This is a genomic window from Streptomyces sp. NPDC093801 (assembly GCF_040701585.1).
In the GTDB taxonomy this organism is placed as follows: domain Bacteria; phylum Actinomycetota; class Actinomycetes; order Streptomycetales; family Streptomycetaceae; genus Streptomyces.
Genome location: NZ_JBFBDP010000013.1, coordinates 56674 through 169369, shown reverse-complemented (window position 1 = coordinate 169369; position 112696 = coordinate 56674). Strand labels below are relative to the sequence as shown.

The following is a 112696-nucleotide window of genomic DNA, read 5'->3' as shown; positions in this document are numbered from 1 at the left end:
CCTTCACCCGGGGTTCGGGCGAGCGCGTCAAGGAGGCCGTCCGCGAGGCCCCGCCGGGCGGCGGGGTGATGCTGGACCTGCGGGGCAACCCGGGCGGGCTGGTCGCCGAGGCGGTCACCGCGGCCTCCGCCTTCCTGGACGGCGGGCTCGTGGCGACGTACGACGTACGCGGCTCCGAGCGCGCCCTGTACGCGGCCCCGGGCGGGGACACGGCCCGCCCCCTGGTGGCCCTCGTGGACGGCGGCACGATGAGCGCGGCCGAGCTGCTCACCGGCGCCCTCCAGGACCGCGGCCGCGCCGTGACGGTCGGCACCCGCACCTTCGGCAAGGGCTCCGTGCAGATGCCGACCCAGCTCCCGGGCGGCGCGGTGGCGGAGCTGACGGTCGGCACGTACCGCACTCCGGCGGGCCGCAGCCTCGACGGCGGGGGCATCACCCCGGACCTGGCCGCCGGTGACGGGGCCGAGGAGCGGGCACGGGCGGTATTGGGTGGCCTCGGGGTGGGGTCGTAGTGCGAAAATGACCGCACTATGGCTAAGGAAAAAGGGCGCAAGCTGATCGCCCAGAACAAGAAGGCGCGGCACGACTACGCGATCATCGACACCTACGAGTGCGGCATCGTGCTCACGGGCACCGAGGTCAAGTCCCTGCGCCAGGGCCGGGCCTCGCTGGTCGACGGCTTCGTGTCGGTCGAGAGCCGCGAGGTGTGGATGTACAACGTCCACGTCCCGGAGTACAGCCAGGGCACCTGGACCAACCACAGCGCCCGCCGCAAGCGCAAGCTCCTCATGCACCGCGAGGAGATCGACAAGCTGGAGCGCAAGGCGGAGGAGTCGGGCCACACGGTCGTGCCCCTGGCCCTGTACTTCAAGGACGGCCGCGCGAAGGTCGAGATCGCGCTGGCGAAGGGCAAGAAGGAGTACGACAAGCGCCAGACCCTGCGCGAGAAGCAGGACACGCGCGAGACCCAGCGGACGATCTCCGCGATCCGCCGCAAGCAGCGGGGCACGGTTTAATCTCCTGGCACGCGGTGGTCCACTTCGCGTACCATGGCGTCAGCACCACCCCCCAGGGGGCGGCGCAGCTTGAAAAAACAACATGGGGATGATCGGTTTCGACAGCGGATGTCGATGCAGGGGAAGCGAGCCGAGGAAGCGGCAATGATCTCGCTAACCACATGTCGCAAAAAATAATCGCCAACTCCAAGAGCGATAACTCCCGCTTCACCCTCGCTGCCTAATAACAGTGAGCTGAAGCCTCTGTGAGGAGCGTCAGCCCGGAAGTGGTCCCGGTCCGGATCCTGGCGTCAACAAGGGATCTAAACCTCTAGCCCCGGTCACGGGGGTTGGAGGGAAACCAAACAGTGACTGAGCCCGTCGGAGACTTGTCCGTGTGATCTCCGGGGCCGAGAAAAGCGCAGCGGACTGCGCTCGGAGAAGCCCTGCTTCTGCACCGTTGGACGCGGGTTCGATTCCCGCCATCTCCACTCATCCCATGTGGGCGAAGGCCCCGCAGCCGTTGGCTGCGGGGCCTTCGTCATGTGCGGAGCCCGTGTGGTGCGCTGTCCCTTGACCGGCCACCATGATCGATTAGGGTTGCGCGATGTTCGAAGGAAACCTGGTGAGACTGCGCGCGCTGCGCGCCGAAGACGCCGAGCACCACCTGCGGTGGCGCAACGACCCCGAAGTCGTGCGCCTGGCCTCGGCCGGTGATCCCTGTTTCGGGCCGGTCACCGCCGAGGCCGTGGGCCTCGCGTTCGAACGGATGCTGCGGCTCGTGCCGAGGGAGTCGGCCGTGTTCACGGTCGAGGACCTGGAGAGCGGGCGGGTCATCGGCATGGCCGACTACCGCGACCTCGACCCCTACCTCGGGGTGGCCACCCTGGGCGTCACCATCGGCGAGCGGGAGTTCTGGGGCCGCGGCCACGGCCGTGACGCGACGCGGGTGCTCGTGGACCACCTGTTCGGCGCGTACGGGCTGCACCGGCTGGAGCTGGACACCTGGAGCGGCAACGAGCGTGCCGTGCGGGCGTTCACGGGGCTCGGCTTCCGCGAGGAGGGGCGCCTGAGGGCGGCCGTGCTGGTGGCGGGGGAGCGCTACGACCGCGTGCTCTTCGGGATGCTGCGCGAGGAGTGGGCGAAGCCCGCGTGACGGGAGGAGCGGGCGAAGGCCCCGCGGCCGGTCGGCTGCGGGGCCTTCGCCATGCCCGGTCCGCCGCCGGCCCGCCGCTGGTGCGGGGCGGCGGGGTGCGGCGGCGGTGCGGGCGGTCGGGAGCGGTGGTCAGGAGCAGTACGGGACCTTGTTGAGGTTCAGCGCGTAGCGGGCGGCGATCCAGCCGCGGCCGTCGGCGAGCTTGTACCAGATCGCGTTGTCGTCGACCTGCTCGCCGTCGACCTTGCACTGGAGCGCGACGACCGTGTCGGCCGCGAGCCTGCCGGTCTTCCCGTAGCCCGTGCCGGGGCCGGAGCGGATGCCGAGGCCCTGGCCGGAGGTGACGACGCGGGCCTTCGGGCCGCCCTCGCCGTGGTGGTCGCCCTTGCCGTGGCCGTCCTTGCCGCCCTTGCCGTGGTGGTCGCCCTTGCCGCCCTTGCCGTGGTGCTCGTCCTTGCCGCCGTGGTGGCTGCCGCACTTGCAGTCGCCGGGCTTGCCCCGGTCGCCCTTCGGACCCTGCGGTCCGGCCGGGCCGCGGTCGCCCCGGTCGCCCTTCGGGCCCCGGGGGCCTCCGGCCGGGCCGGTGTCGCCCTTCGGGCCCTGGTCGCCCTTCGGGCCCTGGTCGCCCTTCGGGCCGTGGGGTCCTTCGGGGCCCTGCGGGCCGGACGGGCCCCGGTCGCCCTCCGGGCCCCTCGGGCCGGTGTCGCCGGTGTGGCCCTTGGGGCCGCGGTCGCCGGTGTCGCCCCGGTCGCCCTTGGCGCCGCGCTCGCCGGTGGCCCCCTTGTCCCCCTTGTCCCCCTTGGGGCCTCGCGGCCCGCCCGCCGGGCCCGTGTCGCCCTTCGGGCCGCGTTCTCCGGTGTCACCGCGGTCGCCCTTGGGGCCGCGCTCGCCGGTGTCGCCCTTGTCTCCCTTGTCGCCCTTCGGGCCCGGGCGGCCGGGCCTGCCGTGGTGGCCCGGCTTGCCGTCGTGGCCGTCGTGGCCGTCGTGTCCGGGCGGGCCGTCGTCGCCCTTCGGGCCGCGCACCGGGGTGGCCACGGCGAAGAGGGCCGGTGCGCCTTCACCGTCCGACCACTCGCCGCCGTCCAGCGTCGTGCCCTCGGGGGCGGCGGCGTCCACGGCGAGGGAAACCGCCAGCCGGGTCTGCGTGTTCGCCGGGAAGGCGAAGCCCGCGCGGGTCCCGGCGGAGCAGGTCAGCCGGCGCGCGTCGGACGACCGGGTGCAGGAGCCGGCCGCCCGCTGTCCGTCCCAGTAGAACCGGGCCTCGGGGAACGTGGTCCGCTCCGGGGCGGTGATCCGGAACGTGCCGCTGTGCGCCGGGTCCGCCCCGTTCAGGGCCGCGATGACGACGCGGCCCGTCTTCCCGGGGGCGATGGAGGGGACGTACGGCTGGGAGAAGCGGACGTGCGGGGAGTCCGCCAGGGCGGGCCCGGCCGGCATCAGGCAGGACGCGGTGACGGCCGCGACGATCAGGGCCGAGGAGACGGAACGCGAAGCAGACAAGGGGGGTTCCTCCGCGAAGGGAAGGGTGCTGGGGGAAGGCCTCCCCAGTTATGGCCGATCGCGACAGGGAAGGGTGCGACCCACGCGAGGGGCGTCACCCGGCAGCCGGATGAAATCCCGATCAACGGCCCGGTCGTGGAGCCGCCGTTCCGATGAGCAGTGCGGCCAGTGCCGCGGCGGCCGGCAGCAGGTACGCGGTCCCCGTGCCGAGGTGGTCGACGGCCAGGCCCGCCGTGGCGGAGCCGGCCGCGATGCCGGCGAGGATCGCGGTGACGGCCAGCGTCATGCCCTCGTTGAGGCGGCCCTCGGGCGTGCGGGACTGGACCAGGCCCATCGCGGTGACCATCACCGGCGCGGTGGACATCCCGGCCAGCAGCAGGGCCAGGGCCAGCGCGACGAGGGAGCCGGTGGCGGCCGCCGCCCAGGGCAGGGCCATCGCGCCGGCCAGCGCGACCAGGCAGGTCCGCAGGCTCCTCGGGCGCCGCGCCCCGTACAGCAGTCCGGCCGCGCAGGAGCCCGCCGCCTGGAGCGCGAGCACCGGGCCGGACGTGCCGCCGCGGCCCAGGGCGGAGAGGTGGGCGATCGAGGAGACCTCCATCGAGCCGAAGACCAGGCCGGTGGCGACGAAGAGGCCGAGGAGGGGGAGCAGGGCGCGCAGCGGGGACCGGCCTCCCGCGGCCCGGGGCGCCCCGCCGGCCGGGGGCTCGGTGGCGCGGTGCGCGGTGAACACCAGCATGCCGGTGAGCAGCAGCGCCGCCCCGGTGAGGGTGCCCGCCTCCGGGAAGGCGGCGGTGCACAGGAAGGCGGCGAGGACCGGGCCGAGCATGAAGCACAGCTCGTCGGCGGCCTGTTCGAAGGACATCGCGGTGTGGTGGGCGGAGCGGGGCAGCAGGTGCGTCCAGCGGGCCCGGGACATGCCGCCGATGTTGGGGGTGGTGGCGGTGGCCGCGTAGGAGGCGAAGAGGGTCCAGGCGGGGGCCTGCGTACGGACGCACAGGACGAGGGAGAGGGAGCCGAGGACCGCGACCACCGTGGCGGGTACGGCGATCCGGGCCTGCCCGTACCGGTCGACGAGACGGGCGGTCCACGGCCCGACGACGGCGGTGGCGGCCATGCCGGTCGCGGTGACGGCGCCGGCGAGGGCGTACGAGCCGCGCTGCCCGGAGATCATCATCACCGCGCTGATCCCGAACATGCCCATGGGGAGCCGGGCGAGCAGGTTCCCGGCGGTGAACCCGCGCGCCCCGGGGACGGCGAAGAGCCGGGCGTAGGGGCCGAGGAAGCCGGTCCGGGCACGGGTGCCGACGGGGTCCCGGGCCGCGTCCGTCCGGCCGGCCGGGCCCTCGTGGGCGGACGCCCCCGGGGCGGGGGCTCCGGCGGGCGCCTGGGCGGGTCCCGCTGCCGGGGCCGGGGCCGGGGCGTGGGTGTGGGCGTGGGCCGGGGCGGGTCCCGCTGCCGGGGCGGTGGGTGGCGGCGGGGGCGTGGTGCCGGTCCGGGTGCGGGTTCCGGGCGGGGTGCCGGTCCGGGTGCGGGTTCCGGGCGGGGCGGAGGTCGGGGGCGGGGCCGGGGCGGCCAGGACGAGGGTGGTGCCCGTGACGGCCATGAGCGGGGTTTCCTGCGGCATGCCACGAGCCTGCGGCCCGGCCCCGGCGGCGGTCCAACACCTGTTCCGGGGCCATTCACGCCGACTCGTTGTTAATCTCTCCGGGTGACCTCCCCCGACGTGGACCCCCGGCTGCTGCGCGGCTTCCTCGCCGTCGCCGAGGAACTGCACTTCACCCGCGCCGCCGCCCGCCTCTACGTGGCCCAGCAGGCCCTCAGCCGCGACGTCCGCCGGCTCGAACAGGTCCTGGGAACCACCCTGTTCACCCGCACCACCCGTGCCGTCGAGCTCACCGCCGACGGGGTGCGCCTGCTGCCCCACGCCCGCGAGGTGCTCCGCGCCCACGGGGAACTGGCCGCGGCCTTCGCCGGACCGCCCCCCGCCCTCCTCGTCGACCTCAACACCGACGGCCCCACCACCGCCCGCCTCGTCCTGGAGCGCGCCCGTGGACTCGCCCCCGGCCACGAGCTGATGGCCCGCTTCGAGAGCGGCCTCACCCACGCCGCCGCCGAGATCGCCGCGGGCCGCCTCGACGTCTCCTTCGGCTACGTCGCCGGCCTGGACCCCGCCCTGCGGGCCCGGCTCGCGCACCTGCCCGTGCGCCACGAACCCCTCGCCGTCCTCCTGCCCGAGGAACACCCGCTGGCCGCGCTGGAATCCGTACCGCTCGCCGCGCTCGCCGGGGAGACCGTCTACGCCGGCGCCGGCAACCCGCGCACCCTGGAGTGGACCCGGCTGGCCCGCGAGCTCTTCGCCGGGCGGGGCATCGCGCCGGCGCCGCCCGCGCCGGTGGCGATGGGCAAGGAGGAGTTCATGCGGGTGATGGCCAAGACCCGCAACCCGGTCCTGGTCACCGTCGGCTTCCTCGACGTGCCCGGCTGCGTCAAAAGGCCCCTCGTGGACCCCGTACCGTTCTCCCCGCTGTCCATGGTGTGGCGCGAGGGGCTGCGCCACCCCGGTCTGGACGCCCTCGCCCGCGCCGCCGCCGAGCTCCAGGACGCCCACCGCTGGCTGGAACTCCCCCCGGACGCCTGGCTCCCGTCAGGGCTCACATCCGGCGCCCGCGGCGGGTGAGAGCAAGGTTTCCCCCCGGTCATCCGGCGGGGACCGGGGCCGAAACGCGCCGTTCCTAGCGTCGTCACCACGGACGCGACAGCTGTGGAGGCGTGTGATGACCGCTACGACGACGACCGCACCGCACGAAGGGGGCGGCAGCCGGGAGGACGGCCCGCGCGGCCGCCGGGGAGGCCGCTGGATCGAACACTGGGACCCCGAGGACGAGGCCTTCTGGCGGGAGACCGGCGAGCGCACCGCCCGCCGCAACCTCCTCTACTCCGTCTTCTCCGAGCACATCGGCTTCTCCATCTGGTCGCTGTGGTCCGTGATGGTGCTCTTCATGGGCCCCGCCTACGGGATCGACCCCGCCGGGAAGTTCTTCCTCATCGCCACCGCCACCGCCGTCGGCGCCCTGGTCCGCGTCCCCTACACCTTCGCCGTCGCCCGCTTCGGCGGCCGCAACTGGACCGTCGTCAGCGCCCTGCTGCTGCTCGTGCCGACCACGGCCGCACTGGTCGTCATGGAACCCGGTACCCCGTACGGGACCTTCCTCGCCGTCGCCGCGCTGACCGGGGTGGGCGGCGGCAACTTCGCCTCCTCCATGACCAACATCAACGCCTTCTTCCCCCTCCGGAAGAAGGGCTGGGCCCTCGGCCTCAACGCCGGCGGCGGCAACATCGGCGTCCCCGTCGTCCAGCTCGCCGCGCTGCTCGTCATCGCCGCCGCCGGCGCCGGACACCCCCGGCTGCTGCTCGCCGCGTACCTCCCGCTGATCGTGGCCGCCGCCGCGCTGGCCCTCACCCGCATGGACAACCTGGCCCCCGTCCGGGGCGACGCGGGCGCGGTCCGGGAAGCCGTCCGCGAGCCGCACACCTGGATCATGGCCCTGCTGTACGTCGGCTGCTTCGGCTCCTTCATCGGCTACAGCTTCGCCTTCGGGCTCGTCCTCCAGACCCAGTTCGGGCGCACCCCGCTCCAGGCCGCGTCCCTCACCTTCATCGGCCCGCTGCTCGGCTCGCTCGTCCGGCCCGTCGGCGGAGCGCTCGCCGACCGGTTCGGCGGAGCGAGGATCACCCTGTGCGCGTTCGTGGCGATGGCCGCGGCGACCGGGCTGGTCGTCCTGGCCTCCGTACGGGAGTCCCTGCCGGTGTTCCTCGTCGGCTTCACCGCCCTGTTCGCGCTCAGCGGGCTGGGCAACGGCTCCACGTACAAGATGATCCCCGGCATCTTCCAGGCCCAGGCGCTCGCCCGCGGGCTCGGCGGCGAGGAGGCCGCCGCGCACGGGCGGCGGCTGTCCGGAGCCGCCATGGGCCTGATCGGCGCCGTCGGCGCGCTCGGCGGACTCGGCATCAACCTGGCCTTCCGCGAGGCCTTCTCGGCCTCGGGGGAGGGCACCGCGGCCTTCGTCGCCTTCCTCGGCTTCTACGCCGTGTGCTGCGCCGTCACCTGGGCGGTATACCTTCGCCGGGCCGCCGCCCCGGCCGCCGGCCCCGAGGCGTCCGGCAGCGGGGCGAAGGCCCGGCTCACCTCCGTGTGAGGGGGGCCGGGAGCGCCAAAGGCGGTTAACGGCACGGAAATACGGCGGAACCGAGCCCGACACGACCGGTTGGCAGGCTCGGTCACCACCATGTCGAGGCCGGCCGGCGCCGGCGTCGGCTTCAGGGACGGACGTACTGGGCAAGGCAGGTCACCACGATGGACGATGCTACGCACGGCCCCCTCGCGGGCTTCACCGTCGGAGTCACCGCCGCGCGCCGCGCGGACGAGCTGATCGCCCTGCTGCGCCGGCGCGGCGCCGCGGTCGTCCACGCGCCCGCGCTGCGGATCGTGCCGCTCGCCGATGACGGCGAGCTGCTGGCCGCCACCCGGGAGCTCGTCGAGAACCCGCCCGACGCCGTCGTCGCCACCACCGCCATCGGCTTCCGCGGCTGGATCGAGGCCGCCGACGGATGGGGGATCGGCGAGCGGCTCCTGGAGCGGCTGCGCGCCACCGAACTCCTCGCCCGCGGGCCGAAGGTCAAGGGCGCCGTACGGGCCGCCGGGCTGGTCGAGGCCTGGTCACCGCGGTCCGAGTCCCTGGCCGAGGTGCTGGACCGGCTGCTGGCCGGCTCCGTCGCCGGGCGGCGCATCGCGCTCCAGCTGCACGGCGAGCCGCTGCCCGGGTTCGTGGAGGCGCTGCGGGACGGCGGGGCCGAGGTGGTGCCCGTGCCGGTGTACCGGTGGATGCCGCCGGAGGACCTCGCGCCGCTGGACCGGCTGCTGGACGCGGTGGCCGTCGGGTCGGTGGACGCCGTCACCTTCACCTCCGCGCCCGCCGCCGCCTCCCTGCTCTCCCGCGCCGGTGAACGAGGGCTCCGCGAGGCGGTGCTGGAGGCGCTGCGGGGGCCGGTGCTCGCGGCCTGCGTGGGGCCGGTGACCGCGCTGCCGCTGCAGGGCGAGGCGGTGGCCACCGTCCAGCCGGAGCGCTTCCGCCTCGGTCCGCTGGTGCAGCTGCTCTGCCAGGAACTCCCGGGACGGGCGCGGGTCCTGCCCGTCGCCGGGCACCGCCTGGAGATCCGGGGGCACGCGGCGGTCGTCGACGACCGGCTGCGCCCCGTGCCGCCGGCCGGTATGGCGCTGCTGGCGGCGCTGGCCCGGCGGCCCGGCTGGGTGGTGTCCCGGGCGGACCTGCTGGGCGCGCTGCCGGGGTCCGGGCGCGACGAGCACGCCGTCGAGACGGCGATGGCCCGGCTCCGGGCCGCCCTCGGGGTGCCGAACCTGATCCAGACGGTGGTCAAGCGCGGCTACCGGCTCTCGCTGGATCCCGGTGACGGCGGGGGCTGGAGCGGGGCGGGGACCGTCCGCTAGCGTGCCCGCATGATCATCAACGGGGTGGAGATGAGGGGCCTGGCCGTCGAGGACGCCGCCGGCCTGGCGGACGCACTGGCGCGCAACCGGGAGTACATGGCCCCCTACGAGCCCCGGCGGCCCGAGGCCTTCTACACCGAGGCGGGACAGCGGGCGCGCATCGAGGGCATGCTCGACGAGCGGGACGGGGGGCGCCTGGTCCCGTACGTGTTCACGGAGACGGCGACCGGCGCGGTCGTCGGGGCGATGAACCTCGGCAGCATCGCCCGGGGGCCGCTGTGCAGCGGCGGCGTCGGCTACTGGGTCGACCGGCCCTGGCACGGCAAGGGCCTGGCCACCGCCGGCCTGGAGGAGGTCGTCCGCACGGCCCGCGACGAGCTCGGGCTGCACCGGATCGAGGCGGGGACCCTCGTCGACAACACCGCCTCCATGCGGGTCCTGGCCAAGGCCGGCTTCGTCGAGTTCGGACTCGCCCCCCGCTACCTCCACATCAACGGCGCCTGGCGCGACCACCGGCTCTTCCAGCGCCTCCTGCACGACGACCCGCCGCCCGCATAGCCCGCCCGGGGGCTTCCGCTTCCTGGTCGGCGACGGCACTCTGGGAGGGCGTCCCACGGCGACCGAGGCGGTGACGGGCATGTGGTTCGATTCCGGGCGGGTCTGTCTGGACCTGCTGGCGACCCGCACCCCCCGGGGTGCCGAGGCCCTTCGCGACGGCGACGAGCTGCGCCTGTGGCTGGTCGGCGCGGGGCTGGTGCCCGACCGCACCCCGCTCGGCCGGCTCGGGCCCGACTGGGTCGAGGCCTTCCGCCTGCTGCGCCGCGACGTCGACCGCCTCGTCCGCGCCGAACTGGCCGGCGCGGGCCGGGAGGAGGACGCCCTGGCCCGCGTCAACGCCGCAGCCGCGGGGCCCCCGCCGGGGGTGTGCGCGGTACGGGACCGGGAGGGGCACCTGGTGCGGGAGCTGTGCGGCGGCGTCGAATGCGCGGGCCTGCTGGCCACGGTGGCCCGGGACGCCGTGGAGCTCCTCACCGACCCCGGCGACCTGGCCCTGCTCCGCTCCTGCGGCGGCGACGGCTGCGCCCGCCTCTACCTGGACACCTCCCGCGGCCACCGCCGCCGCTGGTGCAGCAGCGAGGTCTGCGGCAACCGCGAACGCGTGGCCCGCCACCGACGCCGGATCCGGGGCGCGGTGGCGTAGGGGGCTTGTACGTCGGCACGCGGGGCGGGACTTCATCCCCCGCGCGCGGGCCGCCGGGGGCCCGCCGCACCGTGCAGTCCCCGCCCCGCCCGGAGCCCCGCCCGGCGGGTGGGCAGCCGCCGACCCGCCCCGGCGCCTCGCGGGGGTGAGGGCCCCGACCCGCCGTGCCTCGTACGAAATGACGATCGCGTGGCCCGCCGCGCGGACCGGGCGTGCGGAGTGGGGGCTGGTTCGCGTACGGTTGACGGTCGCCCACGCACGTCAGAAGGGGGCCTTGGTGGCCGCGCAGAATGCCGCTGTCGACAGCACGGCGGATTCCGTCCGCGATCGGGAGATCGCGGTCGAGCAGACGCATCTCGATCAGGTGTACCGACGCCTTGAGGAGAAGATCCACGAGGCCGAGTTCCTCATGAACGACGCCGCCAAGCGCGGCCAGGTCGGTACGCCCGGCGCGCTCGCGGAGCGGGACGCGCAGGTCTTCCGCGCCGGGATCCACCTCAACCGGCTGAACAACGAGTTCGAGGACTTCCTCTTCGGGCGGATCGACCTCGTGCTCGGGAAGGACGGGGAGCGGGGGCCCGACGGCGCCTACACCTCCGTCCAGCCCGCCGAGGACGCCATCCGGCCCGACCTCACCGCCGACATCGCCGAGACCCTGCACATCGGGCGGATCGGCGTGCTCGACAGCGACTACGCGCCGCTCGTCATCGACTGGCGCGCCCCCGCGGCCGCGCCGTTCTACCGCTCGACGCCCAAGGACCCCGGCCGGGTGATCCGCCGCCGGGTGATCCGGTCCAAGGGCCGCAAGGTGCTCGGCGTCGAGGACGACCTGATGCGTCCCGAGGTCACCGCCACCCTCGGCGGCCGGGAGCTGCCGGCGATCGGCGACGGTGCGCTGATGGCCGCCCTCGGGCGGGCCCGCACGCACACCATGCGGGACATCGTCTCCTCCATCCAGGCCGAGCAGGACCTGGTGATCCGCGCCCCCGCCGCCTCGGTCGCGGAGGTCGCGGGCGGGCCGGGCACCGGCAAGACCGCCGTGGCCCTGCACCGCGCCGCCTACCTCCTCTACCAGGACCGCCGCCGCTACTCCGGCGGCATCCTGATCGTCTCGCCGACCCCGCTGCTCGTCGCCTACACCGAGGGCGTGCTGCCCTCGCTCGGCGAGGAGGGCCAGGTCGCGATCCGGGCGCTCGGCTCCCTCGTCGACGGCGCCGAGGCGACCACGTACGACGAACCCGCCGTGGCCCGGGTCAAGGGTTCCTCGCGCATGCTCAAGGTGCTCCGCAAGGCGGTGCGCGGCGCGCTGGAGCTGGGCGACGCCCCGGAGCGGCTGCGCGTGGTGGCCTTCGGCCGCCGCGTCGAGCTGGAGGCCCCGGAGCTGAACCGGATCCGGCAGAACGTGCTGGGCGGCACCGCCCCCGTGAACCTGCTGCGCCCGCGCGCCCGCAAGCTGCTGCTGGACGCCCTGTACGCGAAGACCGGCGCGTCCGGCCGGCACAGCGACCCGGAGCTGGCCGCCGAGCTGCGCAGCGCCTTCGACGAGGACATCTCCACCGAGGACGACTTCCTCGGCTTCCTGAACGCCTGGTGGCCGGAGCTCACCCCGCGCCGGGTGCTGGCCGCCATGGCCGACGAGCGGCGCCTGGGCCGCTGGTCGCGCCGGGACCTGAACCCGCGCGAGACCCGCCAGCTGGCGCGTTCGCTGCGCCGGGTCGGCGCGGACGGCTCCGGGCCCCTCTCGGTGCACGACGTGGCGCTGCTCGACGAGCTCCAGCAGCTCCTCGGCGCGCCCGCGCGGCCGAGGCGCAAGCGGGAGATGGACCCGTTGGACCAGCTCAGCGGGCTGGAGGAGCTGATGCCGACCCGTGAGGAGACCACCTGGGAGCGGGCCGAGCGGATCGCGGCGGAGCGGACCGAGTACGCGCACGTGATCGTGGACGAGGCCCAGGACCTGACGCCGATGCAGTGGCGGATGGTGGGCCGGCGGGGCCGTACGGGCACCTGGACGGTGGTCGGGGACCCGGCGCAGTCCTCCTGGACGGATCCGGACGAGGCGGCCGCCGCCCGTGACGAGGCGCTGGGCAGCCGGCCGCGCCGGAGGTTCACGCTGACGGTGAACTACCGCAACCCGGCCGAGGTCGCCGAGGTGGCCTCGCGGGTGCTGGAGCTGGCGATGCCGGGGATGGAGCCGCCGACGGCGGTGCGCTCGACGGGCCTGGAGCCCCGCTTCACGACCGCCGGAGAGGACCTCGGGGCGGCGGTGCGGGAGGAGACCCGGCGGCTGCTGGGCCAGGTGGACGGCACGGTCGGCGTGGTCGTGGCCATGGACCGGCGCGCCGAGGCGGCGGGCTGGCTCGCCGACCTGGGCGAGCGGGCGGTGGCGCTGGGCAGCCTGGAGGCGAAGGGCCTGGAGTACGACGCGACGGTGGTGGTCTCCCCGGCGGAGATCGCGGCGGAGTCCCCGGCGGGCCTGCGCGTGCTGTACGTGGCGCTGACGCGCGCCACGCAGCAGCTGACGGTGGTCTCGGCGGAGGGCGACTCCCCGGACGGGAACGGGGTGCCGGAGCTGCTGCGCCCCTGATCCGGGCCTGCGGCCGAACGGCCCGCGGCCGGGAGCGTGACGGCGGCCTCCAACTCGCGGGAGGGGGGACCGCTTCCGGCGATCCTTTGTTAGCCTGGGTACGACACCGGCTCGATCCAAGCCCCCGGGCCCAACCTTCGTCGCTTAGAGCGACCACTTGCCGCGAGGCGAGCATGGCGGGTCGGTGTCTTAGTCGGAACACCAGGTCCGCGCCCTCCGTTCAAGGAGGGCGCGGACCTGTTTTGTGTGTACCCACCATTCCAACACCCGGAGTTCTCTCGTATGGTGGAAGTGTTCTTCCGAAATTTGTAGCTGGTTACCTTGTACCGGCTGGTAGGTGGGACGATCGGACAACAGGTCCTGCCGAACCTGCCATCGAACGGGTGGCGCCGCGCGGGACCCTGTGCTTACAGAAGAACCAGGGACAGAAGAGGAACACGGCCATGGCAACGGCGCCCAGCGTCTCGTATTCGATGACGGTCCGCCTGGAAGTGCCCGCGAGCGGAACCGCGGTCTCCCAGCTCACCACCGCCGTGGAGTCTTCCGGAGGCTCGGTCACCGGCCTCGACGTGACCGCCTCCGGCCACGAGAAGCTCCGTATCGACGTCACCATCGCCGCGACCTCCACCGCCCACGCCGACGAGATCGTCGAGAAGCTGCGCGGCATCGAGGGCGTCAGCCTCGGGAAGGTCTCCGACCGCACCTTCCTGATGCACCTCGGCGGCAAGATCGAGATGTCGTCCAAGCACCCCATCCGCAACCGTGACGACCTGTCGATGATCTACACCCCGGGCGTCGCCCGCGTGTGCACGGCCATCGCCGAGAACCCCGAGGACGCGCGCCGCCTGACCATCAAGCGCAACTCCGTCGCAGTCGTGACCGACGGCTCCGCCGTCCTGGGCCTGGGCAACATCGGCCCGATGGCCGCGCTGCCCGTCATGGAGGGCAAGGCGGCCCTCTTCAAGCGCTTCGCCGGCATCGACGCCTGGCCGATCTGCCTGGACACCCAGGACTCCGATGAGATCGTGGCCATCGTCAAGGCGATCGCCCCCGGCTTCGCCGGCATCAACCTGGAGGACATCTCCGCGCCCCGCTGCTTCGAGATCGAGGCCCGGCTGCGCGAGGCCCTCGACATCCCCGTCTTCCACGACGACCAGCACGGCACCGCCATCGTCGTCCTCGCCGCCCTCACCAACGCACTGCGCGTCGTGGGCAAGGCAGTTGAGGACGTCAAGGTCGTCATGTCGGGCGCCGGTGCCGCCGGTACGGCCATCCTCAAGCTGCTCCTCGCCGCCGGCGTGAAGAACGCCGTCAGCGCCGACATCCACGGCGTCGTGCACGCCGGCCGCCCCGACCTGGTCGACGCCGCGCCGGACTCCCCGCTGCGCTGGATCGCCGACAACACCAACCCCGAGGGCTACACCGGCACCCTCAAGGAGGCCGTGGTCGGCGCCGACGTCTTCATCGGCGTCTCCGCCCCCAACGTGCTCTCCGGCGAGGACGTCGCCGCCATGGCCGAGGGCGCCATCGTGTTCGCGCTCGCGAACCCGGACCCGGAGGTGGACCCGGCCGTCGCGCGCCAGACCGCCGCCGTCGTGGCCACCGGCCGCTCGGACTTCCCGAACCAGATCAACAACGTGCTGGTCTTCCCCGGTGTCTTCCGCGGCCTCCTGGACGCCCAGTCCCGGACCGTGAACACCGACATGATGCTGGCCGCCGCCACCGCCCTCGCCGACGTCGTCGGCCGGGACGAGCTGAACGCGAACTACATCATCCCGTCCGTCTTCAACGACAAGGTCGCGGGCGCCGTCGCCGGCGCCGTCCGCAAGGCGGCCCAGGCCGGTGCCGAGAAGGCCGCTGTGACGGGCCCCACGGCCTGATCCCGGCGCGTCGCGGGATGCGGGCCCGGCGGGGCGCCTCTAGGGTTGCGGGGATGTCCGCGCTGTGCGCGGTCCGCATCGGCATCGGAGCCTTGGGTGCGACGGAGCGTCACTGCGGCGTGACTGTGGCGCTTTTCGTGTGACCCTGGCGGGTGCCGGATTGGCTTTCCCGCCGCTGGTGGGGGCAGGATGCGTAACCGGGCGAGAGGGTCTGACGTTCAGACCCGGGTCCGGGGACTGTCCTAGGGCCCTGGCAGCATCGGCTTCGATCTCACGCCTCTAAGGCAAGTTGAACACGGGAGTACAACATGAACCGCAGTGAGCTGGTGGCCGCTCTGTCCGAGCGCGCCGAGGTGACCCGCAAGGACGCCGACGCCGTTCTGGCCGCGCTCGCCGAGACCGTCGGCGAGATCGTCGCCAAGGGCGACGAGAAGGTCACCATCCCCGGCTTCCTGACCTTCGAGCGCACCCACCGTGCCGCTCGCACCGCGCGCAACCCGCAGACCGGCGACCCCATCCAGATCCCGGCCGGCTACAGCGTGAAGGTCTCCGCGGGCTCCAAGCTCAAGGAAGCCGCCAAGGGCAAGTAGTACCGCCCTTGTGCCGAGGGCCGCACAGGCCCTCGGGACGGCAGTGGTACGTAGAACGGCCGAGGGCGGCCACCCCAGCGGGGTGGCCGCCCTCAGGCCTTTCCCGGCCCTTCCGAGGCCTCCCAGGGGCCTTGTGGGCCCCGGGAGGGGAAGATCCGGACGGATGTGCCCCGGTGATCGTTCCCGATCACCGGGACGGGGTGTCAGACCAGGTCGCCGTTGGGCAGCTCGACCTTGGCGCCCAGCTCGACGAGCTTCTCCATGAAGTTCTCGTAGCCGCGGTTGATCAGGTCGATGCCGTGGACGCGCGAGGTGCCCTCGGCCGCCAGCGCCGCGATCAGGTACGAGAACCCGCCGCGCAGGTCGGGGATGACCAGGTCGGCGCCCTGCAGCTTGGTGGGGCCGGAGACGACCGCCGAGTGCAGGAAGTTGCGCTGGCCGAAGCGGCAGGCGCTGCCGCCCAGGCACTCGCGGTACAGCTGGATGTGCGCGCCCATCTGGTTGAGCGCCGAGGTGAAGCCGAGGCGGGACTCGTAGACCGTCTCGTGGACGATCGACAGGCCGGAGGCCTGCGTCAGGGCCACGACCAGCGGCTGCTGCCAGTCGGTCTGGAAGCCGGGGTGGACGTCGGTCTCCAGCGCGATGGCGTTGAGCGGGCCGCCCGGGTGCCAGAAGCGGATGCCCTCGTCGTCGATCTCGAAGGCGCCGCCGACCTTTCGGAAGGTGTTCAGGAACGTCATCATCGAGCGCTGCTGCGCGCCGCGGACGTAGATGTTGCCGCCGGTCGCCAGGGCCGCGGACGCCCAGGACGCCGCCTCCAGGCGGTCCGGGAGCGCCTTGTGGTTGTAGCCGCTCAGGCGGTCGACACCGGTGATCCGGATGGTCCGGTCGGTGTCCATGGAGATGATCGCGCCCATCTTCTGCAGCACGCAGATGAGGTCCTCGATCTCGGGCTCCACGGCGGCGTTGCTGAGCTCGGTCACGCCCTCGGCCAGCACGGCCGTCAGCAGGACCTGCTCGGTCGAGCCGACCGACGGGTAGGGCAGGCGGATCTTGCATCCGCGAAGGCGCTGCGGGGCCTCCAGGTACTGGCCGCCCTCGCGCTTCTCGATGGTCGCGCCGAACTGGCGGAGCACGTCGAAGTGGAAGTCGATCGGCCGGCCGCCGATGTCGCAGCCGCCCAGGCCCGGGATGAAGGCGTGGCCGAGGCGGTGCAGCAGCGGGCCGCAGAAGAGGATCGGGATGCGGGAGGAGCCCGCGTGCGCGTCGATGTCGGCGACGTTCGCGCTCTCGACGTGGGTGGGGTCGAGGACCAGCTCGCCCGGCTCCTCGCCGGGGCGCACGGTCACGCCGTGCAGCTGGAGCAGACCGCGCACGACCCGCACGTCACGGATGTCGGGAACATTGCGCAGCCGGCTCGGCTCACTGCCGAGCAGGGCGGCCACCATGGCCTTCGGCACGAGGTTCTTCGCACCGCGGACACGGATCTCGCCCTCGAGCGGGGTTCCGCCGTGGACAAGCAGGACATCGTTGCCGGTCATGGATCTCGCGTTCCGGAGTGGATGGGCAGGGGACCAGACGTAAGGGTAAGGGCCACCACCCCCTTGTTTGTATGGGTGACGGGGCCGTAGGACTGTCATGAATTCGGTACACCACGTACGGTGTCCGCCAGGTAGCGGAGTGTTGCGTTCCGGCGGGTGGGGCGGCGCGCGCTCCCCTCTGCAGCCGTGCGCCCCGGGCGGTGCCGGGTCCGATCCGGCCGCCCGCTCCCCCCGGAGGGCGATTGTGCGAGATCATGTGCCCATGACCGAGGTGTCCTCCCTCACAGGGCGGCTGCTCGTGGCCACCCCCGCCCTCGCGGATCCGAACTTCGACCGCGCGGTGGTGCTGCTGCTCGACCACGACGAGCAGGGCTCCCTCGGCGTGGTCCTCAACCGGCCCACCCCCGTGGACGTCCGCGACATCCTGCTGCCGTGGGCCCCGCTCGCCGGCGACCCCGGCGTGGTGTTCCAGGGCGGCCCGGTCGCCCTGGACTCGGCCCTGGGCGTCGCGGTGATACCCGGTGAGGAGGGCCCCCTCGGCTGGCGCCGGGTGCACGGGGCCATCGGGCTCGTCGACCTGGAGACCCCGCCGGAACTGCTCGCCGCGGCCCTCGGGGGCCTGCGCATCTTCGCCGGTTACTCCGGCTGGGGGCCCGGCCAGCTGGAGGCCGAGCTGGGCGACGGCGCCTGGTACGTCGTGGACTCCGAGCCCGGAGACGTCTCCTTCCCCGACCCCGAACGGCTGTGGCGCGCGGTGCTGCGCCGCCAGCGCAGCGAGCTCGCGATGGTCGCCACCTATCTGGACGACCCGTCGCTGAACTGACCCCGGCGGGGTTCAGTACCCTGGTTTTTATGAGCACTCTTGAGCCCGAGCGCGGGACTGGTACGGGGACCCTCGTAGAGCCGACGCCGGTGGTGTCCCACGGCGACGGCGACCACGAGCGCTTCGCCCACTACGTCCAGAAGGACAAGATCATGGCGAGCGCCCTCGACGGGACCCCCGTCGTCGCGCTCTGCGGCAAGGTCTGGGTGCCGGGCCGCGACCCGAAGAAGTACCCCGTCTGCCCCATGTGCAAGGAGATCTACGACTCCATGGGCGCCGGCGGCGACAAGGACAAGGGCGGCAAGGACCAGTAACCGGGTCCGGTCCACCGCCGGGAAGGCCCCCGGGGCGCACGTGTGCGCCCCGGGGGCCTTCCCGCTGTCCGGACCCTTCGTCCGTCCGGACCCTTCGCCCCGCGAGCCTTTCCCGGGCCCGGCGGCGCGGCTAGGGTCGGCGGCGACGAGCGCTCTGCTGTGAGGGGCTGACGCATGGACCTGATCCCCGTACCCCGGACGGCCGTTCCCGACCCGCAGGGCCGCCGCTACGCCTTCGGGCCGGAGCCGCTGCTCGATGCCGGCCCGGGCGCCGAGGGCGTGGCGCGCTGGCTGCGCCGGGAGCTCGGCGCCGCCACCGGATGGGCGCTGCCGCCGGCCGCGGCGGGCGCGCGGGGCGACGTACGGCTGCGGGTGGACCCCGCCGCCCCGGACGGCGAGGGGCCCGAGGCGTACCGGCTGGAGATCGGCGCCGACGGCGTCGAGCTGACCGGCGGGGACGCGGCCGGGCTGTTCTGGGCGGCCCAGACGCTGCGTCAGCTGCTCGGCCCCGACGCCTACCGGCGCGCGCCGCTGCGGCCCGGACGGACCTGGGACCTGCCGTACGCCCGCATCGCCGACGCCCCGCGCTTCGGCTGGCGCGGGCTGCTGCTGGACGTGGCCCGGCACTTCATGCCCAAGGACGGGGTGCTGCGCTACATCGACCTGCTGGCCGCGCACAAGCTCAACGTGCTCCACCTGCACCTGACGGACGACCAGGGCTGGCGCGTCGAGATCCGGCGCCACCCGAACCTCACGCGGACCGGCTCCTGGCGGGCCCGCAGCCGGTGGGGGCACCGGGCGTCCCCGCTGTGGAACGAGACCCCGCACGGCGGCTTCTACAGCCGGGACGACCTCCGCGAGATCGTCGCCTACGCGGCCGAGCGGCACGTGCGGATCGTCCCCGAGATCGACATCCCCGGGCACTCCCAGGCCGCGATCGCCGCCTACCCCTGGCTGGGCAACGCGGACGTCGTGGACACCGCCGCCCTGGGGGTGTGGGACGACTGGGGCGTCAGCGAGAACGTGCTCGCGCCGACCGAGGAGGTCCTGCGCTTCTACGAGGAGGTCTTCGAGGAACTGCTGGAGCTGTTCCCGCCCGAGGTCTCGCCGTTCGTGCACGTGGGCGGCGACGAGTGCCCGAAGGCGCAGTGGAGGGCCTCGGCGACGGCGCAGGCGCGCATCCGGGAGCTGGGCGTGGACGGGGAGGACGGGCTCCAGTCCTGGTTCATCCGGCACTTCGACCGCTGGCTCGCCGACCGGGGCCGCCGGCTCATCGGCTGGGACGAGATCCTGGAGGGCGGGCTCGCGGAGGGCGCGGCCGTCTCCTCCTGGCGCGGCTACGCGGGCGGGATCGCCGCCGCCGAGGCCGGACACGACGTGGTGATGTGCCCCGAGCAGCAGGTGTACCTGGACCACCGTCAGGCGGACGGCCCCGACGAGCCGGTGCCCATCGGGTACGTGCGCTCCCTGGAGGACGTCTACCGCTTCGAGCCGGTGCCGCCGAAGCTGTCGCCCGAGGCCGCCGCGCACGTGCTGGGCGCCCAGGCCAACGTGTGGACCGAGGTGATGGAGCACCAGGGGCGGGTCGACTACCAGGTGTTCCCCCGGCTGGCGGCCTTCGCGGAGGTGGTGTGGTCGCGGCTGCCGGAACCGGAATCCCGGGACTGGGCCGGCTTCGAGGCGCGCGAGCGGGCCCACCGGGCGCGTCTGGACGCCCTCGGGGTCGACTACCGGCCACCGGGCGGCCCCCTGCCGTGGCAGCGGCGTCCGGGGGTGCGGGGGCGCCCGGTCGAGGGCGCGCCTCCGATCGTGTGACCGGGGCGCACGGGGGTGCGCGCGCACCCGCCCGCGCCTCCGGCGACCGGAAGCGGAACTCTTCGGAAACCTTTGGAACTGTCGCTCGAACATGGCCGATACGGGGGAAAACGGACGTTCGGGTCGACGTCGTACGAAGGCGCCGGGAACGGGTTCCGGAGGGTGCGGGGCGGAGTGCGCCGGGGGCTCGGACGGGGCGTGACGGGCATGAACCGAGGGCGTACGGGAGGTGGACCGGCCGCGCCGCCGCCGGACCCGCGCCCCGCCGGGCCGGTGGTGCGCGGGAGACCCTCGCGCCGGGCGCTCCCGAAGATGTGCCAGAGTTGCCACGTCCCGGCGGTGAGCACGTACCGTACGGCGGACAGGCGTGAGCGCCGGGACCGGGACATCGGGAAGGGGCAGCTGGGTTGACCACGCACGCACCGCACACACCGCATTCGGCTCAGGGGCCGCACACCCCGCACGCGTCGCCGGGGCAGGCGGCGCAGTCCGTGATGCTGCCGGCCTCGCTCGACGAGGCCGTCGCGGCGCTCGCCGCCATGCCCGCGGCCGTCCCGGTGGCCGGCGGCACCGACCTCATGGCCGCCGTCAACGCCGGACTGCTGCGGCCCGCCGCGCTGGTGGGCCTCGGGCGGATCAGCGAGATCCGCGGCTGGCAGTACCAGGACGGGCACGCGCTGCTCGGCGCCGGTCTGACGCACGCCCGGATGGGGCGGCCGGATTTCGCCGCTCTGATCCCGGCGCTGGCCGCGGCCGCGCGGGCGGCCGGCCCGCCGCAGATCCGCAACGCCGGCACCCTCGGCGGCAACATCGCGACGGCCGCGCCGACCGGTGACGCGCTGCCCGTGCTGGCCGCGCTGGAGGCGGTGCTGGTCATCGTCGGCCCCGGTGGCTCGCAGCGCGAGATCCCCGTCTCCCACCTGCTGGCCGGGCGGGACATGCTGCGGCCGGGCGAGCTGATCGGCTTCGTCCGGGTGCCGCTGCTGCACGCGCCGCAGGTCTTCCTGAAGGCCACGGGCCGCACCGGGCCCGGGCGGGCGGTGGCGTCTGTGGGACTCGTGCTGGATCCCGCGCGCCGGGGCGTGCGGTGCGCGATCGGCGCGGTGGCCCCGATGCCGCTGCGGCCGCTGGAGGCCGAGCAGTGGGTGGCCTCGCTGATCGACTGGGACGGGGACCGGAGCCTGGCCCCGGAGGCCCTGGAGGCCTTCGGCGAGTACGTCGCGGCGGCGTGCGTGCCCGACCAGGGGCAGCAGGTCTCCGCCGGAGTACTGCATCTGCGGCGGACCGTCGCCGTGCTGGCGCGCAGGGCCCTGGGGAGGGCGCTGACCTCATGAGTGAGAACGAGAACGTGAGCGGAACGACCGGGGACACGGGGAACACGGGGAACGGCGGCGCCGCGGGGGCCGGCTGGGGCTGGGAGCCGGTACCGCACGGGGGCGACTACGACTCCGACGCGACCGCCTTCGTGCAGCTGCCGCAGGACATGCTGGACGCGCTCGACAGCGGGGAGCCCCTGGCGGCGCCCGGGCACGGGTTCGTGCCGCCGCCGATGATCATGCCGCTGGGCTCGTCCGGCAGTACGGACCCCAGCGCCACCGGGACCTGGACGATGCCGGCCCAGTGGCCCGACGCGGGCGGGGCGCCCGCGCAGGCCCCCGGTGCGGCCGCGCAGGCGCCGGCCCGCGCGCCGATCCCGGCCTCCATCCCGCTCCCGGCGTCGGTGGCGGCCGCCTTCGCGGCGGCCGAGCCCGAGGCGCAGGCGGAGTTCCACGGCGGGGCGCAGCCCGACGCCGTCCACCCGGGCGTGCAGCCGGGCTCCCACCTCGCCTCCCACGCGGGCGCCCACGGGGCCGCGCAGCACGCCGGACAGCACGCCGAGCCGCACCTGCGGCAGTACGCCGACCCGCAGGCCGAACCGGACCCGGGGGCGACGGCGGAGTGGCAGTTCCCGGACGCGCTGCACCGGGACGAGGACCCCGCGGCCACCGGGCACTGGACGCTGCCGGCCGACCTGACCGGCGCCGGGGACACGGCCGGCGGGGCGGCCGGAGCCGGGGCCGGGGCCGGCGACATGGCCGGCGGGACCGGCGAGTTCCGGGCCGGCGCCCTGGACGCCGGCTGGGGCCAGGTCCCCGTGACCCTGCCGGGCGGGGCTGCGGCCCCCTGGGCGGCGCCCGAGGAGCAGCCCGGACCGGGTGCGGACCCGGCGGGCGCGCCCGAGGCGCTGCTGAGCTCCGGCGTGCTGCCGGGCGGCGGTGCCCCGGGGGCGCACGGGGCGGCGGGACGCGGTCCGAGGGTGCTCGGCGGTCCCGGTGTCGGGACCCCGCTGCCGGAGGGCCACCCCCAGGCCGGGCCGGAGCCCGAGACCGTTCTGGAGGCCGCCCCCGACATCGAGGCCTCCCACGGCCACGGCCCGGTGCAGCCGCCGGCCGGCGACGAGCGGCCGCGCCCGGCGGAGGCCGAGGACGCCGGCGCCGCGCCGGAGGCGGGGCCCGCACCGGCCCAGGCCCCCGACGGGGCGCACGGACACGGCTTCGCGGAGGCGCCCGCCGCCCCCGCCGAAGCGGAGCCCGCTCCCGCGCCGGACGAGGACGGCGCCGACGGCGCCGTGGCGGCACCGGCCGCGCACGACACCGGGGAGTTCCCGCTCGGGCAGGCGGCGTACGAGGAGGAACGGCACTCCGCCGTCGCCCACCACGAGCACCCGGCGGCTTCGTACGTCCTGCGCGTCAACGGCGCCGACCGGCCCGTCACCGGCGCCTGGATCGGCGAGTCCCTGCTCTACGTGCTGCGCGAGCGGCTCGGCCTGGCCGGCGCCAAGGACGGCTGCTCGCAGGGCGAGTGCGGGGCCTGCGCGGTCCAGGTCGACGGGCGGCTCGTCGCCTCCTGCCTGGTCCCGGCGGCGACGGCGGCCGGGTCCGAGGTGCGCACGGTCGAGGGCCTGGCCACGGACGGGGAACTCTCCGACGTGCAGCAGGCGTTGTGCAGGTCGGGCGGGGTGCAGTGCGGGTTCTGCGTACCCGGCATGGCCATGACCATCCATGACCTGCTGGAGGGCAACCACGCTCCCAGCGAACTGGAGACCCGGCAGGCGCTGTGCGGCAACCTCTGCCGCTGCTCGGGCTACAAGGGCGTGGTCGAGGCGGTCCGCGAGGTCATCGCGGAGCGCGAGGCCGCCGCGGCGCAGCCGGCCGAGGCCCCCGCGGAGCCGCTCATCCCGCACCAGGCGCAGCCGGGCGAGGGCGGCGTGCACGCCTTCGACGCCCCGGGCCCGAACGGCACCTTCGGCGGCAACGGCTTCGACGCGTCCGGCGCCTTCGACGCGGCGGTCCCCGGCCCGAACGGCACGCTGGGCGGCAACGGCTTCGACGCCTCCGGCGCCTTCGACGCCACGGCGCCCGGCCCGAACGGGACCCTGGGGGGCAACGGCTTCGACGCGTCCGGCGCGTTCGACCCGGCGGCGCCCGGCCCGAACGGCACGCTGGGCGGCAACGGCTTCGACGCCTCCGGCGCGGTCGACGGGGCGGCCGCGATGCCGATGGCCGACGGGACCGCCGCGGCCCACGGCTTCGACGCGACCGGCGCGACCGGGTTCGACGGGGCCAACGGGTTCGAGGTGGCCAACGGGTTCGACGGGGCCAACGGGGCCAATGGCTTCGAGGTGGCCAACGGGTTCGACGGGGCCAACGGGGCCAATGGCTTCGAGGTGGCCAACGGGTACGACGGGGCCAACGGGGCCAATGGCTTCGAGGTGGCCAACGGGTACGACGGGACCAACGGGTACGACGGCGGCCACGGGTTCGACGGGTTCGGCACGACCGGCGCTCCCGCCCCCGGCGCGCACGGTTTCGACGGCGCCCCCGGCACCGGCGGCTTCGACGGGAACGCGGGTCACACGGGTCACACAGGCCACACCGGCCACACAGGCCCCACCGGCACCGGCGGTTTCGACGGCACCAACGGGATCCACCACAACGGAGGCATGGCGTGAGCGGGCAGGACGCGGCCACGGCGACGACCACGACCACCACCACCATGACCATGGCGACGATCAACGTCGGCGCCGACGGCGACGGTGACGGCGGCGGCGAGCAGCAGCGCCCCGTGCGCGGAATCGGAGCCTCCGTCCCCGCGGCGGACACCCGCGCCAAGACCGAGGGCACCTTCCCCTACGCCGCCGACCTGTGGGCCGAGGGCCTGCTGTGGGCCGCCGTCCTGCGCTCCCCGCACGCCCACGCCCGCATCCGCTCCATCGACACCTCGGCCGCCGCCGAGATGCCCGGCGTCCGCGCCGTCATCACCCACGCCGACGTCCCCGGCGCCACCACCCACGGCCGCCGCATCGCCGACCGGCCGGTCTTCGCCCACGACGTCGTACGCCACCACGGCGAGCCCATCGCCGCCGTCGCCGCCGACCACCCCGACACGGCCCGCCTCGCGGCCGCGGCCATCGCCGTCGAGTACGAGCTCCTCGACGCCGTCACCGACCCCGAGCAGGCCTTCGGCGCCGCCCCGCTCCACCCGGACGGCAACCTGATCCGGCACATCCCGCTGCGCTACGGCGACCCGGAGGCGACCGGCGAGGTCGTCGTCGAGGGCCTCTACCGCATCGGCCGCCAGGACCCGGCCCCCATCGGGGCCGAGGCCGGCCTCGCCGTGCCCCGTCCCGACGGCGGCGTCGAGCTCTACACCGCCTCCACCGACCCGCACACCGACCGCGACCTCGCCGCCGCCTGCTTCGGCCTCGACCCGGACCGCGTCCGCGTCGTCGTCACCGGCGTCCCCGGCGCGACGGCCGACCGCGAGGACCCCGCCTTCCAGCTCCCGCTCGGCCTCCTCGCCCTGCGCACGGGATGCCCCGTCAAACTGGCCGCCACCCGCGAGGAGTCCTTCCTCGGCCACGCCCACCGCCACCCGACCCTGCTGCGCTACCGCCACCACGCGGACGCCGAGGGCCGGCTGGTCAAGGTCGAGGCGCAGATCCTGATGGACGCGGGCGCCTACGCCGACGCCTCCGCCGAGTCCCTCGCGGCGGCCGTGGCCTTCGCGTGCGGCCCGTACGTCGTCCCGCACGCCTTCGTGGAGGGCTGGGCCGTCCGTACGAACAACCCCCCCTCGGGCCACGTCCGGGGCGAGGGCGCCATGCAGGTCTGCGCGGCCTACGAGGGCCAGATGGACAAGCTCGCGGCCGCCCTCGGCATCGACGGCGCGGAGCTGCGCCTGCGCAACGTCCTCGCCACCGGCGACCTGCTCCCCACCGGCCAGACGGTCACCTGCCCCGCGCCCGTGGCCGAACTCCTGCGCGCCGTCCGCGACTTCCCGCTGCCCTCCCTCCCGAAGGACTCCCCGGAGGAGGACTGGCTGCTGCCCGGCGGCCCCGAGGGCGCGGGCGAGCCCGGCGCGGTGCGGCGCGGGGTCGGGTACGGCGTGGGCATGGTCCACATGCTCGGCGCGGAGGGCGCCGACGAGGTGTCCACCGCCACCGTGAAGGTGGTGGGCGGCACCGCCACCGTCATCTGCGCGGCCGTCGACACCGGTCAGGGCTTCGCCACGCTCGCGCGGCAGATCGTCCAGGAGGTGCTGGGCGTCGACGAGGTGGCCACCGCCCCCGTCGACACCGACCAGCCGCCGGCCGGCCCCTCCGCCCACGGCCGCCACACCTGGGTCTCGGGCGGGGCCGTCGAACGGGCCGCGAAGATGGTCCGCACGCAGCTGCTCCAGCCGATGGCCCACAAGCTCGGCATGTCGACCGAGCTCCTCCAGATCGCCGACGGCCGGATCACCTCGTACGACGGCGCCTTCTCCATGCCGGTCGCGGAGGCCATACAGGGCAAGGAGCTCTGGGCCACGGCCCAGTGCCGCCCGCACCCGACGGAGCCGCTCGACGACCACGGGCAGGGCGACGCCTTCGTCGGCCTGGCCTTCTGCGCGATCCGCGCGGTGGTCGACGTGGACATCGAACTCGGCACGGTCCGGGTGGTGGAGCTGGCCGTCGCGCAGGACGTGGGCCGCATCCTCAACCCCCGCCAGCTGGAGGCCCGTATCGAGGCGGGCGTCACCCAGGGCGTGGGCGCGGCCCTGACGGAGAACCTCCGCTCGGTCGCGGGCCTCGTCCGCCACCCCGACCTGACGGGCTACGCCCTGCCGACCTCCCTGGACGCCCCGGCGGTGCGGATCGTCCGGCTGGTGGAGGAGCGGGACGTGGTGGCCCCGTTCGGCGCGAAGGCCGCGAGCGCGGTCCCGGTGGTGACGACGCCGGCGGCGGTGGCCTCGGCGGTGCGCGCGGCGACCGGGCGGCCGGTCAACAGGATCCCGATCCGCCCCTCGGCGGCGGTCGCGACCCCGAACCCCTGACGCCACTCCCCGCATGCACGCCGTCACCGACCGTTAGAATGCCGGAGGGTGCGGCACGCGCGGGCGTGCGGACGGGGAGGGCGTCGTGGCAGGGGACAACGCCGGTGCCGGTGCCGGTGCCGGTGCCGGTGTCGCCGGGGGCGTGGCGGACGCGCTGAGGCTCCAGGCGAGGGCGCTGGAGGTCGAGTACGAGTCGATGACCGCCTGCAAGAACCGGGTCGACGCCCTGCTGAAGACCCTGGACGCCTCGGAGGCGGACGCCCGCAGGCTCGCCCACGGCACCCTCCCCGCCGGCGCCCTCGGGACGGGCTTCGCGGAGGCGGAGGCGCTGTACGCGGCCTACGGCACGGTCCACGGGCAGCTCCAGAAGCTCTCGCAGGGCCTGGCGGGCCAGATCGAGGCGCTGGGCATCGCGATCCTGACGGCGGGCAAGGGCTACGGGGCGGTGGACGAGGAGACCCGGACGAGGATGCGGGCCCTCGTCGGGCGCTCCAAGGCGGACTACGTCCCGGACCGCGACCCGCTGGCACGGCAGGAGCGGCGGAACACCTCTCCCGTGCCGTCACCGAGTACGTCGAAGGGCGTGATCTGATGCCGGTGACGGACTTCGAGGGCTACTCGCACGAACAGCTGCTCGCGATGATCGCCTCCCTCGACCCCGAGACGGTCAGGGCGCGCGCCGCCCAGCTGGCGAAGGCGGCGGAGGCGATCACCGAGATCGGCGAGAGCCTCAAGCGGCACCGGGTGGCGGGCTGGGAGGGCGAGGCGGCCCACGCCTACCAGGACTGGGTGAGCCGAGCGGGCAGCGCGACGCTTCTGCTGGGCCGGTACGGCGAGGCGGCGGGCACGTGGATGACGCACGCGGCCCAGACGATGGTGGAGGTCAGGGCCAACACCCCGGGCTACGACAGGGAGGCGGCCGCAACCCTGGAGACGACCCGCCACCACCCCAACGACCCGGACGCCGCCCGCCTCGCCCGCACGGCCCACACCAAGCTGACCGCGGACCGGCACCAGGCGGTACAACAACTGACGAAACTGGCCCAGTCCTACGACACCTCGACGACCCAACTACACCGAGCACAAATCCCAACGTTCCCGCCACCACCGGGGGTGTTCGAGCCGAAGGGCATCGGCAGCGACGAGGTCTCCCTCAGTCGCGGAGGAGGTAGTTCTGGCGGGAATTATGGTGTCGGTGGTACAGCACATGACCTGTCAGCTCCCACCGCCGGCGTTTCCTATGGGGAGCCCGGCTCGGTAAAGCGTCACGCCTCACCGAGTGTTGAACGACCTCTGCCCGGGGGGTCTTCGTTGCCTCCCACGCCAGTCCCCCGTCCTCGAGAGGTGGAGATGGATCTCGACCACGTTGCAACGGTTCCGTCTAGCGTCGTGCCATCGATTTCTGTCCCGTCCGGGGCCTCCGGGCACAGTGCTCCAAGCGATACTTGGAAGCATCCCGGCCAGTCCCTCCCACCCCTGGCGGTGCAGCCAATGAGTGGGCCGCTGTCACCACTGCAGCCTTTTGTCGGCGCTGGGGGAAGCAAAGTTGGCGGAACCCCGGATCCGCTGTCGAGCGGTACCGGGATCGTAGGCGGGCGGCCCGTATCCGCTGGTGGCGGATCTGGCGCGTTCCTCCCGCGGGGTACGGTCGTTGGCGCGGAAGGCACTCACGCCAGTGGTCGCGGGATGCCGGGCATGACGACCGGCTTTGGCGGCCCCCACGGCTCACCTGGCACTCCGGCTGTTGGCCGACGGTTGGCCATCGAACCGGGCGGCGTGGTGGGCGGCCGTCAGGCCTCTACTGGCGCTCAGCCGTTTACCCAGGGAGGTTCAGGGCTCGTGCGCGGTGGGTCGGGTGCTGGTGCGGTGGGCCTTGGCGGAGCGGCTTCTCCGACACCGGGTAGGCGGCGTGGCGGGCAGGGCGATGCTTGTCCGGACTACCTGACTGAAGACGAAGAGACCTGGCAGAGCAGTCGTCGTGTTGTGCCGCCGGTGATCGATTGAGTGGATCGGACAGTGCATCGGATGCGTATGCGTAAGGCGACCGCTGCCCTGGTTGGCCTTCTTCTGGCTGGAGTCGCGTCCAACCTGGCGCATGCGCAAGTCGTAAGGGAGCAGCAGTGGCATCTCGATGCCATGAAAGCAGATGAAATCTGGCAGATCAGCACCGGCAAGGGAGTCGTTGTTGCCGTAGTTGACAGTGGGGTTGACCGGGTCCCAGAACTGGAGGGTCGGGTCCTTGTTGGGAAGGATTTTGCGGCGGGGCAGGGGGGGTATAGAGGTGACGAGCGCACCGACTATGACAAACATGGAACCACCATTGCGGCATTGATCGCAGGATCGGGCCAGCATCCGAGCGGCAACGGCGCGTTCGGTCTGGCGCCTGATGCCAAGATTCTTCCAATTCGGGTGCCGCATGAATTTGATGAACGGAGCCCATCCTGGACTGCGGCGATTCGGTATGCGGCAGAATCGGATGCCAGGATCATCAATCTTTCCATGGCTGCATCCAAGGATGATCCCGAGCGGCTCGGTGCCGTGAAATATGCCCTCTCTAAAGGCAAGCTTATTTTCGCAGGCGTCGGCAATGATGGCGACACGACGAATGCGGTCTTGTATCCGGCGGCGACGCCTGGCGTGGTGGGTGTTGGAGCGGTAGACCGGGACGGTGCTGCAGCCAAGATGTCGCAGCATGGGCCGCAGGTCGATGTATCAGCCCCAGGAGTCGACCTTGTCACGGCGTGCGCGCGGGAGACCGGCCTCTGCACAAGCAGCGGCACCAGCGACGCCACAGCCCTGGCATCCGCCTCCGCCGCCCTCCTCTGGTCCGTCCACCCCACCTGGACCAACAACCAGATCCTCCGCGTCCTCCTGAACACCGCCGGCAAGCCCGTCGACGGCGTCGAGCGCAACGACTACATCGGCTACGGAGTGGTCCGCCCCCGTATCGCCCTCCCCACCCCCGGCGACCCCGGCCCGCCGGACGTCTACCCGCTGCCGGATCTCGCCGCCGCGGCAGCCAAGGACACCTCCGTTCCCTCGACCGGGGGAAAGACCACCCCGCCGCAGGCGCCACGGGCCGCCCCTGCGGTAGACAAGGGCGACGGCGGCACCCCACCCTGGCTCGCCCTCGGACTGGGGGCCAGCGTCCTCATCGGCGGAGCCGTCGCCGCAGTCGCCGTCCGCAGGGCCGGACGTTGACCCCACCGACACGGGAGTGGAGAGCGCACGGGATGTCCTTCGACGAGGAGTGGGCCGCCGCGCGCGCCACCGCCTCCCTGCGCCTCGACCACGCCGGCGGAGCCACCGGCAGCGACCTCGCCCTCAACCAGGACCACATCGGCGCCGTCGGCAGCGAGGCCCACCGGCTCCACTCCCGCCTCCAGACCGACGGCCGCCACGCCGCCACCGCCTCCGCGGAGGCCGCCGGCGCCCTCGCACGGGAGGGCTTCGCCAGCGGATCCGCCCTCGCCAAGGCGAACAGCCGCTGGGAGGGCCAGGTCAAGACCCTCGTCGCCGCCTGCGCCCAGATCTCCAACGGCCTGAACTACTCCCTCTCCTCCCACGCCAAGGAAGAGCAGCAGCTCTACGCCGAGTTCACCTCGTCCAAGATCGAGCAGTACCTCACGTAGGGAAGGCCGCGCGGCCCGTGCTGACGTACGAGAACGTCCTCAACGCCCCGATCGACAAACTCGCCACCGCCGTCCGCGACTGGCAGGCGTTGGCCGCCAAGCTGGACGAGCTGGCCGAGGCCGCCCGCAACGGCATGAAGGCCAAGTCCGACAAGGCCGAGTGGAGCGGCGTCACGGCGGGTGTGGCGCGGCCGTTCGTCGACCGGACGGCCAAGGAGTTCGGGGACGCCGCCAAGGCGGCCAGGGGCATCCACCAGGCCCTCGCGCAGGGCCACGACACCTTCAGGTCCTCCCGCGAGCGCCTGCGGAAGATCAGCGAGGAGGAGGCTCCCGCCGCCGGCTTCCGGGTCGACGCCAGGGGGAGGGTCGAGCCGCTGCCCCTCCCCACCGAAGCGGACCGCGAGGCGGCCCGCCACGACCCGGACTACCAGGAGTCCCTCCGCGTCAACCGCCCCCTGTGGCAGGCCAAGGTGGACGCCGCCATCGACGCCTGCGAGGACGTCGACCAGTCCCTCGCCCGCCTCCTCGCCGCGAACGTGGCCAAGGACCACGACTTCACCGCCCCGAAGTACGCCGGCCTCACCGCCGAACAGGCCGGCCGCGCCACCGACCTCGCGCGCAAGGGGCGCGCCCTCTCGCACGCCGAGCTGGTGGAGCTCAACGAACTGCTGGCCGACAACGCCAAGGTCCCGGCCTTCTCCACCGCCTTCTACGCGAACCTCGGGCCCAAGGGCGCGCTCCAGTTCTTCGGGACCATGGCGACCGACACGTACGAGTACGGCACGCTCGACGAGCAGCGGCTGAAGGACGTCCGGGAACTCCAGCGGAACCTGGGCTTCAACCTGGCCACCGCCACCAGCTCCAGCACCGAGCCGCACCTGCCCGACAGCTACGCGCAGGAGCTGCGCAGGCTGGGCACCCAGCAGATCCCCCTCGCCCGGAACGACCAGAACGCCCCGTACGGCTACCAGCTGCTCGGCGGCATCATGCGCTACGGGAACTACGACCCGAAGTTCCTGGTCCCGATCGCCGAACACGCGACGCAGATCCACGCGAAGGACCCGGACTTCTTCGGCGGGACCCGCCAGCTCAACGGCTACGGCAGGAACATGCTGAACCCGTCGGGCATCAACGGCGCGGGCTACGACCCGGTGGTCAGCTTCCTGGAGGCGCTGGGACACAGCCCGGAGGCGTCGGCACAGTTCTTCGACCCGGAGCGCGAGCCCGCGCCTCCGGTGTACAACCGGGACGGCACGGTCAGGGCGGGCACACTCGACCTGGGGAAGGACGCCAAGGGCAGGCCCATCACCGGCTACCTCGATTTCTTCGCGAGCGAGAGCTACCACTCGACGATCGACATGGAGGGCATGAACCCGGACGACCTGCAGAAGGCCCAGAACCACATGCCCGACGCCCTGGGCCACGCCCTGGAGGCAGCCGCACTCGGTCACGCCTGGGACGACTCCGACCCGGAACTCCACCGGACCAAGGCCGGGGCGAACGTCATGGAGGCGGTGGCGCTCAAATACGGCGGGGACCCTGGGCTGCTCAAGCACCAGGAGGGCCTCGCGGACAGCCTGGGCCATATGACCGCCGGGTACATCGACGACGTGAACCGGGCGCTGGACGGGGGAGGAGACCAGAGCGTCTTCGCCTCGGGAGCCGACGGCAAGCAGGCCCATGCGAGCTTCGAGCGCGACGAGGCCCGGGACCTGCTCGCCGCCCTCGGGCAGCACCCTGACGCCTACGCCACCGTCTCCACCGCTGAACGCGTCTACGCGGCAAGCGTTCTGGAGAGCCGGGCGGTGCACGACGGCACGATCGACGAGGGACGGGCGCGCGCGACGATCCGTACCAGTGCCGAGGTGCAGGGCATCCTCGACGAGTCCCGGGCGGAACAGGTCAGGGGGGTCGCAGAGAAGAAGCAGGAGGTGTACGAGAAGGCGCACGAGCAGAGCTCCGCCTGGGTCGAGTTCGGCACCACGGCCGCCATCGCGGCCGGCGTGGCCTTCCTGCCCGCCACGGCCGCGGCGGCCGGTGCGGCGGCCGTCGTCGTCCCCCTGGCCGTGGACACCGGTACCGGCCTCGTGGAGCAGGCGGCGGGGCAGGTCATCGGCGAGTGGTCGGACGAGGCCAAGGAAGAGCACAAGGACAAGATCAGCGGTGCTGCTCACGACGCCAACAAGGCCATGTTCCGAGCTGGTGAGCACAGTGCCGAAGCGCCGATGAAGGCGTTCAGGGACCGCCACGGCATCGACCCGAACAGCACCTTCGGCAACGACTTCGAGGAGTCGATGCACGTCGGTTACCTGAAGGGCAACTCCATCGCCCAGCAGCAGGGCCATGAGGCGCAGACGAAGGACGTCGGTTGAACCGTATTCGGGTGGGCCTCCCGCTGGCGGGGTTGGCGATGCTCGGTACGGCAGGTGCAGGCTGTTCCTCCGGCAGCCCGGAACCGGCGACGCAGGCCATCGAGCCGCCACGGCTGTCCGTCGGCCAGGTCTGCGCAGGGCTCTTTCCTGCCGAAGGCGGGAAGGCGCTGGAAAGGGTCCTCGAGTCCACTGCTTTCCTGCTCCGGGACGAGAAGAAGAATCCAGACGCTCGGGCTGTCGCCCAGGCAATGGAGGATGCGTACCGGTCCGGCAAGAACATCAGTGACATGCCGCAGTCGAGCTGCGAGATCTCCGGACAACCGGCCGCTACCCGTCTGGCCCCGGCGCGCGTGCGATTCACCGCCTACAGCCTGTATGCCGGAGATCCCGCCGGTTTCCCGGGGGTGAGTGACCGGGGAGTGCGGGTGTCCACCCGGGAGAGGAAAGTGGTCTACCTGGACTACGACTGCGTCAGCCCCCGCGTCGGCTCCACCCCGGAGGTCCCCCTGCGGATCAGGCTCTTCTTCCAGGAGCGGTGGGCGGCCAGCAAAGGCGACCCGGTCCTCCGCCCCGACTACCTCGCCATCGCCCATTCCGCCGCCCTCGCCGTGGCCAAGGAGCTGCGGTGCGTGGATGACGGTGGGCTCCCCGCGCGTGCCGAAGAGCTGCCGGCCGGGGACTGAAAGGCGAAGGCCGCCCGGGGTGGATGCCCCGGGCGGCCCAACGGAGGCCGTGACCGGAATCGAACCGGCGTAACTCGCTTTGCAGGCGAGTCCCTCAACCACTCGGGCACACGGCCGTGGTGTGCTGGGCACGAACGTACGGTCCCCGGACGCACCCGGGAAGACGCGCGGCGGGGGTGCAACGGGACTGCCATGTGCCGTTCACACGGGCCCTCGGACCTAGGTCGTGCGGACCATGCGGGATCCGACGAATTGACAGGGGCGAGTCCGGGCCGTGCACCTTACTCTGGGGCGATGAGCGCCCTTGAACCCCGGATATCCGAGTCCGCCGCCGCCCCGCCCCCGCCGTCGGGCGGCGTTCTGGGGCCGGCGTACCGGGCGCTGAGCGTCGGGATCATCTCCGTGATCTTCCTGATGGCCTTCGAGGCCACCGCCGTCGGGACCGCCATGCCCGTCGCCGCGCGTGAGCTGGACGGGATCGGGCTCTACGCCTTCGGCTTCTCCGCCTACTTCACCACCAGCCTCTTCGGCATGGTCCTGTCCGGCCAGTGGGCCGACCGGCAGGGGCCGCTGCGGCCGCTGACCGTCGGGATCGGGGCCTTCGCCGCCGGGCTGGTGTGTTCCGGGACCGCCGCCGTCATGGGGGTGTTCGTGCTCGGGCGGGCGCTCCAGGGGCTCGGGGGCGGGCTGGTGATCGTCGCGCTCTACGTCGTCGTCAGCCGGGCCTACGAGGAGCGGCTGCGGCCCGCGATCATGGCGGCCTTCGCCGCGGCCTGGGTGGTGCCGTCCATCGTCGGGCCGCTGGCCGCCGGGACCGTCACCGAGTACCTCGGCTGGCGGTGGGTGTTCCTCGGGATACCCGTGCTGGTCGTCGTGCCGCTGATGGTGGCGCTGCCCGCGATCCGCCGGACCGCGTCCGGGCCGGTGGACTCCGGCGGGGAGGCGCCCGCGGCGTTCGACCGGCGGCGGATCCGGCTGGCCCTCGGGATCTCGGTGGGCGCCGGGCTGCTCCAGTACGCCGCGCAGGACCTGCGGTGGCCGTCGCTGCTGCCCGGGGTCGCCGGTGCGGCCCTGCTGGTGCCGGCGGTGCTGGGGCTGCTGCCGCGCGGGACGTACCGGGCGCGGCGCGGGCTGCCGTCCGTGGTGCTGCTGCGCGGGGTGGCGGCGGGGGCCTTCATCGGGGCGGAGAGCTTCGTGCCGCTGATGCTGGTCACCCAGCGCGGCCTCAGCCCGACCCTGGCCGGGTTCTCGCTGGCGCTCGGCGGGGTGACCTGGGCCCTCGGCTCGTGGGTGCAGTCCCAGGGGCGGACGGCCCCGTACCGGGAGCGGCTGATGGTGGCCGGGATGGTGATGGTGGCGTGCGCCATCGCGGCGGCCCCGGCGGTGCTGGTCGAGTCGGTGCCGGTGTGGACGCTGGCCCTGGCGTGGGCCGTGGGCTCCCTCGGCATGGGCCTGGTGATCGGCTCGACGAGCGTGCTGCTGCTCCAGCTGTCGGCGCCGGAGGAGGCCGGGGCGAACTCCGCCGCGCTCCAGATCTCCGACGCCCTGGCCAACGTGGTGCTGCTGGCGGCCGGCGGGGCGGCGTTCGCCGCGCTGGGCGGGGGAGCCGTGGGGGCCGCGCACGCGGTCGACGCGGGGAGCGGCGCCTCGCATCCGGCGGCCTTCCTGGTCGTGTTCCTGCCGATGGCCTGCGTGGCCCTGGCGGGGGCCTGGGTGGCCACCCGGCTGCACGAGCGGCCGGCGGCGAAAACCGGCTGACGCCCCCACGGGGCCGTCGTTACGCTGCGTGCGTGAACGATCTGGTCATCCGGCTCTCCGACGCCGCGTACGCGGAGCTCGCCGACCTCGCAGACGCCACCGGCCGCACGCCCGAGGAGCAGGTCCTGGAGGCCGTACGGGAGCACCTGCGCCGGGAGCGCGGGCGCGTCGGCGACACCGCGGCCCGCCTGGCCCGGCTGCACGAGCCCCTCCTGAAGCGGCTCGGCGCATGACGGGGGCCGGCATGAGCCGCGCCGCCGACGCCCGCGGCGCCGTGGCTCGCCACGCCGTGGGCCAGGTCGCCGTGGCCCGCGACGCGGAAGGCCGGGCCGGCGAAGGCCGCGACGCCATGGGCCAGGCTGCAGTGGGCCAGGCCGCCATGAGCCGCGCCGCCGACGCCCGCGGCGCCGTGGTCCCGGCCGACGTCGTGCGGCACCTCACTCTCGCCGAGGTCCTCGATCTGGCCCGGCACGCCTGCCTGGCCCAGGGGCAGCCGGTCGAGCTGCGCGCACCCGGCCTGCTGGAGTCCGCCGTGCACCGGCCCCGGGCCCGCATGTTCGGGACGCCCGCCTACACGGACCCGTACGAGCAGGCCGCCGCGCTGCTCCACGGCATCGCCGTGAACCATCCCCTGGTCGACGGGAACAAGCGCACCGCCTGGCTCGCCGCCGCCACCTTCCTCGCCGTGAACGGGGTCGATCCGGCGGCCGTGGACCAGGACGCGGCGTACGCGCTGGTCGTCGACGTGGCCTCCGGCGCCGAGGCCCGGGTGCCGGTGATCGCCGACAGGCTGCGGGAGTTGGCCGCGGTGTGACGCTCGCCGCACTGCCCGAGGTCACGGGCCTGTCCCTCCGCGGGGGGTGGTGCGGCGCGGGTAAGGTGGCCCGGTTGTCCTGAGTACGACCGCCGCCGAGAGCCCGAACCGGAGACCGTGACTACTACCGCCTCCCACCACCTCTCACCCGCCTTCCCCGGCCGCGCGCCGTGGGGTACCGCCAGCAAGCTGCGTGCCTGGCAGCAGGGGGCACTGGAGAAGTACGTCCAGACCCAGCCCCGGGATTTCCTCGCCGTCGCCACCCCCGGCGCCGGCAAGACGACCTTCGCGCTGACCCTGGCCTCCTGGCTGCTGCACCACCACGTGGTGCAGCAGGTGACCGTGGTCGCGCCGACCGAGCACCTGAAGAAGCAGTGGGCGGAGGCCGCCGCCCGCATAGGCATCCGGCTCGATCCCGAGTACTCGGCCGGGCCGCTGAGCAAGGACTACCACGGCGTCGCCGTCACCTACGCCGGTGTCGGCGTGCGGCCGATGCTGCACCGCAACCGCTGCGAGCAGCGCAAGACCCTGGTGATCCTCGACGAGATCCACCACGCGGGCGACTCCAAGTCCTGGGGCGAGGCCTGCCTGGAGGCCTTCGACCCGGCGACCCGCCGCCTGGCCCTGACCGGGACGCCCTTCCGGTCCGACACCAACCCGATCCCGTTCGTGACGTACGAGGAGGGCAACGACGGCATCCGCCGCTCGTCCGCCGACTACACGTACGGCTACGGCAACGCCCTCGGGGACGGCGTCGTCCGGCCCGTGATCTTCCTGTCCTACAGCGGCAACATGCGCTGGCGCACCAAGGCCGGCGACGAGATCGAGGCCCGCCTCGGCGAGCCGATGACCAAGGACGCCATCTCGCAGGCCTGGCGCACGGCGCTGGACCCGCGCGGCGACTGGATGCCGAACGTGCTGCGCGCCGCCGACCAGCGGCTGACGGAGGTCAGGAAGGGCATCCCGGACGCCGGCGGGCTCGTCATCGCCGCCGACCAGGACGCCGCGCGCGCGTACGCCAAGCTGATCCGGGAGATCACCGGGACCAAGCCGACCGTCGTGCTCTCCGACGACACCGGCGCGTCGAAGAACATCGACACCTTCAGCGCGAACGACGACCGCTGGATGGTGGCGGTCCGCATGGTGTCCGAGGGCGTCGACGTCCCCCGCCTCGCGGTGGGCGTGTACGCGACGACGATCTCGACCCCGCTGTTCTTCGCCCAGGCCGTGGGCCGCTTCGTGCGGTCGCGCAGGCGCGGCGAGACGGCCTCCGTGTTCCTCCCGACGATCCCCTACCTCCTCGGCTTCGCCAACGAGATGGAGGTCGAGCGCGACCACGTCCTGGACCGGCCGAAGAAGGCGGGCGAGGACGACGACCCGTACGCCGAGTCCGAGAAGGAGATGGAGGAGGCGAACCGGCAGGAGGACGAGGACACCGGCGAGGACGAGCAGATGTCCTTCGAGGCCCTCGAATCCGACGCCGTCTTCGACCGGGTGCTCTACGACGGCGCCGAGTTCGGCATGCAGGCGCACCCGGGCAGCGAGGAGGAGCAGGACTACCTCGGCATCCCGGGCCTGCTGGAGCCGGACCAGGTGCAGCTGCTGCTCCAGAAGCGGCAGTCGCGGCAGATCGCGCACAGCCGCCGCAAGCCGGACGCGGAGTCGGACCTGCTGGAGCTGCCGGCCGAGCGGCGGCCGGTGGTCTCCCACAAGGAGCTGCTGGAGCTGCGCAAGTCGCTGAACACGATGGTCGGCGCGTACGTCCACCAGAGCGGCAAGCCGCACGGGGTGATCCACACCGAGCTGCGCCGCGTCTGCGGCGGGCCGCCGAGCGCGGAGGCGACGGCGGGGCAGCTGAAGGAGCGGATCAAGAAGGTGCAGGAGTGGGCCACGCGGATGCGGTGAGCCTTCCGGCAGGCATGCGGAACGGGGTCCGTGCGCGGTGCGCACGGACCCCGTCGCCGTAGGGCGTGGAGCCGGTCAGCCGGTGACGCGGCGGCGCTTGCCGGTGCCGGCGACCAGGGCCGCACCCATGGCCAGGGCCACACCGCCGGCGCCGAGCGCCCAGCTGGTGGCGGCGTCCGCACCGGTCTCGGCGAGCTGGCCGCCGGCGGTGGTGCCGGTGCCCGTGCCGCTGCCCGTGCCGCTGCCGGTGTCGTGGTCGACGATCGGCGTGGTGGTGCCGCCGCCGTTCGGCTTGGTGTCGTTGCCGCCGCCGGTGTGGCCGCCGCCGGTGTTCCCGGTGTTGCCGCCGGTGTTGCCGCCGGTGTTGCCACCGCCCTGGCCGGCGCCGGAGACGATCTTCGACTCGGCCCAGGCGGTGTCCGAGTAGACGCGCTCGTCCACGTTGCTGCCGCCGGCCACCGCGATGGCGATGTTGCCCTTGGGGGCGTTCGCGTTGAACTTGACGCGGACCTGGAGGCTCAGCTGCTTCGCCGGGATCTCGACGTCGTCGGTCAGCAGGGCGACCGGGGCGCCCTCGCCGTCCATGATCTGCACGTCGTGCCAGCCGCCCTGGTAGTAGAGCTGGACGTGGACGTCCTTGGCGCTCAGCTTGCTGGCCTCGTCGGCGACGGCCAGGACGAGCACGTAGCTCTCCTGCGCCTTGCCCTTGGAGTTGTCGACCTTGACGGTGAGGTTCGTCCAGTCGCCGCCGGCCTTGAAGGAGGCCGGGACGCCGTTCAGGCCCAGGACCGGACCGGTGGCCCGGAAGGCGTCCTCGTCGACCGGGGCCGGAGCGGGCTTGGCCGGAGCCGGGGCCGGCTTCTCGGCGGCGGGCTTGGCGTCCTTGGCCGGGGCAGGGGTCTCGACGGCCGGCTTCGCCGCGTCCGCGGCCGGGGCGGCCGGGGTCTCGGCGGCGGCGGAGTCGCCCTTGGGGGCCGAGTCCGGGGTGGTGACGGCCGTGTTCTTGGCTTCGTCGGCCATCGCGGGCGTGGCCATGAGGACCGTCGGGCCCACCACGGCGGCAGCGGCGACGACGGCCATGCGCTTCAGGTTCACTGTTGCTTCTCTCCCCTATGCGAGCGCGGGGCGTTCATGCCCCGGCCCTCCCCCGACATCTTTTTGAACACGATCAAGCCTCACAGTAGTAGACCTGTAAACCGATTTTCGGATGAAAGACATTACGAATCGATACAGTCGCGCGGCGAAAGTGGCTTAAATCGGCAGTAGGCGACCGGATTCTGGACGAGGCCTTCCGCTGAGCGGACCCGCTCGCTACTGTCCCCGCATCGAACGCCCCGTGGCAGCGCCGCCGCGGGAGCGCAGCCGGTGCCATGGCCGCTACCGGCGGCCTCTCCGTGCGTCGCCGAGGGACCGGCAGCGCTGTACCCCATGAGAGTCACCGCCGTCCACCGACGACACAGAGGGAGAGGCGTCGTGACCGCGGAAACCTCCCAGACTCTCGACCGAGGGCTCAGAGTCCTCAAGCTGCTCGCCGACACCGACCACGGGCTGACCGTGACCGAGCTCTCCAACCGGCTCGGCGTCAACCGCACCGTGGTCTACCGCCTGCTGGCCACGCTGGAGCAGCACGCCCTGGTCCGCCGCGACCTCGGCGGCCGGGCCCGCGTCGGGCTCGGCGTGCTGCGGCTGGGCCGGCAGGTCCACCCGCTCGTGCGCGAGGCGGCCCTGCCCGCCCTGAGGTCGCTCGCCGAGGACATAGGGGCCACCGCGCACCTGACGCTCGTGGACGGCACGGAGGCGCTCGCCGTGGCCGTCGTCGAGCCCACCTGGACGGACTACCACGTCGCCTACCGGGCCGGCTTCCGCCACCCGCTGGACCGCGGCGCGGCCGGCCGGGCCATCCTGGCGGCCCGTCAGGGCTCGCTCATCGAGCCCGGCTACACGCTCACCCACGGCGAACTCGAGGCGGGCGCCAGCGGCGCGGCGGCGCCCCTGGTCGGCATCACCGGCCTGGAGGGCAGCGTCGGCGTCGTGATGCTCGCCGACGCCGTGCCGGAGCGGGTAGGGCCCCGTGTGGTGGACGCGGCCCGCGAGGTCGCCGACGCGCTGCGCTGAGCCGGCGCCGGGACGCCCGCGGAGGGTCCGCCGGGACGCCCGCACCGGCGTCCCGCACCGGTACCCCGCTGCCCCGCGTCGACGCCCGGCGCCCGCGGGCGACGCCCGTGCCGAGCTCGTCCGCCGCTCCCGCGCCGACGTCCCGACGGCGGACGCGGCTGCGTGCGCGCGGGCCGGGTGGTGCGGGTCGGTAGATTGGCCGGGTGCTCTCTCGCCTCACACGTCTGCCGCGTCCCACCGCCCTGGCCGTCTGCGCCGCTCCCGTCGTCGCGCTGTTCGCCGTCGTGGCCCTCGCACCGCTGCCCTTCGTGGTGGCCGTCCCGGGGCCCACGGCCGACGTGCTGGGCTCCGACCAGGGCAAGCCGGTGATCACCGTCTCCGGCGCCCCGGTCCGGGACACCAAGGGCCAGCTGCGGATGACCACCATCCGGGCCACGGGGCCCTCCTCGACGATGCGCCTGCACGAGCTCGTCGACCACTGGTTCAGGACCGACGAGGCGGTCATGCCCCGCGAGGCCGTCTATCCCTCGGGCGGGAGCGACAAGCAGATCGAGGAGCACAACCTGGAGGAGATGACCCAGTCGCAGTCGGCCGCCGCGGCCGCGGCGCTCGGCTACCTCCACAAGGACCCCAAGTCGGTCAAGGTCGACCTCAACCTCGCCGACGTCGGCGGCCCGAGCGCCGGCCTGCTCTTCACCCTCGGCATCATCGACAAGATCGACGGCGACGGCAGCGGCGGCGACCTCACCGGCGGCCGCACGGTCGCCGGTACGGGGACCATCAGCGCTGACGGGACGGTCGGCGCGGTCGGCGGCGTCGGCCTGAAGACCCAGGCCGCGCGGCGCGACGGGGCGAGCGTCTTCCTCGTCCCGAAGGCCGAGTGCTCGGACGCGAAGTCCGAGCTGCCCGAAGGGCTCCAGCTGGTCCCCGTCACTTCGCTGACGGATGCGGTGAACGCGCTGCGGGCGCTGAACCGGGGTGCGGACGTCCCGTCCTGCTGACGGCGGCCGACGGCCCGGCGTCCATCTCCCGCCAGGCCGGGAAGAGGACCGGGCCCAGGGTGGTCAGCAGGTAGACGCCCCCGAAGGCGAGCAGGGCCGCGGTGATGCCGAGGCCGTCGACCAGGAGGCCCGCCGCGAGGCCGCCCATCGGCATGGCCAGCTCGCAGCCCGCCGTGGCCACGCCGGAGACCCGGCTGCGCAGCTCCTCGGGCACCCTCTCGAAGAGCACCGTCGTCAGGACGGGGTTCAGGACGCCCGCGCCCAGGCCCGCCAGGGCCATGGTCACCGCGAGGGGGAGCGGGGTGTCGGTGACGGCGGCGACCGCGTAGCGGGTGGCGCCGGAGAGCAGGAAGGCGCCCGCGAACACCGCCCGGCGCGGGAAGCGGTCGCCCCAGGCCCCGTAGAGGAGGGCGCCCAGCAGGGCGAAGCCGCCGAACAGGGAGATCATCAGGCCGAGGGCGGTGGCGCCGCCGAGCTCCTCGCGGCCGTGGACGGGGAGGAGGACGGAGGACCAGCCCTGGTCGAGGCCGTTGGTCGTCATCACCATGACGGTGATGCCCAGCAGCAGGCGCGAGCGGGTCAGGAAGCGCCAGCCCTCGGCGAGTTCGGCGCGGTAGGCGGCGAACGAGGGCTTCTCGGCGGCGCGTTGGGGCTCGGCCGCCGGGACTCCGCGCAGGAAGGCGGAGACCAGCAGCGCCGACACCGCGAAGGTGGCCGCGTCCATCAGCAGCACGGACTCCGCGCCGAGGACGGCGATCAGCAGGCCGGCGACCGCGGCGCCGATCATCCGGGCCCCGCGCGAGACGGCGTCGTAGAGGCTCGCGGCCCGGGCGACGGTGGTGCCCGCGTGCTCGGCGAGGCTGGGCAGCAGGACGGAGCGGGCGGTCAGGCCCGGGGTGTGCACGAGGCCGCCGAGGGCCATGAGCGCGCACAGCATCCAGAACTCCAGCAGCCCCGCGTAGTGCAGCAGCGGGATCGCGCCGACCGAGGCGGCGCAGACCAGGTCGGAGACGGCCGAGACCCGGCGGCGGCCGATCCGGTCGATGACCGGCCCGCCGATCAGGGCCGCGACGACGATGGGCAGGGTGGCGCAGAAGGCGACGATCCCGGCCCGCCCGGCGCTGCCCGTGGTCTGGAGCACGAACCACGGGACACCGATCATGGTGAGTGAACTGCCCGCGATGGAGATGGTGTTGGCGGCCAGGACGGCCGCGAAGGGCCGCCGGCTCATACGGCGTGCCGCTGGATGCGGGCGGGGGCGGGCCGGGACTGGATCAGCCGGTTCCCGGCGGCGACGAGGGCCTCGCCGAGCCGGTTGCGCAGGGCGGCGGAGGCGGTGGGGCGGGCCGCCGGGGCGGCTTCACGGGCGAGGCGCAGGGCGGCGGCCGCGGCGGCGAGTTCGGCGGTGCGGGCGGCGTGGATCCGGGTGTGCGTGAAGGCGTGCATGGCGGGACTCCTTCGGAGCGGGCGGGGAAAGGGCCGGGGCGGTGCGAGGGCGGTGCGTGAGCGGCGCCGGGCGGTGCGGGAGGGGTGCGAGGCGGCGTGAGGGCGGCGCGGGAGGGGTGCGAGGGCGGTGCGGGAGCGGCGGGGGAGCGGCGCCGGGCGGTGCGAGGGCGGTGCGAGGGCGGCGGGGGAGCGGCGCCGGGCGGGTGCGAGGGCGGTGCGTGAGCGGCGGGGGAGGGGTGCGTGAGCGGTGCGGGGCTATGCGCGGCCGCGGCGCGGGAAGGCGTGCGTGTGGAGGCGGACCGTCTCGGTGTCCTCGGCCTGCGGCAGGTCGCGGTAGCTGTTCACCAGGTCGTGCATCTTGTGGATCAGTTCGGTGGCCTGGGCGGGGGTCAGGCGGAGCGTGAAGTCGCTCATGTCCGTCGAGGAGCGCCACTCCCTCGGCCAGGTGTGGGAGTCGCCGAGCCAGGTGGTGAGCTCCTGGGTGTGGATGGTGGCGATCTCGTGGAGGAAGGCGTCGGCGGCGCCGCGCGTCTCCGGGTCGCTCTCGTCGTACATCAGCGTCTCGTCGAAGGCCGTGCCCTGGTGGACCGCCTGCCACCACCGCTCGCGGCCCTTGCCGTGGCCGGGCGCGTCCTCGACGAAGCCGTGGGCGGCGAGCTGGCGCAGGTGGTAGCTGGTGGCGCCGCTGGACTCGCCGAGCCGCTCGGCCAGTTGGGAGGCGGTGGCCGGTCCCTCGTGGCGCAGGGCGGCCAGCATGCGGATGCGCAGCGGGTGGGCGAGGCCGCGCAGCGAGCGGGCGTCGAGCGTACGGACCGTGGGCTGCTTGGGGTCTTCCGCGTTCGTTTCGGGCATGGCTCAACCGTAGGCTTGCAAAGGGTTCTATGCAAGGGTTTCTTTGCAAGCCTTTCTTTGGATGTCGGCGGACGCCGGTCAGCGGTCCCCGGCCGCCTGCTCCACCAGCGGGATGATCCGCAGGGGCACCGGGTTCTCCATGACGATCGCCGTCGACGCCCGGACGATCCCGTCGAAGCCGACCACCCGGTCGATGACCCGCTGGAGGTCGGCGTTGGACCGGGCCACCAGCCGGCACAGCATGTCCCCGTGCCCGGTGGTCGTGTGCAGCTCCAGCACCTCCGGCACCCCCGCCAGGTGGGCCCGTACGTCCGCGCCCTGCCCCTGCTTGATCTCCAGCGTGGCGAAGGCCGTCACCGGATAGCCCAGGGCCGCCGGGTCCACCTGCGGCCCGAAGCCGCGGATGACCCCGTTCGACTGGAGCCGGTCCAGCCGCGCCTGCACCGTGCCGCGCGCCACCCCGAGCCGGCGCGAGGCCTCCAGGACCCCGATCCGGGGTTCGCGCGCCAGCAGCACGATCAAGCGTCCGTCGAGTTCGTCGATGGCCATGGAAACCTTCCCTCGATCGGCTGGTCATCCTGCACAGATCTCTCAGTCATCCTCGGGCGCCGCTGGGCAATCTGTACAGCAGAAATGGAAACTATTGCGCAGCTTGTGGAACGGCGGGACGCTGCCCACATGACTGAGACCCTGGACACCCCCCCGCAGACCGCGCGTGAGGCAGACCCCTTCCCGGTGAAGGGCATGGACGCGGTCGTCTTCGCCGTCGGCAACGCCAAGCAGGCCGCGCACTACTACTCGACCGCCTTCGGCATGAAGCTCGTCGCCTACTCCGGACCGGAGAACGGCAGCCGGGAGACCGCCAGCTACGTGCTGACCAACGGCTCCGCACGCTTCGTCCTGACCTCGGTCATCAAGCCGACGACCGACCACGGCCGCTTCATCGCCGAGCACGTCGCCGAGCACGGTGACGGCGTCATCGACCTCGCCATCGAGGTCCCGGACGTGCGCGCCGCCTACGCGTACGCCGTCGAGCAGGGCGCCCGCGGGCTCGACGAGCCGTACGAGGTCAAGGACGAGCACGGCACCGTCGTGCTGGCCGCGATCGCCACGTACGGCCAGACCCGCCACACGCTCGTCGAGCGCGTCGACTACACCGGCCCCTACCTGCCGGGCTACGTGGCGCGCGAGCCCCTGGTCGCGGCGCCGGCCAAGCGGACCTTCCAGGCGATCGACCACTGCGTCGGCAACGTCGAGCTCGGCCGCATGAACGAGTGGGTCGCGTTCTACAACAAGGTCATGGGCTTCACGAACATGAAGGAGTTCGTGGGCGACGACATCGCGACCGAGTACTCGGCGCTGATGTCGAAGGTCGTCGCGGACGGCACCAAGAAGGTCAAGTTCCCGATCAACGAGCCGGCGATCGCGAAGAAGAAGTCGCAGATCGACGAGTACCTCGAGTTCTACAACGGCCCGGGCGTGCAGCACATCGCGCTGGCCTCGAACGACATCGTCGCCACCGTGCGCAACATGCGCGCCGCGGGCGTCGAGTTCCTGTCCGTGCCGGACGCGTACTACGACACGCTGGGCGAGTGGGTCGGTGACACCCGCGTCCCGATCGACGAGCTGCGCGAGCTGAAGATCCTCGCGGACCGGGACGAGGACGGGTACCTGCTGCAGATCTTCACCAAGCCGGTGCAGGACCGTCCGACCGTGTTCTTCGAGATCATCGAGCGCCACGGGTCCATGGGCTTCGGCAAGGGCAACTTCAAGGCGCTGTTCGAGGCCATCGAGCGCGAGCAGGCCATCCGCGGCAACCTCTAGCCCGTACGGCCCCCGCGTCACCGGTCCGGCCCCGCCGCGCGTCCTGCGGCGGGGCCGGCCCGTCTCCCGGGGTCTCAGCTGCCCGACGGCCCGGGTTTCGGCCTGGCCGGGGCCGGCTTGGGCGCGGGCTTCTGCGCCGCGGGCTTCGGCTTCGGCCGGGGCTTCGGCAGCTCCGGGGCCACCCACGGCGTGCGCGGCTGCATGTTCTCCGGCCCGCCCGGCGCCGGCTGGCCGATCGAGGCCAGGGCTTCCTTCGCCAGCGGGCCGCGGACCGGCGAGAAGACCGGGTTCGTCCGCTCGACCTCCTGGAGGTGCCGCCGCGCCGCGGCCTCGTCCCCGAGGCCCTGCTCCACCACCGCCCGGTGGTAGGCGAACTCGGCGCTGCGCAGACCCGGCTCCGTCGCCTTCTTCGCGTACTCCAGCGCCGCCGTGTCCTCGCCGCTGCGGTGCAGCGCCCACCCCAGCGCGTCGGCCACCTGCACGCTCTTGTGCCGCTCCCACTCCGCCGACAGCCGGCGCACCGCGACCGCCGGGTCGCCGTGGTCCGCCTCGAACAGGCCCAGGACCACCTCCTGGTCGACCCCGTCGGCCCTGGCCCGCGCCGCCAGCACCGACACCGCCTCGTACTGCGCCCGCGCCTCCTGCGGCCGCCCCAGCGAGTCCAGCAGCTCACCCAGCTCCAGCGCCAGCCGCGGCAGCGGCGTACGCCCCAGCGCCAGCCGGTAGTCGCGCACCGCCTCCCCGCCGCGCCCCAGCGCCGCCAGCGCCCGCGCCCGGCCCCCCAGGGCCTCCGCCTGCGCCGGGTCCGTGCGCTGCGCTGCCTCGTACTGGCGCAGCGCCTCCGCCGGGTCGCCCCGCTCCCAGGCCAGCTCCCCGAGCCGGAAAAGCACGTACGCCTTCTCCGTCGGGGACTTCGCCGCACCCCCGGCCGCCTCCAGCGACACCACCGCGTCCTCGCGCCAGCCCCGGTCCCGGTAGACCTGGGCGGCCCTCAGGTGCCCGGCCAGCCCCGGCCGCAGCTCCAGCAGCCGGTCCATCGCCCTCTGCGCGCCCTTGTAGTCGCCCAGGCCCGAGTACGCGTCCACGAGGACCGGGTACGCCGTCCAGCGCTGCGGCGCCTGCGCCCGGACCAGCTCGCCCCACTTGCAGGCCGTCGCGAAGTCCCCCCGGGCGCCCGCCAGCGCGCCCATGCCCGTCATCGCGTCGAGGTTGCCCTTCTCCGCGGGCCGCACCTCCAGGGACCGCTTCAGGGCCCGCTCCGCCTTCGGGAACCAGCCGGAATCGGCCGTCCGCCGCGCCTGCTCCAGGTACGCCGAACCGAGCACCGCCCACGAAGCGTCGTCGTCCGGATGCCCGGCGAGCCACTTCTCCCGGTCCGCCACCAGCGCCGTCAGGTCCACCGCCGCCGCCGGGGCGCCCCTGCCCACCGCCGACGCGGCCCGCTCGCCCGGCCCCGGCGGACGCGCGTCGTCGCCCGTGCGGGCGGGGCGGATCAGCAGGGTCGCGGCGATCAGGACCACCGTCACCGCGGCCGCCACCACCGTCTTGCGGCCGGTGAACGTCACGGGCGGCGCGGGCTGCGGGGAATGCTCGTCGAAACCGTCCATGCGCTCACTGTGCGTCAATATGAAGAGGCCGCCCGGGTGTCCGAAGCCCACCGCAGCCGTGTTCACACCGATGGCCCCGGCTGCCACTCTGGCCCCATGGACGACGACCTGGCCCCTGCGCACCCCGGTCTCCTCGCGCGGCTGCGCGAGGGCCTCCCGCCCGAAGCGGTCCTCACCGACCGGCAGGTGACCGCCTCCTACGCCACCGACATGGCCGGCTTCTGCCCCGCCGGCACCCCGGCCGCCGTCGTCCTGCCGCGGACCGTGGAGCAGGTGCAGCACGTGATGCGCACCGCGACCGCCCTACGGGTCCCCGTGGTGCCCCAGGGCGCCCGTACGGGCCTCTCCGGGGCCGCCAACGCCTCCGACGGCTGCATCGTCCTCTCCCTCGTGAGGATGAACCGGATCCTGGAGGTCTCCGCCGTCGACCGGATCGCCGTCGTCGAGCCGGGCGTGGTCAACGCGGTCCTCTCCCGGGCCGTCGCCGAACAGGGCCTGTACTACCCGCCCGACCCCTCCAGCTGGGAGCAGTGCACGATCGGCGGCAACATCGGCACCGCCTCGGGCGGGCTGTGCTGCGTCAAGTACGGGGTCACCGCCGAGTACGTGCTCGGCCTGGACGTGGTCCTGGCCGACGGGCGGCTGCTGCGCACCGGGCGGCGCACCGCCAAGGGGGTCGCCGGATATGACCTGACCCGGCTCTTCGTGGGCTCCGAGGGCAGCCTGGGCGTGGTCGTGGGCGCCGTCCTGGCGCTGCGGCCGGCGCCGCCGCGGCAGCTGGCGCTCGCCGCCGAGTTCCCGTCCGTCGCGGCCGCCTGCGCCGCCGTCTGCGCCGTCATGGAGGCGGGCCTGGTCCCCTCGCTGCTGGAGCTGATGGACCGCACGACCGTCCGCGCCGTCAACGCCCTCGGGAGGATGGGCCTGCCCGACAGCACGGAGGCGCTGCTGCTGGCCGCCTTCGACACCCCGGACGCGCCCGCCGGCCTCGCCGCCGTCGGCGAACTGTGCACGGCCGCCGGGGCGAGTGCCGTCGTACCCGCCGAGGACGAGGCGGAGTCGGAACTGCTGCTCCAGGCCCGGCGGATGTCCCTGACCGCCCTGGAGGCCCTGCGGCCCGCGACGATGATCGACGACGTCTGCGTGCCCCGGTCGCGGCTGGCCGAGATGCTGGACGGCACGGCCGCCATCGCGCGGACGTACGACCTGCTCATCGGCGTCTGCGCGCACGCGGGCGACGGCAACACCCACCCGGTCGTCTGCTTCGACCCCGCGGACGAGGACGAGACGCGGCGGGCCCGGGAGTCCTTCGACGCGATCATGTCCCTCGGGCTGGCCCTGGGCGGGACCATCACCGGGGAGCACGGCGTCGGGGTGCTGAAGAAGGACTGGCTGGCCCGCGAACTCGGGCCGGTCGGGCTGGAGGTGCAGCGCGCCGTCAAGCGGGCCTTCGACCCGCTCGGGCTGATGAACCCCGGCAAGCTCTTCTGACGGGCCGCCCGTACGGGCCGGGGCCTCCGTGTCGGTCGGGGTGCGCATCACAGGTCGCCGTCCGCGGTCTCGTCCGAGGGCCACGGGTCGCGCAGCCACAGCTCGTCGGCCGGGGTCGGGGTGAGCAGCTCGGCCAGCGCCTCGTCCAGGCGCAGCCGCTCCGCCTCGCTCCCGGGCGGCACCACCCGCAGGGTGCGCTCCAGCCAGGCCGACACCGCGCCCGCCGGGGCCTCCAGGAGGGCGTCGCCGTCGGGGGAGCTGAGCGCCATGCACAGCACGGACTCCCCGTCGACCTTCGTGGGCCAGATCCGGACGTCCCCGTGGCCGCAGGGGCGGAACACCCCCTCGACGAGCAGCTCGCGGGCGAAGGTCCAGTTGACCGGGGTGCTGGTGCCGATGTGGAAGGTGATGTGCACGGCGTAGGGGTCGTCGGTCAGGTAGAGCAGCTTCGCGGGGACGCGGATGCCGCGTTCGGGGGACAGGACGAGCTTGAGCTCCAGCTCGCGCTCGATGACGGGGTGGTGGTGCACGGGGCCTCACTTCGGTGCGTCGGTTGCGGGCGCGGGGCGCGGACGGCCCCACGCCCGGAGAGAGCGCCCGTGTGCCCGGGTATGACGCGACTTCCGGCACCGGATCGAAGATTGGCCGAAATCTTTGGGTGGCTGAAATCGGTCGGTCGGGGCGGAAGCGGGGTCGTGAGCGGGCCGGAGTCGGGGTGAGGTTCGCTCAAAGGCTTGGAATCTGCCGTTACCGGACCTGGCGGGAGGGGGTTCTTGGCTATGGTCCTCCCCTTGGGTCCTCCCCTGCACAAGCCTTGAGCCACGATCGGAGTTGGGGACATTGACGGCCTCCCCTGGTGACGGCGAGCACGCGGCCCGCGAGGGCTACTACCCCGATCCGTCCATCCCCGGGTACGTCCGGTACTGGAACGGCGCCGCCTGGGTCCCGGGTACGAGCCGTCCCGCCCCCGCCCCCGCCCCCGCCCCGGTGGAGGAGACGGGGCCGGTGTTCCTCGACGAGACCTCCGCGACCGAGGCCCTGCCGGACCCCGGCCCCGAGCCCGGTCCCGGCCCCCGGCCACCGGTACGGGACCGCGCGCCGGCGCCGGCCTGGCAGGCGGATCCCGCGCACCAGGCAGGGTTCGGCGGGCCCCGCGACGTCCGGGTCTCCTGGGGCGGCCCGGACGTCGGGGAGCCCGAGGACGCCCGGCCCGGCGGGATCTCCCTGGCCCGTCCGGCGGCCGCCGCGCCCGCCGCACGGCGGCTGCCCGCACAGGCCGCCGCCGAGAGCGTGGGCCTCCTCCCCGCCCGCCCGTCCGCCTGGCCGGAAGCCCCGGGCACGGGTGTCTCGGGCCTCACGTCCAGCTGGCCCGAGGCCACGGCCCGGGCGGCCGCCCCGCCCCGTTCCCCGGAACGGCCCGCGCCCCCGGCGGACGCCGCCGCTGCACCCGCCCCCGCCGGCCCCGGCGGGGCCGCGCGGGCGTGGTCGCCCGCTCCCGCCCCCGCCCCGGATCCGGCGGAGGACGCCGCCCGGGAGTGGCCCCCCGGGGCTCCGGCGGGGGCTCCGGACGGCGGGGCCGCCCGGGCGCGGTCCGGTGCTCCGGCCCCCGGTCCGGCGCGGGCCCCGGCTCCGGCGGGGGAACCCGCCCGGGCGGGCTCCCACCCGGGCACGCACCACGGCCCGGACGCCGCCCCCGCGCCGCCCTGGCCGCAGGCCCCGGCCTCGGGGCGGTGGCCCGAGCCCTCGGGGGCCCCGGCCGGCGCCGCCCGGGTTCCGGCCCCGGCCTCCGGCCGGGCCGCGGCCGCCGACCCCGGCGCGCGGGCCGCGGGACAGGACCCGGTGCGGTCCGCCCCCGGGACCCGCGCCGCTGCGGGCACGGCCCCCGCGGGGCCCGCCGCGCACGCCCCCGCCACCGCGCACGCCCCCTCGTCCGCCCCCGCCTCGGCGCCCGAACGGGAGGACGCCCGGGCCCTCTTCGAACGCATGGCGGAGCGGGCCGTACGGCCCGCCGGGCTGGTGCGCCGGGGGCTGGCCAGGGGCCTGGACTCGCTCGTCCTCGCCGGGGTGGGCGTCGCCGCCGCGCTGCCCCTCGTACCGGGGGTGACGGCCCACGTCCAGGCCAAGGTCGACGCCGCCCGGGCCAGCGGGCGCACCACCACGGTATGGCTGCTCGACGCCACCACCGCCGGCCGGCTGGGCCTCGTCCTGGCCGCCGTCCTGCTCTTCGGGGTGTTCTACGAGGCCCTGCCCACCGCCCGCTGGGGCCGCACTCCCGGCAAGAAGCTGTGCGGGGTGCGGGTGCTGACCACCGCCGGCCTGCGTCCGCCCGGCTTCGGCGCGGCCCTGCTCCGCTGGCTCCTCTACGCGGTCCTCGGCCTGCCGGGCGGCCTCTGGTGCCTGGTCGACCGGCCGCGCCGGCAGGCCTGGCACGACAAGGCCGCCGGGACGTACGTGGCCCGCTGACGGCCGGGCGCGGGCCCGTCGCCCGGACGGACACCGCCGCGTTGCGGGGGCGGCGGGGCCGGGTTCGACTCGGGCCATGAGCACCGACCAGCCGCCGCCGGGCGAGCCGCCCGAGGACGACCCGTTCCTCAAGAAGCCCCAGGAACCGACGCCCCCGTCCAGCGGTTCGCCGTACGGCTCCCCGACCCCGCCGAGCGGTTCGCCGTACGGCTCCCCGCCCCCGCCCGGCGGTCCGGCGGGCGGCGGCTCCCCGCCCCCGCCCGGAGGCCCGCCCGGGGGCGGCTACCCGCCCCCGCCGCCGCCCCCGTACGGCGGCTACGGCGTGCCCGACCCGCTCGCCGGCATGCCCCCGCTGGCGGACATGGGCAAGCGGCTCGTCGCCCGCATCATCGACGTGCTGGTCGTGCTCATCCCGCTCTGGCTGATCCTCTTCGCGGTCGGCTTCGCCCTCCCCGCCGACACCGACCAGAGCGGGGAGCTGACCGACGACGCCTCCCGCTGGCTCGGCGGCGCCTTCCTGCTGTGGTGGCTGCTCTACATCGCCGCCTTCATCGGCTACGACTGGTTCTTCACGCACAAGGGCGGCCAGACCCTGGGCAAGAAGGCGATGCGCCTGCGGGTGGCCATGCTCGACAACGGCAGCGTGCCCCCCTCCGGCGCCTCGGCCGCCCGGGCGGCCACCCTGTGGGTGCCGTTCTTCCTGTGCTGTGGCCTGTGGTGGGTCATCGTGGGCATCTCGATCCTGGTCGACAAGCCCTACCAGCAGGGCCTGCACGACAAGGCCGCCAAAACCGTGGTGGTCTCGGTGCCCTGAGGCGGGCTCAGGACGCGCACGGGCGCGCGGGCGGCCGGCTCCCAGGGGCCGGGCGCCCGCGCGCGTCCGTATGCGTCCGCGGATGCGGCTCAGTGGTGGACGGGGTGCTCCACGGGGGCCGTCCGGGGTTCCGGCACCCGGGCGGCGGCGGGGTCCCCGGCCGGCGCCGCGGGCACGGGCGCGGTCTGCCGGCCGCGGCGCGCGGCGGCGTGCCGGCCGCGGCGGCGCGGGAGCGGCACGGTGAGGGCGACCAGCAGCCCGAGGGCGAGCGCGGCGGCGGAGATGACCGCGACCCCGATCCCCGTGCTCGTCTGCGAGAGCAGCAGCATGGCGATCGTCGACACGATGACGGTGGCGGAGCCGTAGGCGAGCTGTGCGGCAGTCGGACGCGGCATGACGTGTTCCGTCCTCGGAGGCGGCAGGTGCGGGGGTGCGTCGGCTCGGAGTCGGCCCGGCGGTCGCGCGCGTCGGGTGACCCATACGACGGGATGCCCGAGGAGGGGTGCGGGTAAGCGTGACCTTACCCACGGTGTCAGGAGCACAGGGGGGCGCACGGGGTCACAAACCGGGTTGCAACCGGCCGTCGGACGGCGGCGGGAGGTCCCTTCGCCCCGGAAGACCCCGATGGCGCCAAACGTCCGAATAGCGGAACTCGCTGACCGCATAGTGCAGTTGTAAGGAAGAAGTCAAGGTCTGTCTTTTCTTTAGACTCTCCGGTCAAATGTCGTCACTTGAGACGCGCGCCGCGCGGAACCCCCCGCTCCTATGGAGACGTTCCGACCCTTCGTCGCGGCCGCGGGAGGGGAACGACATCAAGTGACCGGCAACTCCGCAAGGCGTCGCGCGATGCGCGCCGCCGTAGTCGGCGTGACCATGGCGGCTACGGCCGCCTCGGGCGCCTTCTTCGCCACGGCCCAGGCGGACACCACTTGGGGCGGCGTACCCGCCTCGGGCAAGCAGGACCCGACCGCTCCTGCGCAGGAGAAGGTCAAGCACGACCTGGAGACCCCGTTCAGCAAGCAGCAGGCGCAGGAGCGCGAGGCTGCCCTTGACCAGGTGCTGGCGGGCAAGAAGCAGGTCGAGCAGCGCGGCGCCTCGAAGGTCGTCAAGCTCGATGACAAGAAGTACGTCGAGCTCGGCCGCGAGAAGACCGACAAGATCTTCACCATCCTCGTCGACTTCGGCGACCAGGTCGACAACACGACCATGTTCGACCCGGACGGCCCGAACGGCCCGAAGCCGCCGCAGCCCAAGTTCGGCGGCACGCCCGGCCCGCTGCACAACCAGATCGCGCAGCCCGACCGCGCGAGCAACAACAGCACCGCCTGGCGCAAGGACTTCAGCCGCGACTACTTCCAGGACCTGTACTTCGGTACCGGCCAGGGCAAGAACTCGCTGAAGACCTACTACGAGAAGACCTCCTCCGGCCGCTACTCGGTCGACGGCCAGGTCTCCGACTGGGTCAAGATCCCGTGGAACGAGGCCCGTTACGGCTCGAACTACTGCGGCCAGACCAACTGCCCCACCGTGTGGGACGCCGTCCGCGACGGCGTGAACGCGTGGGTCGACGCCCAGAAGAAGGCCGGCAAGTCCGACGCCGACATCAAGGCCACGCTGGCGCAGTACGACCAGTGGGACCGCAACGACTACGACGGCGACGGCAACTTCAACGAGCCCGACGGCTACATCGACCACTTCCAGATCGTCCACGCGGGCGAGGACGAGTCGGCCGGCGGCGGCGTGCAGGGCACCAACGCGCTGTGGGCGCACCGCTGGTACGCGTACGGCACGGACGTCGGCAAGACCGGTCCGGCCAACAACAAGGCCGGCGGCACCCAGATCGGCGACACCGGCATGTGGGTCGGCGACTACACGATGCAGCCGGAGAACGGCGGCCTCGGCGTCTTCGCGCACGAGTACGGCCACGACCTCGGTCTGCCGGACCTCTACGACACCTCCGGCGGCGGCGAGAACTCGGTCGGCTTCTGGTCCCTGATGTCGGCGGGCTCCTGGCTCGGCGAGGGCAAGGACTCCATAGGCGACCTCCCGGGCGACATGACCGCCTGGGACAAGCTCCAGCTGGGCTGGCTGAACTACGACACGGCCAAGGCCGCGACGAAGTCCACGCACAAGCTGGGTGTGTCGGAGTACAACACCAAGGACAAGCAGGCGCTGGTCGTCGAGCTGCCGAAGAAGCAGGTCAAGACCGACATCGTCGCTCCCGCCGAGGGTTCCTCGCAGTGGTGGAGCCAGATGGGTGACGACCTCAAGAACACCCTCACCCGCTCCGTCGACCTGACGGGCAAGAAGTCCGCGGCCCTGTCCCTCAAGGGCTGGTGGGACATCGAGCAGGACTACGACTTCCTCTACACCGAGGTGTCCACGGACGGCGGCGCCACCTGGCACGCGCTGGCCGGCACCGCCGACGGTGCGGCCATCCCGGCCGACGCCTCCGGCAGCCCCTCGCTGACCGGCGCCTCCGGCGCCTGGAAGTCCCTGAACTTCCCGCTCGACGCCTACGCGGGCAAGAAGGTCGACCTCCGCTTCCGCTACCAGACGGACGGCGGCGCGGGCGGCAAGGGCTTCACGGCCGACGCCATCACCCTGACCGCCGACGGTGCGGCGCTGTTCACCGACGGTGCCGAGAACGGCGACAACGGCTGGACCGGCAAGGGCTTCGAGCGGGTCGGCGGGAGCTTCACCAAGGAGTACCCGCAGTACTACATCGCCGAGAACCGCCGCTACGTCTCGTACGACACCACCCTCAAGGTGGGCCCGTACAACTTCGGCTGGGCGAACTCGAAGCCGAACTGGGTCGAGCACTACCCGTACCAGGACGGTCTGCTGATCTGGCTGTGGGACAAGTCGCAGAAGGACAACAACACGAGCCAGCACCCCGGCTCGGGTCTGATCCTGCCGATCGACGCCAACGCCAAGCCGATGAAGTGGGCCGACGGCACCCTGCTGCGCAACAAGATCCAGCCGTACGACGCCCCGTTCAGCGCCTACTCGACGGACGCGTTCACCCTGCACAAGAACGGCGAGTCGCTCTTCGTCAAGCCGAAGCCGGCCAACCTGGTCTTCGACGACCACAAGGGCAAGTACTACTACGACGAGAACCCGACCGGTTCGGTGAAGGTCGCTGACACCAACACCAAGATCAAGATCGCGAAGGAGACCTACGACGGCCTCCAGATGACGATCGAGGTCGGCCCCTCGGGCAAGTAGTCCGGTAAAACCGCAGGTCAAAGCATGATCGGCCGTCGCCCTCTAGCGGGCGGCGGCCGATCGCGTTTAGATGCACGGACGACTGTTCTTATTGACGGGGGAGCTGGAGATCATGCCAGGTGGAGGTTTCGTCAGACTGCCGGGCGGCAGCGTCGTGGTCGCGCTGACGCTGCCGAGGCCGTCCGGCGAGGGCGGGAACGTCCGCGTGCTGGTGCACGCCGCGAACCGGGCCCGCGCCCTGACCAGGCTGCGGAACCTCGGCATGCGGGCGGTGTACCTCCGCGGCAACGCCCAGCCGCCGACCCCGGACGAGATCACGGCCGTCCTCCACCACCCGGACGGCCTGCTGTGGCGGGGCGCCCCGGACGGCACCGCGGAGCTGTGGCACCCGATCAGGGCCCTGCTGGGGAACTAGGAGCTAGGGGGTGTCCCCCTGGGCCGGGGGGTGTCCCCCCGGGCCGCCGCGGCGGTCCTGACGGCTGCGGCGGGGTCCTGCGGCGCCCCGGCGGCCCGGGCGCGCCCGGAGGGCGCCCAGGGGCGGCCGGGGGGCCTTCGCGGCCCCGGCGGCGGCCGGCGCCCTGCGGGGTGCGCCGGGGGTCAGCCGCGGCCGCGGGCCGGCGCGGTGCCGACGAGGGCCACCCCGGCCGCCCGGAGCTCCTCCAGGGCCTTCTCGGTGGTGTGCGGGGCCACGGCGGCCGTCAGGTCCAGCAGGACGCGGGTGGTGAACCCCTCGCGGGCCGCGTCGAGGGCGGTGGCGCGGACGCAGTGGTCGGTGGCGATGCCGACGACGTCCACCTCGTCCACGTTCCGCTCGCGCAGCCACCGTGCGAGTCCCTCGCCGTTCTCGTCGGTGCCCTCGAACCCGCTGTACGCGGCCTCGTACGCACCCTTGTCGAAGACGGCGGCGACGGCCCCCGAGGCGACGGCCGGCGCGAAGTTCGGGTGGAACCCGACGCCCTCGGTCCCTGCGACGCAGTGCACGGGCCAGGAGTTCTCGTAGTCCGGCTCCGCCGGGGGGCGGGCGAAGTGCGGGCCGGGGTCGACGTGGTGGTCGCGCGTCGCCACGACGTGCCGGTAGCCGGCGGTGGCGTTCCCGATCAGCTCGGTGATCGCGGCGGCGACGTCGGCGCCGCCGGTGACCGCGAGGCTGCCGCCTTCGCAGAAGTCGTTCTGTACGTCGACGACGATCAGTGCGCGGTGCATGTCGCGTGCCCTTCGGCTCGGTGTGGATGTCGTACGTGCGGCGCGTCGGGCCCTGCGGGTGCTCTTCCCCCACCCCGCCCCTTCCCGAAACGGGCCCCCCGGCCCCGCCGCGGCTGCGCCCGGACCCGGATCCGTGCGCTCCGCGCCCGGCGGGCCCGAACGCCGCGCGGGGTGCGTACGGCCCTGCCCGCGTTCGAGCGCCGGGCCCGGCAGGCCCGGGCCGGTCAGGCGTACTCGGTCGGGATCACCGGCTCGCCCCGGGACAGCTGCGTCGCCGAGAGGGGAAGGCCGGCCCGGGCCCGGCGGTGCCGGGCGCGCACCGTGTCCAGGGGCTCGCGGGCCACCACCTCGCCCCCCTTGACCAGCTGGACCAGCAGCTGCCGGCCGGCCAGGGCCGCCGGGACCGGCCCGGTCCCTACCACCTCCGCCTCCGCCACCCCGTCGGCGTCCACCCGCCGCGCCGCCCACTTGCGGCCGCCGATCGACGTCTTCCCGCCCGAGGACTTCTTCGCGACCGGCACCAGCGGGGCCTTCGGGTCCGCCGACTCCGCCCGCGCGACCAGCTTGTAGACCATCGAGCACGTCGGGTGCCCGCTGCCCGTCACCAGCTGCGTGCCCACGCCGTACGCGTCCACCGGCGCCGCCGCCAGCGAGGCGATGGCGTACTCGTCCAGGTCGGAGGTGACCACGATCCGCGTGTCCGTCGCCCCCAGCTCGTCGAGCTGCTGGCGCACGCGGTGCGCGACCAGCAGCAGGTCGCCGGAGTCGATCCGGACCGCGCCCAGCCCCGTCCCGGCGACCTCCACGGCCGTGCGGACGGCCTCCGCCACGTCGTAGGTGTCCACCAGGAGGGTGGTTCCGGAGCCCAGCGAGGCCACCTGCGCGGTGAACGCGTCCCGCTCGCTGTCGTGCAGCAGGGTGAAGGCGTGCGCGCTGGTGCCGACGGTCGGGATCCCGTAGCGGAACCCGGCCGCCAGGTCGGAGGTCGAGGTGAAGCCGCCCACGTAAGCGGCCCGCGAGGCCGCGACCGCCGCGAGCTCGTGCGTCCGGCGCGCGCCCATCTCGATCAGCGGCCGGTCGCCCGCCGCCGAGGCCATCCGGGAGGCGGCGGCCGCGATCGCCGAGTCGTGGTTGAGGATCGACAGGACGACCGTCTCCAGCAGCACGCACTCGGCGAAGCTGCCCTCGACGCGCAGCACCGGGGACCCGGGGAAGTAGACCTCCCCCTCCGGGTAGCCCCAGATGTCACCCGAGAAGCGGTACGAGGCCAGCCAGTCCAGGGTCCGCATGTCGACGACGGCCCGCTCGCGCAGGAACTCCAGCACCGCTCCGTCGAAGCGGAAGTTCTCCACGGCGTCCAGGACGCGCCCGGTCCCCGCCAGCACGCCGTAGCGGCGCCCCTCGGGAAGCCGCCGGGTGAAGACCTCGAAGACGGAGCGTCGGTCGGCCGTGCCGTTGGCCAGCGCGGCCTGCAGCATCGTGAGCTCGTAGTGGTCGGTGAAGAGCGCTGTCGACGGCACGTCCACCGGCAGGCCCAGGTCCGCAGGGTTCATGACACGGATGCTAGCGCACATTTCGTCAAAGTGACGAGATGTAGGGCGGGGGGCGGCGCGGGGGCCCGTTTGTGCGACGGGCCCGTCACAGTGGCAGCATGGGACAAGTGAGTGTTGCTCCCATTGAGATCGAACGGACCGAGTCGGCAGAGGAGACCTTCGCGGTCCCGGAACCGGACGTCCCCTGGGTGACCCTGGTCCACAACGACCCGGTCAACCTCATGAGCTACGTGACGTACGTGTTCCAGGCGTACTTCGGCTACCCCAAGGACAAGGCGACCAGGCTGATGCTCGACGTCCACAACAAGGGACGGGCGGTCGTCTCCAGCGGCACCCGCGAGGAGATGGAGCGCGACGTGCAGGCGATGCACGGCTACGGGCTCTGGGCGACCCTCTCGCAGGACCGCACCTGATGGGCGGCGTGTTCGAGCCGCTGAAGGGCGGCGGGGCCGCCGTCGCGCTGGACGAGATCGAGATCTCCATCCTGCGCTCCCTCGCGGTGCAGCTGCTGGAGCTGATCGGCCCCGGCGAGCCGGAGCCCGCCGAGGACGCCGATCCGCTGGCCGTGCTGTTCGCCGCCGAGGGGCCCACCGAGCCCCCGTCCGACCCGGCGCTGGCCCGGCTGTTCCCCGACGCCTACGGGGGCCCCGGCGCGGGCCCCGGCGAGGATCCGGAGGAGCTGCGCGCCCGTTCGGCGGAGTTCCGCCGCTTCACCGAGAACGACCTGCGCACCCGCAAGCGGGAGGACGCGCTGGCCGTCGTGCGCAGCCTCGACGCGCTCACCCCGGGCGGGGACGGGGCGGCGGTGCTGGAGCTGGGCGGGGAGCTTCCGCTGCGCTGGCTCGGCGCCCTCAACGACCTGCGGCTGACCATCGCGGCCCGGCTGGAGATCGCCGACGACGAGCAGAGCGGGGAGCTGTACCGGCTGCCGGACGACGACCCGCGCAAGCCGATGGTGATGGCGTACCTCTGGCTGGGCGGCCTCCAGGAGACCCTCGTCGAGACCCTCTGAGGCCCCCGGAGGGCCTCGTTGCGCACGCCGTTCGCTCAGCGGACGCTCAAATCCGGATAACGATCAGATCACCGCCATGCGGTGATCTGATCTATTTCATGTCGTATGTCCGGATTTAAACCCTCCCTACGTCGCATTTCGCCCCTTCCTCCTCCCCTAAGCGCGTGATAAATCTTCACGACCGCCGACGGGACGCCACCCATGTCCCCCGGCCCGCTTGAACCGGCTGACCGCCGGGTGCAACTCCATCCGTATCCGGGGGGATCGAGGACCCGATCCGCAGCCGTTCGAGGCGCGGGTCGGCGTGGAGAAAGGCGCACCAAACATGACCTCTGTGCAGGTCGAGCAGCACGACAGGACGCCCGGCGAGGGCGCGCAGGGCGAGGGCGACGGCGAGGGTTACCACCGCGCGCTCGGCGCCCGCCAGATCCAGATGATCGCGATCGGCGGGGCCATCGGCACCGGCCTGTTCCTGGGCGCGGGCAAGGCGATCTCGAAGGCCGGGCCCAGCCTGATCCTGGCCTACGCGATCGTCGGCCTGGTCATCTTCTTCATCATGCGGGCCCTGGGCGAGCTGCTCATGTACCGCCCCGTGTCGGGCTCCTTCTCCGACTACGCCCGCGAGTTCCTCGGCCCGTTCTGGGGCTACGCGACCGGCTGGACGTACTGGCTGTTCTGGGTCGTCACCGGCATCACCGAGGTGACCGCCGCCGCGAAGTACATGTCGTACTGGACGCACGACAGCTTCCCGCAGTGGGCCTACGCGCTGATCTTCACGGTCATCCTCTACGCCGCCAACCTGATCTCCGTGAAGCTCTTCGGCGAGCTGGAGTTCTGGTTCTCCATGGTCAAGGTCACCGCCATCGTCGGCATGATCCTGATCTGCGCCGGCATCCTCACCGTCGGCTTCTCCGACGCCGCCGCCGGCGCCTCCGTCTCCAACCTCTGGAACGACCGCGGCTTCTTCCCCAACGGCATCGGCGAGACGCTGATGACCCTGCAGATCGTCGTGTTCGCCTTCCTCGCGGTCGAACTGGTCGGCGTCACCGCCGGCGAGTCCAAGGACCCGGCGAAGACCTTGCCCAAGGCCATCAACACCGTGCCGTGGCGCATCGCCGTCTTCTACGTCGGCGCGCTGATCATGATCATGTCGGTCATCCCGTGGTCCAACTTCAAGGCCGGCGAGAGCCCCTTCGTCCTCGCCTTCGAGAAGATGGGCCTGGGCATCGGCGCGGCCATCGTCAACTTCGTCGTCCTGACCGCCGCCCTGTCCTCCTGCAACTCGGGCATGTACTCCACCGGCCGCATGCTGCGCGACCTCGCGCTCAACGGCCAGGGCCCGAAGTTCTTCACCAAGCTCACCAAGAGCGGCACCCCGCTCGTCGGCACCACCTTCTCCGCCGCCCTCATGCTCGTCGGCGTCTGGATCAACTACGTCGCCCCCGGCAAGGCCTTCGACTACGTCGTCTCCTTCGCCACCATCTCCGGCATGTGGGCCTGGATCGTCATCCTCGTCTGCCAGATCCGCTACCGCGCCAAGGCCGACCGCGGCGAACTGCCCCAGTCGGCCTTCCGCACCCCGGGCGCCCCGTACACCAGCTACTTCTCGCTGGCCTTCATCGGCATGGTCATCGTGATGATGGGCGTCGACAAGGACTCCCGCGTCTCGCTGTACTGCGCCCCGCTGTGGGGTCTGATCCTCGGCGTGTCCTGGCTCGTCCTCAAGGCCCGCAGCTCCGGCGGAGCCGAGCTGGAGAAGGCCTCGACCTCCGCGTAGCCGACACGGGTCCCGGCCGCCTGTCACGGCCGGGAACCGCGCTCCCGCGGACCTCGTGTCCAACATCCGGGCCCTCCCGTACCACACCTCGGTACGGGAGGGCCCGTCTGCATATCCTGTGGCCCATGCTGACCCTCACCCAGGCCCTGTACGACCTGATCGTCGAGCACGCCCGCAAGGACCACCCCGACGAGGCGTGCGGCGTGGTGGCCGGCCCGGCGGGCACCGGCCGCCCGGAGCGGTTCATCCCGATGCTCAACGCGGCCCGCTCGCCCACGTTCTACGAGTTCGACTCGAAGGACCTGCTGAAGCTCTACCGCGAACTCGACGACCGGGACGAAGAGCCCGTGATCGTCTACCACTCGCACACCGCGACCGAGGCCTACCCCTCCCGCACGGACGTCACCTACGCCAACGAGCCCGGCGCCCACTACGTCCTGGTCTCCACGGCCGACACCGACGGCCTCGGCGAGTTCCAGTTCCGCTCGTACCGCATCGTCGACGGCGTGATCACGGAGGAAGAAGTGCAGGTCGTCGAGGCCTACTGACCACCATGTGAGCCGACGGCGTCCACGATGCGGGATCACACTCCAAACGGGGGACCGGGAATCGTTAACATGACCGCATGGTTTCCCACGACGTGAGCATCGAGACGCCCGGCAGGCTGCTGCTCGTGGCGCGGCTGCACGTCGACCTGTGCCGCCTCGCCAGCGCCATCTGTCCCGCCGCCTGAGCACCACGGCCCCGCGCGCGGGCCGCACGAGAGCGCGCCCTCACGCTTCCTCACCCTCCTCCTTCACGACACTGGAGCCCGCTGCCATGGCCATCGAGGTCCGCATCCCCACCATCCTCCGCACCTACACCGACGGCGAGAAGGCCGTGAACGGCGAGGGCGCCACCCTCTCCGAGCTGTTCGCGGACCTGGAGACCCGTCACAAGGGCATCGAGGCGCGCCTCCTGGAGGACGGCAAGCTGCGCCGCTTCGTCAACGTCTACCTCAACGACGAGGACGTCCGCTTCATCGACGGCATCGCCACCGCCCTCAAGGACGGCGACAGCGTCACCATCCTCCCGGCCGTGGCCGGCGGCTCGAAGTAATGCGCTACGACTCCCCGCTCGCGGCGGTCGGCAACACCCCGCTGGTCCGCCTGCCGCGGCTGTCCCCCTCGGAGGACGTCCGGATCTGGGCCAAGCTGGAGGACCGCAACCCGACCGGCTCGATCAAGGACCGCCCGGCGCTCCACATGATCGAGCAGGCGGAGAAGGACGGCCGGCTCTTCCCCGGCTGCACCATCCTGGAGCCCACCTCCGGCAACACGGGCATCTCGCTCGCGATGGCCGCGAAGCTCAAGGGCTACCGGATCGTGTGCGTGATGCCGGAGAACACCTCGCAGGAGCGCCGCGACCTTCTCGCGATGTGGGGAGCGGAGATCATCTCGTCGCCGGCCGCGGGCGGCTCGAACACCGCGGTGCGCGTGGCGAAGGAACTGGCGGCGGAGCACCCCGACTGGGTGATGCTCTACCAGTACGGCAACCCGGACAACGCGGGCGCCCACTACGCCACGACCGGCCCCGAGATCCTGGCGGACCTCCCCTCGATCACCCACTTCGTGGCCGGCCTGGGCACGACGGGCACCCTGATGGGCGTCGGCCGCTACCTGCGCGAGCAGGTGCCCGGGGTGAAGATCGTGGCCGCGGAGCCGCGGTACGACGACCTCGTCTACGGACTGCGCAACCTCGACGAGGGCTTCGTCCCCGAGCTGTACGACGCCTCGGTCCTGACGACCCGCTACTCGGTGGGCTCGGCGGACGCGGTGACGCGCACCCGTGAACTCCTCCAGCAGGAGGGCATCTTCGCGGGCGTCTCCACCGGCGCCGCCCTGCACGCGGCGATCGGCGTCGGCCGCAAGGCGGTCGCCGCCGGCGAATCCGCCGACATCGTGTTCGTCGTCGCCGACGGGGGCTGGAAGTACCTGTCGACGGGCGTCTACACGGCGGCGACGACGGAGGAGGCCATCGAGGTCCTCCAGGGCCAGCTCTGGGCGTAGGCCCCCAGGGGGCCCCGCCCCCGGACCCCGCGCGGCTCCTGCAACCCCGCCGGCGTTCGGGGCGACGGGCGCGGGGCGCCCGTGCGGGGTCAGGGGCGGAGCCCCCGGAAACGGTGGAAGGGCGGGTGGGGGACCGGCTCCGCGCAGCGGCAACCCCGGCCCCGCGGCCCCGGCCGGCACCCCGCCCCGGCGGTACCGTCCGGCCCGGGGGTCACGGTGCCAGGTGCTCCGCCAGGACCGCGGCGTGGCTGTCCCCGGGGTCACGGACCGCGGTGAGCAGCGTCAGCGGGCCGGCCGCCGCGAGCGAGCGGAGCCGCTCCAGCTCCGCCGCGGCCCCCGGCTCCGCCAGTTCCGCCTCGTACCGCGCCCGGAACTCCCGCGCCGAGCCGCCGTCGTGGAACCACTTGCGCAGTTCCCCGGACGGGGTCACCGCCTTCGGCCACTCGTCCACCGCGGCCGCCTCCTTCGACAGCCCGCGCGGCCACAGCCGGTCCACGAGGACCCGCACGCCGTCCGCCTCCGGCTCGGGGGGATCGTAGACGCGCCGCAGCCTGATGTTCCGCCCGGTGTTCCGCCCGGTCATCCGGTACCGCCTCCCAGCCCCTTGGCCTCGTCCCACAGCGCCGGGTCCAGCGTGCCCAGCCGCTTGCGGAACTCCCACACCGAGACCTCCTGCGGCCGGTCCGCCTCCAGGAAGCCGCCGCGGCCCCCGACGCCCGCCATGCCCGGCGGCAGCGGGACGACCCCGGGCCGCCGGTCGTCGTACTTGCCCACGATCCACGCCACCCGCGCCGACGCCCGGTGCGGCCGCGCCGACAGCACCAGGCAGGGCCGCCCGTCCGCCAGGCACCACAGCTCACCGGGCCGCACCCGCGGCGGCGGCCCCAGCCCGTGCGGCGGCGCCGGGGGCGCGGCCGCACGCCTCCTGACGTGCCGGGGGACCAGCACCGCCACCACCACGGCGACCGCCGCCACCACGGCGAACCACCAGGACGTGTCCATGGACCGACCGTAGCCGCGTCGGCCACCCCCGGCGCGGCAGCGACGCGGCAACGCACGTACCCGCCGTCGCTCCCCTGGGTGACAGCACAGGTGATTCCCCCCACAACGGCCTGCCGCGGAGGAGCGACCGGAGGTTTCGCGCCTTACGCTCGACGCACGCACGGCCCGCACTCCGTCCACGGCCCGTCCACGGAGGTTCACGCTCCATGAAGCTCACCGTCGTCGGCTGTTCGGGGTCCTTCCCGTCAGCGGATTCGGCTTGTTCGAGCTATCTCGTCGAGGCCGACGGCTTCCGGCTGCTCCTCGACATGGGCAACGGCTCCCTCGGCGCGCTCCAGCGCCACTGCGGTCTGTACGACCTCGACGCGGTCTTCCTGAGCCATCTGCACGCCGACCACTGCATCGACATGTGCGCCTACTTCGTCGCCCGCTACTACCGCCACGAGGGCGGCCGCTGCGCCCCCCTGCCGGTGTACGGGCCGGAGGGCACCGAGCAGCGGCTGACCACCGCCTACGACGACGTCCCGGACGAGCGCTCCATGAGCGAGGTCTTCGACTTCCGCACCCTGAAGTCCGCCGGCTTCGAGATCGGCCCGTTCACGGTCCGCACCGAGCGGGTCAGCCACCCGGTCGAGTCGTACGGGATCCGCATCGAGCACGGCGGGCGGGTGCTGGCGTACTCCGGGGACACCGGGGCCTGCCCCGAGCTGGGGACGCTGGCCGAGGGCGCGGACCTGTTCCTGTGCGAGGCCTCCTTCACGCACGGCAAGGAGACCATCCCGGACCTCCACCTCAACGGCCGCGAGGCCGGCGAGTACGCGCGCGACGGCCGGGTCGGGCGGCTCGTGCTGACGCACATCCCGCCGTGGACCGACGCCGGGCAGAACCTGGCGGACGCCCGCGCGGTGTACGACGGACGCGTCGACCTCGCGCAGGCCGGCGCCGTCTACGAGGTCTGACGCGGCGGAGTACCCCCGAGCGCCCGGGCCCACCGAGCGGCAGCACGACGGAGCCCCCGCCCTCCCTTCCGGGAGAGCGGGGGCTCCGTCGCGTAGTGCCGCCTACGAAACTTACTTGGCCTCGGCCTTCGCCAGCTCGGCGAGCTCCTCGTCGGACTCGCGGCCCGGCGTCGGCAGGTTCCACTTGGTGATCGCGAAGCGGAAGATCACGTAGTAGAGCGCCGCGAAGCAGAGGCCGACCAGCGCCAGCCCGGCCGGGTTCGTGGCCTTGCCCAGGTTCAGCAGGTAGTCGATGGCGCCGGCGGAGAAGCCGAAGCCGTCCTTCATGCCCAGCGCCCAGGTCAGGGCCATGGAGACACCGGTCAGGACCGCGTGGACGGCGTAGAGCACCGGCGCGATGAACATGAAGGTGAACTCGATGGGCTCGGTCACGCCGGTGACGAACGAGGTCAGCGCGAGCGAGAACATCATGCCGCCGACGACCTTGCGGCGCTCGGGGCGGGCGCAGTGGACGATCGCGAGGCACGCGGCCGGCAGGGCGAACATCATGATCGGGAAGAAGCCGGTCATGAACTGCCCGGCGCTCGGGTCGCCGGCGAGGAAGCGGGCGATGTCGCCGCTCTTGCCGTTGTACTCGCCCGCCTGGAACCACGGGAAGGAGTTGAGCAGGTGGTGCATGCCGACCGCGATCAGGCCGCGGTTGGCGACGCCGAAGATGCCCGCGCCGACGGCGCCGGAACCGACGAGCCACTCGCCGAAGTTGTGCAGACCCGTGCCGAGGACCGGCCAGATGAGGCCGAAGACGATGCCGATCAGCAGGCCGGCGAAGGCCGAGAGGATCGGGACGAGGCGGCGGCCGCCGAAGAAGCCCGCCCACTCGGGGAGCTTGGTCCGGTAGAACTTCTGGTAGATAAGGGCGACCACGAGGCCCATGACGACGCCGCCGAGCACCTTGGCGTCCACCGGCGCCTCGACCATGGCGATCTTCCCGTCGACCACCTTGGCGATCTTCGGGAGGTTGGAGTCGGTGAACGTGGCGAGCACGTTCTTGAAGACCAGGTAGCCGGTGACGGCGGCGAGCGCGGTCGAGCCGTCCGACTTCTTCGCGTAGCCGATCGCGATGCCCACGGCGAACAGCAGCGCCATGTTGTCCAGGATCGCGCCGCCGCCCGCGGACATGTAGCCGGCGATCTTGTTGATGAACTCCGGCATCGAGGCCGAGCCCAGCATGTCCTTGTCGCCGAGACGGACCAGCAGTGCGGCGGCCGGCAGCACCGCGACGGGGAGCATGAGGCTCCGGCCGATGCGCTGCATGACGGCCATCACGCCAGCGCCCTTCTTCTTCTCCGCAGCGGTCGCTGTGGACATGGGCTTCCTCCAGTGGGCAAGGCGCTGCCAGGGGACATGGGAAAATGGGGGTGGCGGCGTCTCGGAAGAGACCGCTGGCTGCTCGGCAGCTGCATGGTCTACACCATTAGGTGGTGTAGACCAGTTGTAGCACGGTCGGGGTTAGATAAGGAACCTTCGATTTTGTGTGGCCTGGGTCACAGGAAGAAGGGCCTCCGGATCGCTGGATCCGAAGGCCCGGGCCTTGCGTCACAAGGGGCTCGCCCCCAGGGCTACGCCTTGGTGTTCTCCCGCCGCATCGCCTCGATCTCCTCGTCCGACTCCCGCCCCGGCGTGGGGATCCCGAACTTCGTGATCGCGAAGCGGAAGACGACGTAGTACACCGCCGCGAAGCACAGGCCGATCGGAATGATCAGCAGCGGTTTCGTCGCCAGGCTGAAGTTGATGACGTAGTCGATCAGGCCCGCGGAGAAGGCGAAGCCGTCGTGGACCCCCAGCGCCCACGACACCGCCATCGACACGCCCGTCAGCACCGCGTGCACCGCGTACAGCACCGGCGCGACGAAGAGGAACGAGTACTCGATCGGCTCCGTGATCCCCGTGACGAACGAGGTCAGCCCGACCGACAGCATCAGACCGGCGACCTCCTTGCGCCGCTGCGGCTTCGCGCAGTGCGTGATCGCCAGCGCCGCCGCGGGCAGCGCGAACATCATGATCGGGAAGAAGCCGGTCGTGAACTGCCCCGCGTCCGGGTCGCCCGCCAGGAACATGTTGATGTCACCGTGCACCGTCGTCCCGTCCGGCTTGGTGTAGCTGCCGAACTGGAACCACACCGGCACGTTCAGGAACTGGTGCAGGCCGACCACCAGCAGCGCGCGGTTCGCCACCCCGAAGACGCCCGACCCCCAGGGCCCCAGCCGCGTCAGCCAGTCGGAGAAGCTCTCCAGCGCGGCGCCCACCGGCGGCCAGATCCACAGGCACAGCGCGGCGAACGCGATCGCCACGAACGACATGACGATCGGCACCAGCCGGCGGCCGTTGAAGAAGCCCAGCCAGTCGACCAGCCTCACCCGGTGGAAACGCTGCCAGAACCAGGCGGTCAGCAGGCCCATGACGATGCCGCCGAACACCCCCGGGTTCTGGTACGTGAACTCCACGAAGGTGTTGTTCGGCCCCAGGCAGCCGCCGCGGATGTCGACGGTCCCGGCCGGACAGACATTGGGGAACGCGTGCAGCACCCCCCGGTAGACCAGGAAGCCCGCCACCGCGGCCAGCGCCGTCGAACCGTCCGCCTTCTTCGCCATCCCGATCGAGACGCCGACGCAGAAGAGGAGCGGCAGGCCGATGTCCGCGTTCAGCAGGGCGCCGCCCGCGGCCGCCATCACCTTCGCCACGACCGTCCAGCCCAGGCCCTCCTCGCCCAGGACCCGGGCCTGCCCCAGCCCGATGAGCAGCCCGGCCGCCGGCAGCACCGCGATCGGCAGCTGGAGACTGCGCCCCATCTTCTGCAGCCCCGGGTACAGGCCGCTCCACCACTTCGGCTGCGGTGCCGCCTCGGCACTGCTCGCGCTCATCCGCGTCCTCCCTGTGCCGGGCCCGCTTTTGGGCAGCCGCAGCACGTGCGGCACACTGGTGTAGACCAGCTGTGGGCAGGGTGCTGCTGATCGTCATCATTCGGCAGACGTCCCGCTCCCGCTCGCGTAGATGGGCCAACCGTGAGCTACCGTGACGAAGCGGACGCAGCTGGTTACGGCCGCCGAGACTCGTTCTTCGCCACACTCAGGGAGAAACACATGGCCACCAAGGCTGAGAAGATCGTCGCCGGGCTCGGCGGAATCGAGAACATCGAAGAGGTCGAGGGCTGCATCACCCGCCTGCGCACCGAGGTCATCAACCCCGAACTCGTCGACGAGGCCGCCCTGAAGGCCGCGGGCGCCCACGGCGTCGTCAAGATGGGCACCGCCGTCCAGGTCGTCATCGGCACGGACGCCGACCCCATCGCCGGCGAGATCGAAGACATGATGTGAAGCGCCCCCGCACCGCATGACGAGGACCCCGTACCGGCCCGACCGGACGGGGTCCACCCGTACCCGCCACCCCGCACCACCCCCGCCCCCACCCGTACCCGCCACCCCGCACCACCCCCGCACCCACCCGTACTCCCGCCCGTCACCCGGGCCGCCCCCGCAACGACTAGGCTCACAGCCATGTCTCGCATCGACGGCCGCACGCCCGAACAGCTCCGCCCGGTCACCATCGAACGCGGATGGAGCAAGCACGCCGAGGGCTCCGTCCTCATCTCCTTCGGAGACACCAAGGTCTTCTGCACCGCCTCCTTCACCGAAGGCGTCCCGCGCTGGCGCAAGGGCAGCGGCGAAGGCTGGGTCACCTCCGAGTACTCGATGCTGCCCCGCTCCACCAACACCCGCGGCGACCGCGAATCCGTCCGCGGCAAGATCGGCGGCCGCACCCACGAGATCTCCCGCCTCATCGGCCGCTCGCTGCGCGCCGTCATCGACTACAAGGCCCTCGGCGAGAACACCATCGTCCTCGACTGCGACGTCCTCCAGGCCGACGGCGGCACCCGCACCGCCGCCATCACCGGCGCCTACGTCGCCCTCGCCGACGCCATCGCCTGGGGCCAGCAGAAGAAGCTGATCAAGGCCGGCCGCAAGCCCCTCACCGGCACCGTCGCCGCCGTCAGCGTCGGCATCGTCGACGGCGTCCCGCTCCTCGACCTCTGCTACGAGGAGGACGTGCGCGCCGAGACCGACATGAACGTCGTCTGCACCGGCGACGGCCGCTTCGTCGAGGTCCAGGGCACCGCCGAGGGCGAGCCCTTCGACCGCAAGGAGCTCAACGCCCTCCTCGACCTCGCCGCCGGCGGCTGCGCCGACCTCGAAGCCCTCCAGCTCGCCGCCCTGGACCTCCAGGCCCCGTAGCAACCGCACGGCGCGGGCACGCGTCTACGCCGGTACGGGCGCACGGAGTCATCACCGTGCGCCCGTACCCGTACCCACACCCCCGGGGGGACCCGCATGAACCGCACCACGCCCACGCCCAAGCTCCGCGTCGCGGCCGTGGCCCTGGCCGCCGCCCTCACCGTCCCGGCCCTCACCTCCTGCGACGCCATCTCCACCGCGATGGACTGCGCCAACACGGCGGTCGCGATAGCCAACAGCGTCGACAACCTCCAGCAGGCCGTCTCGAACGCCGGCAACAGCGTCCAGGACACCCAGAACGCGCTGAACCAGATCGACACGGACCTGAAGAAGATCAAGGACCAGACCGGCAACGCCGACCTCGGCAAGGCCGTCGACTCCATGGCCACGGCCGTCAAGAACGTCCGCACCTCCGTGGAACAGGGCAACACCGCCCCCGACATCAAGCCCGTCGCGGACGCCGCGGCGGAGATCTCCAAGGTCTGCACCCCCGGCTGACGGCCCGGGCCGACCGCGATAATGGCGGCATGACCCGCCTGATCCTCGCCACCCGCAACGCGGGCAAAGTCACCGAACTCCGCGCCATCCTGTCCGACGCCGGCCTGCCGCACGAGCTGGTCGGCGCGGACGCGTACCCGGAGGTCCCGGACGTCAAGGAAACCGGCGTCACCTTCGCCGAGAACGCCCTCCTCAAGGCCCACGCCCTGGCCCGGGCCACCGGCCACCCCGCCATCGCCGACGACTCCGGCCTGTGCGTGGACGTCCTGAACGGCGCCCCCGGCATCTTCTCGGCCCGCTGGGCCGGCGCCCACGGCGACGACCGGGCGAACCTGGAACTCCTGCTCAACCAGCTCGGCGACATCGCCGACGAACACCGTGGCGCCCACTTCTTCTGCGCCGCCGCCCTCGCCCTCCCGGACGGCACCGAGCGCGTCGTCGAGGGCCGCCTCCTGGGCACCCTGCGCCACACCCCTTCGGGCGGCGGCGGCTTCGGCTACGACCCGATCCTCCAGCCCCTGGGCGAGACCCGCACCTGCGCGGAACTCACCCCGGCGGAGAAGAACGCCATCTCCCACCGCGGCCAGGCCTTCCGCGCCCTGATCCCGGTCCTGCGGGACCTGCTGGGCTGACGGCGCCCGCACAGCCCGAAGGCCCCGCGCGCGGATCCACGGATCCTGCGCACGGGGCCTTCGTCATGCGTGCGGTTGGGGGGACTCGAACCCCCACGGGTTTTACCCCACTGGGACCTAAACCCAGCGTGACTGCCAATTCCACCACAACCGCGACAGTTGGGGCAATCGGACATTGCTCCTTGAGTGGCTCCGCTCAGTCTACGGCGGAGGGTGTCCCCCGGGCGACAGGGTCACGTCGCCGCTTTCCGCACCACGTGTCCGTGAGGGAGTGGCAATTGGGACACAGATAGCGGAGGTTCTCGTGCCGGTTGTCGAGCCAGTCACCGCTGATGTGGTCGATCTGGAGGCAGATCGGCTGGCCCAGCCATGTGCCGGGGTTCCCGCAACCGGCACAGGCGTACGTGACCCCCGCCTCTTGCAAGGCCCGATGCAGTCGGGCGCGGTTGGTCCGGGGGGACCCGTCCGGCAGGACGACCAGAACGTCGGCGGCGACGGGCCGAGGTGCCGCCCTTGACGCGGCCGCCCAGGGGCGTCGTGTGAAATGGCTGACGTCGAGCCCGAGTCGGGCCACGTGCTCTCGGCGGAGGCCGCCGCGGCGGCGAGTTCGGCGGCGTTGAACGGAAGCTCGACGCCGGATCGCTCCGCCTCGGGGAAGTGGCTGATGTCGATGCCCGCCCCCGAGATCCGGCGCCCGATGTGGGACAGGGTGCCGGTGGCGGGTCTGGCCCCGAGCTTGACGGCGACTTCGCGGAACGTGCTCGAGACCGATATGCAGACGGTTGCGTCCGATAAGCGGAGCGGCCCGCACCGGGAGGGTGCGGGCCGCTCCTGGGGCCGGACGGGGGATCAGATGCCCAGGTCCTTGATGATCTTCGCTACGTGGCCCGTCGCCTTGACGTTGTAGAAGGCGTGCTCGACCTTGCCCTCCTCGTCCACGACCACCGTGGAGCGGATGACCCCGGTCACCGTCTTGCCGTACAGCTTCTTCTCGCCGAAGGCCCCGTACGCCGTCAGGACCTCCTTCTCCGGGTCGCCGACCAGGGTCACCTTCAGGTGCTCCTTCTCGCGGAACTTCGCGAGCTTCTCCGGCTTGTCGGGGGAGACACCGATGACGTCGTAGCCGGCCGCGGCCAGGACGTCCAGGTTGTCCGTGAAGTCGCAGGCCTGCTTCGTGCAGCCCGGGGTCAGGGCCGCCGGGTAGAAGTACACGATCACCTTGCGGCCCTTGTGGTCGGCAAGCGAGACCTCGTTGCCGTCCGCGTCGGGCAGGGTGAAGGCGGGGGCGGTGTCGCCCGGCTGGAGCCGCTCGCTCATGTCAGTGCTCTCCTCGGGAGGGGATCCGTACGGCATGAGCCTAAGCTGACTGAGCTGACAGACTGTCCATGACGGATCAAGCCCACACACGACGACACGACGACGGAGGCAGCGCGGTGCCGGAAGCCAGGACCCCCGCACAGATCGAGGCGGACATCGTCCGCCGCCGGGAGCAGCTCGCCGAGACGCTCGACGAGATCGGCGTGCGCATGCACCCGCAGACGATCATCGGGGACGCGAAGGCCAGGGTCGCCTCGACCGTCGACCACACCCTCGGGCGTGCCGTCGCGTCCGTCAACCGGCTCATCACCGACGTGACGGACGGCCTGCGCGACGAGAACGGCGCCCCGCGCATCGAGCGGATCGTGCCCGTGGCGCTGCTCGCGGCCGGGGCGGTCGGGCTGGTCGTGGTCTCCGTGCGCCGCAAGCGGTGATGCGCACCCTCCGGCGTGCGCCGCGCGCGGGGGCAGGTAGGTTCGGGGCGTGAGCGAGAACACCACCCACGACAAGCTGCCCATCCGCATGCTCCACGACCGCGTGCTCGTGAAGTCCGACTCCCCCGAGGGCGAACGGCGCTCGGGCGGCGGGATCCTGATCCCGGCGACGGCCGCGGTGGGCAAGCGGCTCGCCTGGGCCGAGGTGGTCGCGGTCGGGCAGAACGTACGGAGCGTGGAGCCCGGTGACCGTGTGCTGTACGACCCCGAGGACCGTGCCGAGGTCGAGGTGCGCGGGGCGACGTACGTGCTGATGCGCGAGCGGGACCTGCACGCCGTCGCGGCGGAGCGGCTGGAGGGGTCGGAGGACTCCACCGGGCTGTACCTCTGACGCGTCCCCCTGCCGCAGGCCCGCAGGGCGGGGAGGAGGGCTGGTGACCCTGGTCACCAGCCCTTTTTGCATGCCCTTTGCTACGGTGGTGGGGAACCACCCCGACGAGACGCGCCGTACCGGGTAGCTGGACGCAAAGACGACGCACCCCGTTCCGTTCTCGTCCCGGAGGTGCCTGTCATGGCCTGGTTCCTGCTTCTCGTCGCCGGTCTGCTCGAGGTCGGCTGGTCGATCGGTATGAAGTTCACCGAGGGTTTCACCCGGCTGTGGCCGTCCGTGTTCACCGGCGCCGGGATCGTCGCGAGCATGGTGCTGCTGTCGTACGCGGCCAAGACCCTGCCCATCGGTACGGCGTACGGGGTCTGGGTGGGCATCGGTGCGGCCGGTGCGGCGGTGCTCGGCATGGCGGTGCTGGGGGAGCCCGTGACCGCCGCCCGGATCTTCTTCATCTGCCTGCTGCTGGTCGCGGTGGTGGGGCTGAAGGCCACCTCCGGTCACTGACCGCCGGTCATTCGAGGAAGGCGGACGGGGGGCGGCGCGGGGTGAGGCCGCCTCCGGTGGTCTGGCCGCCGCCGTTGGTGTCGCCGCCCGTGGTCTGGCCCCCGGTGGTCTGGCCTCCGGTGGTCTGGCCGCCGTTCGTCTGCCCCCCGGTGGTCTGGCCGCCGCCGTTGGTGTCGCCGCCCGTGGTCTGGCCGCCGTTCGTCTGGCCGCCGTTGTTCTGACCGCCCTGGGTGCGGCCGCCGTTCGTCTGGCCGCCCTGGTTCTGCCCGCCGTTGTCCTGGCCGCCGTCGGGCCGGGTCGGCGGGTTGGGCCGGCCGCTCTGGTCCGGCGCCCACGGAGGGCGGCTGCCCTGCGGCGGCTGCGGGGTGCCGGTCTGCGCGGGCGGCGGGGGCTGGGCCGCGCCGGGCTGGAGCTCCAGGTCGAAGTCCTCCGGATCGCTGCCCTCCAGGGCCTTCTTCGTGTACGCCGCCCAGATCCGCGCCGGGTAGCCGCCGCCCCCGACGCGGGGCTCGCCCAGGGCCCCGTAGAGGGACTGGAGGGTGCCGGTGTCCGGGTCCTGGCCCATCATCGAGACCACGGTCACCAGGTCCGGGGTGTACGCGGCGAACCAGGCGGCGCGGTCCTGCTCGGCGGTGCCGGTCTTGCCCGCGGCCGGGCGTCCGGCGGCGAGGGCCTCGGTGCCGGTGCCGTTGTCCACGACGCTGTTCAGCATGGACGTGGTGGTGTCGGCCGCCTCGCGGCTGATGGCCTGCTGCGGGGTCCGGTCGGGCAGGTGGACGTTCTCCCCCTCCTTCGTGATCTTCTCCACGAGGGTGTACGGGGTGCGCCGGCCGTGGTCGGCGAGGGTGGCGTACGCCTGGGCCATGTCGAGCACGCTGGCCTGCATGGTGCCCAGCGCCATGGCCGGGCCGGCGTCGAAGTTCGGGGTGTCCTCGGGGATGCCGAGGTCGATGGCGGTCTGCTTGACCTTGGCCGTGCCGACGTCGACGACCATCTGGGCGAAGACCGTGTTCACGGAGAGGTCGGTGGCGGTGTTGACGGTGATCGGGCCGTAGGACTGCTGGCCCTCGTTCTCCGGGGCGTACGGGATCCGGGTGCCGACCACGGGGCGCTTGTTGTCGCCGTTGTAGACCGTGTTCGGGGTGATCCGGCGGCCGTCGCGGGTGCGGGAGTCGTTCTCGACGGCGGAGGCGAAGACGAAGGGCTTGAAGGTGGAGGCCACCTGGTAGTCGTGCCGGGTCGCGTTGTTGACGTACTGCTTGGTGTAGTCGGTGCCGCCGTACAGGGCGACGACCTTGCCGGTGGCCGGGTCGATGGAGGCCCCGCCGGCCCGCACCACCCGGTCGGCCGGCCGTGCCGCCGGGTCGAGCTTGTCGGCCATCTGCTTCTGGACGGCGTCGACGAAGGCGTTCTCGCGGCGCTTGTCGATGGTGGTGGTGATCCGGTAGCCGCCCTCGGCGAGGGTCTTGTCGTCGAGGATGCCGTGGTCGGTGATGTAGTCCCGGACGGCCTCCACGAGGTAGCCGCGCTGGCCGGAGAGGCCGGCGGCGGCGCGGACCTTGCCGGGCTCGGGGAAGGTGGCCGCGGCCCGCTCCTGCGGGGTCATCCACTTCTTCTTGACCATGCCGTCGAGCACGTAGTTCCAGCGGGCGAGGGCGCGGTCGCGGCTCTGCGGGTGCGCGACGACGTCGAAGGCGCTGGGGGAGTTGAGGAGGGTGGCGAGGTAGGCGCCCTCGGAGGTGGTGAGCTTGTTGACGTCCTTGCCGTAGTAGGCCTGGGCGGCGGCCTGGATGCCGTAGGCGTTGCGGCCGAAGTAGCTGGTGTTGAGGTAGCCCTCCAGGATGTAGTCCTTCGACTTCTCGCGACCGAGTTTGATCGCGATGAAGAACTCCTTGACCTTGCGTTTGATGGTCTGTTCCTGGCCCAGGTAGTAGTTCTTGACGTACTGCTGGGTGATGGTGGAGCCGGACTGCGTGCCCTTGCCGGTCGCGGTGTTCCAGGCGGCGCGGACCATCGCCTTGGGGTCCACCGCCCGTTCGGAGTAGAAGTCGCGGTCCTCGGCGGCCAGCACCGCCTCCTGGACGCTGCGGGGGACCTGGGACAGCGGCACGTTGACGCGGTTGACCTCGCCGTCGCGGGCGAGGGGGGAGCCGTCGGCGTAGAGGTACACGTTGGACTGGGCGGTGGCGGCCGCGTTGGCCGGGGGGATGTCGACCAGCAGGTAGCCGGCGACGAGCATGCCGCCGACCAGTACGACGAGCAGCAGGATCCCGCCGACGACCATGCGCCAGGTGGGGACGAGGCGGCGCCATCCGGTGCGCCGGCGCCCGTTCCTCCCGCCCTTGGGCGCGCCGCCGGACGTGCCGCGGGGCGCAGGGCCGCCCCCGGGCCGGGGGGTGTCCGGATCGCGAGGGGTCCAGCCCTGGGGCGGTGACTGGTCGCTCATCTCCGGGACTCCTCGTGACCGTGTGAATTAACCACATTTGTACCTCATGGCAGCTGCCCGGCGGCCGCTGGCTCCGCTCCGGGCGGGCAGGAAAAAGCGGTCGCGCGGCCCGCCCCCGCGCACTAGGCTCGCGCGCTTTGGCCGACGTAGGAACGACGTGGGAAACGGAGGGATACGGTGCGGCTCTATCTGACCGTCGCGGCGGGCGGGTTCCGGCGCTACGCGGCCTACGGAACGGCGACGGCGGCCGGGGTGTTCACCAACACCGTCTTCGGCTTCATCGTCGCGTACACGTACATCGCCCTGTGGGACGAGCGCCCGCACCTGGGCGGCTACGACCAGGCACAGGCCCTGACCTTCGTCTGGGTCAGCCAGTCCCTGCTGGCGGCCGCCTCGCTCATCGGCGGCGGCTTCCAGGAGGAGCTCCAGGAGCGTATCCGTACGGGTGACATCGCCGTCGACCTGTACCGCCCGGCCGACCTCCAGGCCTGGTGGCTCGCCGCCGACCTCGGCCGGGCGGGCTTCCAGCTGCTGGGCCGCGGGCTGCTGCCCCTGGTGGCGGGGGCGTTCGCCTTCACGCTCGCGCTGCCGTCCGATCCGCTGCGCTGGCTGCTGTTCCTGCTCTCGGTCGGGCTCGGGCTGGTCGTCGGGTTCGGGGTGCGGTACCTGCTGGGGCTGGCCGCGTTCTGGCTGCTGGACGGGGCGGGGGTCAACCTCATGGCCACCGTCGTGACCGTCTTCTGCTCCGGGATGCTGCTGCCGCTGACCGTCTTCCCCGGGGGCTTCGGCGAGGTGATGCGGCTGCTGCCGTGGGCGGCGATGCTCCAGGTCCCGCTGGACGTGCTGCTCGGCACCCACGCCGGGGCCGGGGGAGCCGTGCGGGCGCTGGGCTTCCAGGCCGTGTGGGCCCTGGCGCTGCTGGGCGCGGGGCGGCTGGTGCAGTCGGCGGCCACGCGGAAGGTGGTGGTCCAGGGTGGCTGAGGCGACGGCGTTCCCCGCGGAGCCGGCGGGCGGGTCCGGGGCGGCCGGGGAGACCGGGGCGGGGGCGGGGGCGGCCGGGTCGGCGGTCACCGGCGCGGCGGAGGGGCGCGGGCGGTCGTACGGGGCGGGGGCGGGGGACGGCGCGAGGGGCTACGGCGCGGAGGGCTACGGCGGCCGGCTCCGGGAGGGGCTGCGCGGCTACGGGCTGATCGTCGGGATGTGGATCCGCTCGACGATGGCGTACCGGACGTCGTTCCTGCTGGCCACCGTCGGCAACGCGGCGATCACCGTCCTCGACTTCGTCGCGATCGCCGTCATGTTCTCCCACGTGGAGGCGCTCGGCGGCTTCACCCTGCCCGAGATCGCCCTGCTCTACGGGGCCTGCTCGGCCTCCCTGGGCCTGGCCGACCTGCTCCTCGGCAACACCGACCGGGTGGGCGCCCGGATCCGCGACGGCTCCCTCGACACCATGCTGGTGCGCCCCGTCCCGCTGCTCGCGCAGGTCGCCGCGGACCGGTTCGCGCTGCGCCGGCTGGGGCGGATCGCGCAGGGGCTGGCGGTGCTGGGCTGGGCGGTCTCCGTGCTGGACGTGCACTGGACGCCGGGGAAGGCGCTGCTGGTACCGGTCATGGTGGTGGCCGGGGCGGGGATCTTCGGCGGGGTGCTGGTGGCCGGGGCAGCGTTCCAGTTCGTCGCCGGGGATGCGGCGGAGGTCCAGAACTCCTTCACCTACGGGGGCTGCACCATGCTCCAGTACCCGCCGACGGTGTTCGCGAAGGACCTGCTGCGCGGGGTGACCTTCGTCGTCCCGCTGGCCTTCGTCAACTGGCTGCCCGCGCTGTACGTGCTGGGGCGGCCCGATCCGCTGGGGCTGCCGGGGTGGGTCGCGTACCTGAGCCCGCTGGTGGCCTTCGCGGTGTTCCTGCCCGCGTCGCTGGCCTGGCGCGCGGGGGTCCGTTCGTACCGAAGCACGGGGAGCTAGTCGTGTCCGATGCCCTCATCTCTCTCGACGCGGTCGAGAAGGTCTTCGAAGTACGGCGCCGGTCGGGGCTGATGCGGCGGGAGAAACGCCAGGTCAGGGCGGTGGACGGGATCTCCTTCGAGATCGCGCGGGGCGAGGTCGTCGGTTACATCGGGCCCAACGGTGCCGGGAAGTCCACCACGATCAAGATGCTGACCGGCATCCTCACCCCGAGCGGCGGCCGGCTGCGCGTCGCCGGCATCGACCCCGCGCGGGAGCGGATGCGGCTCGCGCACCGGATCGGGGTGGTCTTCGGGCAGCGCACCACCCTGTGGTGGGACCTCCCGCTGAAGGACTCGTACGGGCTGATGCGCCGGATGTACCGGATCCCGGAGGCCCGCTTCCGGGAGAACCTGGACCGCTGCGTGGACCGGCTCGACCTCGCCGCGCTGCTGGACGTACCGGTGCGGCAGCTCTCGCTGGGCCAGCGGATGCGCGGGGACATCGCGGCGGCGCTGCTGCACGACCCGGAGGTGCTGTACCTGGACGAGCCGACGATCGGGCTGGACGTGGTCAGCAAGGCGCGGGTACGGGGTTTCCTGCGGCAGCTGAACCAGGAGCTCGGGACGACGGTGCTGCTGACGACGCACGACCTCCAGGACATCGAGCAGCTGTGCGAGCGGGTGATGGTGATCGACCACGGCCGGCTGATGTACGACGGGGCGCTGGGCGGGCTGCACGCGATGGGGGAGGGCGGCGAGCGGACGCTGGTGGTCGACCTGGAGCGGGAGCTGCCGCCGCTGGAGGTGCCGGGGGCGCGGGTGGTGCGGGTGGAGGGGCCGCGGCAGTGGCTGGCCTTCCCGGCCCGGGCCTCGGCGGCCCCGCTGGTGGCGGCGGTCGCGGCGGAGTACCCGCTGCTGGACCTGTCGGTGCGGGAGCCTGACATCGAGGACGTGATCGCGCGGATGTACGCGGGGCGGGGGTAGGGGCGCCATGGCAGGGGCGCCCGGGATCGCCGAGGCAGGGCGCCCGGGATCGCCGGGGCGGCGGCGCCCGGGATCAGGGGGAAATCAGGGGCGGGGTCGGGGTGCGGCCCGGGATCCGGACCGTTCAACCGGCCGCCCTCTCTGCCTAGTCTGAGCCCTATGAGTGACGAGCGCCCGGAGCAGGCGACGCCGGAGAAGACCCCCGCACGGAAGACCTCCCTGGAGAAGGCCCCCCAGCAGCAGCCGGAGGCGGCGGCCGCCCCGTCCATGAGGGCGTCGGACGCCGACCGGGAACGGGTCGTCGAGCGCCTGCGGGACGCCGTCGCCGAGGGCCGGCTCGACATGGAGGAGTTCGAGGAGCGGCTGGAGGCGGCGTACAAGTCCCGTACCTACGCCGAACTCGAACCCCTGACCAGGGACCTCCCGGCCCCCGAGTCCTCCTCGGCCCTCTCCTACGCCCCCGGCCCGGTCTCCGCCACCTCGTCCTGGCAGTCCCGCATCGGCGGTACGTCGGCCTCCTCGTCGGCGATCGCGATCATGTCGGGGTTCCAGCGCAAGGGGCGCTGGACGGTGCCCGCGCAGTTCAACGCCGTGGCCTTCTGGGGCGGCGGCGAGCTGGACCTCCGCGAGGCCGATTTCGCGGCCCGCGAGGTCGTGATCACCTGTGTGGCCATCATGGGCGGCATCGAGATCACCGTCCCGCCGGGCGTCGAGGTCGACGTACGGGGCATCGGCATCATGGGGGGCTTCGACCAGGGCAGGTCCCTGGAGAACCGTCGGGAACCGGACGCCCCCCGGGTGATCGTGAACGGCCTCGCCTTCTGGGGCGGGGTGGCGGTCAAGGTCAAGGAGCCGAAGCCGCCGAAGCGGCCGAAGGGCGGCAAGGAGCTGGGCGGCGGCGGGGTCCGCAAGGAACTCTGACCTCGGCCGGACACCCGGCCGCGGCGCGCCGGGAACTCCCCGGCCCTCCCGGGAGTCGGATGCTATGCAGACAAAACCGGCCATCGGGGGAAGGCAGGAGCAGCACGTGAAGGATCCGGGAACGGCCGCACCACCACCGTCACCGCCAGCGCCAGCGCCGGCGCCGCCACTGTCCGCCGTCCGCGGCGCGTTCGTCTTCAACGAGGCGGACGAGGAGCGGCGGCGCGGCGTCCGCCGCATGAAGACCACCGCGACCGGCCTGTTGATCGTCGTCGCCGCGGTCTACGTCCTGGCGAAATGCGCCCAGCAGGCCTGGGGCGCGGGCGCCTGGGCCGGGTACGTCGCCGCCGCGGCGGAGGCCGGCATGGTCGGCGCGCTCGCGGACTGGTTCGCCGTCACGGCCCTCTTCCGCCGGCCCCTGGGACTGCCCATCCCGCACACGGCGATCATCCCCACGAAGAAGGACCAGCTGGGGGTCTCGCTCGGTGAGTTCGTGGGCGAGAACTTCCTCTCCGCGGACGTGGTGCGCGCCCGGCTGCACGCCCTCGGCATCGGCGGCCGGCTCGGCGCCTGGCTGGCCGAGCCCGAGCACGCCGACCGGGTCACGGCGGAACTGGCGACCGCCCTGCGCGGGGCCCTGACCGTACTGCGCGACTCCGACGTCCAGGCGGTGGTGGGCGAGGCGATCACCCGGCGGGCGGAGGCGGCGGAGATCGCGCCGGGCCTCGGCAAGACCCTCCAGCGCGTCGTCGCCGACGGCGGCCACCGCCGCGCGGTCGACCTGATCTGCGCCAGGGCCCACGACTGGCTGGTCACCCACGGGGACTCCGTCATGGACGCGGTCCAGGGCGGGGCCCCCGGCTGGACCCCGCGCTTCGTCGACCGCAAGGTCGGCGACCGCGTGTACAAGGAGCTGCTCCGGTTCGTCACGGAGATGCGCGACATGCCGGGCCACCCGGCGCGCGCGGCGGTGGACCGCTTCCTGACGGACTTCGCCGCGGACCTCCAGTCGGACACGGAGACGCGGGCGCGGGTGGAGCGGCTGAAGTCCGAGATCCTGGCGCGGGGCGAGGTCCAGGACGTGATCGCGTCGGCGTGGACCGCGGTCCGCTCGATGGTCATCTCGGCGGCGGAGGACGAACGCAGCGAGCTGCGGCTGCGCGTCCGCTCCTCCCTGATGTCCCTGGGCGCCCGCCTGGCGACGGACGGCCGGCTCCAGTCGAAGCTGGAGGGCTGGATCGAGGGCGCGGTGGTCTACGTCGTGACGACGTACCGCGCGGAGATCACCTCGCTGATCACGGACACGGTGGCCGCCTGGGACGCGGAGCACACCTCCCGCAAGATCGAGGCCCACATCGGCCGCGACCTCCAGTTCATCCGCATCAACGGCACGGTGGTGGGCGCACTGGCGGGCCTGCTGATCTACACGGTGTCGCGGCTGCTGGGCGGGTAGCGACTCCCGCGGGACGGTCAGGCCGGCAGGGCGGGGGCCGACGGGGCGGCGTGAGGGTGGGGGCCGACGGGGCGGCCGGTCGGGCCCGTGAGGGCCGGAGTGCGGCTGGAGGCGCCGGGTCGCCTCCGCCCCTCGACGGGCCGGAGGCGGACCACCCCCGGAGGGGCCGGGCAACCCCCGGAGGGGCCGGGCGCCCTCGGAGAGGCCGGGCGCCCTCGGAGGGGCCGCACAGCCCCGGAGGGGCCGGGCAACCTCCGGAGGGGCCGGGCACTCTCCGGAGGGACCGGGCGCCCTCCGAGGGGCCGGGCACCCCAGCCCCCCGAGGGGGCGGACAACCCCCGGAGGGGCCGGGCGCTTTCGGAGGGGCCGGACAACCCCGAGGGGCCGGACAACCGCGAGGGGCCAGGCGCCCTCGGAGAGGCCGGACACATCCGGAGGGGCCGGGCACTCCAGCCCCCCCGGAGGGGCCGGGCACCCCCGGAGGGGCCGGTCAGGCGCGGTCGGCGACCGCCCAGGCCGTGGCGGCGACGACGCCCGCCGCACCGACGACGGCCGGCCACGCGCCGACCTTCTTCGCCAGCGGGTGCGCCCCCGCGAAGCCCGCCAGGTACAGGGCCCCCAGGCCGGCCGCCGCCGGCACGCCGCCGCGGCGGTGCCACTCGCGCCCGGCCACGACGCCGGCGGCGCCGAGCACGACCCCGCCCAGGGGCCGCTTCTTCGTCCAGCGGGCGACGGCGTAGCCGCCGATCAGCCCGGCCGCCGCCACCGCGGAACTCGGTACCCGCGCCATGTCGAACTCCCTCGTCGTGTCATCGGTACGTCATACGAGCGGCCATCTCATGCGATGAACCGCTTTCGAGGCTAACGCGGACGCCTGGAGCCCCGACGGACACCCGTCGCCCCGAGCGCGAGCACGGCCCCGCCCACCACGGCGTGCGGCACCGCCTCCCGCAGGGCGCGCGGCAGCAGCGCCACGACCCCGAGCACGAGGAGAAAGGCGAGCGCGCACCGCCCCGCCACCCGCAGCAGTCTGTCCACGGCTGCTCAACGCCCCGCGCCGCCCGGCGACACGCACCCGCGGCGGCCGATTTGTCGGCACACGCCGGGTTCCTCCTATCCGGGCGCCGGGGAACCCCAATCGCATAGTTTCGGTCTTCCACCCCAAAACGCCCCCCGCGCCCATACACCCCGGAGCCGCACGTGATCTCCTACGGCCGTTCCGTCCTCGACCTGGCCGACGAACTCGTGGACGCCTACGACGACGTCTTCTCCGCCCCGCCGTGGAACGAAGACGCAGAAACCATTCGCCAGTTCGCGGCCCGCCTCCAGACGGACGTCCGGCGCCCCGGATTCCGTACGGCGTTCGCCCAGTCCCCCGCCGGCATCGACGGCTTCGCCACCGCCTGGCTGACCCAGGCCCCCTTCCCCCGGGGCCGCGGCTACCCCCAGGTCGCCGCCCAGCTCGGCCCGGAGCGCGTGCGCGAGCTGCTGGTCGGGGCGCTGGAGATAGACGAACTGGCCGTACGGGCCTACGCGCGCGGCACCGGCACCGGCCGGGCCCTCCTCACCGAGATCACGGCCGACGCCCCGCACCACCGCGCCTGGCTGCTGACGTCCCGCCTCGCCGCCGACACCGTCGCCACCTACCACCGCCTCGGCTGGCACGAGGTCCCCGCGCTCCCCGGCACCGAGACCAACGTGGTCGTCTTCCTCGCCCCGGACCACCCCGGCCGCCCCTGACCGCCCGACCACCCGAAAGGGACGACTGGACCTCCCGGGACCGGGCATACCGGGGCCATGATCACCCACAGGGCCCCCGAGCCCCTCGCCCGCCGCCAGCTGAACCTCGCCACCCGCCACCAGCTCACCACCACTGCCGGCGTCCCCCGCACCACCCTCACCTCACGCACCCGCCCCGGAGGCCCCTGGCAACGTCTGCTGCCCCGCGTCTACCTCCTCCAGACGGGCCCTCCCGACCACCGCCAACGCGCCCTGGCCGCCGTCCTGTACGCCGCCGAACCCACCGCGGACCCCCTCGCCGGCGACACCGCGGCCCTCACCGGGGGAGCCGCCCTCGCCCTCCTCGGCATCCGCGACGCCCCGCCCGCCCCGGCCGACGTCCTGATCCGCGGCCCGCGCCGGCTCACCGCCCTCGCGCAGGTCCGCCCCGTGACGACCTCCCGCTGGCCGGGCACCCTGACCGTCTCGGGCGTCCCCAGCGCCCGCCCGGTCCGCGCCGCCGCCGACTTCGCCGCCCGCTGCCCGAGCCCCGACCGGGTCCGCTCCGTCCTGGCCCAGGTCGTCCAGTCCGGCTGGTGCCACCCGCACGACCTCCACGCCGAACTCCGCAGCGCCCGCCTCCTGTCCCGCCCCGCGATCCGCGCCGCCGCCGGGGAACTCCTGGCCGGGGTCCGCTCGATCGCCGAGGCCCGGGCCCGCGACGTCCTCACCGGCACGGACCTCCCGACCCCGCTGTGGAACGCCCGCCTCTACACCCCGGACGGCACCTTCCTGGCCAGCCCGGACGCCTACTGGCCCGACGAGGGCGTGGCCCTGGAGATCGACTCGGCGGAGTACCACTACACCCGCGACGCCTGGCACGCCACCCTCCGCCGCCTGCGCCTCGAATCCCACGGCGTCCTGGTGGTCAGCGCCACCCCGTCGATCATCCGCGACACCCCGCAGGAGGTCCTGAAGGCCCTCCACACCCTCCTCACCCTCACCACCCCCCGCCGAACCCCACCCACCCTCACGGCCCGCGGCCACCAACAGCTCACGCTGCCCTGGCCTACTGATCACGAGTCGCGGCTGTGAGCAGGTACTCGACGTCCTGTTCCCGGCCGGCATGCCGCAGTGCGGCCACGATGTTGAGAACGGCCTGCTTATCGGCTCGTTCGCTGGCGCTGGTCAGGACGGACTCCGCGGCCTCGTCTAAACCCGCTGCCCGGCACGAGCCGATGGCTTCGACGACTTCTGGCGCGGAGAGGGTCCGTCCCGCGCGCCACAGGAGCAGGCCCGCGTCGCGATGTCTCCCGTCAGAGAGGAATCCGGTCAGCGTTCGCATCTCGCTCCAGTCGGTATCGGCGGCGAGTGCGCGCGGCCGGTCCCTCTCGGGAAGGGGGACCGGCACCCGCTGCCGTGCGGAGGCCGCGAATACTGCGGTGCGGCTCAGCGCATTGCTGCGACGGAGGCGACGCCTGACGGTCCCCGGCGAAGGCCGACCGGGCGCAGGCTCGCAAACTGGTGAAGCCGGCGTCTCCGCCTTGCTTTCGCCGGGCGCAGCGGTCCGGGGATGGGGTACGCAGGCGCAGTGCTGGACGCGGGCCAGGCGCCGCAGCTCCAGCAGTTCCTCCAGTGAACACGGCAGTGGCAAGCCCCTCGTCCCGGTTGCTGAAACGTCGTCCTGGATCACGTCGTAGAACGCCTTGACCAGGGGCTCGTCCGGGACTCGGCCGCCGTTCAGGTGGTTGGAGAGGCTGGTCGCCACGAAAAAGCCCGATGCGGCGATCGCGGCCTGGGTGCGCGGACTGCATTCACGCAGCTTCCGCAGCATCAAGACGAACTCCCTGTGGGCTTCCGGCAGATCCGGAGGCAGCTCCTTCCACTTCCCGCTGTGCCGAGGCATCACGACTCCGTTCCCTGATGGTCATTACATCGTCGGATTCTTCCGGCATGCGGACCGCTGCGTGAACTGTCTGGAGTTTTCAACTGACCTCGAAATCGCGGGAGGTGTGGCCTTCTGGTGAGCCGCTGAGCCACAGTTGCACCGTCCGCCGACACGGCCGGTGGGGGCACCCCAGGAGCCGCGCGGACAGTTCGCGGCTGACGGGAATAAGGAGAAACGCAATGGCTCTTCCTTCCTGGGAGGACAAGAAGTTCGGCACGATGAAGCGTGCCGCGCTGTGGCTCGTCACGGTGGTGGGGGAAGGAAACGCATTCACCAAGGAGGATGTGAAGCAGGCGTTTCCGGGCGTGAGCCAGGCAGACCGACGGGTGCGGGACCTGCGTGACTTCGGATGGAGGATCGATACGCACCGCGAAGATTTGACGCTCGGTCAGCACGAGCAGCGTTTCGTGTCTCCGGGTGAACCGGTCTGGGAACCAGGCAAGGGAACCCGGCCGGCCACGTCCCTGAGCGATACGCAGCGCCGTGAAATCCTGGCACGGGATGGCCGCCACTGCCGTTCCTGCGGTATCACCGCCGGCGAGATGTACCCCGGGACCTACGAGTCTGCCCAGCTTGACATCGCCCGGCGCCCGGTGGTGCAGCCGGACGGTGCCGCCGTGGTGGAGAACGTGGCCGAATGCAACCGGTGCCGTGTGGGCGGCCGGGGCCTGACCGCTGACCTGGGCAGTGTCCTGGTCCGGCTGGACCGCCTGGCAGGCATGGACCGCAAGACCCTGACCGACTGGGTGGAGGCGGATGCGCGGGAATTCGCAGAGGTGGAGCGGATCTGGGCCGATTTCCGTACGCTGCCGGCCGACGCGAGGAACAAGGTCCGCGAATCCCTCGGTCTCCCTCCGGTCTGACAATAGGAACAAGGGGCCGCGCTGGCAGCGCGGCCCCGCCCCAACCCCCTACGTACCCATGGACATGCAGTCAGAGGAGAACGCACCGTGAGCATGGACTTCGGCCGGCCGCCCCGAGCCGCGATGATCCAGGAGCTGGTCGAGACGCGGCTCAAGGAAGTCGGTGACGGCGGCGGTCTCCAGGAGACGCTGACGGTCGAGTGGCGCGCCAAGCCCCTGGTGGTCCAGGTCATCGACATGCCCATCGACCAGGTGTACTTCAACCCCGCCACACACCGTATCCGCGCACAGCGCAGCTTTGACCCGGAGCGTGATGCTCTGCTTACGGAAGCCCCCTGGAGCCCGGAGAGCCAGGAGTACCTCCGCTATCTGCTTCAGGCACTGCCCTCCAACCCGGCTGAGCGGGACGGCGACTTCGACGAACTCAGGCAGAGCCTGAAGGACTACAGGCAGAACGAGCCGGGTCTCATGACCCGTGACGGGATCCTCGTCAACGGCAACACCCGGGTCGCGGCCCTGCGTGAGCTCGGAGTTTCCAGCGTCCGCGTCGGCGTCCTGCCGGAATCGTGCACCTGGACGGACATCAACGCTGTCGAGCTGTCGCTGCAGCTCCGCCACGACACGCGTCGGCCGTACTCGTACATCAACAGGCTGCTGACCATCGAGGAGCAGGCCGCTGCTGGCCGGCCGCTCGCCGATATCGCAAAGGACTTCCGTATCAGGACGGAGACGGCCGAACAGGACCGGTGGGTGCTGTCCACGCTCAACGACCTCGTCACGCGCTCCAAGGCTGGGCAGGCCCAGCTCAAACTCATGGACTTCGAGGATCACCAGGAGAAGCTCCGTGAGCTTCACCGGGCCTACGCGAAGACGGTGCGCCAGAACCCCGGGCAGGCGGACCTGCTGAAGGAGAACAGGCTGGCGTTGATCGTCCTGGAGTTCTCCAAGACGGATGTCCGCCTCGCCGACGTGGACTTCCGCACCCGCTACCTGCAGCGGCATCTCCCCGAGCAGCTACGGCAGGCTTCAGAGCAGCCGGCGGCGGCCAGGGTCATTCCCGGACTCAACCGTGCGCTTCCGGGCGACAGCCCACAGGTGGCGGCTGCGAAGGCGCTCACCGACACCTTGCTGCGGGCGAAGGCGGTGAAGCGCGCGCCCGAGGGCGTGAACCGGGAACAGACCGACGAGGCGGCAGCGTTGTGGCAGCAGGCCAGAGATGCGGTGAACGAAGCCCTCGTGCCGGCAGGCAAGGACGCTCGTGTGCGAAAGCGCAAGCAGGCAGCCCCTGACCGCCTTCACGACGCCGTCCAGGACATTGAGCAGTGCGTGACGGACATGACGCTCGCTCGGGCCTCACGCAACCTGGACGAGGAGACGCTGGACGAGGCGATCCTCGCCCTCAGGGCCAGTCTGAAGAAGCTGGCGCGCGAAGCAGCGCGCATCGAAGAGCCCGGTGACGGAGTCGCCTGGCTGCTCGACGCCGTGCGGCAGGAGAAGGCATGAGCGAGCCGTCGCTCCGCCTCGGCTTCGATACCTCCCGCACGAAGGCCTTGCTCCGTGCCGCTGAGCCGTTCGGTACTGACCTCACGCACCTCGCCGCAGGCTTTCCGGTGGGAGGTCAGCGTGGTCCGCTGATGCTGGAAGTGCCGCTCGACGACTTTCTGTCGGGCCTGCAGGTGCTGTCGGACTGGCCTGAGCCGGACTCCGTCGAGTGGGACGAGGAACTGCTCGCCCTGGTCAGCGACGTCCTCGACGACGCGGAGCAGGCATCCCGGTTCCTGGAGCACGGCCCGCAGGACCCCGCAACCGCCGAGTGCGGCGCCAGCGCGGCACTGCCGGAGCAGGCCCTGGGGTCCGGCTGGCGCGCGGACCTCACCGCCTTCCAGCGGCGTGACATCTCCAGGCTGCTCGCGATGCGGCACGGTGCGAACTTCAGCGTTCCTGGTGCTGGCAAGACCCGTGTGGGTCTCGCGGTGTACGCGGCCATGAAGGAACAGGGGACCGCACGGCGGCTTCTCGTAGTGAGCCCGAAGGCGGCCTACGAATCGTGGCTCTCGGAGAGCGGCGAGTGCTTCGAGGCGCCTCCGGTGACCACGGTCATGGACAGGACCCCTGATCCGCACGCGGAGATCCTGGTGGTCAACTACGAACGTCTGGACCGCTCCCTGACGGGCCTCGCGGGCTGGCTGCGCGCGGCGCCCTCGATGGTGATCCTCGACGAAGCGCACCGGATGAAACTGGGAGCGCAGGGTACGTACGGGAGTGCCTGTATGGCGCTCGGGCCGCTCAGCCGCCGTCGTCTCATCCTCACGGGCACGCCTGCCCCCAACGGAGCCCGTGACCTGGAGAACCTGCTCTCCTTCGTCTGGCCTGGGCACGGCCGCCGCGTGGTGACCCAGGCGGTGGCTGGCGGAAACCTTGCCCATGCGAGTTCCGTCCTCCGTCCGCTCTTCACCCGCACGACGAAGAAGGAACTGGGGCTGCCACCGTTCCAGCCGGTCATGCGGACCGTCCCGCTCGAGGGACTGCACCGGGAGATCTACGACGCCCTCGTGGGCCGCTTCACCGCCCGTGCAGAACTTTCCCGAGGCGACTTCGACGCTCTTGGTAAAGCGATGCTCCGGCTGCTCATGGCGGCCACGAGCCCAGCGCTGCTAGTGGAAGGGAGCAGTAAGCACGAACCGCTGAATTTCCAGGTTCCGCCCCTGGATGTGCCGACTGGAGAATCGCTTTTCGCACTGCTCCAGCAGCTTCCCCAGCACGAGATGCCGCCGAAATATCGTGAAGTGCTGGACATCGTGTGCCGTAATGCGGCAGCCGGACGGAAAACCCTGGTCTGGTCCACCTTCGTCCGCAACATCACGAGTCTTGAGGTGCTGCTGGATGAGTACCGGCCCGCAGTAGTCCACGGCGGGACTCCGGACAGGGAAGACCAGATCAGGCGCTTCCGCCAGGATCCCGACTGCTTCGTGCTGATCTCCAACCCGGCCACGCTCGGAGAGGGCATCAGCCTGCACCAGGACTGTCATGACGCCGTCTACGTCGACCGGGACTTCATGGCTGGCCGGTTCCTGCAGAGCCTGGACCGCATCCACCGCCTGGGTCTCGCTCCGGATGCTGAGACCCATGTCACGGTGCTCACATCAGAGGGCACGATCGATGAGGTGGTCGCACTCCGGCTGGCGGAGAAGCTCGAGTTCATGGGGAGCATCCTCGACGACCCCTCAGTGCGCCAGCTGGGCGACCTCCAGGAGGAACGCCAGGTGGCAGGGGGCATGGATGAGGCGGACGTGCGTGCACTGCTGGAACATGTGGGGGCCGGGGCGGCCCGCTGACGCGTACGGGGCGGGTGCGCTGGCCGGGTCCGGCGTGCCCGTCCTGGCTTGGGTTGCGCTGAGTGTCAGTGGCGGATGCGACACTTGCCTGTCTGCATCTGCCACACCAGGAGGACTCGATGGGTGCCAGCGATCACACGCTGACCTCGATTGAGATTTGCGCCGGCGCCGGAGGGCAGGCCATTGGCCTCCACCAGGCTGGCTTCAGCCATCTCGCACTCGTCGAGATCGACCAGTATGCGGTCGCGACGCTGCAGCGCAACATCGCGGCCCGGGACGGCTGGGAATTCGAGCGCAAATTCTGCGACATCGTCCATGCGGATGTGAATGATTTCAAGCCCCTGGTCAACCTGGAAAAGCCGGTCGAGTATCTGGGCCGCCAGCTGCGGCGCGGCGAGCTTGGGCTTCTGGCGGGCGGAGTCCCGTGCCCTCCGTTTTCGCATGCAGGAAAGCAGCTGGGTAAGGATGATGAGCGGGACCTCTTCCCGCGGATGCTGGAACTCGTAGACGAGCTCCATCCGCAGGCTGTGATGATTGAAAACGTCCGTGGAATCATGGACGATAAGTTCTCGGACTACCGTGACTGGGTGATCGCGCGTCTTCAGGGAGGGCGTGCCAAGGATCCTGAGACGGGCATTGAGACCGATTTCGCTGGCGCCGGATACAAGTTCTGCGGCTGGAACGTCATCGAGGCGAGTGACTTCGGCGTCCCGCAGCTCCGGCCGCGGGCCATTCTCGTGGCGATCCGGGAAGACGTCATCGGAACCATCGAGTTCCAGTGGCCGCAGCCCCGGAGCGGCTCCGTCACAGTGGCCAGGGCGCTCGGCCCGAGCATGGAGGCCCGCTACGCCCCGTACATCGCCCAGGGCGGGACGATCGGCCTGAAGGCAAGGGACGCCCTCAAGCGCTGGCAGGGCATGAGCGGTGCTATCGCACCAACCCTCGTTGGCGGATCCAAGAAGCACGGCGGAGCAGACCTCGGCCCGAGCCGTGCCAAGGCGGCGTGGAAGGCCCTGGGGGTCAACGCGCTGGGTGTCGCCAACTCGCCCAAGGACGTGGAGGAGAAGAAGAGCCGCGACCGCGACCTGTTCCGCGAGGAAGGACCGATGCTGACGGTGGGCCAGGCTGCGCTCATCCAGGGGTTCCCGCCGGAATGGGATTTCGAGGGCGACAAGAGCCAGGAACGCCTTCCGGGCAAGACGGCCCAGTACCGGCAGGTCGGGAACGCGTTTCCGCCCCCCGTGGCACGCGTGGTCGGAGAGGCCATTGCCCAGGTACTGAACGCAGCCGCTGAAGCGGCCCGAAACGGCCGCGGCTAGGCTCCTTCGTCAGTCCTCCGCCGCGGCCGGCCGGCCGCGGCGGTCCTGGACGGTAGACACGATGGTGGCGGCGCACACGTCGGAGCGCTCATGTTCCCAGAAGCGCAGCACGAGCCAGCCTGCCCGTTCCAGCTGCTGGTCCGTATCGCGGTCCCGCGCCATGTTCCGGGCTACCTTGTCCGACCAGTAGCCCGGGTTGGTCCTAGGCGGTACGTAGTGCTCAGGACAGCCGTGCCAGTAGCAGCCGTCGATGAACACGGCCACCTTCGCCGGACGGAAGACGAGGTCGGCCGTCCGCCTGAGATCAGGCAGGGGACGCGCCGCGACGCGGTAACGCAGCCCCTGCGAGTGGACCAGCTGCCGGATCACGCGCTCCGGCTTGGTGTCGCGGCTACGAATCGCCTGCATGTTGCGCCGACGGGCAGCCGAAGAGGCCCAAGAGCCCTCGGGAGGCTGCCACGGGTCCTCACCCGTCATGAGCCCGCCCTTCCTCCAGCCGCAGGGCCACCCAGTCCTCCGGCCCCAGAGTGATCTTGTGAGCGGCTGCGAGGTCCTGCTGGTCGCGCCACTTCCCGCACAGCAGGGTAAGGCCATCCTGTGCCAGGTGCTTCCTGATGTTGCGGGCACGCCGCAGGGGGTCAAGCTTGCCCGCGCCAACGGTCGCAATGGCACTGCGCGGGATGACGTGCCCTTCGAGGTACCGGAACATCATGGCGAAGCGGTGTTCCTGGCCCGGATGCTTCGCGAGAACGCGGTCGGCCTGCTCCGTGGTGAGCAGAGTCAGAGGATTGACCGGCAGCGGGGTCCAGTCGTACAGCGGAATGCTCCATCGGTCGCGGGCGTCCACGGCGAGGCCCCGCTTGCCGTCCTTGTTGCCCTTGCCCCGGTAGAGCCACGAGCGGTGGGCCCGGACCAGCCACGAACGGTGCCGGCCCTGTCCCAGCTGTATCTGGGTACAGATGCACAATTGGCACTGAGCTTCCGAGGGTATCGCCCAGTTCGAACCGACGGTCGCCTTGATGTCGACTGGCACCTTTGCGATGCGCGTGTCGAGCGGGGCCTCCTTCGGAAGCGAGAACGAGCGGAGAACCTCGTATTCGAGCTTCGCCCCCACCGAGGCCCTCTCGCCCGGGTGGACCTTGGGAGACAGCAGGTTGTACCGGCCGGTCCGAGCTCCGTCCAGGACGTAGTCGATCGCGTTGGCGATAGCGCCTGTGTAGAGCCCCGCGACATCAAAGGGCCGCAGCCAGTCCAGGACGGCCTGTGCGTCGACGTCATCGCCGGGCGCGAGCAGCACGTGCTCACCCCCGTCGGTGTTCGTGCAGATTTCCCCTGGCTCCTGGAGGACGAGACGTCCTCTGCTCATACGTGTGCCGCCCCCGCGTTCTCCCCGTGGCACTCCGCGTACGGCTTGCCCGAGGTGCACCAGCAGGGGGAGGTGGGGGTGGGGGGCCAGGGGGTGGCTTTGCCTCGGGCGGCCAGGGTGGTGGCGTATTCCGCCAGGAGGGACGGGGAGGCCGGGGAGGACTTCTCCGAGGCGGCGAAGGCCTCGTACGAGGGGACGCTGCCCGTGACGATGCCGAGGTTCGTGGTGCCCGAGGCGGCCAGGGCGCGGAGGGAGGATTCGACCTTCGCCAGGTGGGCCTCGTGGGAGGGGTACTCCGAGGTGAGGGTGGGGTAGCCGGTCAGGAGTTCGGCCAGTTCGCGGGCGGGCCAGTGGAGGATGGCCACCGGGAAGGGGCGCGAGAGGGCGGCGCGGCGGTCGCCGAGTTCGGCGCGCAGGCGGGCGATCTCGGCCCGGAGCTCCGCCGGGTCGTTGGAGCCCAGGGCCCAGATGCGCTTGGGGTCGTGGAGCTCGTCCAGCGGGATCGGGCCGATGTGGCGGGTGTCGGCGACCATGTCCCAGTCGTCGTGGGGGAGGGCCAGGAGCCGGCGGACGCGGTGGCGGCCCGTCAGGAGGGCGGTCGTGGCCTGGGTGAGGGGGGTGTCCTCCGAGGTGAGGAGGGTGGCCGCCTCGGTGAAGCACTCGTGGGAGGCTTCCAGCTCGTCGTGGGATTCGAGGGCTTCCGCGATGACCTCCCAGGGCGCCGGGTCCGTGGGCGCGGCGGCGCGGATGCCGGAGATCAGGGCGCGGGCCTCGGCCTCGTGGCCGTACTCCCACAGGTTCGCGGCCTGGCGGGCCTTGATCAGGTGGGGGTTCGCGGGGGAGGCGGAGAGGAGGCGGTCGTAGAGCGCGCTCGCGCGGTCCCGGGCGTCGCCCAGTTCGAGGTGGGCCGCGGCCTGGAGGAGCAGCGGCTCCTGGTCCTCGGGATAGCGGGTCGCCGTGCGGATGAGGCGCTCGGCTTCGGCGATGTGCTCTGCAGGCGTGTCGGGGCGCATGGTTCACACCGTACTGCTGCTGGTCAGTTGAGGGGGGAAGTCTTAGGGTGCCGGCCGTGCGGGATCGCGTGCGGGTGGTGGTGCAGGGGGGCGGCCGGCGGGCGCGCCGGGCCGGGTTCGCGCGGCTGCTGTGGGTGGGTGCCGAGGTGATCACCACGGTGGGGGTGGTGGTGGCGTTGCTGGTGGTGCACCAGGTGTGGTGGACGAATCGGCAGGCGGCGGTCGGTGCCGAGGAGCAGGTCCGGGTGCTGGAGAGGCGTTGGGCGGCTGGGGCTGGGGCTGGGGCTGGGGCTGGGGGGTCGGACGTGCCTGTGGTGGGGGAGGCTCCGGGAGTGGTCGAGGGGGGATCGGGCGGGGGGTTGAGCGAGGGGGCGGGTGAGCGGGCCGGGGGTGGGGGTGTCGTGGGGGCGTCGCCTTCCGCGGGGGCCGGGGGGAAGCCCGGGCCGGCGGGTTCCGGGCCGGCGCGGGACGAGGCGTACGGCGTGTTGCGGATCCCGAAGCTGGGGCTGTCGGTGCCCGTGGCGGAGGGGGTGGACCGGCGGGCCGTGCTGGACAAGGGGTACGTCGGGCACTACCCGGGGACGGCGCAGCCCGGGGCGGAGGGGAACTTCGCGCTGGCCGGGCACCGGAACACGCACGGGGAGCCGTTCCGGTACCTGAACCGGCTGCGGGAGGGCGACGAGGTGCTCGTCGACCTGCGGGGGCGGCGGTACACGTACGTGGTGGGGAAGGTGCTGGCGGAGACGAGCCCGGGGGACGTGGGGGTCATCGCGCCGGTGCCGCGGAGCGGGGTCCGGCCGGGGTACGGGTACGGGGAGCCCGGGGCCTACATCACGCTGACGACCTGCACGCCCGAGTACACCTCGAAGTACCGGATGGTGGTCTGGGGGGTCCTCAAGGGCGTTGTCGGTGTCGGCCGTTAGTGTTGAACAGGATCGAGTGTTCGTTGTGGTGAGGTGAGTCGAGGGGGTGGTTCGTGTGGGGCGGATGGCTCGTGCGCGGTCCTTCCTCGCGTCCTTCTCCTTCTCGTCCCTGCTCGTCGCGCTGCTGTTGCTCGGCGGGGTCCTCGGGCTGCTCTCCGGGGAGGCCGGGCTGGCGGCCGGGATGGTCGTGCTGGCCGCGGCGGTCGCCGTGGGTGCGGCCGTGCTGGCGGGCTGCCTCGTGCGGCCCGTGCCGCCGCACCGCATACGCACCGCGATACGTGATCGCGAGCAGCGCACGGCGTTCCTGCCGCAGCGCGATCCCGACGCCTCGGGCCGGTCGCGGCCCAGGGCTCCCGGCCGTCCGTTCCTGACGGCCGCGTAGGGGCGCGCAGTGTCCGCTGCCTTCCGCTCTTCCTCTGACTGAACGCTGTTGCCGCCCCTCGCGGGTCGTCACGCCGAAATGCACCTTCTTCGACGTTCGACGAGACCCCTCGGAGGGCCCGCGTGTCCGTTTTCACCCATCTCGTTGCCCAGCTGGGCCGGCTCCTGGAGCCGGTACTGGCCGAGTCCGCGACCGCTGCCGCGATCGTGCTGTTCACCCTGCTGGTACGGCTCGCCCTGTACCCGCTGGGCCGTGCCGCGTTCCGTGCGGCGACCCCGGGGGCGGGGTGCCTGCCGATGCTGTTGCAGCTGCCGGTGTTCTACCTGATGTACCGGTCGTTCTCCTCGGGGGACGAGCTGCTGGGCCACCGGCTGTTCGCCGCGCCCCTCGGGGCCCGGTGGTCCGCGGCGCTGGAGGAGGGCGGTCCGTTCGGGGCGCAGGGGCTGGTGTTCCTCGGGCTGTTCGCCGCGATCGCGGTGGTGGCCGCGTGGAGTGCGGTGCGGGGGCGGCGGGCCGCGGTGGCCGCGCCGGCCGTGGCGCCCGTCCTGCCCGCGGTGAAGGGTGCGGGAGGGGCGGTGGCCGCGCCGACCGCCGAGCAGCTGGCGGCGATGCGCAAGCTGGGCGGCGTACTGCCCCTGCTGTCGTTCGGGACGCTGATCACGGCCGCCGTCGTACCGCTGGCCGCCGGGCTGTACCTGCTGACCACGACGGCCTGGTCGGTGGCCGAGCGGGCCTGGCTCCAGCATCGGAAGGCGGCTGCCGGGGCGGCGGCGGGCGCGGCGAGCTGAGCGGGCGCAGGGTCGGCGCGGCGCCGGGCCGGCCGGGCTCCGGAGCGGCGCGTCGAGCCGGGCGGCCTCCGGGCCCGGTGCGGAGCGGCGGCCGGGCGGGGCGCGGGCGGCGTGGAGGGCCGGGGCCGGGGCCGGGTGGTGGGTCGGGCAGGGGTGCGGACCGGCGCGTTCCAGTCCGTGAACAGGGTCTTGCGGATTGGTCGGACATCTTGGAGGATCAGCCAATCCTCCGATGGCCGCAACCCATCGGCCGGCCCTGGGCGCGCCCGTGGGCCGACCACCCACGACCACGGGAGAATGCCCATGAAGCTGCTGCGTGTCGGACCCGTCGGGTCGGAGCGCCCCGCGCTGCTCGACCAGGACGGGACCCTCAGGGACCTGTCCGGCCTGATCACGGATGTGGACGGGGCCCTGCTGGCCGACGACTCCGTGCTGTCCCGGGTGCGGGAGGCCGCGGCGGACGGTGGGCTTCCGGTGCTCGACGCGGAGGGGCTGCGCCTCGGCTCTCCGGTCGGCCGGATCGGCAAGGTCGTGGGCATCGGCCTGAACTACTTCGGGCACGCGGCCGAGATCGGCGCGGAGCCGCCCGCCGAGCCGATCCTGTTCCTGAAGGCCGCGGACACCGTGGTCGGCCCGGACGACACCGTGCTCATCCCGCGCGGCAGCGTGAAGACCGACTGGGAGGCCGAGCTCGGCGTCGTCATCGGCAGCACCGCCCGCTACCTGGGCTCCGCCGAGGAGGGCCTCGCGCACGTCGGCGGCTACGTGCTGGTCAACGACGTGTCGGAGCGCGAGTTCCAGATCGAGCGCGGCGGCACCTGGGACAAGGGCAAGAACTGCGAGACGTTCACCCCGCTCGGCCCCTGGCTGGTCACCGCCGACGAGATCCCGGACCCGCAGGTCCTGGACGTGCGGCTGTGGGTCAACGGCGAGCTCAAGCAGGACGGCACCACCTCGGACCAGATCTTCCCGGTGGGCGAGGTCGTGCGGTACCTCAGCCAGTTCATGACGCTGTACCCGGGCGACGTGATCGTCACGGGGACCCCGGCGGGCGTGGCCATGGGCCAGCCGGAGCCGAAGCCGTACCTGAGGGCGGGTGACGTCGTGGAGCTGGAGATCGAGGGGCTCGGACGTCAGCGGCAGGAGTTCAAGGGCGCGTAGGGCCGCAGCGCCGTACGGCAAGGGGGAGGGGCGGGCCGCCCGGGCGGCCCGCCCCTTCGCGTTTCGTACGGGGTGCGGGTCAGCCCTCGGCCGACGCGCGGCGGCGGCGGTTGGCCACGACCAGGCCGGCGCCCGCGGCCAGGGTGCCGGCGGCGGCGCCCGCCATCCAGGTCGTCCCGGTACCGGCGCCGGTGCTGGCGAGCGGGCCGGAGGAGGAGCCGCCCGCCGGGGCGGTGTTGCCGCTGCCGCTGCTCTTGCCGGTGCCCGTGGCGACGGCCTGCTGGACGCCGTCCTTGGTGCCGGTGCCGGTGCCGGTGCCGGTGCCGGTGCCGGTGCCGTTACCGGTCCCGTTGCCCGTGCCCGTGCCCGTGCCCGTGCCCGTGCCCGTGCCGTGGCCCTCGTCCTTGGCGCGGGCCACGTGCCGGCCGGTCTTGAGGAACGCGGTGCGGTCCTCGGGCGTGCCCTTGAGGGCGGCGAGGGCGGCCTTCTTCAGCTCCGGGCCGGCCTTCGCGACCATGGACGCGATCAGCACCTTGTTGTCGTCGTCGCGCAGCTCGAACTGGGTGGTCGTCATGAACGTGCGCAGCTGCGCCGGGGTCGGGTTGCCTTCGAGGAACGCGATGATCCCCTCCTTCAGGCCCGGCCACGCGTCCTTGATCATCCCGAACAGTGCCACCCGGTCGTCCTCGGCGCGGACCGTGTGCTGGCCGGTCGCGACGAACTCGCGGATCTGCTCGCGCGTGCCGTGGCCCATCAGCTCGTTGACCGCCTTGGTGATGCCCCGGCCGGCGCCGTTCAGCATGCGCATCATCTCGACGCGGTCGTCCTCGAGGCGGGCCGCGTGCTGCCCCTCCTTCAGGAACTGCGTGTACGCCTCCTGGGTGTTCTTCCGGAGCGCCTCCACCGCGGCGGCCTTCACGGCGCGGCCGCCGAAGTTGTGGATCCGCGAGATGAGGACCTCGTCGTCGTCGAACTTCTGCTCCGCCAGCTCGACCGTCAGGAAGTGGCGCATCTGCTCGGGCGTTCCCTTGAGCGCCTTCGCGGCCGCCTCGCGGACGCCGGGGCCGGACGTCGGGTCGGCCAGGATCTTCTCGATGTCGGCCCGGTCCTTCGCGGCCTGGGGGTCCTCGGCGGGCTTGTCCGCCGCCGGCTTCCCCTCGGCGCCGCGGTCGGGCGCGGTCGGGGCCGACGGCGTGGCGGCCGCACCGTCCGCCGCCTCCGCCGCGAAGGCGGGCGAGGAGAGCAGGACGGCCGGGGCGATCGCGGCGGTGGCCACGATCGATGCGATCCGGGGCAGCTTCACAGGTGGGGTTTCCATTCTTCACATGTGTGACGAGCGGCAGCCTGTGCAGGATAGATCGTTTAGGTGTTCGAAACCCGTCGATTTTGCGACAGAGTGGATCACACGGCGACGGCCGACCCGTCGCGGGACGAAGCGCGTGCCGCCTCCAGCACCGCCAGGCACTGGGCCGCCTCGTCCGCCGTGACCGGGGCCGGCCCGCCCGTGCGCAGCGCCTCCTCGACCGCCGCGTAGTAGGCCGGGTAGTCGCCCGGGACCGTCGGCACCGGCTCTCCGCCGCCGGTCAGCGGGGATTCGCCGGAGCCGAGCCGTCCCCACAGGTGCTCCGGCTCCTCGCCCCACGCCGTTCCGCCCGCACCGCCCGGCCGCAGTCCCTCGCGCAGCGCGGCCTCCTGCGGGTCCAGGCCGTACTTGACGTATCCGGCCCGCGAGCCGAGGACGCGGAAGCGCGGGCCGAGCTGGGCGGCGGTGGCGCTGACGTAGAGGTGCGAGCGGACGCCGTTCGCGTGCGTGATCGCGATGAACGTGTCGTCGTCCGCCTCTGCGCCCGGGCGGCGCACGTCGGTCTCCGCGTAGACCCGTACGGCCGGGCCGAACAGCACCAGCGCCTGGTCGACGACGTGGCTGCCGAGGTCGTAGAGCAGGCCGCCGATCTCCTCCGGCGCGCCGGACTCGCGCCAGCCGCCCTTGAGCTGGGGGCGCCAGCGCTCGTAGCGGGACTCGAACCGCTGGATCTCGCCGAGTTCGCCGTCGGCGAGGAGGCGGCGCACGGTGAGGAAGTCGTTGTCCCAGCGGCGGTTCTGGAAGACGGACAGGAAGGTTCCGGTCCGCGCGGCGAGCGCGGCGAGTTCGCGCGCCTCGGCGGCGGTGGCGGCGAGCGGCTTGTCCACCACGACCGGGATGCCGGCGGTGAGGGCGGCGGTGGCGAGCGGGACGTGGGTCTTGTTGGGGGAGGCGATGACGACGAGGCCGAGGGCGTCCTCCCCGCCGCCCGCGCGCTCCCACAGCTCGTCGGCGGAGGCGGTGACGCGGACGCCGGGGTGGGCTTCGCGGGCCCGGGCCTGCCGGCCGGGGTCGGAGGTGACGACGGTGTCGAGGACGAGGCCCTCGGTCGCGGACACCAGCGGGGCGTGGAAGACGGAGCCGGCGAGTCCGTAGCCGATGAGCGCGACGCGCAGGGGGGTGCGGGGGGAAGTGGTGGAGGAGGCCGAGAGCGAGGCCGAGGGGGAGGCGTTCATGGCATCCACTTTGGCAACAGTGTTGTGTAAGTGCAAGGAGGGTGGACAATGGCTGGGTGAACAGGGGAAACGCGGAGGGCGGCCGGGGCGGGGCGAACCTGCCGGCGTTGCGCGGGCACAACGAGGCCCTGCTGCTGGACCTGCTGCGCGCCGCGGGCCCGGCGGGGCTGGGGCGCGCCGAGCTCGCCGCCCGTACGGGGCTCACCCCGCAGGCCGTCAGCAAGATCACCGCCCGGCTCGCGGCCGAGGGCCTGGTGGCCGAGGCGGGCCGCGACGCGTCGACCGGCGGCAAGCCGCGGACCCGGCTGCGGCTGGTGCCCGGCGCCCGGCACGCCGTGGGGGTGCACCTGGACCGCGACGCGCTGAGGGCCGTACGGGTCGACCTGGCGGGCGGGGTCGTCGCGGAGTGGAGCGGACCGCTGGACTTCGGGGCGGGCCCGGAGGCGGTGGTGGACGCGGTCGTACGGGCGGTCGTGCGGGTGTCGGGCGGTGGCGGGGAGGCTCCGCCGCTGCTCGGGGTGGGCGTGGCCGCACCGGGACCGCTGGACTGGCGCAGCGGGGTGCTGGGGCGGGTGACCGGGTTCCCCGAGTGGGAGGGGTTCCCGTTGCGGGAGGTGCTGGCGGGGCGGTTGGGGGCTGCGGTGGTGGTGGACAAGGACACCAACGCCGGGGTCGCGGCGGTGGGGCCGGGCGTGTTGGGCGGGCCCGGTGGCGCCGGTGGCGCCGGTGGCCCCGGCGGGTCCGGTGGCCCCGGTGGCCCCGGTGGCCCCGGCGGGTCCGGCTCCGGATCTTCCGTGTACCTGCACGTCGGGACCGGGCTCGGGGCCGGGCTGCGGCTGGACGGTGCGGTCTACCGGGGTGCGCGGTCGGGCGCGGGGGAGTTCGGACACCAGGTGCTGCGGTTGGACGGCCCGCCCTGCCGGTGCGGGGGCCGGGGCTGCCTGGAGGTGCTCTGCCTGGAGGCGGTGGCCCGGGGCGACCTGGCGGAGGCGGCGCGGGTGCTGGGCGAGGGGGCGGCGAACCTGGTGGCGCTGCTCGACGTGGACCGCGTGCTGCTGGGGGGCCGGGTGGTCGCGGGGCACCCGGAGGTGTTCGTGAAGGGGGTGCAGGAGGTGCTGGCCGCCCGCGTCCTGACCGCCGGCCCGCCGCCGCTGGTGGCGCGGGCGCCGGCCGGGGTCGCGGAGGGGGCGGCGGAGCTGGCACTGGCACCGCTGTTCGGACACGGCTGAACCCACCGGGCGGCCGCAGGGCGGGCCGGTGGTGGGGAGGCCGGTCGGGCCGAGGGTAGGGCCGGTGGGTGGGGAGGCCGGCCGGGTCGGGGTGGTGCCGGTGGTCGGGCAGGCGGGGTTGGGGCTGGTGGTTGGGCAGGCCCGGCTGGCCGGGACGCGGGCGGTGGGCGGGATGGCGGGTCGGGGTGGGGCCGGTGGTCGGGCAGGTTGGGGTGGGGCCGGTGGTCGGGCAGGTTGGGGTGGGGCCGGCCCGGTGGGGTCGGGGCGCGGTCGGTGCGCGGGATGGCCGGGCGGCCGCGGGGCACGGGTCGGTGCGCGGGATGGCCGGTCGGGTCGGGGCGGGTCCGGTGGGCGGGCAGGTCCGGGCGGCCGGGGTGGGCCGGTGGGTGGAAGGACGGCAGGGGCAGGCCCGGTGGGTGGGAAAGTCGTTCAGGTCGGGGCGAGGGCTTCGGGGCCGGACGGGGCACCGGGGGCCGGCGTCGGGCAGGCAGGCGTCCACGCCGCCGGGCGGGCGTCCGGCGGCGTGGACGGCCGGTCCGGCGGGCGGGAACCCGGCGGGCCCCTTCGGCCCCGGTCTCGGGGGCGGTCCCGATCCCGCCCCCGGCTTCGGCGGACCCGGCCGGGTCCGCGTAAGCGGCCCGCGTCCCGGCTCCGGCGAACGGAATGCCGGGCCCCGGCGCGGCGCGGTCGGTGCTGCGGGTGGTCCCGGGGCGGTGCACGGGTCCGCGGGCCGGTGGCTTCGGCTCCGGCGCCCGGCGTGCCGCCCCGCCCCGGCGTGGCCGAGTGGGGTAGGTCGTGGCCGGACGGCCCCGGGGCCATCCGGGGGTAAAGCGGGAGGACTCGGGCGTGGACGTGAGGAGGGGGAGCGGGGGCGTGGGAAGGTGCGGGCGGAGGCGGGGTGATTGTCGCCTCGTCCGATCATCACTTCCGTCCGGCGAGCAGCGAGGTCTTCCATGCGACTGCGCAACGCCCTTGCCCTCACGGCCCTCCTCCTCTCCCTCGCCGCACCCTCCGCCGTCGCGGACAACGGCACCGGTGGCGCCCCCCACCCCGCGCCCGCCCCGGCCATGCCCGCGCCCGCGACGCCCTCCCGCGCCCGCGCCACCTGCGGGGACGGCAAGAGCAACGCCTTCCCCATCGGGGCCAGGATCCGCGGCGGCCCGGCGGTCTACCGGGCCGGCGGCGGCCCGCAGAGCTGGCTGCTGGACCTGACCAACACCACCGGCGGCCCCTGCACCGCCATCCACCCCGTCATCGTCTTCACCGACCCCGCCCGCGCCCTGCGCCCCGCCCACCTCCGCATGGACTTCCAGGCCCCCGGCGGCCCCTACCCCGTGACCCTGGAGCGCAGCGACCGCGACGAGATCATCGCGGTGTTCGACGGGAAGGACGCCTTCCCCGGCTTCTCCGTGCCGGCCGGCGGCTCCGTCACCGTCAAGGTGCAGCTCGCCTTCGCCCCCGACACCCCCCTCGGCGAGGTGGTCGCGGACGCGGCCCTCGTGCAGAGGAAGGGGGACGACGGGGAGTGGATCGGCGAGGCCGGCGGATACCGGTTCTCCGTGGAGGGCCCCGAGGACCCCGACGACTCCGTCACGGCGGGCTCGCTCGCGCACACCGGTCGGCGGGACCGGGCCTACGGGGCCGGGGCCCTCGCCGCCCTGGCCGTCGGAGGCGGCCTGCTCCTCGGCGCCCGCCGCCTGCGCCGGGCACCGCACGGCCCGCGCCCCTCGCGCTGAGCCCGGCGGCGGCCCCCCGTCCGCCGCCGCCGACCCCCTGGCCGTCACCGCACCCCCGTCGGCCCCGCCGCGCCCTTGTCCGCCGCGGCGCCCCCCCGCCGTGCCTCCCGCCGTGCCCCCCGCCGTGCCCCACATGCCGTGCCCCCCCGCCGTGCCCCACATGCCGTGCCCCCCCGCCGCGCCCCACATGCCGTGCCCCCCGCCGTGCCCCCCCGCCGCGCCCCACACGCCGTGCCACCCCAGTCGGCCCCCGCCGCCCTCGCCCGCCACCGCACCTCCGTCCGCCGCCGCACCCTGGTCGGCCACCACCGCAGCGCCGCCCTCGCCCGTCACCGCCCATCCGCTGCCGTACCCCGTGGCCATCGCGCCCGGGCGGCCGCCGAACCCCACCCGCGGCCGCACCCCCCCGTCCGCCGCGGCGTCCCCGCCCGCCATCGCCCCCGTCGGCCCCCGCCCCCGTCGGCTCCCGCCCCCGTCCCCACCCGGCCGGCTGCACCCCCTGTCGCCCCCCGTGGCCCCCCGCCCCGCCCCGCACCTCCCGTACACCTCCCGCACGTACAGTCCGAGCGTGGAAGAACAGACCCGGCACCCCGCCCCCCACCGCCCCGGCTCGCCCGTCCGCTCCGGGATCCCCGAGCACGGCCGCATCCCCAAGTACTACGCCGTCAAGGCCCGTATCGCCGATCTCCTCGACGAGCTCGGCGAAGGCGGGGCGCTGCCCACCGAGCGGGACCTCGCCGAGCGGTACGAGGTGTCCCGCGAGACCGTGCGGCAGGCCCTGCGGGAGCTGCTGCTGGAGGGCCGCCTCCGCCGCTCCGGGCGCGGCACCGTCGTCGCGGGCCCCAAGCTGGAGCAGCCCCTGTCGCTCGCCAGCTACACCGAGGGCGTGCGCCGCCAGGGCCGCCGGCCCGGCCGCAGCCTCATCGGCCTGGAGCGGTTCCCCTGCCCGCCCGAACTCGCCCGCGGCATCGGCGCCGAACCCGGCGAGCCCGTCTGGCACCTGGAGCGCGTGCTGCTCGCCGACGACGAGCGCGTCGGGCTGGAGAGCACGTACGTCCGGGTCGCCCGGGCCCCCCGCCTCGACGTCGATTTCCAGCCGGACTCCTCCTTCTACGGATACCTCCGCGACAGCCTCGGCATCTCCTTCGGGGACGCCGACGAGAAGCTGGAGACCGTCCTCGCCACCCCCCGCGAGGCCCTGCTGATCGGCACCCCGCCCGCGCTCCCGATGCTGCTCATCCACCGCTTCTCGCGGGACCAGGACGGCCTCCCGCTGGAGCGGGTGCGTTCGCTCTACCGTGGCGACCGGTTCAGCTTCACGACCCGCCTGCGGCCCGAATAGTCCCCGGATAAAAGGAATGTGACCACCCCAACCGCCCCATTCACATCACAGGAAGATAACGGGTCTAGTCCAAGCGTCGAGGGCTGTTCACCGTCCCGACGCCCACCCGATCCTCCCGGGTCACGGACCGCCCCGAGCGTGGACGCCGTGAGAGTCATAGTCGTCGGAGGCGGCGTGGTCGGCACCATGCACGCCTGGCAAGCAGTCCAACGCGGCCACGAGGTCGTCCAGATCGAGCGCGAGGCCGAGGCGCGCGGCGCCTCGCTGCGCAATTTCGGCCAGATCTGGGTCAGCGGCCGGGCCGGGGGCGAGGAGCTCGACACCGCCCTGCGCGCCCGCGAGCTCTGGGAGCGGATCGGCGCGGAGGTGCCCGGCCTGGGCTTCCGCGCCATCGGCTCCCTCACCCCCGTGCGCAACGCCCGCGAGTACGCGGTCGCCGAGGCGGCCGTCGCCCGCCCCGACGCCGCCGCCCGCGGCTACGAGCTGGTCACCGCCGCCGAGGCGCGGGCGATCAACCCGGCCCTGCGCGGCGCCTTCGAGGCCGCGCTGTGGTGCGAGCGCGACGCCGCCGTCGAACCGCGCACCGCCCAGCTCCACCTCCGCGAGGCCCTCCGCGCCTCGGGCCGCTACACCTTCCTGCCCGGGCGCGAGGTCCGCGACCTGGCCGGCCCCGGCGCCGTCCGCGACGACCACGGCGACGTCCACCGCGGCGACGCCGTCGTCCTCGCCACCGGCGCCTGGCTCTCCGGCCTGGTCCGCGCACTCGTCCCCGACCTGCCCGTGCGCCGCGTCCGGCTCCAGATGATGCAGACCGCCCCCCTCGGCGAGCCGCTCACCACCTCCGTCGCCGACGCCGACAGCTTCCGCTACTACCCCGCCTACCGGAGCGAGGCCCTCGACGTCCTCAACGCCGAGCAGGCCCAGACGCCCGTCGCCGCCGCGCACAGGATGCAGCTGCTGATGGTCCAGCGCCAGGACGGCGGCCTGACCATCGGCGACACCCACGAGTACGAGCACCCCTTCGCGTTCGACACCGTCGAGGACCCCTACGACCACCTCACCGCGGTCGTCGAGTCCTTCCTGGGCCGCCCGCTGCCGAAGACCAGGCACCGCTGGGCGGGCGTGTACGCGCAGTGCACCGACACCGGCCGCGTCGTCCACCGCCAGCAGGTCGGCGAAGGCGTCTGGCTCGTCACCGGACCGGGCGGCCGGGGCATGACCTGCTCGCCCGCCATCGCCGAAACCACCGCGAACGAACTGGGCTGGTGAGCCGCATGACCGAAACCCGCACCCCCGGCAAGCTGATCGTCCTCGACATGGCCGGCACCACCGTCGCCGACGGCGGACTCGTCGAGCGCGCCTTCGAACGCGCCGCCGACCGCCTCGGCGTCGAGCCGGGCACCCCCGACCACGCCGAGAAGCTCCAGTACGTCCGCGACACCATGGGCGAGTCGAAGATCTCCGTCTTCCGTCACCTCTTCGGCACGGAGGAGCGCGCACAGCTCGCCAACTCCGCCTTCGAGGAGGCCTACGCGCAGCTCGTCGACGGCGGCCTCGTGTCCGAGGTCCCCGGAGCCCGCGCGACCATCGAGCGGCTCCGCGCCGACGGCCACACCGTCGTCCTGACCACCGGCTTCGCCCGCGTCACCCAGGACGCCGTCCTCCACGCCCTCGGCTGGCGGGACCTGGCCGACCTCGCCCTCTGCCCCGCCGACGCGGGCGGCCGCGGCCGCCCCTACCCCGACATGGTGCTGGCCGCGTTCCTGCGCACCGGCGCCGTGGCCGACGTGCGCGAGACCGTCGTCGCCGGGGACACCGCCTACGACATGCTCAGCGGCACCCGCGCCGGAGCGGGCACCGTCGCCGGGGTCCTCACCGGCGCCCACGGCCGGGACACGCTCACCGGGCACGGCGCCACGCACGTCCTGGGCTCCGTCGCCGAACTCCCCGCCCTCCTCCGGGAGCCGTCGTGAGCGGCATCCGCTTCGACTCCGTCTCGGTCGCCTACCACGGCACCACCGTCCTGGACTCCCTCGACCTGACCGTCGAACCCGGCGAGGTCATGGCCCTGCTCGGCCCCTCCGGCTCCGGGAAGACCACCGCCCTGCGCGCCGTAGCCGGCTTCGTCCGGCCCGTCGCCGGACGCGTGCTGATCGGCGGCCGGGACGTCACCGCCCTCCCGCCGCACAAGCGCGGCATCGGCATGGTCGTCCAGCAGTACGCGCTCTTCCCGCACATGAGGGTCGAGGACAACGTCGCCTTCGGCCTGCGCGCCCAGAAGGCCCCCCGGGCCGAGATCCCGGCCCGGGTCACCGGGGCCCTGGACATGACGGGGATGGCCGCCTACGCCAAGCGCTACCCCCGTGAGCTCTCCGGCGGACAGCAGCAGCGGGTGGCCATCGCCCGTGCCCTCGCCATCCGACCCGGGGTCCTCCTGCTCGACGAGCCCCTCTCGGCCCTCGACGCCCAGCTGCGCTCCGGGATGCTGGCCGAACTCGCCCGGCTGCACCGCGAACTCCCCGACGTCTCCATCCTGTACGTCACCCACGACCAGGTCGAGGCCCTCACCCTGGCCGACCGGATCGCCGTCATGGACCGGGCCCGCCTCCAGGACTGCGGCACCCCGCAGCAGCTGTACCGGGCGCCGCGCACGGAGTTCACGGCGTCCTTCGTCGGCAACGCCAACCTGCTCCCGGTGACGGTCGCCGAGGGCGGTGCCCTGTTCGAGGGACGCCCCCTGACCCTCGACCGGGGCCCGGCGGCCCCCGGCTCCTCCGCCACCCTGTGCGTACGGCCGCACCTGCTGGGCCTCGGCGAGGGGCCCAACGCCCTGCGCGGCACCATCGCCGAGGTGCAGTGGCGCGGCTCCACGCACCGGCTGTACGTCGACGTCGGCGGGCACCGTGTCAAGGCCGACCTCCCCGAGCTGCGGGAGACCCCGGCCCTGGGCGACGCGGTCACCCTCCACTTCGAGCCCCGCGACGCGGTGCTCCTGGCGGCGGGGGTCACCCGTGCCTGAGGCCGCCCGGCCCCCGGCCGCCCCGGCCCCGGCCCCCTCGGCCGCCCCGGCCGCCCCGGCCCCGGCCCCCTCGGCCCACACTGCGGCCCGCCCGTCCCCGCCGGTCCCGGCCCAGGCCGCGGCACCCGCCCCGGCCCAGGCCGCGGCACCCGCCCCGGCCCCGGCCGCGGCACCCGCCCCGGCCCCGGCCGCGGCCCCCGCCCCGGCCCCGGCCGCGGCCCCCGCCCCGGCCCAGGCCGCGGCCCCCGCCCCCGTACCGGACCCCGTACCGGACCCCGTACCGGCCCGCGCGCCCGTACCCGACCCGGCCCCGAACGCGGCACTCGACCCCGTGCGCGACCCCGCTCCCGCCCCCGCCCCGCAGGGGAGCCGGCGGCTGCCGCGGGCCGTCTGGGCGCTGCCGCCCGTCGCCCTGCTCGGGCTGGTGTTCCTCTACCCGCTCGCCCTGGTCGTCCGGCAGTCCCTCACCCCCGACAACGGCGGCGGCGCCCTCGACGCCTACTCCGCCGTCTTCGCCTCCCACGCCTTCCGCGAAGCCCTCGGCACCACCGTCCGGCTGGCGCTCGCCGCCACCGCCGGCTGCCTCCTCCTCGGCTTCACCCTGGCGCTGGTCATCGCCTTCGTCCCCTTCCCCGGCGCCAGGGCCGTCGCCAAGTTCATCGACGTCTTCCTCTCCTTCCCCTCCTTCCTCATCACCCTCGCCCTCCTCTTCATCTACGGAACCGTCGGCCTGGCCAACGGCCTCTGGACCGACACCCTCGGCGGCGCCGAAGGCCCGTTCCACTTCCTCACCACCCCCTGGGGCGTCCTCCTCGCGGAGATCACGTACTTCACCCCCTTCGTGATGCGCCCCCTGCTCGCCGCCTTCTCCCAGCTGGACACCGCCCAGCTGGAGGTGGCCGCCGGCCTCGGCGCCCGCCCCGCCCGGATCGTCCGGCAGGTGGTCCTCCCCGAGGCCCTCCCCGCCCTCGCGGCGGGCGGCAGCCTCGTCCTCGTCATGTGCCTCAACGAGTTCGGCATCGTCCTGTTCACCGGCGCCAAGGGCGTCACGACCCTGCCGATGCTCGTCTACGGCAAGGCGGTCCTCGAATCCGACTACCCGGCCGCCTGCGTGGCCGCCGTCGTCAACATCGCCATATCCATCGGCCTGTTCGGCCTCTACCGGGTGGTGGGCAAGCGTGCTGGTGCATAGCAGGGGCGGCCGCTGGGCCGCCTGGACCCTGTTCGGGATCCTCTTCGTCCCCCTCTTCGCCCTGCCCCTCCTCGTGGTCGTGGCCGCCTCCTTCGCCACCCACTGGTCCGGTGCCCTCCCCTCCGGCCCGACCACCGCGCACTACGCCTCCGCCGTCCAGGGGGAATCGCTCCAGGCCCTGACCACCTCCCTGGTCACCGCCCTGGCCGCCAGCCTCCTCGCGCTCACCGCCGGCACCTGGGCCGCCCTGGCCGCCGCCGCCCTCGGCCGGCGCGGCAAGCGGGCCCTGGACGCGCTGTTCATGCTGCCGGTCGCCGTGCCGTCCGTGGTCGTCGGCCTCGCCGTCCTCGTCGCGTTCAGCAAGCCCCCGCTGCTACTCAACGGCACCGGCACGATCGTGGTCCTGGCGCACGCCGTTCTCGTCACGGCGTTCGCCTACCAGTCGGTTTCGGCCGCCATGGTGCGTCTCGACCCCGCGTACGAGCAGGCGGCCGCCTCCCTGGGCGCCCGTCCCGCGTACGTGCTGTGGCGGGTCAGGCTCCCCCTCCTGCTGCCGTCCCTCACGGCGGCCGCCGGACTCTGCTTCGCCCTGTCCATGGGCGAGCTGAGCGCCACGATGATGCTCTACCCGCCGGACTGGACGCCCCTCCCGGTCCGGATCTTCACCGCCACCGACCGCGGTTCGCTCTTCGGCGGATCCGCCGTCGCCGTGGTGCTGATGGCCGCCACCCTGCTGGTCCTCCTGGCCGTCTCCCGCATCCGCACCCGCGCCTCCTACCGCTGACACCCCCCCGCGTCGCCCCCAGCCCGCACACCCCCGTCCCCGTAAGGAAGTCCCCGTGTCCAGAGCCCTCCTGCTCCGCACCGCCACCGCCCTCACCGCCGGCCTCGCCCTCGCCACCACCCTCACCGCCTGCGGAGGCTCCTCCACCGCCGCCGGCTCCGACTCCGCGGGCGGCGGCGAGAAGACCGTCACCGTCTACAGCGCCGACGGCCTCAAGAGCGACAAGGGCGACGGCTGGTACGACAAGGTCTTCGCCGACTTCACCAAGAAGACCGGCATCGAGGTCAAGTACGTCGAAGGCGGCTCCGGCGAGATGGTCCAGCGCGCCGTCCGCGAGAAGACCAACACCCAGGCCGACGTACTGATCACCCTGCCGCCCTTCATCCAACAGGCCGACGGAAAGGGCCTGCTCCAGGCCTACGCCCCGCAGGGCTCCGACCAGGTCAACGGCGCCGACAAGGCCGCCGACGCCAAGTGGACCTCCGTCGTCAACAACTACTTCGGCTTCGTCTACAACAAGAAGGAGCTGACCACCGCCCCCAGGACCTGGGAGGAGCTCCTCGACGCCACGTACAAGGGCAAGCTCCAGTACTCCACCCCCGGCGTCGCGGGCGACGGCACGGCCGTCCTGGTCAAGGCCGTGCACGACTTCGGCGGCAAGGACCAGGCGATGGACTTCCTCAAGAGGCTCCAGGCGAACAACGTCGGCCCGTCGTCCTCCACCAGCAAGCTCGCGCCCAAGACCGACAAGGGCGAACTGCTCGTCGCCAACGGCGACGTCCAGATGAACTTCGCCCAGTCCAAGTCCATGCCGAACCTCGGCATCTGGTTCCCCGCCAAGGACGGCGGCAGGCCCACCACCTTCGCCCTCCCGTACGCGGCTGGCCTGGTCGCCAAGGCCCCGCACACCGAGAACGGCAAGAAGCTCCTCGACCACCTGCTCAGCGAGGACGCCCAGAAGCTGGTCAGCGAGGTCGGTGGCGGCTTCCCCGCCCGCACGGACGTCAAGCCCACCGACGCCAACGCCATCGAACTCGCCAAGCTGATGGGCGGCGTCGAGGTCTTCGAGCCGGACTGGGCCGACATCGACAAGAACCTCACGGCCTACGTCGACGCGTGGAAGTCCGCGACCGGCAGCTGAGCCTTGACCTCCCGGCCACCCCCACCGGGAACCATATCGAACAGATAACGGGTCTGGACCGACTCCGCACCTCGGTCCGGACCCGCCGCATGCGCGCCCGTCCGCGCGCTGCGGCACCCGCACGCGCACACACCCACACACGCCCACTTGCTCCTGGAGGAGTACGTGTCCCCTGTCCTGCGCGGACGCACCCTCGCCGTGACCGCCACCGCCACGGCCCTGCTCGCCACCGGCCTCGGCCTCACCGCCACGGCCACCGCCGCCACCGGCGACCCCAAGGCCGCGGCGGAAGCGGCCGCCAAGGCCGCGGCGGCCGCCCCCCGGGCCGCCGCCGGCTCCACCGACAAGGTCCTCGTCATCGGCCTCGACGGAATGGTCCTCGACCGCGTCGAGGCCGCCGACGCCCCCAACCTGAAGGGCCTGATGGCCGAGGGCCTGACCGCCCGCAGCACCCTCTACGCGAGCCCCATGGCCGCCACCTCCTCCGGCCCCGGCTGGTCCACCATCGCCACCGGCGTCTGGCCCGACAGGCACGGGGTGAAGGACAACTCCTTCACCGGCAGGAACTACACCGCCCACCCGGACTTCCTCACCCGCGCCGAGAACGCCAAGCCGGCCCTCAACACCTACGCGGCCGCCGACTGGGAGCCCATCACCTCCACCGACGCGGGCGGCCCGATCTTCTCGGCCAAGGTCGACAAGCGCCTCTCCCTCAAGGGCGACCGCGACGGCTACGAGTCCGAGGACCCGAAGATCGCCACGGCCGCCTCGGCCGAACTGCGCGACGGCAACCCCGACGCCTCCTTCGTCTACCTCGGCCAGGTCGACGGCGCCGGCCACTCCCACGGCGCCGCCAGCCGGCAGTACCTCGACGCCATCGGCCGCGTCGACACCCTCGTCGGCCGGCTCCTCACCGCCGTCAAGGACCGCCCGACGTACGCCCAGGAGAACTGGAAGATCCTGGTCACCACCGACCACGGCCACACCGACGCCGGCGGCCACGGCGGCTCCACCCTCCAGGAGCGCGGCACCTTCGTCATCGCCAAGGGCGCCGGGATCCCCGCCGGTTCGGTACGCGACGACGTCAAGCCCGTCGACGTCGCCGCCACCGCCCTCGCCCAGGTCGGCGTCCCCACCACCGGACTGGACGGCGTCCCCCTCGACGCCCCCGACGACGACGACCCCTTCGACACCCTGCGCCCCGCCCTCCGGGCCCGCGTGGACGAGACCGGCATTCCGGCCGGGATGAAGGGCTCCACGCACACCCCGCCCGCCGGCTGGTCCGTGGACAACTCGAAGATGGGCACCGGCGGTGTCACCGAGTGGGCCGGATGGGCCTTCGCCACCGACGAGTTCTGGACCCAGGCGCAGCGCGACCAGTGGCGCGAGCTGAACGTCCGCTCCCGCGACGTGTTCGCCGTCGCCGACTCCGACGAGTGGGACGACAAGAGCCACACCGGCACCTTCGACTCCACCCTGATCACCCCCAAGTGGCCCGTCACCGGCGGCTCCACGCGCACCCTGTCCTTCCAGACGCACTACCGCCACGAGGCCGGCCAGACCGCCCAGGTCCTCGTCTCCTACGACGGCGGCGCCCCGGCCGTGGTCACGACGTACACGGCCGACGCCGTCGCCAGGACGGAGTCCCTCCCGCTCCGGATCCCGGCGGGCGCCACCGACGTCCAGATCCGCTTCCGCTACAGCGGCACCAACAACTGGTTCTGGACCGTCGACAACGTCCGCCTGGGCTAGGCCGTCCGGGCCGTGGACGCCCCCCGCGTCCACGGCCCGCGCCCGCTAGGGTGGGTGGTACAGACCACAGACCCACAGGTCAGAGGCCACCAGAGCGGAGAGAAATCCGTGGCAGAGCGCAAGCCGATCGAATCCTGGCTCACCGACATGGACGGGGTCCTCATCCACGAGGGCACGCCGATCCCCGGCGCCGATGCCTTCATCAAGCGGCTGCGCGAGTCCGGCAAGCCCTTCCTGGTCCTCACCAACAACTCGATCTACACCCCGCGCGACCTCCAGGCCCGGCTCAGCCGCATGGGCCTGGACGTGCCCGTGGACAACATCTGGACGTCGGCCCTGGCCACCGCGAAGTTCCTCGACGACCAGCGCCCGGGCGGCACGGCGTACGTCATCGGCGAGGCGGGCCTGACCACCGCCCTGCACGACATCGGCTACATCCTCACCGACCACGAGCCCGACTACGTGGTCCTGGGCGAGACGCGCACCTACAGCTTCGAGGCCATGACCAAGGCCGTCCGCCTGATCAACGGCGGCGCCCGCTTCATCTGCACCAACCCCGACGAGACCGGTCCCTCCACCGAGGGCCCGCTCCCGGCCACCGGCGCGGTCGCCGCGCTCATCACCAAGGCCACCGGCAAGCAGCCGTACTTCGCGGGCAAGCCCAACCCGCTGATGATGCGCACGGGCCTCAACGCCATCGGAGCCCACTCCGAGACCAGCGCGATGATCGGCGACCGGATGGACACCGACGTGCTGGCCGGCCTGGAGGCCGGCATGCAGACCTTCCTCGTGCTGACCGGGCTGACCACGATGGAGGACACCGAGAAGTTCCCCTACCGCCCCACCCGGACGGTCGACTCCATCGCGGATCTCGTCGGCCTCGTGTAGCCGCCCCGTGGGCCGGGCGGGGGACCCGGGGGCGGGGGGCGTTGGGGCGTATGGATGACACGTACGGGCCAAAAGGGCGCCGCTCCGGATGCGGGGCGGCGCGCCGCGCGTGAACCTCCTAGTCGAGGAGGTTCACCATGCGCTGTTCTCTGATCGCTCTCCGTGCCGCGGCGGTGGCCGTGACCCTGGCGGCCTGCACCGCCGTGACCGCCCCCGCCGCCCTGGCGAACGAAGGGGACCGCGGCGGTGTCTCCGTCGAGCCGAATCCGGTCGCACCGGGCGGGCGGGTCAAGGTCCGTGTCAGGGCCTGCGATGGCGACTGGGCGGTGGCCCGGTCCCCCGTCTTCGACTCCGAGGTCCGGCTGCACAAGGGCCACGAGGACCCGCGCACCCTCTTCGGGGAGGCCGAGATCCGCTCGCACGCCGACCCCGGCTGGCACGAGGTCCGCGTCAAGTGCGAGGGCCGTGACGAGGGCCTGCGCGGCTCCCTGGAGATCCGCCACCGCGACCACCGCCCCGAGCCCCACCACTCGCCCGTCTGGCCGGTCCACGCGGGTGGCGGCGCGATGGCCGCCCAGGTCGCGGAGACCACCCGGCTTGCCGCCGCGGCGAAGAAGAGCCACCACGGGGACGGCCCCGGCCTGCCGCAGACCGTCATCGGCGCGGTCCTGGCCGCCGCGGCCACGCTGGCGGTCGCCGGCCGCGCCCTGACCCTGCGCCGCCGCCGCAACGGCGGATGAGCGGGCCCCGGCCCTCCGCCGGCGGCCGGCTGCTGACCTTCACCGCCTGGTCGGTGCTGGTGCTCGGCCTCTGGCTGTGGGGCAAGGAGATCACCGGGGTGCCGGCCGGTCCGCCCTCCGCGGGGGCCGGAGGCCGGGCCGCCGGGCCGGGTCTGCCCGCCGCGCGGCCGCCGCTGACCGCGGCGATGCCCGCCCGGCTCGACGTACCGTCCCTGGGGGTGCAGGCGCCGGTGATCGCGCGGGGCCTGGACCGCCACGGGGCGATCGAGCCGCCGCCGTACGAGCTGCCCGGCACGGTGGGCTGGTGGGGCGCGGGCCCGGCGCCCGGCGCGGTGGGGGCGGCGCTGATGGTGGGGCACGTGGACACGAAGTCCAAGCCGGCGGTCTTCTTCGGCCTGGGCTCGGTCAAGCCGGGGGAGAAGGTCCGCGTGGCGCGGGCGGACGGGACGGTCGCCGAGTTCACCGTCGAGGACGTGCGGGTCTACGAGCGCGCGGGCTTCGACCCCCACCAGGCGTACGGGCCCCGGGTCGAGGGCCGCGCGGAGCTGCGGCTGGTGACCTGCGGCGGGACCTACGACAAGGCCGCCGGGCAGTACTCGGCGAACGTGGTGGTCTCGGCGTACCTGACGGGCGCGGGGACCGGGCGGGGCGCGGCGGCGTAGCCACCGGCCGAACGACGAAGAAGCCCCCGCAGCTTTCGCTGCGGGGGCTTCCCCTGTCTGTGCGCCGCCAGGGACTCGAACCCCGGACCCGCTGATTAAGAGTCAGCTGCTCTAACCAACTGAGCTAGCGGCGCTTGCTGACAGGGAAAACTCTACCCCACTTCCAGAGGTGCTCGTGACCAGCCGCGCCCGCGTTGTCCGATTAACCCATGTTTGGGGGGTTTATCGTGCACGATATGTCTGGGTCGGGCCACTTCTGACGCTCCGTCGGATGCGGGCCGGGCCCGGACCGACGACGAGCAGGAGCGATCGGCCCGCTCAGGACCGATCAGGGGAGTGGACGGAACCGCATGACGACGCAGCCTCCGGTGCACGGACCGACGCCGATGCCGATGCCTGTCTTCGAGGAGTACGAGCCCGTCGGCGACTGCGTGTGCCCCGGGTGCGCGCAGCGGCGCCGGACCCTCGCCCGCGGGTCGGCCATAGCGCTGCGCGACGCCGGGCTCCCGGCCGTGCGCGGGGCCCGCAGGGCCCTGGTGCTGGCCACGGCGGCCGGGGTGGTCCTGGGCGGCGCCGGTCCGGCGGCCGCGCTGGCGGGTCACCCGTCCCCGGCGAAGCCGAGCCCGTCGGAGCCGGCACCGGTCCGCGGGCGGGCGACCGTTCCCGAACCCGCGGACGCCTCCCCCCACGCGGCCGACCCCGGGCGGCACGCCGACTCCGGGCCTGCGGATGGTCGGGGGCATGCGGCCGGCCCCGGGCGGCACGCCGACTCCGGGCCTGCGGCCGGTCCCGGGCATGCGGCCGGCCACGGGCGGCCCGCCGGTTCCGGGCCTGCGGACGGTCGGGGGCACGTGGCTGGTCCCGGGGGTGGCCCCGGCGCCCCGCATGCGGCCGGCGCCCCCCGCACCTCCCCGCACGGACCCTCGCGCACCCCTGCCCACGCTCCCGGGAACACCCCGTCGCACGGCTCCTCGCACGGCCCTGCGCACCCGTCCGGTCACGGCCCCGGTCACGGCCCCGGCCCCGGTTCCGGCTCCGGGCCCTCGGCCCGGGACACCCCGGGCGGCCCGGGGAGCCCGCAGGGCGGACGGGCCCCGTTGCACGGCCGTCCGCCGTCCACCGGCGGCCGCCCCCCGGCCTCCGGACCGGGCCGGCCGGGCGCGCCCTCCCTCGCGCGGCGCATCGACCGGGCCACGATCATCAACCGGGCGAAGCTGTGGCTGGAGGCGCA

The 112696-nt window shown here is 73.2% G+C and carries 105 protein-coding genes, 3 tRNA genes, 1 other RNA gene, 1 pseudogene and 1 riboswitch (2 of these 111 running past the window's edge); of the genes and pseudogenes, 80 read left to right on the top strand and 30 right to left on the bottom strand.

The window, feature by feature from the left end:
- The 4 genes from AB0469_RS17420 to AB0469_RS17405 all read left to right on the top strand — a co-directional run.
- Window positions 1-512, top strand: the 3' portion of a protein-coding gene (locus AB0469_RS17420; RefSeq protein WP_366452248.1) for a S41 family peptidase. 682 nt of this gene lie to the left of the window's left edge; only the last 512 of its 1194 coding nucleotides appear in the window; its start codon lies beyond the left edge, outside the window; the stop codon is at window positions 510-512.
- A gap of 18 nt (window positions 513-530) precedes the next feature.
- On the top strand, window positions 531-1016 hold the full coding sequence (gene smpB / locus AB0469_RS17415; protein ID WP_366452247.1) for an SsrA-binding protein SmpB: 486 nt from the start codon (window positions 531-533) through the stop codon (window positions 1014-1016).
- An 84-nt stretch (window positions 1017-1100) separates the two neighbouring features.
- Window positions 1101-1489, top strand: a transfer-messenger RNA (tmRNA) gene (gene ssrA / locus AB0469_RS17410).
- A 113-nt stretch (window positions 1490-1602) separates the two neighbouring features.
- Entirely contained in the window at window positions 1603-2151 is a 549-nt protein-coding gene (locus AB0469_RS17405; protein ID WP_366452246.1) for a GNAT family protein, read from the top strand.
- A 129-nt stretch (window positions 2152-2280) separates the two neighbouring features.
- Here the strand turns inward: AB0469_RS17405 and AB0469_RS17400 are convergent, their stop codons facing one another.
- On the bottom strand, window positions 2281-3651 hold the full coding sequence (locus tag AB0469_RS17400; protein WP_366452244.1) for an SH3 domain-containing protein: 1371 nt from the start codon (window positions 3649-3651) through the stop codon (window positions 2281-2283).
- Between the two features lie 121 nt (window positions 3652-3772).
- Window positions 3773-5275 carry an MFS transporter gene (locus AB0469_RS17395; protein WP_366452243.1) on the bottom strand — a complete coding sequence of 501 codons (1503 nt, stop codon included), beginning with the start codon at window positions 5273-5275 and terminating at the stop codon, window positions 3773-3775.
- Window positions 5276-5359: 84 nt separating this feature from the next.
- On the opposite strand from AB0469_RS17395, the gene AB0469_RS17390 reads away from it, so the two are divergent.
- From AB0469_RS17390 to AB0469_RS17355, 8 genes are all read left to right on the top strand, one after another.
- Window positions 5360-6328 carry a LysR family transcriptional regulator gene (locus AB0469_RS17390; RefSeq protein ID WP_366452242.1) on the top strand — a complete coding sequence of 323 codons (969 nt, stop codon included), beginning with the start codon at window positions 5360-5362 and terminating at the stop codon, window positions 6326-6328.
- Window positions 6329-6425: 97 nt separating this feature from the next.
- On the top strand, window positions 6426-7847 hold the full coding sequence (locus tag AB0469_RS17385; RefSeq protein ID WP_366452241.1) for a nitrate/nitrite transporter: 1422 nt from the start codon (window positions 6426-6428) through the stop codon (window positions 7845-7847).
- Between the two features lie 158 nt (window positions 7848-8005).
- Entirely contained in the window at window positions 8006-9157 is a 1152-nt protein-coding gene (locus tag AB0469_RS17380; protein WP_366452240.1) for a uroporphyrinogen-III synthase, read from the top strand.
- A 9-nt stretch (window positions 9158-9166) separates the two neighbouring features.
- Window positions 9167-9715: a GNAT family protein gene (locus AB0469_RS17375; protein WP_366452239.1), complete on the top strand. Its 549-nt coding sequence runs from the start codon at window positions 9167-9169 to the stop codon at window positions 9713-9715.
- Window positions 9716-9794: 79 nt separating this feature from the next.
- The gene (locus AB0469_RS17370; protein WP_366452238.1) at window positions 9795-10358 is read left to right on the top strand and encodes an ABATE domain-containing protein; all 564 of its coding nucleotides are present in this window, start codon (window positions 9795-9797) and stop codon (window positions 10356-10358) included.
- A gap of 277 nt (window positions 10359-10635) precedes the next feature.
- The gene (locus AB0469_RS17365) at window positions 10636-12942 is read left to right on the top strand and encodes a UvrD-helicase domain-containing protein (RefSeq protein ID WP_366452237.1); all 2307 of its coding nucleotides are present in this window, start codon (window positions 10636-10638) and stop codon (window positions 12940-12942) included.
- 443 nt (window positions 12943-13385) lie between these two features.
- The gene (locus AB0469_RS17360) at window positions 13386-14822 is read left to right on the top strand and encodes an NAD-dependent malic enzyme (RefSeq protein WP_042817021.1); all 1437 of its coding nucleotides are present in this window, start codon (window positions 13386-13388) and stop codon (window positions 14820-14822) included.
- Between the two features lie 308 nt (window positions 14823-15130).
- Window positions 15131-15412 (top strand): HU family DNA-binding protein, encoded by a 282-nt coding sequence (locus AB0469_RS17355; RefSeq protein ID WP_007264399.1) that lies wholly within the window; start codon window positions 15131-15133, stop codon window positions 15410-15412.
- A gap of 203 nt (window positions 15413-15615) precedes the next feature.
- Here the strand turns inward: AB0469_RS17355 and murA are convergent, their stop codons facing one another.
- Entirely contained in the window at window positions 15616-16953 is a 1338-nt protein-coding gene (gene murA / locus AB0469_RS17350) for a UDP-N-acetylglucosamine 1-carboxyvinyltransferase (RefSeq protein ID WP_366452236.1), read from the bottom strand.
- Window positions 16954-17215: 262 nt separating this feature from the next.
- Here murA and AB0469_RS17345 point away from each other — a divergent pair, with 262 nt between their 5' ends.
- From AB0469_RS17345 to AB0469_RS17295, 11 genes are all read left to right on the top strand, one after another.
- Complete coding sequence (locus tag AB0469_RS17345; protein WP_266577096.1) at window positions 17216-17776, top strand: YqgE/AlgH family protein; 561 nt, start codon at window positions 17216-17218, stop codon at window positions 17774-17776.
- 29 nt (window positions 17777-17805) lie between these two features.
- Window positions 17806-18090, top strand: a complete 285-nt coding sequence (locus AB0469_RS17340) for a DUF3039 domain-containing protein (protein WP_042817018.1) — start codon at window positions 17806-17808, stop codon at window positions 18088-18090.
- A 174-nt stretch (window positions 18091-18264) separates the two neighbouring features.
- Entirely contained in the window at window positions 18265-19905 is a 1641-nt protein-coding gene (locus tag AB0469_RS17335) for a beta-N-acetylhexosaminidase (protein ID WP_366452235.1), read from the top strand.
- Window positions 19906-20399: 494 nt separating this feature from the next.
- Entirely contained in the window at window positions 20400-21239 is an 840-nt protein-coding gene (locus tag AB0469_RS17330; RefSeq protein WP_358898343.1) for an FAD binding domain-containing protein, read from the top strand.
- A complete protein-coding gene (locus AB0469_RS17325) occupies window positions 21236-23896 on the top strand; it encodes a (2Fe-2S)-binding protein (RefSeq protein WP_366452234.1) in 2661 nt (886 codons plus the stop codon). Before AB0469_RS17330 ends, AB0469_RS17325 begins: the two co-directional genes overlap by 4 nt.
- A gap of 50 nt (window positions 23897-23946) precedes the next feature.
- Entirely contained in the window at window positions 23947-26259 is a 2313-nt protein-coding gene (locus AB0469_RS17320; protein ID WP_366452301.1) for a xanthine dehydrogenase family protein molybdopterin-binding subunit, read from the top strand.
- A gap of 85 nt (window positions 26260-26344) precedes the next feature.
- Window positions 26345-26851, top strand: coding sequence for a DUF2563 family protein (locus AB0469_RS17315; RefSeq protein WP_366452233.1), 507 nt, complete (start codon window positions 26345-26347; stop codon window positions 26849-26851).
- Between the two features lie 1433 nt (window positions 26852-28284).
- Window positions 28285-29460, top strand: coding sequence for a type VII secretion-associated serine protease mycosin (gene mycP / locus AB0469_RS17310; protein ID WP_366452232.1), 1176 nt, complete (start codon window positions 28285-28287; stop codon window positions 29458-29460).
- A gap of 32 nt (window positions 29461-29492) precedes the next feature.
- Window positions 29493-29891 (top strand): hypothetical protein, encoded by a 399-nt coding sequence (locus AB0469_RS17305; RefSeq protein ID WP_366452231.1) that lies wholly within the window; start codon window positions 29493-29495, stop codon window positions 29889-29891.
- 17 nt (window positions 29892-29908) lie between these two features.
- Window positions 29909-32263 carry a hypothetical protein gene (locus AB0469_RS17300; protein ID WP_366452230.1) on the top strand — a complete coding sequence of 785 codons (2355 nt, stop codon included), beginning with the start codon at window positions 29909-29911 and terminating at the stop codon, window positions 32261-32263.
- Window positions 32260-32946: a hypothetical protein gene (locus AB0469_RS17295; RefSeq protein WP_366452229.1), complete on the top strand. Its 687-nt coding sequence runs from the start codon at window positions 32260-32262 to the stop codon at window positions 32944-32946. The genes AB0469_RS17300 and AB0469_RS17295 overlap by 4 nt, the downstream gene beginning before the upstream one ends.
- 44 nt (window positions 32947-32990) lie before the next feature.
- Here the strand turns inward: AB0469_RS17295 and AB0469_RS17290 are convergent.
- Window positions 32991-33062, bottom strand: a tRNA-Cys gene (locus AB0469_RS17290).
- Window positions 33063-33240: 178 nt separating this feature from the next.
- Here AB0469_RS17290 and AB0469_RS17285 point away from each other — a divergent pair.
- The 4 genes from AB0469_RS17285 to AB0469_RS17270 all read left to right on the top strand — a co-directional run bounded on the left by AB0469_RS17285 (window position 33241) and on the right by AB0469_RS17270 (window position 37423).
- The gene (locus AB0469_RS17285; protein WP_366452228.1) at window positions 33241-34704 is read left to right on the top strand and encodes an MFS transporter; all 1464 of its coding nucleotides are present in this window, start codon (window positions 33241-33243) and stop codon (window positions 34702-34704) included.
- Window positions 34705-34736: 32 nt separating this feature from the next.
- Window positions 34737-34937 carry a hypothetical protein gene (locus AB0469_RS17280; protein ID WP_366452227.1) on the top strand — a complete coding sequence of 67 codons (201 nt, stop codon included), beginning with the start codon at window positions 34737-34739 and terminating at the stop codon, window positions 34935-34937.
- Between the two features lie 146 nt (window positions 34938-35083).
- Complete coding sequence (locus AB0469_RS17275) at window positions 35084-35518, top strand: type II toxin-antitoxin system death-on-curing family toxin (RefSeq protein WP_366452300.1); 435 nt, start codon at window positions 35084-35086, stop codon at window positions 35516-35518.
- Between the two features lie 117 nt (window positions 35519-35635).
- Window positions 35636-37423 (top strand): DEAD/DEAH box helicase, encoded by a 1788-nt coding sequence (locus tag AB0469_RS17270; RefSeq protein ID WP_366452226.1) that lies wholly within the window; start codon window positions 35636-35638, stop codon window positions 37421-37423.
- A gap of 75 nt (window positions 37424-37498) precedes the next feature.
- On the opposite strand, the gene AB0469_RS17265 is transcribed toward AB0469_RS17270, so the two are convergent.
- Entirely contained in the window at window positions 37499-38518 is a 1020-nt protein-coding gene (locus AB0469_RS17265) for a hypothetical protein (protein ID WP_366452225.1), read from the bottom strand.
- 378 nt (window positions 38519-38896) lie between these two features.
- On the opposite strand from AB0469_RS17265, the gene AB0469_RS17260 reads away from it, so the two are divergent.
- Both AB0469_RS17260 and AB0469_RS17255 read left to right on the top strand, forming a co-directional pair.
- A complete protein-coding gene (locus tag AB0469_RS17260) occupies window positions 38897-39538 on the top strand; it encodes a helix-turn-helix domain-containing protein (RefSeq protein WP_007264382.1) in 642 nt (213 codons plus the stop codon).
- 203 nt (window positions 39539-39741) lie between these two features.
- Window positions 39742-40539 (top strand): S16 family serine protease, encoded by a 798-nt coding sequence (locus AB0469_RS17255; RefSeq protein ID WP_366452224.1) that lies wholly within the window; start codon window positions 39742-39744, stop codon window positions 40537-40539.
- Here the strand turns inward: AB0469_RS17255 and AB0469_RS17250 are convergent.
- The 4 genes from AB0469_RS17250 to AB0469_RS17235 all read right to left on the bottom strand — a co-directional run bounded on the left by AB0469_RS17250 (window position 40469) and on the right by AB0469_RS17235 (window position 43386).
- Window positions 40469-41770: an MFS transporter gene (locus AB0469_RS17250; RefSeq protein ID WP_366452223.1), complete on the bottom strand. Its 1302-nt coding sequence runs from the start codon at window positions 41768-41770 to the stop codon at window positions 40469-40471. The genes AB0469_RS17255 and AB0469_RS17250 overlap by 71 nt on opposite strands.
- On the bottom strand, window positions 41767-41985 hold the full coding sequence (locus tag AB0469_RS17245) for a hypothetical protein (RefSeq protein WP_366452222.1): 219 nt from the start codon (window positions 41983-41985) through the stop codon (window positions 41767-41769). Before AB0469_RS17245 ends, AB0469_RS17250 begins: the two co-directional genes overlap by 4 nt.
- Before the next feature lie 255 nt (window positions 41986-42240).
- Window positions 42241-42837 (bottom strand): winged helix-turn-helix domain-containing protein, encoded by a 597-nt coding sequence (locus tag AB0469_RS17240; RefSeq protein ID WP_366452221.1) that lies wholly within the window; start codon window positions 42835-42837, stop codon window positions 42241-42243.
- Window positions 42838-42915: 78 nt separating this feature from the next.
- Window positions 42916-43386, bottom strand: a complete 471-nt coding sequence (locus AB0469_RS17235; RefSeq protein WP_366452220.1) for an Lrp/AsnC family transcriptional regulator — start codon at window positions 43384-43386, stop codon at window positions 42916-42918.
- Window positions 43387-43515: 129 nt separating this feature from the next.
- On the opposite strand from AB0469_RS17235, the gene hppD reads away from it, so the two are divergent.
- Entirely contained in the window at window positions 43516-44661 is a 1146-nt protein-coding gene (gene hppD, locus AB0469_RS17230; protein WP_366452219.1) for a 4-hydroxyphenylpyruvate dioxygenase, read from the top strand.
- 74 nt (window positions 44662-44735) lie between these two features.
- On the opposite strand, the gene AB0469_RS17225 is transcribed toward hppD, so the two are convergent.
- Window positions 44736-46268 (bottom strand): tetratricopeptide repeat protein, encoded by a 1533-nt coding sequence (locus tag AB0469_RS17225; RefSeq protein ID WP_366452218.1) that lies wholly within the window; start codon window positions 46266-46268, stop codon window positions 44736-44738.
- Window positions 46269-46364: 96 nt separating this feature from the next.
- Here AB0469_RS17225 and AB0469_RS17220 point away from each other — a divergent pair, with 96 nt between their 5' ends.
- On the top strand, window positions 46365-47756 hold the full coding sequence (locus AB0469_RS17220; RefSeq protein ID WP_366452217.1) for an FAD-linked oxidase C-terminal domain-containing protein: 1392 nt from the start codon (window positions 46365-46367) through the stop codon (window positions 47754-47756).
- Between the two features lie 47 nt (window positions 47757-47803).
- Here the strand turns inward: AB0469_RS17220 and AB0469_RS17215 are convergent, their stop codons facing one another.
- Window positions 47804-48286 (bottom strand): SsgA family sporulation/cell division regulator, encoded by a 483-nt coding sequence (locus AB0469_RS17215; protein WP_366452215.1) that lies wholly within the window; start codon window positions 48284-48286, stop codon window positions 47804-47806.
- A 310-nt stretch (window positions 48287-48596) separates the two neighbouring features.
- Here AB0469_RS17215 and AB0469_RS17210 point away from each other — a divergent pair, with 310 nt between their 5' ends.
- Both AB0469_RS17210 and AB0469_RS17205 read left to right on the top strand, forming a co-directional pair.
- A complete protein-coding gene (locus AB0469_RS17210) occupies window positions 48597-50219 on the top strand; it encodes an RDD family protein (protein ID WP_366452214.1) in 1623 nt (540 codons plus the stop codon).
- 76 nt (window positions 50220-50295) lie between these two features.
- Window positions 50296-51033: an RDD family protein gene (locus tag AB0469_RS17205; protein WP_366452213.1), complete on the top strand. Its 738-nt coding sequence runs from the start codon at window positions 50296-50298 to the stop codon at window positions 51031-51033.
- 89 nt (window positions 51034-51122) lie between these two features.
- On the opposite strand, the gene AB0469_RS17200 is transcribed toward AB0469_RS17205, so the two are convergent.
- Window positions 51123-51428, bottom strand: a complete 306-nt coding sequence (locus AB0469_RS17200; protein ID WP_366452212.1) for a hypothetical protein — start codon at window positions 51426-51428, stop codon at window positions 51123-51125.
- Window positions 51429-51879: 451 nt separating this feature from the next.
- On the opposite strand from AB0469_RS17200, the gene AB0469_RS17195 reads away from it, so the two are divergent.
- Both AB0469_RS17195 and AB0469_RS17190 read left to right on the top strand, forming a co-directional pair.
- Window positions 51880-54261, top strand: a complete 2382-nt coding sequence (locus tag AB0469_RS17195) for an immune inhibitor A domain-containing protein (RefSeq protein WP_366452211.1) — start codon at window positions 51880-51882, stop codon at window positions 54259-54261.
- 112 nt (window positions 54262-54373) lie between these two features.
- On the top strand, window positions 54374-54676 hold the full coding sequence (locus tag AB0469_RS17190) for a hypothetical protein (protein WP_042814502.1): 303 nt from the start codon (window positions 54374-54376) through the stop codon (window positions 54674-54676).
- Window positions 54677-54858: 182 nt separating this feature from the next.
- Here the strand turns inward: AB0469_RS17190 and AB0469_RS17185 are convergent, their stop codons facing one another.
- Together AB0469_RS17185 and AB0469_RS17180 are read right to left on the bottom strand one after the other, a co-directional pair.
- Window positions 54859-55464 carry a nicotinamidase gene (locus AB0469_RS17185; RefSeq protein WP_366452210.1) on the bottom strand — a complete coding sequence of 202 codons (606 nt, stop codon included), beginning with the start codon at window positions 55462-55464 and terminating at the stop codon, window positions 54859-54861.
- Window positions 55465-55688: 224 nt separating this feature from the next.
- Window positions 55689-57017, bottom strand: coding sequence for a nicotinate phosphoribosyltransferase (locus AB0469_RS17180; RefSeq protein ID WP_366452209.1), 1329 nt, complete (start codon window positions 57015-57017; stop codon window positions 55689-55691).
- Between the two features lie 98 nt (window positions 57018-57115).
- Between AB0469_RS17180 and clpS the strand changes: the two genes are divergently transcribed.
- The 7 genes from clpS to AB0469_RS17145 all read left to right on the top strand — a co-directional run bounded on the left by clpS (window position 57116) and on the right by AB0469_RS17145 (window position 61854).
- Entirely contained in the window at window positions 57116-57430 is a 315-nt protein-coding gene (gene clpS, locus AB0469_RS17175) for an ATP-dependent Clp protease adapter ClpS (RefSeq protein ID WP_366452208.1), read from the top strand.
- Window positions 57430-58029, top strand: a complete 600-nt coding sequence (locus AB0469_RS17170) for a DUF2017 domain-containing protein (protein WP_366452207.1) — start codon at window positions 57430-57432, stop codon at window positions 58027-58029. The genes clpS and AB0469_RS17170 overlap by 1 nt, the downstream gene beginning before the upstream one ends.
- Window positions 58030-58354: 325 nt before the next feature.
- Window positions 58355-59806 (top strand): amino acid permease, encoded by a 1452-nt coding sequence (locus tag AB0469_RS17165; RefSeq protein ID WP_366452206.1) that lies wholly within the window; start codon window positions 58355-58357, stop codon window positions 59804-59806.
- A 125-nt stretch (window positions 59807-59931) separates the two neighbouring features.
- Complete coding sequence (locus tag AB0469_RS17160) at window positions 59932-60354, top strand: M67 family metallopeptidase (RefSeq protein WP_366452205.1); 423 nt, start codon at window positions 59932-59934, stop codon at window positions 60352-60354.
- 77 nt (window positions 60355-60431) lie between these two features.
- A complete protein-coding gene (locus AB0469_RS17155; RefSeq protein ID WP_311736929.1) occupies window positions 60432-60539 on the top strand; it encodes a putative leader peptide in 108 nt (35 codons plus the stop codon).
- Window positions 60540-60625: 86 nt separating this feature from the next.
- Window positions 60626-60904 (top strand): MoaD/ThiS family protein, encoded by a 279-nt coding sequence (locus AB0469_RS17150; protein WP_366452204.1) that lies wholly within the window; start codon window positions 60626-60628, stop codon window positions 60902-60904.
- Window positions 60904-61854, top strand: a complete 951-nt coding sequence (locus AB0469_RS17145) for a cysteine synthase (protein ID WP_366452203.1) — start codon at window positions 60904-60906, stop codon at window positions 61852-61854. The genes AB0469_RS17150 and AB0469_RS17145 overlap by 1 nt, the downstream gene beginning before the upstream one ends.
- 211 nt (window positions 61855-62065) lie before the next feature.
- Here the strand turns inward: AB0469_RS17145 and AB0469_RS17140 are convergent, their stop codons facing one another.
- Together AB0469_RS17140 and AB0469_RS17135 are read right to left on the bottom strand one after the other, a co-directional pair.
- Window positions 62066-62437, bottom strand: coding sequence for a DUF488 family protein (locus AB0469_RS17140; protein ID WP_366452201.1), 372 nt, complete (start codon window positions 62435-62437; stop codon window positions 62066-62068).
- Window positions 62434-62856, bottom strand: a complete 423-nt coding sequence (locus tag AB0469_RS17135) for a hypothetical protein (protein WP_366452200.1) — start codon at window positions 62854-62856, stop codon at window positions 62434-62436. Before AB0469_RS17135 ends, AB0469_RS17140 begins: the two co-directional genes overlap by 4 nt.
- Window positions 62857-63062: 206 nt before the next feature.
- Here AB0469_RS17135 and AB0469_RS17130 point away from each other — a divergent pair, with 206 nt between their 5' ends.
- A complete protein-coding gene (locus AB0469_RS17130) occupies window positions 63063-63815 on the top strand; it encodes an MBL fold metallo-hydrolase (protein ID WP_366452199.1) in 753 nt (250 codons plus the stop codon).
- Window positions 63816-63926: 111 nt separating this feature from the next.
- On the opposite strand, the gene AB0469_RS17125 is transcribed toward AB0469_RS17130, so the two are convergent.
- Both AB0469_RS17125 and AB0469_RS17120 read right to left on the bottom strand, forming a co-directional pair.
- Window positions 63927-65183, bottom strand: coding sequence for a PTS transporter subunit EIIC (locus tag AB0469_RS17125; RefSeq protein WP_366452197.1), 1257 nt, complete (start codon window positions 65181-65183; stop codon window positions 63927-63929).
- 251 nt (window positions 65184-65434) lie between these two features.
- On the bottom strand, window positions 65435-66736 hold the full coding sequence (locus AB0469_RS17120; RefSeq protein WP_366452195.1) for a PTS transporter subunit EIIC: 1302 nt from the start codon (window positions 66734-66736) through the stop codon (window positions 65435-65437).
- 141 nt (window positions 66737-66877) lie between these two features.
- On the opposite strand from AB0469_RS17120, the gene AB0469_RS17115 reads away from it, so the two are divergent.
- From AB0469_RS17115 to rdgB, 4 genes are all read left to right on the top strand, one after another.
- Window positions 66878-67189, top strand: a complete 312-nt coding sequence (locus tag AB0469_RS17115) for a PTS glucose/sucrose transporter subunit IIB (protein WP_366452194.1) — start codon at window positions 66878-66880, stop codon at window positions 67187-67189.
- Window positions 67190-67369: 180 nt separating this feature from the next.
- Window positions 67370-68104: a ribonuclease PH gene (rph, locus tag AB0469_RS17110; protein ID WP_042809242.1), complete on the top strand. Its 735-nt coding sequence runs from the start codon at window positions 67370-67372 to the stop codon at window positions 68102-68104.
- Between the two features lie 96 nt (window positions 68105-68200).
- A complete protein-coding gene (locus tag AB0469_RS17105; protein ID WP_366452193.1) occupies window positions 68201-68602 on the top strand; it encodes a hypothetical protein in 402 nt (133 codons plus the stop codon).
- Between the two features lie 29 nt (window positions 68603-68631).
- Window positions 68632-69234, top strand: coding sequence for an RdgB/HAM1 family non-canonical purine NTP pyrophosphatase (gene rdgB / locus AB0469_RS17100; protein ID WP_366452191.1), 603 nt, complete (start codon window positions 68632-68634; stop codon window positions 69232-69234).
- Between the two features lie 70 nt (window positions 69235-69304).
- On the opposite strand, the gene AB0469_RS17095 is transcribed toward rdgB, so the two are convergent.
- Window positions 69305-69388: transfer RNA gene (locus AB0469_RS17095), tRNA-Leu, on the bottom strand.
- A gap of 695 nt (window positions 69389-70083) precedes the next feature.
- Window positions 70084-70551 (bottom strand): thioredoxin-dependent thiol peroxidase, encoded by a 468-nt coding sequence (bcp, locus tag AB0469_RS17090; RefSeq protein ID WP_366452190.1) that lies wholly within the window; start codon window positions 70549-70551, stop codon window positions 70084-70086.
- Between the two features lie 116 nt (window positions 70552-70667).
- Between bcp and AB0469_RS17085 the strand changes: the two genes are divergently transcribed.
- The 3 genes from AB0469_RS17085 to AB0469_RS17075 all read left to right on the top strand — a co-directional run bounded on the left by AB0469_RS17085 (window position 70668) and on the right by AB0469_RS17075 (window position 71877).
- A complete protein-coding gene (locus AB0469_RS17085) occupies window positions 70668-70985 on the top strand; it encodes a DUF3618 domain-containing protein (RefSeq protein WP_366452189.1) in 318 nt (105 codons plus the stop codon).
- 49 nt (window positions 70986-71034) lie between these two features.
- On the top strand, window positions 71035-71376 hold the full coding sequence (locus AB0469_RS17080) for a co-chaperone GroES (RefSeq protein ID WP_366452188.1): 342 nt from the start codon (window positions 71035-71037) through the stop codon (window positions 71374-71376).
- A gap of 80 nt (window positions 71377-71456) precedes the next feature.
- Window positions 71457-71525: riboswitch (guanidine-III (ykkC-III) riboswitch) on the top strand.
- Window positions 71526-71556: 31 nt separating this feature from the next.
- Entirely contained in the window at window positions 71557-71877 is a 321-nt protein-coding gene (locus AB0469_RS17075; protein ID WP_365158244.1) for a multidrug efflux SMR transporter, read from the top strand.
- A 7-nt stretch (window positions 71878-71884) separates the two neighbouring features.
- Here the strand turns inward: AB0469_RS17075 and AB0469_RS17070 are convergent, their stop codons facing one another.
- Window positions 71885-74323: a transglycosylase domain-containing protein gene (locus AB0469_RS17070; protein ID WP_366452187.1), complete on the bottom strand. Its 2439-nt coding sequence runs from the start codon at window positions 74321-74323 to the stop codon at window positions 71885-71887.
- Window positions 74324-74500: 177 nt separating this feature from the next.
- Here AB0469_RS17070 and AB0469_RS17065 point away from each other — a divergent pair, with 177 nt between their 5' ends.
- The 5 genes from AB0469_RS17065 (at window position 74501) to AB0469_RS17045 (ending at window position 79625) form a co-directional block, all read left to right on the top strand.
- Window positions 74501-75304, top strand: coding sequence for an ABC-2 family transporter protein (locus AB0469_RS17065; RefSeq protein ID WP_366452186.1), 804 nt, complete (start codon window positions 74501-74503; stop codon window positions 75302-75304).
- 190 nt (window positions 75305-75494) lie between these two features.
- Window positions 75495-76286, top strand: coding sequence for an ABC transporter permease (locus tag AB0469_RS17060; protein WP_366452298.1), 792 nt, complete (start codon window positions 75495-75497; stop codon window positions 76284-76286).
- A 2-nt stretch (window positions 76287-76288) separates the two neighbouring features.
- A complete protein-coding gene (locus AB0469_RS17055; RefSeq protein ID WP_366452185.1) occupies window positions 76289-77251 on the top strand; it encodes an ATP-binding cassette domain-containing protein in 963 nt (320 codons plus the stop codon).
- Window positions 77252-77518: 267 nt separating this feature from the next.
- Window positions 77519-78172, top strand: coding sequence for a DUF1707 domain-containing protein (locus AB0469_RS17050; RefSeq protein WP_366452297.1), 654 nt, complete (start codon window positions 77519-77521; stop codon window positions 78170-78172).
- A gap of 238 nt (window positions 78173-78410) precedes the next feature.
- Complete coding sequence (locus AB0469_RS17045) at window positions 78411-79625, top strand: DUF445 domain-containing protein (protein ID WP_366452296.1); 1215 nt, start codon at window positions 78411-78413, stop codon at window positions 79623-79625.
- A gap of 490 nt (window positions 79626-80115) precedes the next feature.
- On the opposite strand, the gene AB0469_RS17040 is transcribed toward AB0469_RS17045, so the two are convergent.
- Both AB0469_RS17040 and AB0469_RS17035 read right to left on the bottom strand, forming a co-directional pair.
- A complete protein-coding gene (locus AB0469_RS17040) occupies window positions 80116-80415 on the bottom strand; it encodes a hypothetical protein (protein WP_366452184.1) in 300 nt (99 codons plus the stop codon).
- Window positions 80416-80486: 71 nt separating this feature from the next.
- Entirely contained in the window at window positions 80487-80663 is a 177-nt protein-coding gene (locus AB0469_RS17035; RefSeq protein WP_366452183.1) for a hypothetical protein, read from the bottom strand.
- A gap of 162 nt (window positions 80664-80825) precedes the next feature.
- Here AB0469_RS17035 and AB0469_RS17030 point away from each other — a divergent pair, with 162 nt between their 5' ends.
- Both AB0469_RS17030 and AB0469_RS17025 read left to right on the top strand, forming a co-directional pair.
- Window positions 80826-81365 (top strand): N-acetyltransferase, encoded by a 540-nt coding sequence (locus AB0469_RS17030; protein ID WP_366452182.1) that lies wholly within the window; start codon window positions 80826-80828, stop codon window positions 81363-81365.
- A 57-nt stretch (window positions 81366-81422) separates the two neighbouring features.
- Window positions 81423-82439 (top strand): hypothetical protein, encoded by a 1017-nt coding sequence (locus AB0469_RS17025; RefSeq protein ID WP_366452181.1) that lies wholly within the window; start codon window positions 81423-81425, stop codon window positions 82437-82439.
- On the opposite strand, the gene AB0469_RS17020 is transcribed toward AB0469_RS17025, so the two are convergent.
- Window positions 82414-83178 carry a hypothetical protein gene (locus tag AB0469_RS17020; RefSeq protein ID WP_366452180.1) on the bottom strand — a complete coding sequence of 255 codons (765 nt, stop codon included), beginning with the start codon at window positions 83176-83178 and terminating at the stop codon, window positions 82414-82416. The genes AB0469_RS17025 and AB0469_RS17020 overlap by 26 nt on opposite strands.
- Window positions 83179-83471: 293 nt before the next feature.
- Here AB0469_RS17020 and AB0469_RS17015 point away from each other — a divergent pair, with 293 nt between their 5' ends.
- The 4 genes from AB0469_RS17015 to dcm all read left to right on the top strand — a co-directional run bounded on the left by AB0469_RS17015 (window position 83472) and on the right by dcm (window position 88809).
- A complete protein-coding gene (locus tag AB0469_RS17015; protein ID WP_366452179.1) occupies window positions 83472-84155 on the top strand; it encodes a hypothetical protein in 684 nt (227 codons plus the stop codon).
- Window positions 84156-84242: 87 nt separating this feature from the next.
- The gene (locus tag AB0469_RS17010) at window positions 84243-85658 is read left to right on the top strand and encodes a transcriptional regulator (RefSeq protein ID WP_366452178.1); all 1416 of its coding nucleotides are present in this window, start codon (window positions 84243-84245) and stop codon (window positions 85656-85658) included.
- The gene (locus AB0469_RS17005; protein ID WP_366452176.1) at window positions 85655-87490 is read left to right on the top strand and encodes a DEAD/DEAH box helicase; all 1836 of its coding nucleotides are present in this window, start codon (window positions 85655-85657) and stop codon (window positions 87488-87490) included. The genes AB0469_RS17010 and AB0469_RS17005 overlap by 4 nt, the downstream gene beginning before the upstream one ends.
- A gap of 119 nt (window positions 87491-87609) precedes the next feature.
- A complete protein-coding gene (gene dcm / locus AB0469_RS17000) occupies window positions 87610-88809 on the top strand; it encodes a DNA (cytosine-5-)-methyltransferase (RefSeq protein WP_366452175.1) in 1200 nt (399 codons plus the stop codon).
- 9 nt (window positions 88810-88818) lie between these two features.
- Here dcm and AB0469_RS16995 read toward each other — a convergent pair whose 3' ends face one another.
- The 3 genes from AB0469_RS16995 to AB0469_RS16985 form a co-directional block, all read right to left on the bottom strand.
- Window positions 88819-89286, bottom strand: coding sequence for a very short patch repair endonuclease (locus AB0469_RS16995; protein ID WP_366452173.1), 468 nt, complete (start codon window positions 89284-89286; stop codon window positions 88819-88821).
- Window positions 89276-90106 carry a NaeI family type II restriction endonuclease gene (locus AB0469_RS16990; protein WP_366452171.1) on the bottom strand — a complete coding sequence of 277 codons (831 nt, stop codon included), beginning with the start codon at window positions 90104-90106 and terminating at the stop codon, window positions 89276-89278. Before AB0469_RS16990 ends, AB0469_RS16995 begins: the two co-directional genes overlap by 11 nt.
- A 65-nt stretch (window positions 90107-90171) precedes the next feature.
- Window positions 90172-91188: an SEC-C metal-binding domain-containing protein gene (locus AB0469_RS16985; RefSeq protein ID WP_366452170.1), complete on the bottom strand. Its 1017-nt coding sequence runs from the start codon at window positions 91186-91188 to the stop codon at window positions 90172-90174.
- A gap of 47 nt (window positions 91189-91235) precedes the next feature.
- On the opposite strand from AB0469_RS16985, the gene AB0469_RS16980 reads away from it, so the two are divergent.
- From AB0469_RS16980 to AB0469_RS16965, 4 genes are all read left to right on the top strand, one after another.
- A complete protein-coding gene (locus tag AB0469_RS16980) occupies window positions 91236-92111 on the top strand; it encodes a class E sortase (protein ID WP_366452169.1) in 876 nt (291 codons plus the stop codon).
- A gap of 64 nt (window positions 92112-92175) precedes the next feature.
- The gene (locus AB0469_RS16975; protein WP_366452168.1) at window positions 92176-92493 is read left to right on the top strand and encodes a DUF6412 domain-containing protein; all 318 of its coding nucleotides are present in this window, start codon (window positions 92176-92178) and stop codon (window positions 92491-92493) included.
- Window positions 92494-92615: 122 nt separating this feature from the next.
- Complete coding sequence (locus AB0469_RS16970; protein WP_366452167.1) at window positions 92616-93281, top strand: YidC/Oxa1 family membrane protein insertase; 666 nt, start codon at window positions 92616-92618, stop codon at window positions 93279-93281.
- A 303-nt stretch (window positions 93282-93584) separates the two neighbouring features.
- Window positions 93585-94442 carry a fumarylacetoacetate hydrolase family protein gene (locus tag AB0469_RS16965; protein WP_366452166.1) on the top strand — a complete coding sequence of 286 codons (858 nt, stop codon included), beginning with the start codon at window positions 93585-93587 and terminating at the stop codon, window positions 94440-94442.
- Window positions 94443-94521: 79 nt separating this feature from the next.
- On the opposite strand, the gene AB0469_RS16960 is transcribed toward AB0469_RS16965, so the two are convergent.
- Window positions 94522-95760, bottom strand: coding sequence for an ALF repeat-containing protein (locus tag AB0469_RS16960; protein ID WP_366452165.1), 1239 nt, complete (start codon window positions 95758-95760; stop codon window positions 94522-94524).
- 83 nt (window positions 95761-95843) lie between these two features.
- Window positions 95844-96980, bottom strand: coding sequence for a Gfo/Idh/MocA family oxidoreductase (locus AB0469_RS16955; protein ID WP_366452164.1), 1137 nt, complete (start codon window positions 96978-96980; stop codon window positions 95844-95846).
- A gap of 56 nt (window positions 96981-97036) precedes the next feature.
- Between AB0469_RS16955 and AB0469_RS16950 the strand changes: the two genes are divergently transcribed.
- The 13 genes from AB0469_RS16950 (at window position 97037) to AB0469_RS16890 (ending at window position 111465) form a co-directional block, all read left to right on the top strand.
- Complete coding sequence (locus AB0469_RS16950) at window positions 97037-98209, top strand: ROK family transcriptional regulator (RefSeq protein ID WP_366452163.1); 1173 nt, start codon at window positions 97037-97039, stop codon at window positions 98207-98209.
- A 953-nt stretch (window positions 98210-99162) separates the two neighbouring features.
- Window positions 99163-99945, top strand: a complete 783-nt coding sequence (locus AB0469_RS16945; protein WP_366452162.1) for a hypothetical protein — start codon at window positions 99163-99165, stop codon at window positions 99943-99945.
- 568 nt (window positions 99946-100513) lie between these two features.
- A complete protein-coding gene (locus AB0469_RS16940; RefSeq protein ID WP_366452161.1) occupies window positions 100514-101287 on the top strand; it encodes a GntR family transcriptional regulator in 774 nt (257 codons plus the stop codon).
- A 147-nt stretch (window positions 101288-101434) separates the two neighbouring features.
- Window positions 101435-102556, top strand: a complete 1122-nt coding sequence (locus tag AB0469_RS16935; protein WP_366452160.1) for a TIGR03364 family FAD-dependent oxidoreductase — start codon at window positions 101435-101437, stop codon at window positions 102554-102556.
- A gap of 5 nt (window positions 102557-102561) precedes the next feature.
- The gene (locus tag AB0469_RS16930; RefSeq protein WP_366452159.1) at window positions 102562-103260 is read left to right on the top strand and encodes a phosphonatase-like hydrolase; all 699 of its coding nucleotides are present in this window, start codon (window positions 102562-102564) and stop codon (window positions 103258-103260) included.
- Window positions 103257-104306 (top strand): ABC transporter ATP-binding protein, encoded by a 1050-nt coding sequence (locus AB0469_RS16925; protein WP_366452158.1) that lies wholly within the window; start codon window positions 103257-103259, stop codon window positions 104304-104306. The genes AB0469_RS16930 and AB0469_RS16925 overlap by 4 nt, the downstream gene beginning before the upstream one ends.
- A 331-nt stretch (window positions 104307-104637) precedes the next feature.
- The gene (locus AB0469_RS16920; protein WP_366452295.1) at window positions 104638-105498 is read left to right on the top strand and encodes a 2-aminoethylphosphonate ABC transporter permease subunit; all 861 of its coding nucleotides are present in this window, start codon (window positions 104638-104640) and stop codon (window positions 105496-105498) included.
- Entirely contained in the window at window positions 105485-106282 is a 798-nt protein-coding gene (locus tag AB0469_RS16915; RefSeq protein WP_366452157.1) for an ABC transporter permease subunit, read from the top strand. Before AB0469_RS16920 ends, AB0469_RS16915 begins: the two co-directional genes overlap by 14 nt.
- Before the next feature lie 55 nt (window positions 106283-106337).
- Window positions 106338-107423: a 2-aminoethylphosphonate ABC transporter substrate-binding protein gene (locus AB0469_RS16910; RefSeq protein WP_366452156.1), complete on the top strand. Its 1086-nt coding sequence runs from the start codon at window positions 106338-106340 to the stop codon at window positions 107421-107423.
- Between the two features lie 165 nt (window positions 107424-107588).
- Window positions 107589-109175 carry an alkaline phosphatase family protein gene (locus AB0469_RS16905; protein WP_366452155.1) on the top strand — a complete coding sequence of 529 codons (1587 nt, stop codon included), beginning with the start codon at window positions 107589-107591 and terminating at the stop codon, window positions 109173-109175.
- Between the two features lie 108 nt (window positions 109176-109283).
- Window positions 109284-110063: an HAD-IIA family hydrolase gene (locus AB0469_RS16900; RefSeq protein ID WP_366452154.1), complete on the top strand. Its 780-nt coding sequence runs from the start codon at window positions 109284-109286 to the stop codon at window positions 110061-110063.
- A 137-nt stretch (window positions 110064-110200) separates the two neighbouring features.
- Window positions 110201-110803, top strand: a complete 603-nt coding sequence (locus AB0469_RS16895; protein WP_366452153.1) for a hypothetical protein — start codon at window positions 110201-110203, stop codon at window positions 110801-110803.
- Window positions 110800-111465, top strand: coding sequence for a class F sortase (locus AB0469_RS16890; protein WP_366452152.1), 666 nt, complete (start codon window positions 110800-110802; stop codon window positions 111463-111465). The genes AB0469_RS16895 and AB0469_RS16890 overlap by 4 nt, the downstream gene beginning before the upstream one ends.
- 60 nt (window positions 111466-111525) lie before the next feature.
- On the opposite strand, the gene AB0469_RS16885 is transcribed toward AB0469_RS16890, so the two are convergent.
- Window positions 111526-111599, bottom strand: a tRNA-Lys gene (locus tag AB0469_RS16885).
- A gap of 252 nt (window positions 111600-111851) precedes the next feature.
- Between AB0469_RS16885 and AB0469_RS16880 the strand changes: the two are divergent.
- Together AB0469_RS16880 and AB0469_RS16875 are read left to right on the top strand one after the other, a co-directional pair.
- Window positions 111852-112067: pseudogene (locus tag AB0469_RS16880) on the top strand (hypothetical protein); the annotation flags it as partial.
- Between the two features lie 495 nt (window positions 112068-112562).
- Window positions 112563-112696, top strand: the 5' portion of a protein-coding gene (locus AB0469_RS16875) for a peptidoglycan-binding protein (RefSeq protein WP_366452293.1). It continues 946 nt past the right edge of the window; only the first 134 of its 1080 coding nucleotides appear in the window; the start codon lies at window positions 112563-112565; its stop codon lies beyond the right edge, outside the window.

Coding starts and splice junctions, on each gene's coding strand:
- AB0469_RS16890 (WP_366452152.1), top strand. CDS start 110,800: ATGAGCGGGCCCCGGCCCTCCGCCGGCGGCCGGCTGCTGACCTTCACC.
- AB0469_RS17145 (WP_366452203.1), top strand. CDS start 60,904: ATGCGCTACGACTCCCCGCTCGCGGCGGTCGGCAACACCCCGCTGGTC.
- AB0469_RS16975 (WP_366452168.1), top strand. CDS start 92,176: ATGGCTCGTGCGCGGTCCTTCCTCGCGTCCTTCTCCTTCTCGTCCCTG.
- AB0469_RS17025 (WP_366452181.1), top strand. CDS start 81,423: ATGATCACCCACAGGGCCCCCGAGCCCCTCGCCCGCCGCCAGCTGAAC.
- AB0469_RS17170 (WP_366452207.1), top strand. CDS start 57,430: ATGGGCGGCGTGTTCGAGCCGCTGAAGGGCGGCGGGGCCGCCGTCGCG.
- AB0469_RS17405 (WP_366452246.1), top strand. CDS start 1,603: ATGTTCGAAGGAAACCTGGTGAGACTGCGCGCGCTGCGCGCCGAAGAC.
- AB0469_RS17105 (WP_366452193.1), top strand. CDS start 68,201: ATGAACCGCACCACGCCCACGCCCAAGCTCCGCGTCGCGGCCGTGGCC.
- AB0469_RS17015 (WP_366452179.1), top strand. CDS start 83,472: ATGGCTCTTCCTTCCTGGGAGGACAAGAAGTTCGGCACGATGAAGCGT.
- AB0469_RS17195 (WP_366452211.1), top strand. CDS start 51,880: ATGCGCGCCGCCGTAGTCGGCGTGACCATGGCGGCTACGGCCGCCTCG.
- AB0469_RS17335 (WP_366452235.1), top strand. CDS start 18,265: ATGGACCTGATCCCCGTACCCCGGACGGCCGTTCCCGACCCGCAGGGC.
- AB0469_RS17395 (WP_366452243.1), bottom strand. CDS start 5,275: ATGCCGCAGGAAACCCCGCTCATGGCCGTCACGGGCACCACCCTCGTC.
- AB0469_RS16945 (WP_366452162.1), top strand. CDS start 99,163: ATGCGACTGCGCAACGCCCTTGCCCTCACGGCCCTCCTCCTCTCCCTC.
- murA (WP_366452236.1), bottom strand. CDS start 16,953: ATGACCGGCAACGATGTCCTGCTTGTCCACGGCGGAACCCCGCTCGAG.
- AB0469_RS17340 (WP_042817018.1), top strand. CDS start 17,806: ATGAGCACTCTTGAGCCCGAGCGCGGGACTGGTACGGGGACCCTCGTA.
- AB0469_RS17180 (WP_366452209.1), bottom strand. CDS start 57,017: ATGAACCCTGCGGACCTGGGCCTGCCGGTGGACGTGCCGTCGACAGCG.
- AB0469_RS17330 (WP_358898343.1), top strand. CDS start 20,400: ATGCTGCCGGCCTCGCTCGACGAGGCCGTCGCGGCGCTCGCCGCCATG.
- AB0469_RS17385 (WP_366452241.1), top strand. CDS start 6,426: ATGACCGCTACGACGACGACCGCACCGCACGAAGGGGGCGGCAGCCGG.
- dcm (WP_366452175.1), top strand. CDS start 87,610: ATGGGTGCCAGCGATCACACGCTGACCTCGATTGAGATTTGCGCCGGC.
- AB0469_RS17135 (WP_366452200.1), bottom strand. CDS start 62,856: ATGGACACGTCCTGGTGGTTCGCCGTGGTGGCGGCGGTCGCCGTGGTG.
- AB0469_RS17360 (WP_042817021.1), top strand. CDS start 13,386: ATGGCAACGGCGCCCAGCGTCTCGTATTCGATGACGGTCCGCCTGGAA.
- AB0469_RS17075 (WP_365158244.1), top strand. CDS start 71,557: ATGGCCTGGTTCCTGCTTCTCGTCGCCGGTCTGCTCGAGGTCGGCTGG.
- AB0469_RS17355 (WP_007264399.1), top strand. CDS start 15,131: ATGAACCGCAGTGAGCTGGTGGCCGCTCTGTCCGAGCGCGCCGAGGTG.
- AB0469_RS16955 (WP_366452164.1), bottom strand. CDS start 96,980: ATGAACGCCTCCCCCTCGGCCTCGCTCTCGGCCTCCTCCACCACTTCC.
- AB0469_RS17160 (WP_366452205.1), top strand. CDS start 59,932: ATGCTGACCCTCACCCAGGCCCTGTACGACCTGATCGTCGAGCACGCC.
- AB0469_RS17375 (WP_366452239.1), top strand. CDS start 9,167: ATGATCATCAACGGGGTGGAGATGAGGGGCCTGGCCGTCGAGGACGCC.
- smpB (WP_366452247.1), top strand. CDS start 531: ATGGCTAAGGAAAAAGGGCGCAAGCTGATCGCCCAGAACAAGAAGGCG.
- AB0469_RS16965 (WP_366452166.1), top strand. CDS start 93,585: ATGAAGCTGCTGCGTGTCGGACCCGTCGGGTCGGAGCGCCCCGCGCTG.
- rdgB (WP_366452191.1), top strand. CDS start 68,632: ATGACCCGCCTGATCCTCGCCACCCGCAACGCGGGCAAAGTCACCGAA.
- AB0469_RS17045 (WP_366452296.1), top strand. CDS start 78,411: ATGAAGACCACCGCGACCGGCCTGTTGATCGTCGTCGCCGCGGTCTAC.
- AB0469_RS17235 (WP_366452220.1), bottom strand. CDS start 43,386: ATGGCCATCGACGAACTCGACGGACGCTTGATCGTGCTGCTGGCGCGC.
- AB0469_RS17140 (WP_366452201.1), bottom strand. CDS start 62,437: ATGACCGGGCGGAACACCGGGCGGAACATCAGGCTGCGGCGCGTCTAC.
- hppD (WP_366452219.1), top strand. CDS start 43,516: ATGACTGAGACCCTGGACACCCCCCCGCAGACCGCGCGTGAGGCAGAC.
- AB0469_RS17190 (WP_042814502.1), top strand. CDS start 54,374: ATGCCAGGTGGAGGTTTCGTCAGACTGCCGGGCGGCAGCGTCGTGGTC.
- AB0469_RS17275 (WP_366452300.1), top strand. CDS start 35,084: ATGAGCCGCGCCGCCGACGCCCGCGGCGCCGTGGTCCCGGCCGACGTC.
- AB0469_RS17165 (WP_366452206.1), top strand. CDS start 58,355: ATGACCTCTGTGCAGGTCGAGCAGCACGACAGGACGCCCGGCGAGGGC.
- AB0469_RS17220 (WP_366452217.1), top strand. CDS start 46,365: ATGGACGACGACCTGGCCCCTGCGCACCCCGGTCTCCTCGCGCGGCTG.
- AB0469_RS17185 (WP_366452210.1), bottom strand. CDS start 55,464: ATGCACCGCGCACTGATCGTCGTCGACGTACAGAACGACTTCTGCGAA.
- AB0469_RS17130 (WP_366452199.1), top strand. CDS start 63,063: ATGAAGCTCACCGTCGTCGGCTGTTCGGGGTCCTTCCCGTCAGCGGAT.
- bcp (WP_366452190.1), bottom strand. CDS start 70,551: ATGAGCGAGCGGCTCCAGCCGGGCGACACCGCCCCCGCCTTCACCCTG.
- AB0469_RS17320 (WP_366452301.1), top strand. CDS start 23,947: ATGGCGACGATCAACGTCGGCGCCGACGGCGACGGTGACGGCGGCGGC.
- AB0469_RS17345 (WP_266577096.1), top strand. CDS start 17,216: ATGACCGAGGTGTCCTCCCTCACAGGGCGGCTGCTCGTGGCCACCCCC.
- AB0469_RS17020 (WP_366452180.1), bottom strand. CDS start 83,178: ATGCTGCGGAAGCTGCGTGAATGCAGTCCGCGCACCCAGGCCGCGATC.
- AB0469_RS17325 (WP_366452234.1), top strand. CDS start 21,236: ATGAGTGAGAACGAGAACGTGAGCGGAACGACCGGGGACACGGGGAAC.
- AB0469_RS17245 (WP_366452222.1), bottom strand. CDS start 41,985: ATGCACGCCTTCACGCACACCCGGATCCACGCCGCCCGCACCGCCGAA.
- AB0469_RS17155 (WP_311736929.1), top strand. CDS start 60,432: ATGGTTTCCCACGACGTGAGCATCGAGACGCCCGGCAGGCTGCTGCTC.
- AB0469_RS17370 (WP_366452238.1), top strand. CDS start 9,795: ATGTGGTTCGATTCCGGGCGGGTCTGTCTGGACCTGCTGGCGACCCGC.
- AB0469_RS17125 (WP_366452197.1), bottom strand. CDS start 65,183: ATGTCCACAGCGACCGCTGCGGAGAAGAAGAAGGGCGCTGGCGTGATG.
- mycP (WP_366452232.1), top strand. CDS start 28,285: ATGCGTATGCGTAAGGCGACCGCTGCCCTGGTTGGCCTTCTTCTGGCT.
- AB0469_RS17070 (WP_366452187.1), bottom strand. CDS start 74,323: ATGAGCGACCAGTCACCGCCCCAGGGCTGGACCCCTCGCGATCCGGAC.
- AB0469_RS17240 (WP_366452221.1), bottom strand. CDS start 42,837: ATGCCCGAAACGAACGCGGAAGACCCCAAGCAGCCCACGGTCCGTACG.
- AB0469_RS16985 (WP_366452170.1), bottom strand. CDS start 91,188: ATGCGCCCCGACACGCCTGCAGAGCACATCGCCGAAGCCGAGCGCCTC.
- AB0469_RS16960 (WP_366452165.1), bottom strand. CDS start 95,760: ATGGAAACCCCACCTGTGAAGCTGCCCCGGATCGCATCGATCGTGGCC.
- AB0469_RS17305 (WP_366452231.1), top strand. CDS start 29,493: ATGTCCTTCGACGAGGAGTGGGCCGCCGCGCGCGCCACCGCCTCCCTG.
- AB0469_RS17050 (WP_366452297.1), top strand. CDS start 77,519: ATGAGGGCGTCGGACGCCGACCGGGAACGGGTCGTCGAGCGCCTGCGG.
- AB0469_RS17250 (WP_366452223.1), bottom strand. CDS start 41,770: ATGAGCCGGCGGCCCTTCGCGGCCGTCCTGGCCGCCAACACCATCTCC.
- AB0469_RS17120 (WP_366452195.1), bottom strand. CDS start 66,736: ATGAGCGCGAGCAGTGCCGAGGCGGCACCGCAGCCGAAGTGGTGGAGC.
- clpS (WP_366452208.1), top strand. CDS start 57,116: ATGGGACAAGTGAGTGTTGCTCCCATTGAGATCGAACGGACCGAGTCG.
- AB0469_RS17205 (WP_366452213.1), top strand. CDS start 50,296: ATGAGCACCGACCAGCCGCCGCCGGGCGAGCCGCCCGAGGACGACCCG.
- AB0469_RS16930 (WP_366452159.1), top strand. CDS start 102,562: ATGACCGAAACCCGCACCCCCGGCAAGCTGATCGTCCTCGACATGGCC.
- AB0469_RS16995 (WP_366452173.1), bottom strand. CDS start 89,286: ATGACGGGTGAGGACCCGTGGCAGCCTCCCGAGGGCTCTTGGGCCTCT.
- AB0469_RS17380 (WP_366452240.1), top strand. CDS start 8,006: ATGGACGATGCTACGCACGGCCCCCTCGCGGGCTTCACCGTCGGAGTC.
- rph (WP_042809242.1), top strand. CDS start 67,370: ATGTCTCGCATCGACGGCCGCACGCCCGAACAGCTCCGCCCGGTCACC.
- AB0469_RS16895 (WP_366452153.1), top strand. CDS start 110,201: ATGCGCTGTTCTCTGATCGCTCTCCGTGCCGCGGCGGTGGCCGTGACC.
- AB0469_RS17200 (WP_366452212.1), bottom strand. CDS start 51,428: ATGCCGCGTCCGACTGCCGCACAGCTCGCCTACGGCTCCGCCACCGTC.
- AB0469_RS17285 (WP_366452228.1), top strand. CDS start 33,241: ATGAGCGCCCTTGAACCCCGGATATCCGAGTCCGCCGCCGCCCCGCCC.
- AB0469_RS17040 (WP_366452184.1), bottom strand. CDS start 80,415: ATGGCGCGGGTACCGAGTTCCGCGGTGGCGGCGGCCGGGCTGATCGGC.
- AB0469_RS17150 (WP_366452204.1), top strand. CDS start 60,626: ATGGCCATCGAGGTCCGCATCCCCACCATCCTCCGCACCTACACCGAC.
- AB0469_RS17005 (WP_366452176.1), top strand. CDS start 85,655: ATGAGCGAGCCGTCGCTCCGCCTCGGCTTCGATACCTCCCGCACGAAG.
- AB0469_RS17225 (WP_366452218.1), bottom strand. CDS start 46,268: ATGGACGGTTTCGACGAGCATTCCCCGCAGCCCGCGCCGCCCGTGACG.